This window comes from Streptomyces sp. NPDC058051, assembly GCF_042885475.1.
Taxonomy (GTDB): Bacteria; Actinomycetota; Actinomycetes; order Streptomycetales; family Streptomycetaceae; genus Streptomyces.
Genome location: NZ_JBHVRW010000006.1, coordinates 1 through 113936 on the forward strand (window position 1 = coordinate 1; position 113936 = coordinate 113936).

A 113936-nucleotide genomic window follows, 5' to 3' on the forward strand; every position below is an offset into this window, starting at 1 on the left:
GACCTCGTCGACTACGGCGTCGTCGGCGACCTCTTCCAGGTCGTCCCCCAGCTCACCGACGAGATCAAGTCCCGCAAGGGCTGACCCCGACCAGAACCCGCACCCACACCCTCCCCGCCCCGACCCTCCGGGGCATCCGGGTCGCACCGGGCCGGCCGTCCGGCCCGGCCATCTCGCCGACGCATGAGTGCCGTTGACCCGGCACGTGAGTGCCGTTGACCGGGCATGCCCTCTGGTTGAGCCGTTCCGACGCGTGCGACCAGCGGCGGCCCACGACCGTCCTCATCGGCAGTGCGGGGCGCAGCCACGGTGCGGATTAAACCATCATGCGGTGGCGTTGTTGGTCTTCAGTGCCGATTCGTGGAGGAGTCGGACGGAACGGAGGCATGGCTGTGCACGGTGAGTACAAGGTCCCGGGCGGCAAGCTCGTCGTGGTGGATCTGGACGTCGAGGGCGGGGCCCTGCGCAACGTACGGGTGGCCGGGGACTTCTTCCTCGAACCCGACGAGGCGATCCTCGCGATCGACGCGGCGCTGGAGGGTGCCCCAGCCAACACCGACACCGCCGGTCTCGCCGCCCGGATCGACGCGGGTCTCCCCGCCTCGACCGTGATGTTCGGTCTCACCTCCGAAGGCGTCGCTGTCGCCGTACGCCGGGCCCTGGCACACGCCAGCGAGTGGAGCGACTACGACTGGCAGCTCATCCACGAGGCCCCGCAGTCACCCGCGCTCCACATGGCGCTCGACGAGGTCATCACCGCCGAGGTCGCCGCGGGTCGGCGTCCGCCAACGCTCCGGGTGTGGGAGTGGGCCTCGCCCGCCGTGATCATCGGCAGTTTCCAGTCGCTGCGCAACGAGGTCGATCTCGCGGGCGCCGCACGCCACGGCATCACGGTCGTGCGCCGCGTATCCGGTGGTGGCGCCATGTTCGTGGAGCCCGGCAACACCATCACGTACTCGCTCTCCGTCCCGGACGCGCTCGTCTCGGGCCTGTCGTTCGCCGACAGCTACGCCTACCTCGATGACTGGGTGCTCGCCGCTCTCGGCGACATGGGCATCAAAGCCTGGTACCAGCCGCTCAACGACATCGCCACGGAGGCCGGAAAGATCGCGGGCGCGGCTCAGAAGCGCGTGGTCGGCGGGGAGGGTGCTGTCCTGCACCACGTGACCATGTCGTACGACATCGACGCCGACAAGATGCTGGACGTGCTCAGGATCGGCAAGGAGAAGCTCTCCGACAAGGGCACCAAGAGCGCGAAGAAGCGCGTCGACCCGTTGCGCCGCCAGACCGGGCTGGCGCGTGAGGCCGTCATCGACCGGATGATCGAATCCTTCCGTGCCCGGCACGGCCTCACGCCGGGAACGGTGACGGACGAGGAGATGGCCCGGGCCGAGGAGCTCGTGCGTACGAAGTTCGGCACCGAGGAGTGGACCGCGCGGGTGCCGTGAGCGGGGCCTGAGCGCAGTGCCCGTGCCCCGTGGACGGCACTGTGCCCCGTGAGCGGGGCCTGAGCGCAGTGCCCGTGCCCCGTGCACGGCACTGTGCCCCGTGAGCGGAAGCTACGCGGAGTCAACGGAGTGGGCGGGGTGGTGCCGGTGGCGTGGACGGTTGTCCGGAAGCGGTGGCGTCATGTCGTCTCCCTCGCCGGGAGTTCCTGCTCGGTCCAGATGATCTTGCCTTCCGGTGTGTAGCGGGTACCCCAGCGGCGGGTGAGCTGGGCCACGAGGAAGAGGCCGCGACCGCCCTCGTCCGTGGTCCTCGCATGCCGCAGCCGCGGCGAGGTGCTGCTGGCGTCGGAGACCTCGCAGATCAGGACGGACTGGCGCAGCAGCCGCAACCGGATCGGGCCGTCGGCATGGCGCAGCGCGTTGGTGACCAGCTCGCTGACGATCAGCTCAGTCGTCATCTCCAGCTCCTCCAGGCCCCAGCTCTTCAGGACGCGGGCGGCGCGGGACCGGACGCCGGCGACGGCTGCCGGGTCGGACGGCACGTCCCACGAGATGACGTGGTCGGGACTCAGCGCGTGGGTGCGGGCAAGCAGCAGTGCGACGTCGTCGGGCTGCGGTACGGGGAGCAGTTGTTCCACGACCGTCGTGCACAGGGCGTCGAGGGGGAGTCCGCGCTGGCCCAGGGCGCCACCGAGGCGGGACATCCCGAGATCGGCGTCCCGGTCCCTGCCTTCGATGAGCCCGTTGGTGTACAGGCCGATCAGGCTGCCTTCGGGGAGTACGACTTCCGCCGTCTCGAAAGGCAGCCCACCCAGGCCGAGCGGTGGTCCGGCGGGCAGGTCGGGGAAGCTGACGCGCCCGTCCGGGGATACGACGACGGGGGGCGGGTGGCCGGCTCGCGCCATCGTGCAGAGCTGGGTGACCGGGTCGTAGACGGCGTACAGACAGGTGGCGCCGAGCACGGTCGTGCCGCTCGCCTCGCCCTCGGGTTCCTCGTCGCTCAGGCGGAGTACGAGGTCGTCGAGATGGGCGAGGAGTTCGTCGGGGGGAAGGTCCATGTCTGCGAGGGTGTGGACCGCGGTACGCAGCCGGCCCATGGTCGCCGCGGCGCTGATGCCGTGGCCGACGACATCGCCGACGACCAGGGCCACCCGGGCGCTGGACAGCGGGATCACGTCGAACCAGTCGCCCCCGACACCGTCCTTGGCGTCCGCCGGGAGGTACGAGGAGGCCACGTCCAGGGCCATCCCTCCGGGCAGCATGTGCGGGAGGAGGCTGCGCTGCAGTGTCAGCGCCGCGGCGTGCTCGCGGGTGTAACGGCGGGCGTTGTCCACGCACACCGCCGCCCGTGCCACGAGTTCGCGGGCGGGCGACACGTCGTCCGGCTCAAAAGGGGACTGGTTCACCGAGCGGACGAAGGTGGTCAGGCCGAGCACCGTGTCCCGGGCCCGCATGGGTACGGCGATGAGGGAGTGCAGTCCGAACTCGTGGAAGGTGGCGGCCCTGGCGGGCTGCTCGACCGACCACAGGTGCCTGACGGCTTCGAGGACCGGGATCAGGACGGGCTCGCCGTCCCTGAGGAACCGGACGTCGTGGGGCGGGGGCAGGGAGTCCACCATGTCCCCCACCTGGTAGACCGCCTCCGGGCAACCCTCCCGTACCGAGCTCATCCCCGCGCGGCGCATCGTCGGCCGGGACAGCGTGTCACCGCGACCGGTAGGGGGACCTGCCGTACCGGAAGGTGCCGTGCCGGAGGGCCAGGGGCCGGGCTCCTCCGGACTGGCGACCGGCTCCAGCAGGTCGACGGTGACGAAGTCGGCGAACCGCGGCACCGCGAAGTCGGCCAGTTCCTGGGCCGTGCGTATCACGTCCAGGGTGCTGCCGATGCTGGCGCCCGCGTCGTTGACCAGGGCCAGGCGCTGCTGGGCCTTCCACCGGTCGGTGACGTCGAGGACCATGTAGCAGATGCCGGAGACGGTGCCGTCGCCGTCGGTCAGCGGGAAGAACGAGCTGGAGTAGGCGTGCTCACGCTGCGGGTCGGCCCAGCTCCAGCCCCGGTACTCGTAGTCGATGACGGGAACCCCGGTGTCCAGCACGCGACGCATCAGGGTCTCTATGGCGTCGGCCTCCAGCCCGGGAAGCACGTCGCTCAAGCGGCGGCCCACGCGCTGCTCCCTCGGAACACCGCCGACGCGTTCCAGGGTGTCGTTCATCCAGACGTAGCGCAGCTGCGGGCTCATCACCGCCATTCCTATCGGTGAGCTGACCACGAACGCGTCCAGGACGGACTGCCCGACGACCCACTCCGGCTTCCGTTCGCGTCCGGAGACCAGGAAGCACTCCCGGCCGTCCAGATGGAAGGAGGCCGAGACCCGCAGGTCCACTTCGATCCGCCGGCCGTCGCACCGCCGTACCTCGGTGGTACCGCTCCACCCCGCGCCCGCACGGCACCGCTCGGCGATCCGCGCCACCCGTGCCGGATCCTCGGACGTCGCGAGAAGGTAGCCGGCGGACCGCCCGACCACCTCGGTCGCGCCGTAACCGAGCAGGTCATGTGCGCTGCGCGTCCAGCCGAGCACCGTTCCGTTGACGGCGACCACGGCGGTCGCGTCGTACGCCGTGGCGACGGAGTAGTGGGGGAGGCTGGGCTGCGACGGTTCGGCTCCGGGCGCCGACTGCGGGCCTGCGGACGCCATACTGGTCACCACCCATCCACTCGTTCCCGTCCATGATCCTGCCTTCGGCGCTCCGGTGCGAACGTCCGCAACCGGGAACCGGGTGGGTGGAGCTCCGCCGTACCTCTTCAGGGGCGGGGTTCGCGCGGAGTGGCGAGGCCCGGTGCGCGGGCGAGGAGGACGGACCGTGCCCGGTCGCGGACGCCTGGTTTCCCCATGGCACGGCTGATGCGCGTCCTCGCTGCGAACGGGCGGATCACCCTGTGCGCGGCGGTCTCCTCATCGGTGCGACCACCGGCCCCGAGCGCGCCGGCTTCGCGGTCCCGGCGGGTGGGTGTCTCCGGACGCAGTGGTCCGGTCGGGTGGTCCGGCCGCGAAATTCGCCGATCAGCCGATGGGTGGCGGTGACAGATGACGGCGGCGGGTCCGACAGGTGACAGCGGCGGGCTGCGTGACAGGTGACGGCAGCGAGTCCGACAGGTGACAGCGGCCGTCGGCGGTAGCAGGTGACGGCGGCGGGCGGGGGCCGGTAACGGGTCAGCGCCCGCCGCCCGGACCGGCGGACGGGGACGGCTCGGGAGGCCGGTGCTCGTACCAGCGGCGGTCGGCCTCCAACTGGGCGGCGAGGGAGATCAGCCGTTCCTCGCTGCGGGACGGCCCGAGCAGCTGGGCGCCGACGGGCAGCCCGTCCGAGGTGAACCCGGCCGGCACGTTGATACCGGGCCAGCCCAGTACGTTCCAGGGCCAGGCGTACGGGCACGCTTCGGCCATCGTCACATCGGTGCGCCAGGCGCTGAGGCCGTCGAACCTGCCGATCGGGGGCGGCGGCAGGGCGGTCGTCGGGGTGAGCAGCACGTCGTAGCCGACGTCGGCCCGCGGGGTCCGGAAGAACGCGCCGATCCTGCGATGCTGGCGCACCTCCCGTTCCCGGGCCGCCCGCACCACCCGGCCGCCGAGCCGGGTGCCGGTCCGCAAGGCGCTGCGGGTGCGCGGGTCGAGGAGGGCGGGGTCGGGGTGGCGGGCGGCGAGTTCGGCGATCCCGACGGTGGCGCGGGGGACGAAGCCGAGGCCGATCAGCCCGTAGCGGGGCCTGGCCTCCTCGACGTCGTGGCCGAGGCGGGCGAGGGCTTCGGCCAGTGCGGCGACGGCCCGCCGCACGTCGGGGTGGGGCATGGAACCGGTGAGGGTGAGCGGGGGGCGCCAGGCGAGGGCGATGCGCAGTCGGCCCGGGTCGCGGCGGGCGGCGGCCGATGCCTCGACGGGAGGCGGCCGGTGCGGATCGTCGGGATGGGGCCCCGCGACCGCGTCGAGCAGCAGGGCGGCGTCGGCGACGGTCCTGGCCAGGGGGCCGTTGACGGTCAGGCCCTGGAAGGCGTCGCTCTGCGGGTGGACGGAGATCCGGCCGCGCTGCGGCTTGATGCCGACAAGATGGGTCCAGGCCGCGGGGATGCGGACGGACCCGGCGCCGTCGGAGCCGAGCGCCGCGGGTACGAGCCCTGCTGCCACGGCCGCCGCGGAGCCGCCGGACGAGCCGCCGGGGGTGTGTCCGGTGTTCCAGGGATTGCGGGTGGCGCCGAAGGCCGGGCCCTCGGTGAACGGCCACTGGCCGAGTTCGCAGGAGTTGGTCTTCCCGACGATCACGGCCCCGGCGGCCCGCAGTCTGCGTACGGCCTCACTGTCGGCGGTCGCTGCGGGCAGATCGCCGCCGCAGCCGAAGTAGGTCGGCATCCCGACGACATCGGTGTCGTCCTTGACGGCCACCGGTACGCCGAGCAGGGGCAGCCGCTCCCCCGCCGCGAGCCGGCGGTCGGCCTCGGCGGCCTCCGCGAGGGCGGCCTCGGCGCGCAGGTGCCGGAAGGCGTTGAGGGTGCCCTGGCTCGCTTCGATACGGCTCAGGGCCGCGGACACCTGCTCGACCGAGGTCGTACGCCCTTCGGCCAGCTCCCGTGCGCTGCGGGCCAGCCCGGTCGGGCCGGCCGGTTCAATGGTTTCGACGGCTTCCGTGGAGGACATCGGCTGCCTGCCTTCCTCGTATCGGCCGGTGCGAGCCCCGGCACCAGTACGCCACAACGAACGTACCGGACAGTAACGAGTAGTGGGCAGTCCGCTCAACCGTTCGGTGGACGGCGATCGAGGAGCGAGGGCCGGTCCGCCACGAAGGACCTGTACGACGCGGTGCTGCTCGCGGAGCACCGTCCGCCCCGGCTGTCTCCCCGTGTGCCACGTACCGTGCGCGGACCGCACGCGGAGGGGTTCACGGCCGGGACGGTGCCGGACTGACTGGTGGTCCGCGCGGCGGCCGACTCCGCCGCGCGACCCGGTCCGACCCGTCGTACGCTCGGAAGGATCGAATCGCACACCCGAACAGGCCAGACATCGCACACCTGAACGGGCCCATCGGGCCCTTCGAGGAGGCGCCGTGACCGGCCGACTCATCGGCACACGCCAGTCCGTCCGGGCGGCGGTCTTCGCAATGGGACTCACGAGCGGCATCGTCTTCGGCGGTCCCGCGCACGCGGACAACGGCATCGACACGTTCTCCGCCCAGCAGATCGCCGACCGTTCACGGGACGCGCTGCGGAGCGTCCGCTCCCTGCACGTCAGTACCCGTGGACACACCGGCGACGGCCGGCCGGCGCCGGCCCTGGATCTCACGGTCGACCGGGACGACAACTGCAACGGTTCGGTGGACCTCGGTGACCACCAGGGGTCGGCCCGCATCGTGAAGCGCGGCGACGACGTCTGGGTGAAGCCGGACGGGGACTTCTGGAAGAGCCAGGTTCCGGACGGCGGCCCGGCCTTCGCAGCGATCCTCCACGGGCGCTACATGAAGGGGTCGGCCGACGACCCGAGACTTCGCGACCTGGTGAGCGCATGCGATCTGAACACCTTCCAGAGCCTGGTCACCGACATCGCCGACAACGACCGGGGCACCCTGAACAAGAGCAGGAAGACCACGCTCGACGGGGCTTCGGTGGTGCCGCTCACCAGGCTCAGGGACGGCAGGACGCTGACGATGTACGTGGCGGCCACGGGCAGGCCCTACCCGCTGCGGGTCACGATGCGGGGCGATGGCGCGAACGCGGCCGTGAGCTTCTCGGCCTTCGACAAGCCGGTGCCCACGGCCACGCCGCCGCCCGACGAGACCTTCGACATCAATGCCCTGCTGAGCCGCTCGACGTCCCCGGTGTGACCTCGGAGCACCCGCGTCTCCTCGCCCGCGGCACAGGCGAGGAGAGGGGCCCTGTCTCCTCGCGTGAGTCCGCGAACGGTGTGCGGAAGCGGGTGCGGACCAACGGCTGCGCGGCTACGCCCTTTCGCGTCTGCCCGCCATCAGCGACAGGTACACGACGAGCGACGCCCCGAGCCCCACAGCCCACCCGTAGTCCGCGAGCGGCTTGAGGAACGGGATCAGCCCCTCGGTCGGGAACGGCCCGGCCCTGTCGCCCTTCGCGTCGAGCGTCGAGTACGACCCGCCGACCGCGAGCACGCTCCCGACCGCGAACGCCACGACGGCCCGCCAGTTCCAGCCCGCCCGGTACCAGTACCGCCCGTCGGCCACGTACAGATCGGCAAGGTGCAGCACGGTCCGGCGGATGATCCAGTAGTCCGCGATCAGGATCCCGGCGACCGTGCCGAGCAGCCCGCCGACGACACCCAGCCACGTGAAGATGTAGAGCTCGGGCGTCGACGTCAGCTTCCACGGCATGACCAGGACGCCGATCACGCCCGTGATGATGGCGCCCGTACGGAAGTTGATGAGTTTCGGAGCCAGGTTCGCCAGGTCGTACGCGGGAGAGACCACGTTGGCGGCGACGTTCACGGAGATCGTCGCCACGAATACGGTGATGAGCGCGAAGAGCAGACCGAAGACGTTGTCCGTCTTGCCGGCCAGCTCCACCGGATCCCAGATCGCCGCCCCGTAGACCTTCTCCGAACCCGCCGTCACCAGCACCGACATCAGCGCGAACGCCGTCATCGTCGTGGGCAGGCCCAGCGTCTGACCCCACACCTGGGCCCGCTGCCCCTTGCCGAAGCGTGTGAAGTCCGGAATGTTGAGGCTGAGCGTGCTCCAGAAGCCGATCATCCCCATCAGGCCCGGGAAGAAGACCTTCCAGAAGTCCGCTCCCCATCCGACCTTCGACGGCTCGTGCAGCAACGGGCCGAAACCGCCCGCCTTGTTCGCGATCCAGATCAGCAGCACCACCGCGCCGACCAGGACGAACGGCGCGGCCCAGTTCTCGAAGCGGCGCAGCGTCTCCATACCCCGGTAGATGATGGCGAGTTCCAGGACCCAGAAGATGACGAAGCACAGCCACAGGGTCCACGGATAGCCGCCGATCTGCCCGGCGTCCGCCCATCCCCCGAAGATCTTCCCCAGCAGGACGAAGATGCCCTGGCCGCCGATCCAGGTCTGGATGCCGAACCAGCAGCAGGCCACCGCGGCCCGCACCATCGCGGGGAGGTTCGCACCGCGGATGCCGAAGGAGGCACGGGCCAGGACCGGGAACGGTATGCCGTATTTCGGGCCCGCGTGGCCCGTCAACAGCATCGGCAGGAGCACGATCACGTTCGCCAACGCGATCGTCAGGACTGCCTGCTTCCAGTCCATGCCGAGTGCGACCAGGCCGGAGGCCAGGGTCCAGGAGGGGATGCAGTGGGCCATGCCGATCCACAGGGCCACGAAGTTGTAGGTGGTCCACCGGCGTTCGGCGAGGGGGACGGGGCGCAGATCGTCGTTCGCGTAGCGGCTGCCGGACGGGTAGGCGTCGGCGGACAGGTCGATGCCGACGCCTCCCGTCGGCAGGGGCGACGACGACGGTGGGGAGGGGACGGTGTCGGTCATGGGCAGTCCGTTCGATGAGGGGCCCTTTGAGGGGCCCTACGGTGGACGGGGAAACAGGGCGGCCGTGCGGGTGCCGTGAACTGCCGTGCCAGATGGGGATGGTGCCGACGGGCTGGGTAAGCCGCCGGTCATGAGGTCAGTGCGGGGATGACGTGTCGTCCGTACGCGTCGATGGTCTCCTCCTTCGCGTCGTGCATCGCGTACACCGCGAACTGGTCGACGCCCAGCTCCTTCAGGGCGCGCAGCTTCTCGACCTGTGCCGACGGCGGGCCGATCAGGCAGAAGCGGTCGACGATCTCGTCGGGGACGAAGTCCGTGTCCGGGTTGTCGGCGCGGCCGTGGTGGGCGTAGTCGTAGCCCTTACGGGCCTTGATGTAGTCCGTCATCTCCTGCGGGACCATCGACGACTCCGATCCGTACTTCTCCACCAGGTCCGCGACGTGGTTGCCGACCATGCCACCGAACCAGCGGCACTGTTCGCGGGCGTGCGCCAGCGCCTGCGGGGAGTCGTCCTCCGTCACGTATGCGGGGGCCGCCACGCAGATCTTCAGCTGCGACGGGTCGCGGCCCGCCGCCGTGGCCGCGTCGCGCACCGCCTTGACCATCCACTCCGTCAGGTACGGGTCCGCGAGCTGAAGGATGAAGCCGTCGGCCTCCTCGCCCGTCATCTTCAGGGCCTTGGGGCCGTACGCGGCCATCCAGACGGGTACTTCGGCGCCTTCCCGTACCCACGGGAACCGCACCGCCGTGCCGCCGAGGTCCGCCTCCTCGCCGCGGCCCAGGGCCCGGATGACCTTCATGGCCTCGCTGATCCGTGCGAGCGTGTTCGGTTTGCGGCCGGCCACCCGCATCGCGGAGTCGCCGCGGCCGATGCCGCAGACGGTGCGGTTCCCGTACATGTCGTTGAGCGTGGCGAAGGTGGAGGCCGTCACCTCCCAGGTGCGTGTGCCCGGGTTCGTGACCATCGGGCCGACGATCAGGTGGTCCGTCTCCGCCAGGATGCGGCTGTAGATGACGAACGGCTCCTGCCACAGCACGCACGAGTCGAACGTCCACCCATAGGTGAAGCCTGCCGATTCGGCGCGCTTCATCAACTCCACGACCCCTGAGGCCGGAGGGTCGGTCTGCAGGACGAGTCCGAAGTCCATGGAAAGCCCCTTACTGATCAAGTCCGGAGACAGCGGGCCGCAGTCGACACTGCGAACCGCTGAACGATCGACGCATGCTGGGTCCGTGCCCGGCCGGTGCCGCGAACGGCCGCACCGCCCGCAGCTCTCGACGTGCGGGACCGGCCGGTGCCGTGACCGGAAGGGTTCACCGGCTCGTGATGCCCGGCGAACCGTTCCGGTCACAGCACTGGTGCGGGGAGGAGCACGAGTACCGCGAGGGGCACTAGTCCAGGTACTGGCAGGTGGCCCGCGGGGTGTACCTGCCGTGACCGGCCCGACCGGTGAACTTCCTTTCGTCAACGACGACTTCACCGCGTGACAGGACCGTCTCGACCTGGCCGGTGATGCGCTTCCCCTCGTACGCCGAGTAATCGACGTTCATGTGATGGGTCTCGGCGGAGACGGTCTGTTCGGCCGCGGGGTCGTAGATGACGACATCGGCGTCGGCGCCCGGGGCGATGGTGCCCTTCTTCGGGTAGAGGCCGAACATCCGGGCCGGGGAGGCGCAGGCGATCTCGATCCAGCGGCGGCGCGAGATGTGGCCGTCCACGACCGCCTGGTGGAGAAGGTCCATCCGGTTCTCCACGCCCGGCATGCCGTTGGGGATCTTCGAGAAGTCGCCGCGGCCCATTTCCTTCTGGCCCGAGAAGCAGAAGGGGCAGTGGTCGGTGGAGACCACCTGGAGTTCATTGTTCCTGAGTCCCCGCCAGAGTGCCTCCTGGTGTTCCTTGGGACGCAGAGGGGTGGAGCAGACGTACTTCGCGCCCTCGAAGTCGGGCTCGGCGAGGTTGTCCGTGGAGAGGAAGAGGTACTGCGGACAGGTCTCGCCGAAGACGGGATAGCCCTTGTGGCGGGCGGAGGCCAGCTCGGCGACGGCCTCGTCGGCGGAGACGTGCACGACGTACAACGGGGATCCGGCGACGCGGGCGAGCTGGATGGCGCGGTGGGTGGCCTCGGCCTCCAGCGCCACCTTGCGGACGTCGCCGTGGTAGCGCGGGTCGGTGCGGCCCTCGGCCAGCGCCTGTTCGACGAGGACATCGATGGCGATGCCGTTCTCCGCGTGCATCATGATCAGGCCGCCGTTGTGGGAGGCCCGTTGCATGGCGCGCAGGATCTGGCCGTCGTCGCTGTAGAAGACGCCCGGGTAGGCCATGAACAGCTTGAAGGAGGTGACGCCCTCCGACACGAGAAGGTCCATCTCCTTGAGCGAGGACTCGTTCACATCGGAGAGGATCATGTGGAAGGCGTAGTCGATGGCGCAGTTGCCGTCAGCCTTCGCGTACCAGGCGTCCAGCCCTTCGCGGACCGGGCGGCCCACGGACTGGATGGCGAAGTCGACGATCGTGGTGGTGCCGCCCCAGGCGGCCGCGCGGGTGCCGGTCTCGAAGGTGTCGGCTGCGTAGGTGCCGCCGAACGGCATCTCCATGTGCGTATGCGCGTCGACACCGCCGGGGATGACGTATTTGCCGGTGGCGTCGATCCTCCGGTCGGCGCTCCAGCTCTCGGCCGCGTCGGTGTCGTGCGCCGCGAGGGCGGCGATGCGGCCGCCCTCGATGAGTACGTCGGCATGGATTTCGTCGGACGCGGTGATGACGAGACCACCGTGGATGACGGTGCGGCTCATGTACCCCTCCTCACTGGCGGAATGGGTCTACGCACGTAGACATGGTGCGTGGTGAAGAACGTAGAAGTGGGTTACCCACTGTGGCAATACCGCTGCGGCTAACCGCTGAAGACGTTTCTGTTTCACCTGCCTGGCACTCCACCGGCCCACAGCGCGACACGGCGCGGCGCCGTTCCCGAGTGGGGGAACGGCGCCGCGCCGTGTCGTATACGTATGCCCTGCGTCCGACGGCGGGTCGGCCGGGGCCGGTCCGGTGCCGGGGCCGGGATTGGTCGGGTGCCGGGATTGGTCAGGTGCCGGGATTGGTCAGGTGCCGGGCTCGGTCAGGTGCCGGGCTCGGTCAGGTGCCGGGATTGGTCAGGTGCCGGGATTGGTCAGGTGCCGGGCTCGGTCAGGTGCCGGGCTCGGTCCGGTGCCGGGCTCGGTCCGGTGCCGGGCTCGGTGTCAGCGCTTGACCCTGATCAGCTTCCGGTTGGCGAACTCGTCCATGCCGTACCTGCCGAGTTCACGGCCGATGCCGGACCGCTTGATCCCTCCGAACGGCAGCTCGGCGGCGGTGCCGGGGGCGTCGTTGATGTACACCATCCCTGCTTCGAGACGGTCGGCGACGCGCAGTGCGTGCTCCTCGTCGTCGCACTGGACGACCGCGCCCAGGCCGTAGGGGCTGTTGTTGGCGAGGGCGATCGCGGCTTCCTCGTCGGCGACCCGGTGGATGACGGCGACCGGGCCGAACAGTTCCTCGCGGAAGGCGCGCATCCGGTCGGTCACGCCGGTGAGGACCGTGGGTGCGTACCAGGCGCCGGGGCGGTCGATGCGGTGACCGCCGGTGAGGACGGTCGCGCCGTGCGCCACCGCGTCGTCGACCTGGGACGCGAGCCCTTCCACAGCGGCGGAGGAGGAGAGCGGGCCAAGGAAGGTGGCGGGGTCGGTGGGGTCGCCCGGCTCCAACGCCCTTACGGCGGCGGTGAACTGCTCGACGAACGCGTCGTGCTGCTCGTCGACGACGATGATGCGCTTGGCCGCGTTGCATGCCTGGCCCGCGTTGCCGAACCTGCCGATGACGGCCTGCCGCACGGCACGGGACAGGTCGGCGCCGTCGAGGACGAGGAAGGGATCGGAGCCGCCCAGCTCCAGGACGACCTTCTTCAGGTGCCGTCCGGCGATCTCGGCGACCGCGGCCCCCGCCCGTTCCGAGCCGGTCAGCGACACCCCCTGCACCCGCGGATCCCCGATGATCCCGGCCACCTGCTCGTCGGAGGCGAAGAGGTTGATGTACGCCCCCGTCGGCAGGCCCGCGTCGTGGAAGATCCGCTCCATGGCGAGCGCGGACGCGGGACACTGCGGGGCGTGCTTGAGCAGGATCGTATTGCCCAGCATCAGGTTGGGCGCGGCGAAGCGGGCGACCTGGTAGGAGGGATAATTCCACGGCATGATCCCCAGGAGCGGTCCGATCGCCTCCTTGCGGACGACAGCGGTCCCGCCCCCGGTGCCGGGCAGTTCCTCGTCGGCGAGAAAGGCGGCGCCGTGGTCGGCGTAGTAGCGGTAGATCGATACGACGATGTCGATCTCGGCACCGGCCTGCGCGGCGGGCTTGCCCATCTCCTGAGTGATCAGGGCGGCCAGTTCGTCCCTGCGCGCGGCGTGCAGATCGGCGACGCGGTGCATCAGGGCGGCCCGGTCCTCGACGGAGCGCCCGCGCCAGCCGGTCTGCGCGGCGGCGGAGTCGGCCAGGGCCCGTTCGATCACGGTGTCGGTGGCCCCGGGGTATTCCCGGACGGTTGCCCCGGTGGCCGGATCGACGACGGCGTACTGCGTGGTGGTCATGCGCGTGCTTCCTTACGGCAGGGGGATGTTCTGGTCGACGACGACGTGGATGACGGCGGGCCGGCGCTCCTGCGTCACGGCCTTGAGCGCCCGCTCGACGGCCGCGGCCGCCTGTTCGTCGGCGGTGACGGTCTCCCCGTGGGCGCCGAAGGCGGCGGCGTAGGCGGAGAAGTCGGGATTGGCCAGCTGAGTGCCGCTGATCCGGCCCGGATAGTGGCGCTCCTGGTGCTCGCGGATCGTTCCGTACTGCCGGTTGTCCATCAGGATCACGAGGAAGGCGGCGCCGTACTGCACAGCGGTGGCCATCTCCTGACCGTTCATCAGGAACTCGCCGTCGCCGGCGATGGCGACGGTCAGCCGGTCCGGGCTCTCCAGCGAGGCGGCGAGGGCGGCCGGGACGCTGTAGCCCATGGAGCCGTTGCGCATGCTGAGCTGGCTGGGGAAGACCCGGGTCGGCAGATAGCGCTGGGCCCAGATGCAGTGGTTTCCGGCGCCGAAGGTGTACACGGCGTCGTCGGGGAGGCGTTCGACGAGTTCGGCGACGACGCTCGTCATGTGGGCGGTGCCGGGTGCGGTCGCCGGGAGGCCGGCGCCGGTGCGGACCTCCGCGGGCAGTACGGCGTGCCGGGCCTGCTCCTCGCGGGCCTCGGAGGCCCACCGCGTCCATGCGGGGTGCCCGGTCAGGTCGAGGCCGGCCAGGGCCTCGGTGAAGGTGTCGGGGGCCGCGAGTATCTGCCGGGTGAGGCCGCCGCTGCGGCCGCGCAGCGAGGTGTCGATGCTGGCGACGACGGTGGTGGACGACGGTGACTGGCGCAGGGTGTAGCCGTCGCTGGGTACGTCGGTCAGTACGCCGCCGACGCAGAGCAGCAGGTCTGCCTCCTCGACCCGACGGGCCAGCGAGTCGAGCCGCCCGTATCCCAACTGGCCGGCGTTCACCGGCGAGTCGAAGGGCACCCGGTCGGAGGCCCGCCAGTCCTGGGCCACCGGAATGCGGTGGCGCTCGGCGAAGGCGGTGAGCCGGGCGGCGGCGCGCGGGGTCCAGCGGGGGCCGCCGGCGAGGATGAGCGGACGTTCGGCGCGGACGAACAGCTCGCGCAGCTCGTCGAGTTCGGCGGGAGCGACGGCGCCGTCCGTCACCGGAAGTGCCGGGTGGAGCTCCGGCGGCGCCGGGCGGGTGATGATGTCCTCGGGAAGCCCGACGACCACGGGCCCGGGACGGCCCGAGCGGGCGGCGAAGAAGGCCTCGGCGACCAGTTCGGAGGCGCGTTCCGGCTGGTCGAGGAGGAGGACGCGCTTGACCTGCGTGCCGAACCAGGCGCGCGGGTCGAAGTCCTGGAAGGCTTCACGGTCGCGGTGGTCGCTGGGGATCAGGCCGACGAACAGGACGAGTGGGGTGGCGTCCTGCCAGGCGGCGTGGACGGCCACATAGGCGTTGGCGGCGCCGGGGCCGCGCGTGACCATGGCGACGCCGGGCTCGCCGGTGAGTTTTCCGTGCGCTTCCGCCATGTAGGCGGCGCCGCCCTCGTGGCGGCAGACCACGGTGGTGATGTCGGAGTCGCGCAGCCCGTCGAGGAGGTCGAGGTAACTCTCGCCGGGGACGGCGAAGACCCGCCGGACCCCGTGCAGGGCAAGGGACTCGACGATGGCGTGACCGGCGGAGCGGGTACGGGCGAGGTCGGAGCCCGGATGTGCGGAAGCGGGTGACATGACGGTCACGGACGAGTCCTTCGGGGAGATGCTGAGCGGCTGCGGAGTGGATGCGTTCAGGCAGGTCCCGTCAGTATCGGAAGACATCGACCATGCCGTCCAATACACAAATGGCAGCTAGACCATAACCAATGGGCATGGAGGCTGAGTGGCCTACGCGCAGCCGCCCAGCGGGGGGGATCCGACGGGCGACACGGGACCGGTCCGGGGCGCGGGCAGGGTTCAGTTCCGCGGTCCACGTCGCCGGACGACTCACCGTGAACGGCGCACACGACGCCGTGCTGCGGCTGAGGACGACCGGTGAACTCACACCACTGCGCCGCTTCACCGAGCAGGACGACCGCAAGGTCGAGGCGATCGCCTTCCTGCGCGGCGGACAGGCCCTCTGGGGCACGGACGACGAGAACCACGGCGGCTGGGTGACGTTCGACCGCGTCACGCGGTAGGCCACAGAGGACTGTCCGGACGGAGCCGGCCGCCTTCGCACGACCGTCGCGCCGGCTTTCACGGAACCGGCCGCTTTCATACGACCGTCGCGCCGGCTTTCACGGAACCGGCCGCTTTCATACGACCGTGGCGCCGGCTTTCACGGAGCCGGCCTCCTCCGTACAACCGGCCGCCGCCACAGGGCCGTCAGGGCCGCGGGGGCGCCGGGATCACGGCGTCCCCCTGCCCCACGAGGAAGTCCCGCAGCCGCACCGCCGTCGCGCGAATGGTGTCGGCCGCGAAGTGCCCCGGCAGCCAGGCCACATGGAGGGGCACCTGAAGCACCTCCCCGCGCCCGGCCGTCGCTGCCGTGATCCACAGCGCGTGCGCCCCGTACCGCGGCAGGTCCGTACTGATCCCGATCCCGTGCCCCGCCACCGCCAGGGCCTCCACGGTCGGACCGTCCTCGCATTCGGTCAGCCGTTCAGGTGCGAGATGTGCCGCGCCGAGCGCGTTGTCGAGTACGGCGCGGCTGACGCTGGAACGCGAGTGGGCGAACAACCGGTCGCCGCAGATCTCGTCGAGGCCGATCTCGGTGCGGCCTTCCTCGGCCCACGGGTGGTCCGGGGCGACATGCGCCTTCAGCGGAGTGCCGCCGAGGTCGACGGTCTCGAAGCCCTCGACCATCGGCGTCGGCGACACGATGAAGTCCGCCTCGTCCAGGAGTTCGTCGTTGAGCGCGAAGTGGCCGGCCTGCCGGGTGAGGAGGGGCGGATCCTCCGGCCCCGTCGTGGCGATGAACGGCGCGAGGAAGCCCCGGATGGTGGCCGCTGTGGCGGCGACCGTCAACTGTGCGACCCGCCCGGAGCGCAGGCCCTCGACCGCGGCCTCCATCTGGCGGGTCTCCGCGATGACACGACGGGCCAGGGGGACGAAGGCGCGCCCGGACGCGGTCAGCACCAGCCGGTTGCCGCGCGGCTCGAAGAGGGTCATGCGCACCTCGCGCTCCAGCGTCTTGAGCTGACGGCTCAGCCCCGGCTGGGCGACGTGGAGGGTGGCCGCGGCGGAGGTGATGGTCCCGGCCTCGACGACGGCGAGGAAATACAGGAGGCGCCGGTAGTTCATCGGCCGATGATAGCGACGCTGAAAGATAACGAACCGATCACGGGTCTGGTCCAAATTTTCGACGCGGTTCATGCGCTCGCCCCGTGCGCGGCGTGGTCCGATCACCCCCGGTGGCGAGTCTCGAACGCATCACCGGGCGCCTTTGCCCGCCCGGTGCCCACTGACCGATCCGGGAGGATCACGTGTCCCTGCCGCGCTCCGCGCGTACGGTACTGGCCGCCGCCACCGTCGCCGCCGTAGCACTTCCGTTCGCCACCACGACCGCCCACGCCCGGGCGGGAGCCGCCGACGCCGCCCCGTACGCCGGGCTGCCGTCCGGCACCAAGCAGGCGAAGACCCTGGTCATCGGTATCGACGGCGCCACCTTCGACGCCTTCGCACGCGCCGATGTGCCGCATCTCGAACGGTTGATGACCGAGGGCCTGACCGCTCGAAGCAATCTGTACGCCGATCCGATGGCCCCGACCGTCTCCGGCGCCGGCTGGTCGTCCGTCGCCACGGGTGTCTGGCCCGACAAGCACAACGTGAAGGACAACAACTTCACGGCCCCGAACTACGAGCGGTACCCGGACTACGCGACCCGGCTGGAGACCGCCGACCCGGACACGTCGACCCTGGTCGTCGGCACCTGGAGCCCGGTTCCGCAGATCGTCTTCGGCGCGAAGACCGATCTGCGGATCGCGGGCGGCAACGACGAGGGCACCACCGCCAAGGTGGAGGACTACCTCGCGCACGGCAACCCCGACTCCACCTTCGTCCACCTCGACGACGTCGACGGCGCCGGTCACAGCTCGGGCTCCGCGAGCGATGCCTATCTCGCGGCCCTGCACACCGCCGACGCCCAGGTCGGCCGACTGCTCGACGCCGTGGCCTCGCGCCCGACGTACGCCGACGAGGACTGGCTCGTCGTCGTCACCACCGACCACGGCCACACCCCCACCGGCGGCCACGGCGGCAACACCCCGCTGGAACGCGGCACGTTCGTGATCGCCCGGGGTGCGGGCATCGCGCCCGGTTCGGTGCGCGACGACGTCAAGATCACCGACATCGCGCCCACGGTCCTGGCCCACGAGGGCGTCGCCACCGACCCCGCCTGGAACCTCGACGGCACCTCGCTCGCCGAGCTGAAGCCGGACGCCTTCGACGCGCTGCGCGGCTCGCTCCGCACGCGCGTGGACGAGACCGGTCTGCCGGCCGACACCAAGGGGTGGACGAACACCGCGCCCGACGGCTGGTCCATCGACAACGCGAAGATGCCGGCGGGTGGCGTCACCGAATGGCGCGGCTGGTCCTTCGCGACCGACGGGTTCTGGACGAACACCGAGCGCGGTCAGGGCCGCGAGACGAACGTCCGCGCCCGCAATGTGTTCGCGGTCGCCGACTCCGACGAATGGGACGACAAGCCGCACGACGCCGGCCAGTTCGACTCCACCCTGGTCAGCCCCGCGTACCCGCTGAACGGGTCGGCGAAGGCGACCGTCTCGTACGCCACGGACTACCGCGTCGACGGTCCGCAGACCGGCGATGTGTACGTCGCGTACGACGACGGCACCCCGCAGCTCGTCGCGTCCTACCGGAGCAACGCCAACACCGTCGAACATCTGGAGCTCGCCGTCCCGGCCGGCGCGAGGACGGCCCGGTTGAGCTTCCGATACACCGGCACGAACAGCGCCTTCTGGACCGTCGACCAGGTCGCGCTCACCCAGCCCGCCCCGCCGTCGCAGCTCGCCGTCACCTCGCTGAAGGCCGACACCCAGCTGCTCGGCCGGCCCGGCTCCGACGCGGCGTGGAAGGTCACCTCGACCGGTGTGGTGAAGACGGCGCAGGGCAAGCCGGTCAAGGGGGCGAAGGTCACGGCCGAGCTGACGGCCGGTGGCAAGGTGCAGCGGCTGACCGGTACGACGAAGAAGGACGGCTCGGTGCGCTTCAAGGCGACCCTGCGACAGGGTGTCGCCGAGGCCGCGCTGACGATCACCGACGTGCGCTACCGGGATCTCGCGTACTACGGCGAACTGGACGCGGTCCGCACCCTGGCCCTCACCCGCCCCACCGGCCACCGAGGCTGACGACCGGCCGGGCTCCGGAGACATCGGCCGGGGCCCGGCCGTGACATCGGTGTGACGCGGCGGGGAGGGCGGGCCGTCCGGCCGCCCTCCCCGCCCCCGGATTCACGCGCCGCCGCTCATACCGCCGCCGTTCGAAGAGCCTCGGCCAGGATCCCGGCGCCTTCCTCCGCCTCCGTGATGGTCAGCGAGAGCGGCGGTGCGATCCGCAGCACGCTGGTGTTGTGGCCGCCGCCCTTGCCGATGAGCAAGCCGCCCTCCCGGGCCGCTTCGAGCACGGCGGTGGCTGCCGCCGGATTCGCCTCGTCGGTACCGGGCTTCACCAGCTCGATGCCGATCATCAGGCCCCTGCCGCGCACTTCCCGGACCAGCTCCGAAGCCGCGCCGATCGCACGCAGCCGCTCGATCAGCAGGCCGCCGACGCGCCGGGCGCTGCCCTGCAGGTCGTGTTCGAGGAGATACGAGAGGTTGGCGAGCCCGGCCGCCATCGTGACCGGGGAGCCGCCGAAGGTCGAAATGGAGTTGGCGTCGAGGCAGTTCATGACGTCGGCGCGGGCGACGACGCCGCCGATCGACATGCCGTTCCCGATGCCCTTGGCGAAGGTGAGAACGTCCGGCGGTCCGTTCTCGCCGTGTGCCTGCCAGCCCCAGAAGTGTTCTCCGGTGCGGCCCCAGCCCGTCTGCACCTCGTCGGAGATCCAGAGGACGCCGTGGCGGTCGAGCACCCGGCGGAAGGCCGCGTACAGACCGTCGGGCGGCGAGGTGAACCCGCCGACGCCCTGGATGGGTTCGGCGATCAGGGCAGCGGGTTCACGCGTGTGGCCGAGCAGGTCCTCCAGGTCCGCCACGCACGCCGCGATGAACTCGGCGTCGCTCAGGTGCGCGTACGGCCCGCGGGTGCGGACGCCGCCGTGCACGTACAGCGTCTGCAGCGGGGACAGACTCGTGGGCGACCATGCGTTGTTACCGGTGATGGAGACCGTGGAGAAGGATCTGCCGTGGTAGCTGTTGCGCATCGCGAGGATCTGGTTCGACCCGCGGTACGCGGTGGCCAGCAGCAGGGCCGTGTCATTGGCCTCGGTACCGGAGGTGGTGAAGAAGACCCGCGCGTCCGGGATGCCGGAGAGCGTGGCGATGCGCTCGGCCAGCTCCACCATCGGCCGGTTGAGGTAGAGCGTGGAGGAGTGGATGATCCGCCCGGCCTGCTCGCTGACCGCCTTCGTCACCTCGGGCAGGGCGTGGGCGGTCATGGTGGTGAGGATGCCGCCGAAGAAGTCGAGGTAGCGCCTGCCGTCGGCGTCCCAGACATGACGGCCCTCGCCGTGGGTGATCTCCAGGGGGTTCTTGTAGTAGAGCGCCAGCCAGTCGGGGCTGACGGCCAGATGGCGTCGGTGCAGGCTGCTCACGGCTCCACCAGACCTTCGTACGCGTCGGGACGGCGGTCCCGGTAGAACGCCCACTGATTTCGGACCTCGTCGATGAGGCCGAAGTCGAGGTCGCGTACGAGGAGTTCCTCCTCCTTGTCGCTGGCGACCTCGCCGACGAACTGGCCGCGCGGGTCGACGAAGTAGCTGGTTCCGTAGAAGTCGTTGTCGCCGTACTCCTCCTGGCCGACGCGGTTGATCGCGGCGATGAAGTACTCGTTGGCGACGGCGGAGGCAGGCTGTTCCAACTGCCAGAGATAGCTGGAGAGTCCGCGCGAGGTGGCGGACGGATTGTAGACCAACTGAGCCCCGTTGAGGCCGAGTTGCCGCCAACCCTCTGGGAAGTGGCGGTCGTAGCAGATATAGACACCGACCTTGCCGACGGCGGTGTCGAAGACCGGCCAGCCGGCGTTTCCCGGCTTGAAGTAGTACTTCTCCCAGAACCCCTTGACCTGCGGGATGTGGTGTTTGCGGTACTTGCCGAGGTAGGAGCCGTCGGCGTCGATGACGGCCGCGGTGTTGAAGTAGAAGCCCGACTGCTCGACCTCGAAGACCGGCACGACGATCACCATGCCGGTCTCACGGGCGAGTTCCCGCATCCGCCGGACGGTCGGCCCGTCCGGGACGGACTCGGCCCAGCGGTAGTGCTCGGGTTCCTGCACCTGGCAGAAGTAGGGGGCGTTGAACACCTCCTGGAAGCCGATGATCTTCGCGCCCTGTCGGGCGGCCTCGCGCGCATGCTCCTCATGCTTGGCGATCATGGATTCGGTGTCGCCGGTCCAGGTCGCCTGGACAAGTGCGGCGCGAACGACTTGGGACATGAGCTGCTCCTTCGACGCGGCGTCAGAGAGCCTCTACGCGTTTCTACGCCCGTAGATGCGTGCGTAGAGGAGAACGTAAGCCCCGCCCCACAGCGGGGCAAGACCATCGCCGTGAACCGACGGAGTCGATCATGTTTCACACCCGTGCGGTCCACACGTTCGTTCACACTCGATCACTCACGCTCGATCGCTCACGCTCGGCGCGGAAGGCAGTGGCTGCCATGATGGCAAGCGCCGTCGACCGGGCGCGCTCGCCACGCCGAGTCGACCACCACGGCCCGGCACGGCGGCCCGGCGTGAGGCGAGCCGCCCGGCAGTCGGTACCCGACGACCGGCCTGCCGACGACCGGCCTACCGACTCCCGGCTTCTGCTTCCCGCCTTCTGGCTCTCGGATCCTGACTCTCAGCTCCCGCCTCCTGGCTCCTGGCTCTCAGCTCCCGCCTCCTGGCTCCTGACCCCTGGCTCCCGGATCCCTCCTCCGGTCTCCTGGCTTCTGTCGTCCGGCTGTCGCCCTCCGGCTCGCGTTCATGAACCCGTCAACGCCTCCCGTCTTTCTTCCCGTTCGGATGACGTACGGCGTGTCGGGAGGATCTCGGGAGGTGCTGGGCAGCCTCCAGGCAACCGATCCCGAGAGGGGAAACCGTGGGACTGTCACGCGAGTACGGGCGTGCCATCAGCGAGGGCCCGACGCCGGCCGACGCCGCGGGGGTGCCTGCCCTGCCCTACCCGAGTGGCTGGTCCGCGCTCGCGTTCTCCGAGGAGCTGCGGCCGGGGACCGTGCTCACGAGACCCTTGGCGGGTGAGGACGTCGTGCTGTACCGGCTCGGCACGGGGGCGGTCCGCGCCGTCCGCCCGTACTGTCCGCACCTCGGTGCGCACCTCGGCCTGGCGAAGGTCGAAGGAGACGACCTCGTCTGCCCCTTCCACTTCTTCGCGTTCGGTCCGGACGGAAGGTGTGTGCGGACGGGGTACGACACGGCGCCACCGAGGTCGCCGTTGGCACAGTTGCCTGTCCACGAGATCAACGGCGCCGTCTTCGTGTGGCGGCACCACGACGGACGGGATCCTGACTGGTTCGTCCCCGCATGGCACGTGATCGGCCACCGCCCCGCCCGTAGCGCCGCCTGGGAGCTGGCCGGCCATGCCCAGGAAGTCATCGAGAACTCGGTGGATCTCGGCCATTTCGCCACCCTGCACGGCTGGGCCAAGGCCGAGATCGGCGGACCGGTCGCCTACGAAGGCGCCGCGTTCCACGTGTCCATGCGTGCCCATGAGTCGGCCCCAGCCCTCGGAGACTTCGTCGTCGAGGTGGAGGTGGACGGCTACGGACTCGGTTGCCTCCACGCGGACGTGCACACGCCCCGGCTCGGGCTGCGGATGTGCACGATGGTGATGCCGACGGCGATCGCGCCCAACCGGATGCAGTTCCGGCAGCGGAACCGCATCGCGTTCGCGGAACCGGCCCGGCTGCCCGCCCCGGTCGCGCGGATGGTGAGCCGGACCGCGGCCCGGCTGCTGGACCGCGCCGTCTTCCGCTCCAGTTGTGAATTCACCGCCGCGGACTTTCCGATCTGGCATCACAAGCAGTACCAGCAGCCGCCCCGCCTCGCTCCGGGTGACGGCCCCATCGGCCCGTTCCGGCGATGGGCCCGGCAGTTCTACCCCTCACCGGAAGAGCGCGCGGACAGGACACGTGAGGGCTGCCGCGAGCAGGGCGCCACAGCCGCCCGCACCGCGAGTTCCGGGGAGCCGCTGGAACGGCGCGCCCATTGAGGCGCATCGGCTACCGGCCGGACCGAGGTGCGCCCACCAGACCCGCCACCCGCAGCGCGTGGACGACCTCCCGTTCCCTGGCCGCCGACACCGCGCCGGCCGCGGTCAGCACCTGAGGTACCAGGCGGTGCGGGTCGTGCTCCGCCACCCGTGCCGCCTCCTGCGGTGTGCGGACGCGGATGAAGGCAACGAGCAACGCCCGCGCCGCCTTTCCCCGCCCGGCGCGGTCCAGGGCCACCGCCGCCTCCGCGATCTCCGCGGCCGGCCTCGCGACCCCCTGCCGGAGCAGGTGGTCGCTGTCGTCCGAGCGGCCCGCTGCGGCCAGCGCGTCCGCCACCGTGCCGAGTTCGAAAGGAGGCAGCGCCGACACCTCCCACAGCACGGTCGCCCAGTCCGCGTCGAGGCCGACCCGGTGCAGCTCGTCCGCGAGTGCGGGCAACCGGTCCGCGGGCCAGCCGGCCGCCTCGAAGAGCACGACGTGCGCCTCGCCACCGCGGTCCGCGGCCCGGAGCCCCAGCAGTCTCCCGACGGCGTGGACGGCGACCCGCACCGCCTCGCTGTCCGGCGCGGCGGGAACAGCGGTCCGGGACGCGTCTTCCATCTGGGGGGCGGCACCGAACCGGGCGCCACGCGGCGCGGCGGCCGTCACGGGCGGGACGGGGAGCACGGGTGCGGCGGCGGCCGGGGCCGTATCGGCCTCGTCGACCTCCAGGCCGGCGAACCGTGCGCCGCGGGGTCTGCGGCCCTTGGTGGCGGCAGACCGGGCGGCCGGGGGTGGTACGCCGGGCCCGGACTCGGGTGCGGGTCCAGGCTCGGGTGAGGGGGCGGGGGCAGGGGCAGGGGCGGGCTGCGGCGCGGAAGCCGGCGCCGGGGTGGGCTCGGGGGCGGGTTCGGCTTCCTGGTCCCGGGAGGCCGGATCCTCCGTGCGGAACCAGCCTCTGGGTACCGTCACGGCGGCCAGTCTCCCGCGCAGCTCCGCACAGCGGGCGGTGGCGCGCTCATGGTCGTCCCTCGCCCAGGCAACGGCGTCCGCGTCCGGGGGCGCTGTGCCGGGCGCGCCCGCCGCCCTCAGCCGCCGGGCCGCGCCCGCCTGTTCCCGCAGCATCAGCTCCAGCCGCTCGACGAGCAGCTGCCGTCCGCCGGGGCGGCGGTCGTGGGTCGCCACCGATGCCGCGTACAGATCGGCGGCCCGTACCGACTCGCGCTGCGCGAACGCCGCGCCGCGCACCGCCGCCAGGTCCTGGAAAAGCGACTCCATCACGTCCCAGGGCGGAATCTCGGCCCCGTCGAGACAGGCGCGCATCCCACCGGGATCGCGTCGGCAGAACACGCCGTACCAGCCCCCGGCGGGGTCCAGGAATGCCACCACAGCGCGTAGGTACTGTGCGAACTCCCCTGCCTCCACAGCATTTTGATGAGTCGTCATCATCGCCCTCGGCCTCGTCGACAGGAACCTTCCGGTCCGCAGGCATTCGACCTCAGCCGTGTTACGGCAGGGCTACGCGCGCTTTTCGACTGCGATGCGGCCGTAGCGCGCCGCGGGTCGCCGCACTCTCTGCGCGCCCCCTGCGCGCAACCATTCCCGGAGGTGGTCCGCATGGGTCGGGAGCGCGATCGGCGCGGGGACGGAACCCCCTTCCAGGCTCTTCGGGCCGGCGCCGACACGGACTCCCCCTCCGGGCGTTTCCGGCCTGCGCGCGAGCGGGCCCGGCCCTACCCGGCCAGTGGCACCGCTTCCGGTTCCGGCGCGCAGCGCGTGAGCAGGTCGTCCATCGAGAGTCCGAGCGCTCCGGCCAGCGCCGCGACGGTGAAGAAGGCAGGTGTCGGGGCGCGGCCCGTCTCGATCTTGCGCAGCGTCTCGGCGGAGATTCCGGCGCTCGCCGCGATCTCGATCATGCTGCGCCGGCCGCGCGCCTCGCGGAGCAGCGCTCCGAGGCGTTCGCCGCGGCGGTGCTCTTCCGGAGTCAGGGGCGTTCGTACCATGCCGTCATTCTAATACCGCTGAGACCGGTATAGTAATTGGCATGGTGCAACTCAAGACAGACACATCCATCGAAGCGATGCGCGAGACCGGCCGGGTCGTGGCCCAGTTGCTGACGTCCGTACGGGAAGCGGCGGCGGTCGGCGTCTCGTTGCGTGAACTCGACGAGGTGGCCCGGGGCGTCCTCCGCGAGGCGGGCGCCGGATCACCGTTCCTGAACTACCGGCCGCATTTCGCCTCGACCCCGTTTCCCGCGGTGATCTGCGCGTCGGTCAATGACGCGATCGTGCACGGCATCCCGACCGAGCAGCGGCTGCGCGACGGCGACCTGGTGAGCATCGACGCGGGTGCGTCGCTCGGCGGCTGGGTGGGTGATTCGGCGATCAGTTTCACCGTCGGGCGCGCCCGGCCCGAGGACACCCGGCTCATCGAGACGGCTTACGCGGCGCTGGAAGCGGGCATCGCGGCAGCGGTCGTCGGCCATCGGATCGGCGACATCGCGCATGCGATCGGCACGGTGTGCCGCAGTGCCGGTTACGGCATCATGGAGGGCTTCGGCGGGCACGGCGTGGGCCGGTCGATGCACGAGGACCCGGGCGTCCCCAACGAGGGGCGACCGGGTCGCGGTATGCCCTTGCGGCACGGAATGGTGCTGGCCATCGAGCCGATGCTGATCGGAGGCGGCCGGGACGACTTCCGCCAGGACCGGGACGGCTGGACGTTGCGTACGACCGATGGCAGCCGGGCGGCACACACCGAGCACACGGTGGCGATCACCGACGACGGTCCGCGCATCCTGACCGCGTTGTAACCGACGTCCGCTCACGGTATCCGACGTCCGCTCACGGGCCGGGTGCTCCGCCCGGCAGACGTACCGTGACCTGGCCGTCCTGCGCCTGCTCGCGCGCCGGGGCGTTCCGGACCCAGGGCACGGTGAGTGCCTCACCGACCCTGACGACGCGGTGCGGCACGCGATCGACGACGCCTTCGCTTCCCTGTCCCCGTCGAGTCCGCGGGGCTGGTTCCTCGTACGTTCTCGCGCGTTCTCGTGCGTTGTCACACGTTCTCTTGCGTTCTCGTGTGTTGGCACACGTTCTCGCGCGTTGTCACGCCGAACCAGCCCCGCGCCCTGTCCGCTATCGGCCTGCCGTCACGGCCGTCCGCTCGGCCTCACGACCATGGCGGAGCCCCCGCCGCGGCGCACCTTCTCCGCAGCCGCGAGCCATCGTCCGTCCGGCAGCCGCTGCACCCCTGTCGCCGCCCCGATCTCGGGGTTCAGCTTGAAGGCATGCCCCAGCGACTCCAGGCTTGCCCGCACCGGGCTGTCCCACAGCCCCGGTTCGAGCTCTGTCGTGGCCGCGTTGCGCTGGCTGGCGCGCGGCGCCGCGATGGCGTCGACGAGCGGCAGCCCCCGGTCGACCGTGCCGATGAGCGACTGGAGCACGGTCGTGATGATCGTGGCGCCACCCGGCGACCCCAGGGCCAGCACGGGCTCACCGTGCTTCAGGACGATCGTCGGCGAGATCGACGAGCGCGGACGCTTGCCGGGCCCCGGCAGATTCGGGTCGTGGACCGCGGGGTTGGCGGGCGCGAACGAGAAGTCCGTCAGCTCGTTGTTGAGCAGGTAGCCGCGTCCCGGCACGGTGATGCCGCTGCCGCCCGTCTGCTCGATCGTCAGGGTGTACGCCACGACGTTGCCCCACTTGTCGGCGGTCGTGAGATGCGTGGTGTTCTCCCCCTCGTACGTCGTCGGAGCTGCCGTACCACCGGTCTCGCAGTCGGCCGGGTGACGGGGGTCTCCCGGCGCGAGCGGGCTGGTCAGCGCGGTGTCGTCCTTGATGAGGCACGCCCGCGAGTCGGCGAACCGCCGGCTGAGCAGCTCCTGCGTCGGTACGTCCTCGAACGCCGGGTCGCCGACCCACCGCCCGCGGTCCGCGAACGCGATCCGGCTCGCCTCGATGTAGCGGTGCAGGTACTGCGCCTCGCTCGCCTTGGAGAGGTTCGTGGACCCAAGGATGTTGAGCGCCTCGCCGACGCTCGTGCCGCCGGACGAGGAGGGTGCCATGCCGTACACGTCGAGGCCCCGGTAACCGACCTTCGTCGGGGCCTGCCGCAGCGCCCGGTAGGACCTCAGGTCCTTGGCCGTGAGGTCGCCGGGACGCACGACCCGGTCGGCCTTCGGGTCGACGGGCGGGTTGCGTACGGTCCGGACGACGTCGTCGGCCAGCTCGCCCCGGTACAGCTCGTCGATGCCCTTGCGGCCCACCTGCTCGTACGTACGCGCCAGATCCGGGTTCCTGAAGACGGAACCGACCACGGGCAGTTGACCGCCCGGAAGGAAGAGCTCCCGGGTCGCCGGGAAGTCGGCGAACCTTTCCTGGTTTCCCTCGGTCTGCGAGCGGAACGTGCTGTCGACGACGAAGCCGTCCCTGGCGAGCCGCTCGGCCGGTTTCAGCACCTGGCGCAGCGACTTGCTGCCCCAGCTCTTCAGTGCGGTGTCCCAGGTGGCCGGGGTGCCGGGGGTGCCCACGCCCAGTCCGCTGGTGACCGCGTCGGCGAAGGCGAGAGGTTCGCCGTTCTCCAGGAACAGCGAGGAGTCCGCGCTGCGCGGCGCTGTCTCACGCCCGTCGATCGTCTCCACGGTGCGCTTCTTGGCGTCGTAGTAGACGAAATAGCCGCCTCCGCCGAGACCTGCCGAGTAGGGCTCGGTGACACCGAGTGCCGCCGCCGTCGCCACCGCGGCGTCCACCGCGTTGCCGCCCTTGCGGAGCACCTCGATACCGGCGGCCGAGGCATCCGCGTCGACGCTGGCCACCGCCCCTCCGTACCCCACCGCCACAGGCGCCTTGGGAGGTGGTGCGCTCGGTGGCGCGGACGAGGAAGGGGCCGCCGCCGTGACAGTGACTACAGCGGCGAAGACAGCTGATAACGACACATTCCGCGCGACGGAGCGTCGCATGCGCACCTCCAGTGATGGACCGTTCGCCGCAGGGTAACGCCGCCCCGCCCGCCTCGTCAGGACTGCCGTGAAACGGAGGCCCGTCGCCCGCTAACATGCCCGCCCATGAGTGACGACGTACGCAACATCGTGCTGGGCTTGATAGCCGCCGGTATCAGTGCCGGGCTGGGTTGGATCGCCCGCACCTACCTCTGGCGCCGCAAACTCCGCCGCAAGCAGGCGTTCTTCGGGCTGCCGGGCAACTCCGAATGCCTGCTCGTCGTCAACCGCGACGCGGGCGGCGACGGGGCCGTCCACCGCCATGACGTCTTCGCCCTGCTCGAACTCTCCGCACTGATCAAGGACTGCTCGGCCCACGCGCAGATCCTTTCCCATGACGTCGCACAGCAGGGCTTCGGTGAGCGCACCGAGTTCTGCGTCGGCGGACCGGTGTCCAACCGCCGGATGGCCGCCCACCTGCATTCGCTGCTGCCCGGTGTGAAGGTGAACACCGATCCGGAGCCCGGTCCCGACCGGGGCGCCTTCCAGATCGGTTCGGAGCGCTACCGGGCCGAGAAGGGCGTCGCCGAGTACGTGCTGCTGGCGCGCCTGACTGCAGGTCAAGAGTCCCGTCCGGTCTTCCTGTTCTGCGGTCAGCAGGCGATCACCAACCAGGCGGCCTCCCGCTATCTGGCCCGCAATCACGAGAAACTGGCCCGCAAACACGGCAACAACACCTTCTGCCTGCTCCTGAAGGTGGTCAACTCCCAGGCCTACGGCCCCGACGTGGTGGAGCTGGTGGCGGACGTGACCCGGGCGGCGCAGGCTCCCGTGCCCGCCCCCCGCACCTCGCACCGCGCCGGCGACTGAGTCCCGCATGTCCGGGAAGCGAGGGGCCGGCCTGCGCGGCGGTCAGACGGAGCAGTGGGCCGGCCCGATGACACCATCGGTGCCGGTCACCTTCACCGCCGCGCCGCGGTCCGCGGTGCGGGCCTGCGCGGCCGTGCAGATGAGCTGCTGCCGGGCGACCTCGGAGAGTTCCGTGACGGCGATGGCCACCCGGACCGACACACCGTCCGGTCCCAGTGTCAGACTCGGCACCGCTCGGGTGTACGGGAGTTCGGTCCGAAGGCCCGCCTCGGCCTCGGTCTGCGTGGGCCCGTCGAAGAGCGCGGCGAGCGCCTTGTCGTAACCCCGCCGCATCTCCCCCGTGTCCGAGGTCCCGCTTCCCGTACTCCTCGCGATCGGTCGTACGACGGGCATCAGCCGGTTCGCGGAGGATGACGAAACGAAGTAGAGCAGCGTCCCCTGCTCGGACCCCGGAGGCACCGTCACGGTCGCCGGATCACCGACCTCGACCACATCCGTCGCCCGTATCCCGCACCCGGTTCCCATGGCCGGCAGTACCAATGACAGCAGCGCGGCACCGACCGCGTGGACGCGTCTCACCGTGCTCCCAGCGGTAGTTCCACGGTCAGGACCGCCCCGCCCCCGGCGCCGTTGGCGGCGCTCACGGTTCCGCCGTGCAGCCGTACGTTCTCCTGTGTGATCGCCAGGCCGAGCCCGCTGCCCGCGGACCGGGTACGGGCCGCGTCGGCCTTGTAGAAGCGGTCGAAGATGTGCGGCAGCACGGCGGGGTCGATACCCGGCCCGTTGTCCGCGACATCGGTCACCAGCCAGTCGGCCGGACCCCGCCGCTCACACCGCAGCCGTACGGTGACGGGCTGCGCACCGTGCCGGATGGCGTTGCCGACCAGGTTGGCGACGATGACGTCGAAGCGGCGCGGGTCAAGCACCGCCCGTACTCCGTCGGGGAGTTCGGTATCCACCTGGTCATCCCAGTGCCTGCCTTGAAGGGTCTTGCGGATCGTCTCCGCGACATCGACCTCGTCGAGGTGGAGGTCCGCCGCCTTCGCGTCGAAGCGGGAGATCTCCATCAGATCCTCGACGAGGGTGGCGAGTTTCCCGGTCTCGGCGCTGATCAGCCGGACGGCGGCCGCGGTGTCGGCGCTCAGTTGGGCCGCGTCCTCGTCGAGCACTTCGGTGACGGCGAGCATCCCGGCGAGGGGGGTGCGCAGCTCGTGCGAGACGTCCGAGGCGAAGCGTCTGGCCCGCGCCTCTGCCCGCTGAAGCTCCTCCACCGATTCCTGGAGCTTCGTCGACGACTCGTTGAACGTCCAGGCGAGTTCGGCGAGTTCGTCCGACCCTCTGACCTCGATCCGGGTGTCGAGCTCGCCCCGGCCGATTCCGGCGGCGGCCCGGCGCAGATCGCGTACCGGGCGCAGCACGCTGCGGGCGGCGAGCAGTGCGGGCACGAGTGCGATCAGGAGGGCGGGCAGCGCGCCGTCGCGTGCCGCGGTGACCATGGCGTCGACATTGGCCTCCTCGGTGGAGAGCGACATCACGGCGTAGAGGACGAGCCCGGTGGGCTGGCGTCCGTCGCCCTGGTCGAAGAACGCGGGCATGCCGATCGTCAGCCACGGCCTGCCGTCCTTGACGACCCGTTGGAAGGAGCCGTGTGCGTTGCCGCGGGCGGCGTTGCGCAGTTCGGGCGTGATCACCTGGGAGGTGGGCCGGTCGGACGAGGAGACCCGGATCTTCCCGTACTCGGCGAAGACGATCCAGGTGTGGGGTTTGCCCTCCCTGGCGAGGGTCCGGCAGGTCCGCCGCAGTTGCTCCGGGTCCACGGGCAGGGTCACCGCCTGCGCGCCGATCCGGTCGCGGAACTGGGCGACGGCCGTGTCCTGGGCCTGCTGGAGGATGGCGGAGCGTGCTTCGCGGTAGGTCAGGGTCGCGGTGGTGACGGCGCTGATCGCCGCGACCAGGAGAAAGGCGGCTATGAGGCGGGTCCGCAGGCCGAACCGGGCGGCGAGGAGCTTCATACGAGCGGTCCGAAGCGGTAGCCGAAGCCGCGGACGGTCTGGATGTAGCGCGGGCTGCCCGCCACGTCCTCGATCTTCTGCCTCAGCCTGCGCACACAGGCGTCGACCAGGCGCGCGTCTCCGTGGTAGCTGTGCTCCCAGACGTATTCGAGGAGTTGCTGCCTGCTGAAGACCTGTTCGGGCGAGGCGGTGAGGTGGAGCAGCAGCTTCAGTTCGGAGGGGGCGAGCAGGAGGCGCCGGCCCGCCTTGGCGACCGAGAGCCCGGTGCGGTCGACGGCCAGTTCGCCGTGGAGTTCGACGCCGCCGCGCCCCGCGGGGCCGGCGAGCCTGCGCAGTACGGCGCGGATCCTGGCTTCGATCACTTCGGTACGGGCGGGCTTGACGATGTAGTCGTCGGCGCCGGCCTCCAGCCCGACGACCACGTCGAAGTCGTCACCACGGGCCGTGAGCATGATGATCGGCAGCTGACTGGCCTCCCGAATGCGCCGGCAGACCTGGACCCCGTTCATTCCGGGCAGCATCAGATCGAGGAGTACCAGATCGGGGCTGAACTCCCCCAGCGCGGCCAGTCCCTCCTCTCCGGTCTCGACGGCCCGCAGCTCATGGCCGCGCCGCCGCAGCCCGAGCTCGACCCCTTCCCGTACGGAGGGATCGTCTTCGATCAACAGCACGCGCGGCATGGCCTCAGTATCCCAGCGATCAAGGAATGGATTCGAACCGGTGACCGGACAGCACAACAAGGATTCAGGATGATCGAACGGTGTGCCAGGGGTTCAGAGTCACCGGACGGTACGACAAGGTTCAGAGTGACCCGACGGTACGACAGGGGGTTCAGAGTCACCGGACGGTACGACAAGGGGGCCAGAGTGACCCGACGGCACGACAAGGGTTCAGGATGACCCCTCGGCACGGCAGGGGTTCGGCGCGTCCGGACGGCACGGGCAGGGTCACGTCCGTCGCAGTCGCCGTCGGCCCGCGGTGATCAGGGCACTGATCTCCCGCAGCCTCAACGGCCGTGCCAGCAGCGCCACCACGAGCAGCAGCACCACCGCCCCCACCGCGACCGCGGCGAAGTCTCCCGCCCCCTCGCAGGCACGAGCGGCCGGATACGCGAGCAGTGCGGCGGGCACGCACGCCACCACCATCCGGACGTGCGCCCACAGTCCGGGCGAGCGCACCATCGACGGCCCCGCGAGGCCGCCCCGGACCCTGCGGTGCAGCACGTACGCCGTGACGCCGAAGCCCGCGAACAGGGCCACCGAGTACGCCCCGGCCATGCCCGTGACGGCCCAGCGGACCGGCAGCAGCAGATACGCGGCGACGGAGAGCCCCGCGTTGAGCCCGGCGATCACCAGATTGAGGAGGAACGGTGTGCGGGTGTCACTCATCGCGTAGAACGCGCGGGAGAGCACGTACTGCCCGGAGTAGGCGATCAGGCCGGGCGCGAACGCTCTCAGCATTCCGGCCATCACGGTGATGTCCGCGTCCCCCGTGCGCCCGTAGCCGTACACGGCCCCCATCACCCACGGCGCCAGCGCGAACAGCACGGCCACCGCCGGGATCACGACCGCGGCCGAGGTGCGCAGGGCGTACGAGACATCGCGCCGCACCCCGGCCAGGTCCTCGTCGGCCGCCGCCCGGCTCATCCGGGGCATCAGCGCGGTGACGAGCGAGACGGTCACGATGCCGTGCGGCACCACCCACAACTGGAAGGCGTAGCTGTACGCGGTGTAGCCCGGGCCGCCCGGCACGTGCTGTTCGGCGGCACGCTGGCCGATGGCGGTGGAGAGCCGGGTGACGACCCAGTAGGCGATCTGGTTGGTGAGCACGAGCATGACGAGCCAGCCAGCCGCGCGCAGCGGCCGGGTGAGGCCGCTGCCCCGCCAGTCGAACCGGGGCCGCCAGCGGAACTTCGCCGCGCGCAGCGCGGGCACCAGGGCGAGGGTCTGCACGGCGATCCCGGCGGTGGTCCCCCAGCCGAGCCACTGGGCCTGTGCCGGCGTCAACGTGCCGTCGGAACCCGACGCGACGGCCAGGTAGATCCCGAACACCCCGATGATCACGACGTTGTTGAGGACTGGCGTCCACATCATCGCGCCGAACCGGTCACGGGCGTTGAGGACTTGGCCGAGCAGGGTGAACAGCCCGTAGAAGAGGATCTGCGGGAGGCAGTAGCGGGCCAGGGCGACGGTGAGATCGGCCTGGTCGCCGTGGTAGTCGGGGGCGTAGACGGACACGATCCAGGGGGCGCCGACGACCGTGAGAGCGGTGAGGACGAGGAGCCCGGCCGTGCAGAGGGTGAGCAGTCGGTCGGTGTACGCGGCTCCGCCGTCGGCGTGGTTCCTGGCGGCCCGCACCAGTTCGGGGACGAAGACGGCGTTGAGCGCGCCCCCGATGAGCAGCGTGTAGAGGATGTTGGGCACGGTGTTGGCGACGGTGTACCCGTCGGCCTGGAGTCCGGTGCCGAGCGCGGCGACGACGACCGCCGAGCGCACGAACCCGGTCGCCCGGGAGACGAGGGAGCCGGACGCCATCACGGCGCCGCTGCGCAGCACCGCACCGGGCCCGCGCTCCGGGGCCTTCTCCGGTGCCGTTCCGGTGGCCGTCATCGGCGTGCCAGGTACGCCTGGAAGGCCCGGTACAAGGCGTTGTTGGCGGCTCCGCCCACCGATGTCTCCCACTCCCCGAGGGTCTCGACGACGTGTCCTCCGGTGCCGAGTTTCCAACGGAGCAGCCCGAAGGGGCGGTCGTCGGGGTCAAGGGTGGAGGATACCCCGCGCATGTCGTACACATCGGCGCCGAGTTCATGGGCGTCGCGCATCATCCGCCACTGGAGGGCGTTGCTGGGGCGGACCTCGCGGCGGTGGTCGGCGGAGGCGCCGGTCTGGTACCAGACCCGCCGGCCGGTACTGATCATGGTGTGGGCGGCCAGGATCTCGCCCTGGTGGACGGCCAGATAGAGCTTCATCCGGCCGGGGTGTTCGGCGTTGAGTACGGCGTACTGCTGCTGGTAGTAGGCGAGGGAACGGCCGAGCCGGAAGCCGTCGCGCTCCTCCGTGATCCTCAACAGCCGGTGGAATTCGGGGAGTTCGGCGGTGCCGCCGATGACGGTCCGCACCCCGGCCTTCCCGGCCTTGCGCACGTTGCGGCGCCATTCCTGATTGAGGCCCGCCCACAGTTCGTCGGGGGTCCGCCCGGCGAGCGGCACCTGGAAGACGTAGCGCGGCTGCGCGTCGGCGTCCTCTCCCCCGTCGCCGCCGCAGCGGCGCCAGCCGCGGGCACGGAGTCGTTCGGCGACGGCGGTTCCGAGCGGGTCCACCTCGGTCGCCAGTACGTCGCCGACCCTGCGGCCGTGACCGGTGGCCGCCTTGAGGCGCGCGGCGTCCCAGCGTCGGTACGCCGGTGAGGGCCCGATCCGTACGGCGAAGGCGCCCGCCCTCCGCAGGTGTGCCACGAGCGGTCGCAGCCAGCGGTCGATGTCGGGGTCGGCCCAGTCGGCCACCGGGCCCTCGGGCAGATAGGCGAAGTACTTGCGGGTGCCCGGGAACTGGCGGTAGAGCACCAGCGCGGCCCCGGCAGGTTCGCCCGAGTCGCCGTGCCAGCCGAGCATGTCGGACGTCCATTGGTCCTTCACCGAGGCCCAGGACGGATACTGCAGAAAGCTCGCCTCGGCGCGGGTGGCCACGAAGGCCCGGTGCTCGGCGGCGGTCAGGCTGCGTATCCGTAGCTCGTGGTCCTGGCCGTGCTCTCCGGCGGCGAACAGCGCTGACATGTTCGTGGCCCTCCCCTGGGTCCGCCCCGTCGCCGGCTCCGCTGTCGGCTCCGTTCCCGGTTCCGTCGCCGGCTCCGCGGGGGCTGCACAGGATGCTCACAGCGGTCCGTGACGGAGCCGAGCGGCGCGTGTGACCGGACGATGACCGTTGCGTCGCGGTCCATGTCACACAGGGGATTTACCGGCTTTCTGCCGATTTACGGAACCTATCGTCGGGTGAACGCCTCTCCACCGACGAGAAGCACTGCCCTGGAGGTCTTCCGTTGTTCTCTGCACGTCGGCACATACGCCGAACCGCCCCGCTCGGCCGCCCTGCCCGGCTCTCCCTGATCGCGGGCTCCGCGGTGCTCGGCGTCACGCTCACCGCCTGTTCCGGCGCCGCCGCGTCGGACGCGGACACGGACGCGAGGCCGGGGCACGCGGCCGGGAACGCATCGGCGCACGGGACCGAGATCTCGGTGAACCTCCAGGGACGCGGCGCCTCCCCGGGGAAGCCCGTGACGGTGACCCTCGGCAGCGGAAAGCTGAAATCGGTCACGGTGAGCGCGGCCGAGGGGGACGCACTCACCGGCCGGATATCCGCCGACGGAAGGACCTGGACGTCGGACCGGCCGGCCGCTCCCGGCACCACGTACAGCGTCGAGGCGAGCGACACCGACGGCGGCAGCGACCGGGCCGGATTCACCACCGCCGCGGCCGACCGGGTCAACAAGCTGACCCTGGCGCCCGGCAAGGACACCACTGTCGGCATCGCCCAGCCGCTGTCGATCGTCTTCGACAACCCGGTGAAGGACAGGGCGGCCGTCGAGAAGGCGCTGAAGGTCTCCACCTCGAACAGCACCGAGGGGTCCTGGGGCTGGCTGCGGGACTACTCCGGCAGGGACCGCGTCGACTGGCGGCCCAAGGAGTACTGGAAACCCGGTACGGAAGTGACGCTCGACGCCGATCTCAACGGCATCGACTCGGGCCCCTCCGGCGGCTGGTTCGTCCGCGACTACCGGACCACGTTCACGATCGGCGCCGAGCAGGTGGTCAAGGTCGACCTCGACCGTCACCGGCTGGCGCTGCAGCGGGACGGGCGGACCGTCATGGATGTGCCCATGTCGGCAGGCACCCCGGGAGGCGAGAAGGCTTCCTGGCGCGGCACGGCCGTGCTGATGGCGAAGGAGGGCACGATCAACATGCGCTCCGAGACGGTCGGTCTGGGCGATGCCTACGACAAGATGGTCGATTCGTCGATGCGGTTGACCTGGTCGGGGATGTACGCCCACGCGGCGCCGTGGAACGCCGCCTACTTCGGGGTGGCCAACCACAGTTCGGGCTGTGTCGGGATGAGCGACGCCGACGCCTCCGCGCTGTACCGGAAGGTGCGGGTCGGCGACCCGTTCGAGATCACCGGCGCGGACGCCAAGGGAACGGTCGCGGAGGGCAACGGCTACGGGGCGTGGAATGTGACGTGGGCCGACTGGCGGGCGAAGAGCGCTCTGAAGTGAACCGCGCGCGGCCGGCGGCCCCTCCCGGAGGCGCCCCGGAGCCCCGGAGCCGTTCGCCACGGCCCACGACGTCCTGGCCCGCCATCACCTCGCCCCGGTGATCGGCACCGTCGGCCCGCCGTGCGCCGAGCGCGTCCCGGCCGGCGCGCAGCTGACCTTCTCCTCGCCGCGGAGGACTGTCGTGAGCGACCGTTCTCCTGCGCGAGAAGTGATCACCGGCTGCCGCCGGACGGGCACCGCTCCTCGGAACCCGCCGCACGGCGGGCCCCGGCTACTGCGCGCCGGGCAGCAGCGTTCCTGGTTCGGCCGGTGCGACCTCCACGGCCTTCGTCTTCGGATTGCGCCGCTCCTGCCTGGCCACCCAGGTGGCGAACCAGGAGAGCAGCATGCACAGCCCGATGTAGATCGGCGAGATCACCATCACCACAGGGATGAAGGGCAGATCGTAGTCGAGGTTGGACGCGATGAGTTTGCCCGCGTGGAGGAATTCCTCATAGGTGATCAGATAGCCGAGCGAGGTGTCCTTCAGGGCCACCACCAGCTGGCTGATGATCGTGGGCAGCATGGCGCGCACCGCCTGCGGGGCCAGCACGAACGTGGTGACCTGCGTCTTGCGCATTCCCAGGGCGTACGCGGCCTCGCGCTGGCCGCGGTCCACCGAGTTGATTCCGGTGCGGAACACCTCGGCGAGCACCGAGCCGTTGTACAGGGTCAGACCGGTGACGAGCGCGGGCAGCGGCTGCACCTTCAGCGCCACGAAGATGAAGAAGATCATCACCAGTACGGGCATGGCGCGGAAGAACTCGATGAGCAGCGTCGAGACCCAGCGCACGATCCGGTGGTCGGAGAGCCGGCCGACGGCGAGCACCGCTCCCAGCACGAGGGAGAGGACCGCGGCGAACGCGAACGCCTTGAGGGTGTTCCCCAGTCCGCGCAGCAGGAGCTCCTGGATGCCCTTGTACGCGAAGGGTGTCCACTTGGCGCTGGTGAACTGTCCGGTTTCGAGGAGGAGATGGACGATCCAGCCGACCAGGGCCAGGATCAGGAGCGTCGAGACGATGCCGTACAGGCGGTGGCGCTTGCGGGTGACCGGCCCCGGGATGTCGTAGAGCGCGGTGGCGGAGGGCGCGGTGCGGGTGGTCATCGGGCGACTCCCCAGCGCTTCTCCATCGCGTGGAAGAGCGCACTGATGGACAGGGTGATGATCAGGTAGCCGACGGCGATCCAGACGAAGGTCCAGATGATGTTGTAGCCCAGCTCGTTGAGGGTCTTGTAGGTGCCGAGCAGTTCGGTGACGCTGAACGCCCCGGCGATCGCCGAGTTCTTGGCGAGGGCGATCAGTGTCGAGCCGATCGGCGGGATCACCGTACGGAACGCCTGCGGCAGCACGATGGCGTTCAGCGTCTGGCCGAACGTCATGCCGAGACTGCGGGCCGCCTCGCCCTGCCCCGTCGGTACGGTGCTGATGCCGGAGCGCAGCACCTCGCAGATGAACGCGGAGGTGTAGCAGCCGAGCGCGAGGACCGCGAAGACCTTGAAGGGAAGCACCAGGCCGAAGCGCGGGAGACCGAGCAGGACGGCGAAGAAGAGCAGCGTCAGCGGGGTGTTGCGCAGCACGGCCACCCAGACCGTGCCGAGCACCCGGAGCGAGCCGACGGGGGCCACCCGGCAGGACGCCATGACGAAGCCGAGGAGCAGCGCCAGGACCGAGGAGTAGACGGTCAGCTCGACCGTGCCGAGGAAGCCCTTGCCGTAGAGCGAGAAGTTCTCTGTGAGTACGTCCATGGTCGGTGCCCGCCCTCTCAGGTCGCCGGGTAGCGGTCGATGGGCGGAGGGGTGGGCGCGGGCACCCCGGACAGGCCGAGTGTGGCCTCGAACGCCTTCTTCCAGTTGCCGTTCCTCTCGTTCGCCTCCAGGGCGTCGTCGAGGGCGAACCGCAGGGCGTTGTCGCTGCGCGGGACGCCGATGCCGTACGGCTCCTCGGAGAACGGCTTGCCCACCACCTTCAGCTCCTTCGGTGCCTTGGCGGCGAAGCCCAGCAGGATCGCGTCGTCGGTGGTGACCGCGTCGACCTGGTACGTCAGCAGGTTGTCGACGCAGATCGAGTACGTGTCGTAGGCCACCAGGATCGCTTTCGGATAGTCCGCCGCGATGCGCTGGTACGGGGTCGAGCCCGCCGCTGAGCAGACCGTCCGGCCGGCCAGGTCCCCAGGGCCGTTGATGTCGTGCTCGTCGGTGCGCACGAGCAGCGACTGCCCGGCCATGAAGTAGGGCCCGGCGAAGCCCACGAGTTTCCTGCGCTTGTCGTTGATGGTGTAGGTGCCGACGTAGTAGTCGATCTGGCCGTTCTGCAGCGCCGTCTCACGGTTGGCGGAGGCGATGGTCTTGAAGCGGATCGTCTTCGGCTCGAAGCCGAGCGAGGCCGCCAGCATCTTGGCGATCTCGATGTCGAAGCCGGAGTAGACGCCGGTGGCCGGGTCCTTCTCGCCGAGGTAGGGCTGGTCCTCCTTGGCCCCGATGCGGAGGTATCCGCGCTTCTTCGCCTTCGACCAGGTCGGTGACGCGGGCAGCCGGAAGCTCGTGTCGACCTGGTACACCGGCAGTTGTCCGGGCTTCGGTCCTTTCACCGGTGGGCTGCCCTCCTTGCCGCAGCCGGCGACGAGCACGGCCAGCAGGAGAGCGGCGCAGGCGGCCAGAACCTTTCTCGTACGCAACACGGAGCCCCCGTCAGTGCTTGAGGATCTTGGACAGGAAGTCCTTGGCGCGGTCACTCTCGGGAGCGGTGAAGAACGCCTCGGGAGTGCGGTCCTCGATGATGCGGCCGTCGGCCATGAAGACCACGCGGTTGGCGGCGGAGCGGGCGAAGCCCATCTCGTGGGTGACGACGACCATGGTCATGCCGTCACGGGCGAGCTGCCGCATGACCTCCAGCACCTCGTTGATCATCTCCGGGTCGAGTGCCGAGGTCGGCTCGTCGAAGAGCAGCGCCTTGGGATCCATGGCGAGGGCGCGCGCGATGGCCACCCGCTGCTGCTGACCGCCGGAGAGCTGCGCGGGGAACTTGTCCGCGTGCGAGGCGAGTCCGACCCGTTCGAGCAGTTCGCGGGAGCGCCGGTCGGCCTCGTCCTTCTTCCGTCTGCGCACCTTGAGCTGGGCGAGCGAGACATTGGCCAGCACGGTCTTGTGCGCGAACAGGTTGAACGACTGGAAGACCATGCCCACCTCGGCCCGCAGCCCGGCCAGCCCCTTCCCTTCCTCGGGAAGGGGTCTGCCGTCGATCGCGATGTGACCCGACTCGATCGTCTCAAGCCGGTTGATGGTCCGGCAGAGCGTCGACTTGCCGGAGCCGGAGGGGCCGATGACCACCACCACCTCCCCGCGGTCGACGGTGAGATTGATGTCCCGCAGTACGTGCAACTGCCCGTAGAACTTGTTGACGTCCCGCAGTTCGATCAACGGATCGACGGCCATGCGCTGCCCCACCCACTTGTCCCTATGTCGAGGTCAGCGCAAACTATCCAGCGCGAAAAGGAGCTTCACCCACGACACGCATAACGGGGACATAAGGCGTCTTATCTGGTTTGAGTGGCAGCCCTACCCCTCGGCCGACTCCGCGTAGACCTGCGAAAGCTCGGGACTGCCCGCCATCGCCCACTCCAGCCCGGCCTCGACGACATCGATCTCCCGACCCGACACGAGCCTGACCACGGGCTGCCCGCTCGGCCAGATGTTCCAGACCGCGCCGGGGACGTTGCGCACCAGCACCGTACCCAGGTACAGCCCCGCGTCATTGCCCAGCCAGGGCAGCTCCTCCGGGTCGTCGCGCCAGCGCGGCGGCAACTGGTCGAGCGCCGCCAACGAGGCAGGAGTGTCGTCGAGTTCGAGCCCCCGCTGCCCCGCCCGGACCCTCAGCAACTCGCATTCGGCCAGCAGCTCGGCCACGCCCTCGGGGTCGGCCGCGACGGCGGCGGCCAGCCCCGCGCCTCGCACACCGTCCTGGCGTTTGCGCCAGTTGGCCAGGAAGGGGATGTTCATGACCGACTTCCCTGTGACGCACCGCCGTCGGACAGCGTCCCGGTTCGGCGGGCGCCACCCACGCACAATGCCGGGCCACGCGTTCCCGTCACCCTCGGTTCACTCACGTCCACCATGACCATCTCCCACTCGACTCCCACCGGGCCCCCACTCAGTCAACATCGTGAAGCGACCATCAGCCCACCATGACACAGAACCGCCCCCGGATCGCCGCACCTCGGACGTGGGCCGCGACCCGGGACCGTCCACACGACCGACGCCGGAGACCACGGCCATCGATCAGGTATACGAGTGAACGGATATGCGAATCCGTGACGTCGAAACCAGCCCGACGGGTCCAGGCCGACGCGCGAACACCGAGTTGCCGATGACGACGTCCGTCATCGGCAAGGGGTCGACTTCCTGAAGAGGAAGACGCTCGGCCACCGGATGCCGGTTGCGGTGGATCGACTCCGCTTCGGATCCTGCCCGGTCAGGGTCGATGCCGCACTGCACACAGGGCGTCGCCCCGGGAGGACTTGCCGCGGCACCGCATGCGCCGGATGCACCGTGGCACCGCGTGCGCCGCGGCACTAAGGTGCCAGCGCATGACACCTGACCGAGTCACCTCTCCTCCGTTGGAGGAGCATCTGGCCCTGCTCGGTCTCAGCGCCGAGGCGACCCGGCTCTATCGCTCGCTGATCGACGGGCCGACGCGCCACGGTCCGGCGGGCACCGGGTCCGCCGCGGCCCGTCAGGAACTGATCGACTCCGGTCTGGCCGCCGAAGCGCCGGCCGCGTGGTCGGACAGTCCCGCCCCCGTCCTCTTCCCGCTGCCTCCCACCGCGGCCCTCGAACTGCTCACGCGGAGGCAGGAGATGAGGCTGGAGGAGGCGCGGTCGGGGATCGCGATGGCGTTCGACCGCCACCGGCGCAGCATGCCTCCGGGGCCCAACGACGGCATCGTGGAAGTCGTCGACGGCGACGCGGCCATCGAGCGGCGGCTGGAGGAACTGCGGAACTCCGCGGAGCACGAGACGCGGATGTTCGACTCGCCGCCCTACTTCCGTGACACGGCACGGGCCACCCGCACGGCAACGGATCTGCTGGCGCGAGGAGTCCGGCACCGCGTCGTGTACTCGCAGGCCGCGCTCACTCACCCCGGGAAGCTCGACGGGAACATCCTGCCGTGCGTCGAGGCGGGCGAGGAAGCGCGTGTCCTGCCGGCGCTCCCCGTCAAGCTGACCCTCATCGACGATCAGGCCGCCCTGGTGTCCCTGCCGATCGCGACGGTGGACGTGAACCACGTCCTCCTGGTCGTACGCCCCGGGGCGCTGCTGGCCGCGCTGTCCGAACTCTTCGCGCTGGCCTGGGACACCGCCCTGCCCCTGCACGGAGGCCAAGGGGCCGCGCAGCGCCTCTCCCCCACCGAGCGTCGCATCCTCGCGATGCTCGCCGCGGGCGTCCCGGACGCGCAGATCATCCGTCGGCTCGGCATCAGCAGACGGACGTTCTTCCGCCGCATGGAAATCCTGATGGCGCAGACGGGCGCGACGTCCCGCTTCCAACTGGCGCTGCATGCCATCCGTCGGGGGTGGCTGTGAAGGGGAACGGCGGTGACACCTTGGTGCCCCTGGCACTGACGCGCCCATGACACTCCGATGATTCGGAAGGATTCTCCTCGGTACATCCCCCCAGCCGAGCCCAAGGAGTATCCCCCCATGTCGCGTTGGAGATTCGCCCCGCTCGCCGGCGCCTGTACGGCGCTCCTCCTGACCGTTCTCGCCTCACCGGCCGACGCCGCCGAGCCCGCGCCGCTCGGCGTCATACGGGGAGCCGACAGCCCCGGGGCCATCGACGGCTCGTACATCGTCGTACTGGAACAGGACGCCCCCAGCGCCAGGAGCGTGAAGGCCAGGGAGCTCACCACCGAGTTCGGCGGCTCGGTTCGCCGGACCTTCAGCACCGCGCTCAACGGCTTCACCCTTGAAGCCACCGCCGCCCAGGCCCGCCGGATCGCGGCCGACCCGTCCGTCGCCTTCGTCGAGCAGAACGGCGTCGAGCACGCCGACGCGACCCAGTACTCGCCCACCTGGGGGCTGGACCGCGTCGACCAGGCGAACCTGCCGCTCAGCGGCAGTTACACCTACTCGACGACGGCGAGCAATGTCACCGCCTACATCATCGACACGGGCATCCGCATCACGCACGGCGACTTCGGCGGCCGGGCCAGTTACGGGTACGACTTCGTCGACAACGACTCCGTCGCCTCCGACTGCCACGGCCACGGCACCCACACCGCCGGTACCGTCGGCAGCGGCACCTACGGCGTGGCCAAGGGCGTGAGCCTGGTCGCCGTGCGCGTCCTGGACTGCAGCGGCAGCGGCACCACCGCGAACGTGATCGCCGGGTACGAATGGGTGGCCGCCAACGCCCACCGGCCCGCCGTCGCCAACGTCTCCATAGGCGGCACCGCGACCGACGCCAAGGACGCCGCGGTGGCGGGCATGGTCGACGCCGGAGTCACCGTCGCCGTATCGGCCGGCAACAGCTCCACCAGCGCCTGCAACCAGTCGCCCGCCCGCGAGCCCTCGGTGATCACCGTCGCCTCCACCACCAGCACCGACGCCCGCTCCAGCTTCTCCAACTACGGCACGTGCGTCGACATCTTCGCCCCCGGCTCCTCCATCACCTCGCTCGGCTACGCCTCCGACACCGCCACCGCCGTCATGAGCGGCACGTCCATGGCCTCCCCGCACGTGGCCGGGGCCGCCGCCCTCTACCTGGCCACCCATCCCTCCGCGAGCCCGGCAGCGGTCACCGCCGCGCTCAAGGCCAAAGCCACCAGCAGCGTGGTGACGGACGCCCAGACCGGCAGCCCCAACCTGCTGCTGAACGTCACGGGGCTCTGAGCACCGGCCCACCCGACCCGGATCCCGCCGGGCCGCGGGCCACCCGTGAGGGACGGATCCACGGCCCTGGACGAAGACCAGGACCCTGACCGGCAGAGGATCCACCACCGGTGCCCGAGGGGGCGTGAGCGCTCCCCCTCGGGCACCGGCTCATTCCGGCGACGACCGCGCCCTCAGGCGAGCTGCACCCCCGGCACCCCGTTCTCGATGACATACGTCGCCCGTGTCGAGATCGGCGCCTCCGGCCGGCTGACGTACGGCATGACCCGGAAGTCGCTGCGCCACTCGTCCTTCGTGACGCGGCACCGCACGTACCCGCGCTGTGAGTTGTAGAACTTCATGTGCGGGTTCGCGGCGAGGGCTGTCTGCCCCCACTCGTTCATGTCCACGCCGTCACCGTTGCTGGTGATCGACGTGCCGACGAACTCGCTGCCGACGATCGGCGAGCGCTCGTCCTCGTAGTCGAGGAGCAGGTTGCCGGCGTTGTTCTGGTGGCGGTCACCGGAGATGACGACCAGGTTGTCGACATCGCGTTCGAGAGCGCCGCCGAGGATGCGCCGGCGGTTGGCGGCGTACCCGTCCCAGGGGTCCATGAAGAGCAGTTTCTTCTCGGTGGCGTCCAGGTCGACCTCGGCCATGGGCGCCTGGTTCGCGAGGACCTGCCAACGGGCCTTCGATCGCCGGAAGTTGTTCAGCAGCCACGCCTCCTGCTCGAAGCCCATCATCGTCCTCGACGGGTCGGTGGACTCCGGACCGGGGGCGTGGGTGCCGTCACCGTACGGCTGGTCGTCGCGGAACTGCCGGGTGTCGAGGACGTTGAAGTCGACCAGGTCTCCGTAGCCCAACCGGCGGTGGATCCGCATGTCGGCGCCGCCCGGGATCGACCCGGCGCGGAGGGGCAGGTTCTCGTAGTACGCCTGGAACGCCGCCGCGCGGCGCGGCAGCCACAGCTCGCCCTTGCTCTGGCTCGACGCCTCGGGAATCTCGCCGGCCCAGTTGTTCTCCACCTCGTGGTCGTCGAGGGTGGCCACGAAGGGGTGCGCGGCGTGCACGGCCATCAGGTCGGGGTCGCTCTTGTAGAGCCCGTACTGCAGCCGGTAGCGCGCCAGGTCCGTCGCCTCGGGCCGGAACTCGTCGCCCATCGGCTGGTTGCGGGCGCCGCCGGTGGCGTTGACGCCGTACTCGTAGATGTAGTCGCCGAGATGCACGACGAGGTCGACGTCCTCGTTCGCGAGGTGGCCGTAACCGGTGAAGAAGCCATCGCTCCAGTTGGCGCAGCTGACGAACGCGAAGGACAGCGACGAGACCCTGGAGCCGTGCGACGGAGCGGTCCTGGTGCGGCCCACCTGGCTGATGTGGCCACCCACACGAAAGCGGTACCAGTACACACGCCCGGGGCGCAGACCCCACACCTCCGGGTGAACCGAGTGACCGAGTTCGGGCGTCGCCGTGGCCGTGCCACGCTTCACCACACGACGGAACCGCTCGTCCTCGGCGACCTCCCACCGGACAGCGACCGGACGGGGCGGCATTCCGCCGGAGCCGTCGGGGGCCAGCGGGTCGGTCGCCAGACGGGTCCACAACACCACGGAGTCGGGCAGCGGGTCACCGGATGCGACACCTACACGGAACGGGAAGTCCCTTGCCAAGGAAGGGGATTGGGCGAATGCCGGCCGGCTCGCGACGGCTCCCGTACCGAGAAGTACGGAGGCCGCGCCGACGGCGCCGATGAAGCCACGACGGGTGACGAACGGGGAATCGATTCGGGGCATCTTCATCCTTTGGAGAGCGATAAAGGGCTCTCGCGCCGCTGGCCGCGCGAGAGAGGATCAGATCCACCACACATGACAGCTTGATACCCTGGCGCACCTACAACACGGGACGACTGTGAACACCCGGCCTCGCAAGGATGCCTCGGCCGCATCGCGTGCGTGAAGCTTCTATTCCGACAGTCGGATTCCCGTTCGCAGCAGGGCTCCTGGCGCAAAAAGCGCTGGAGGAGAACGGGTCCGTGCGGTAACTTCGCGATCATGTCCAGCCCCGAGTCCGACAGAGACCAGGGCTGTCCCGTAATCCGTCGCGCACCCGCCAGGGATTACGGGACAGCCCTGGCCACCGGTGGCTGACCCGCTGTCGCGTTGATCCCGTACGACCGCCTACCGGTCCTACGATCGCTGCCGCCGGCCGCCGCCGGACCACAGCGGTGTGGGCTGTGCTTTCCCCGTACGCGTTCCTGCTCGGATTCTCCGGCTCGGGCGCCTGCCAGGTCGTCACGTCCCGTCCTTGAACTCCCCGGACGTTCCTCCGCGTTGCCGCCCTTCACCACGGGCGGGCGCGGCCCGCACCCCCGCCTGGTCCATCCGTCAGACGTCCATGGGGTTTTACATGCCATTCGCTGTCTACGCGCTCGGGCTCGCCGTCTTCGCCCAGGGCACATCCGAGTTCATGCTGTCCGGCCTGGTCTCCGACATCGCCGCCGACCTCCACGTGTCCCTTCCGTCCGCGGGGCTGCTGACCTCCGCCTTCGCCGTCGGAATGGTCGTGGGGGCTCCGTCGATGGCACTCTTCAGCCGGAACTGGCCGCGCCGCCGCGCCCTGTTGTTCTTCCTCTGTGTCTTCAGCGCCGTCCATGTCGTCGGCGCACTCACCTCCAGCTACGGAGTGCTGCTCGCGACACGGGTCGTCGGGGCCCTGGCGAACGCCGGCTTCTGGGCCGTGGCCCTGGTGACCGCCCTCTCCCTGGTCGGCCCCGGGGCCCGGGCACGCGCCACGTCCGTGGTCGTCGGGGGCGTCACGCTGGCCTGTGTGGCCGGGGTACCGGCCGGTGCGGCACTGGGCGGGCACTGGGGATGGCGGTCGGCCTTCTGGGCCGTCGCCCTCGTCTCCGTACCGGCCCTCGTCGTGATCGCCAGGACGATCCCGGAAACACGTCCGCGGTCCACCTCCGCGCCCGCCCGCGACGAGCTGAGGGCCCTGGCCCGCCCGCGGCTGCTTCTGACGCTGCTGACGAGCGCCTTCGTGCAAGGGGCGACGTTCTGCGCGTTCTCCTACGTCGAACCGCTGGCCACGCGTGTCACCGGTCTCGATGCCGCCTGGGTGCCCGCTCTGCTCGCGCTGTTCGGTCTGGGCGCGTTCGTCGGGGTGACCGTCGCCGGCCGGAGCGTCGACGCACGGCCCGTCGCCTTCACGGCGACCGGTCTGGTCCTGCTCACCGTCGGCTGGACCGGCTTCGCGCTGACCGCCGGGAGCCCCTTCGCCTCGGTCACGCTCGTCTTCGTCCAGGGCATGCTGGCGTTCGGCACGGGTACGGCGCTGATCTCGTGGGTGTTGCGGCTCGCGGCCGACGCACCGACCCTGTCCGGCTCGTTCGCCACGTCCGCGTTCAATGTGGGCGGTGCGCTCGGCCCGTGGTTCGGCGGGATCGCGATCGGTGCGGGATTCGGCTTCCGGTCACCGCTGTGGGTGAGCGCGCTGCTGATGGTCCTCGCCCTGGGCGCCGCCGCGGCGTCCCTGTGCGTGGCCCGGACCGCCGACCGGAGTCCGGACGGGCTTCCCGCGGTCTGACGGGCCGTGGTCGATGCCCCGCCCGGCGCTGAACGGGCGGGGCTGTCCTGGTCACAGCAAGCAGCCAGCAAGCGGGATAAGGACATCGACCACGGTATCGGCGAGCACTGACATCGACGGGCCGTCCGAGTCGCCGGGCGCCGAAGGCCCTCCGTGCCGGAACCGGACCGGACCCGGCGCGGACGGACCTCAGAGGTCGAGGTCCACGACCACCGGGGCATGGTCCGACGCACCCTTGCCCTTGCGCTCCTCACGGTCCACATAGCTGTCCTTGACCGCTGCGGTGAAGGTCGTGTTGCCGTAGACCAGGTCGATGCGCATGCCCTTGTTCTTCGGGAAGCGCAGCTCCCGGTAGTCCCAGAAGGTGTACGGGCGGTCGTACTTGAGCGGGCGCGGCATGACGTCGGACAGGCCCTCCTCGCGCAGCGCGGTCAGGGCGGCGCGCTCGGCGGGGGTGACGTGGGTCGCGCCCTCGAACAGCGCCGGATCCCAGACGTCCTCGTCGGTCGGGGCCACGTTGAAGTCGCCCAGGACCGCGAACGGCAGCGAGCCCGCGGCATCCGCCGCGACAGCCTTCTGCAGGGCCTCGAACCAGCGCAGCTTGTACGCGTAGTGCGGGTGCTCGATCTCCCGGCCGTTGGGCACGTACACCGACCAGACGCGGACCGGTCCGCAGGTCGCGGAGATCGCCCGGGGCTCCTGCACGCCTTCGTACTCCGGCCCGCCGGGCAGTCCCGTGACGACGTCGGACAGGCCGGCCCGGGAGACCAGTGCGACGCCGTTCCACCGGCCGGTGGCGTTGACCGCGGACTCGTAGCCCAGCTCGCGCAGTGCGTCCGCCGGGAACTGCTCGGCTGTGCACTTGGTCTCCTGGATGCACAGCACATCGGTGCCGGTGCTCTCCAGCCAGGCCAGGAGCCGTGGGAGCCGGGCGGTGATCGAATTGACGTTCCAGGTGGCGATGCGCATGTACGTAAACCTAGCGGCTCCCACGGACAGCCGACGGACCGGCAGCGGTCACAGCCCGGTCGAGTCCCCCGGAGCCAGCCTGCCGTGGTCGGTGCCGCCGAGGCTGCCGATCTGGGTGTCGTAGACCGGGCGGGCCAGGTCGGTCAGCAGCGCGTCGTGGATGTCGATGGCGCGGCGCGGCTTGACCTCCCGTACGTAGTCGATGACCTCGGAGATCTTGTTCCACGGGGCCATCACCGGGAGCATCAGCGTGTCGACGGGCTGTTCGGGGACGGTGAGGGCGTCGCCCGGGTGGAAGACAGAACCGTCGACCAGGAAGCCGATGTTGGTGATCCGCGGGATGTCCGGGTGGATCACCGCATGCCACTCGCCGTGCACCTGCACCTCGAAGCCCGCCGCGCTGAAGGTGTCGCCGTGGCCGACGGTGTGGACACGGCCGGGGAAGGCCGCCGAGAGCTGGTCGGCGACGCTGCGCAGGGTCCAGATCTCGGCGGCCGGGTTGGCCTCCATACCGGCGCGCAGCCGGTCCTCGTTGAAGTGGTCGGGATGCTCGTGCGTCACCAGCATCGCGTCGGCGTCGACGGTGGCGTCCTGCTCCGAGAAGCCGCCCGGGTCGATGACGAGTGTCCGCCCGTCCTTCTCCAGACGGATGCAGGAGTGCGTCTTCTTGGTCAGTGTCAGGTGCACGGGGTTCGCAGCGTTCATGAACCCATCCTGCTACGGACGGGGCGTGGTTTCTTCCTGGATCACGGTCTGGGCGAGGGAGAAGGCGGCGCTCGCGGCCGGTACGCCGCAGTACACGGCGGTCTGCATGAGCACTTCCTTGATCTCGGCCGGGGTCAGGCCGTTGCGCAGGGCGGCTCTGACGTGCGCGGCAAAGCTCTCCAGCCGGCCGGAGGTGACCAGCGCGGTGAGCGTGACACAGCTACGGGTGCGGCGGTCCAGTCCCTCCCGGGTCCAGACCTCGCCCCAGGCGTAGCGCGTGACCAGTTCCTGGAACTCGTCGGTGAAGCCGTCGGACGCGGCCAGGGTCCGGTCCACATGGGCGTCGCCCAGCACCTCGCGGCGGACCTTCATGCCGGGGTCGTGCGGGTCGGCGCGCCCGGTGGCCCCGGTCGCGGGCAGAGGTGTGGCGGCGGTGATCTCCGCGACGGGAAGCACGGGGGCGGAGAGCTGCGGGGCGGAGAGCTGCGGGGCGGCGGGCGGGGCGGGGATGGCGGCGAGGGTGTCCTGCCAGGCCGTGGAGAAGTGGGTGAGGAGCAGATCGGTGACGGCGCCGGGCTGTTCGACGGGGGCGAGGTGGGAGGCGCCGGGTACGAGGGCCAGCCGGGCGTCCGGTATGCCCGCGACCAGGGTGCGGGCGTCGGCCGGTCCGGTGACCTGGTCCTCCGCGCCGACCAGGACGAGGGTCGGGACGGTGATGCGGCCGAGCTCGCCGCGGATGTCGAAGGCGGCGAGGGCTTCGCAGGAGGCGATGTAGCAGCCGGGGTCGGTGGTGCGGACCATCTGGACGGCCCACTCGACGATGGCGGGCTGGGCGGCGGCGAAGCCGGGCGTGAACCAGCGTTCCGGTGCGACGCGGGCCATCGGCTCCAGGCCGTTGGTGCGGACGACCACTCCGCGCTGGCGGAACTCGTCGGCGCTGCCGAACCGGGGTGAGGCGGCGACCAGGGCCAACGAGGCGACCCGGTGCGGATGGCGCAGCGCGAGGTCGGCGCCGATCGCGCCGCCGACGGAGCAGCCCGCGTACCCGAAGCGCTGCACACCGAGCCCGTCGAGGGTGGCGAGCAGCCGGTCGGCGAGTTCCCCGACGGCGGTCGCGGGGTGGGCGGGGGCGCCGCCGTGGCCGGGGAGGTCGAAGCGGAAGACTCTCCAGTGCTGGGTGAGCTCCGGTATCTGCCGGTCCCACATGTGCCAGGTGGTACCGAGGGAGGGGCCGATCACCAGCACTGGTGCGTCTTCTGGTCCGTCAAAGCGGTATTGCAGGGTCTCTGCCGTCGTCTCACTCACCCGTTCAGACTCCCATCTCTCACAACCGCACGGTATGTCCCCCCCGGCCCGCCCCACACTGTGGCACCTTCACGTAGCTCCTCCACACCCGGTACGAGCGGTACGCGCGCGAGGCGATCAACCGGGTCGGTACCTCGGCGCGGGAGCACATCCCCACGACCGACCATCTACGCGATACACGCCCTGGACTACGGAGAACACGCGAACCGGGCAGCGCTGGAGGTCTCGATCCGGCAGCCGATGTTGCGCCCTCGATCGGTTCGAACACACCGGGGTTCAGCCGCACAGCCATCTGATAGCTTGAGCCAAATTCGCAGGCCCGAACGGAGGTACGAGGGGCAGATCCAACCTTGACCCGGTCAAGGGCACCCCTCAGATCACGATGCTGCAACTGCACAAGCTGGAGCGCTACAAGGACGATCAGGGAAACGAGATCGTCTACGACGGCGAGATCGTTGAGACCAAGATCGATATCCGGTTCAAGGGCTCGAACAACAGACTCGTCATCAGCCCCCAGGCAGACATCAAGGACCTGCTCGTCACCTTCTCGGGAGACAACGGCCAGATCGAGATCGAGCAGACCACGAAGAAGCGCGCAGGTCTCCGCTTCGAACTGCGCTGCGGGCACGAGTCCCGGATCCGGATCGGCGAGAACGTGGGCTGCGCCGGCCGCGCCTTCATCTCCGCCGTCGAGGGCGTTTCGGTGACGATCGGTGCCGACGTGATGTTCGCCAAGAACATCGAGGTGCGCGGCGACGACACCCACCCGATCTTCGACGTGCACACCGAGAAGCGTGTGAACCCGTCCCAGTCGATCGTCGTGGGCGAGCACGTCTGGATCGCGAAGCACGCGGTCGTGATGGGCGGCGTCACCATCGGCAACGGCTCGGTGATCGGCTTCCGCAGCATCGTCACGTCGAACATACCCAACAACTGCGTCGCGGTGGGATCACCGGCGCGAGTGGTGCGGCGGGACATAGCCTGGGAGCGTCCCGAGGTCGTTCCTCGCCGCCCGAATGAGCTGTATCCGCGCAAGGGCGAGAAATCCCCGCAGTACTGGAATCCCACCGATGACGACGCGGTTCCGGGGAATCCGGTGGTGCGCGCGCAGCCCAAGGCGCAGCAGCGGCGGCTGGTCCGGTACCTTCCGGCCCCGGTGCGCCGGCTGGCCAGGAAACTCCGCTCCTCCTGAAGTGCCCACGTTCAGCGATTAAGTGACGTGACGTCACATGGCCTCGGGCGCGGACTTTCGTCCGCGCCCGAGGCCATGTGCGTCCTGTCGGCTTCCGTGGATCCGTGTCGGTGGCGAGCCGACACGGGATTCGCTAAAGGCCCGGGGCGCTCGACTCCAGATGGGTCACCATGCGGTTCAGTCCGGTCGGAAGATCGACCACCGGGCTCCAGCCGAGTGCGGCAAGCCGTGCGCTGTCCAGACCCTGCTTCTTCGTCAGGCTGTAGGAACGCGCGTCGGACTCATGGGTGAACCGGAGCTGCTGTCCGCGCTCCGGGCGCACCTCGGTGAACAGCTCCGCCAGCCGCCGGATCGAGACCAGACCGGACGGGTCCGCGACGTTGTAGGCCACCTGGTCACCGCAGAGCAGCGCATAGAACAGCCCTGCGATGGCGTCGGCCACGTAGGTGTAGGTCCGTACGCCGGAACCGTCGCTGTTGAGCACGATGTCCTTGCCGGCCACCACGTTCGCCGCGAAGTCGGCCTGGACCCGCCCGTCGTCGAGTGCCATCCCCGGCCCGTAGACGTGACCGAACCTGACGACGCGGCTGTCGATGCCGTACTGCGCCTGGTAGGTCGCGCAGATCGTCTCCGCGGCGCGCTTTCCCTCGGCGTAGCAGGCCCGCGGGTTGAGGATGTCGAAGCCGCCATAGCTCTGCTCGTCGATGAGCTCGGTCTCCGGCGGCTGGGCACCGTAGACCTCCGCCGAGGACATCAGCAGGAATCCGCGGCTGGCCTTCGCCACACAGAGGTCGAGCAGGTGGAACGTGCCCAGCAGGTTCGCCTTGATCGTCATGACCGGCTGGCTGCCGTGCAGGGCGGGCCGCGCGGCGCTCGCCCCGTGGATCACGTAGTCGACGGGGCCGGACAGTTCGAGCGGAGTCGCCACGTCCTGGACGACGAGGTGGAAGTCCGGGCGGTCGATCACGTCCGCGAGCAGCCGTCTGGCCTTCGCCTCGTTGCGCACCAGACCGTGCACGATGATGCCCGCGTCGTGCCGGTCGTTCAGCGCGAGCAGGGTGTAGACGACATACGACGGCAGCATGCCGCTCGCGCCGGTGACCAGCACGGTGCGGCCGGAAAGCTCACTCCACGGCAGGTCGCGGTCAAGGATCTCATCGAGGTCGTGCGCCACGACCGAGCTGGAGACGGTGGTCACTGGAATCACGTACCTACGATCTGCTGGTTCTCAAGGATCTCGAAAAACGTCCGGCACAGGTAGAAGTCCTCGGCCGTCGTGATCTTGATGTTCGAGCGGGGGCCGACCACGCGGTAGATCTTGTGACCGTACCGGTGCATGAGGGAGCACGAGTCGATGGTGTCGTGCTCGTCCTCCGCGACCGCCCGGTCGTACAGCGAGAGGATCTCGCCGAGCCGGAAGCTCTGCGGGGCCTGGGCAGCGTATATGTGGTCGCGCGGGATCACGTCGTCGATGTGCTCGTGCTCACTCGACACCACGGTCTCGTTGAACTTGGTGCAGGTGATGGCCGAGCCGTGCTCCCGGACCGACTCGATGTTGGCGCTGATCAACTTGGCGTCGATCAGCGGGCGCACGCCGTCGTGGATCAGCACGACGGTGTCATCGGGGCAGTCCGCGGCGACCGTCTCAAGGGCCCTGTGCCGCGACTCCTGACCGGTCCGGCCGCCGTCGATGATCCACTTGACTTTCTGGATCTCGTATCGCTTCAGCAGCTTCACCATGTGCTCGCGGTACTCGGCGAGTATCGCGATGGCGATGCTGTCTATCTCGGGGTGCGCCTCGAAGTGCTCAAGGGTGTGGATGATGATCGGCTTGCCCTGGACTTCCAGGAACTGCTTCGGGAGGGCGCGGGAGTTCATCCTCGACCCGATGCCGCCGGCGAAAAGCAACGCAACGTTCATGATCTATTCCTCTGACTGGTCGCTGAGCGGCTGGTCGCCCACAGTCGTGTCGTCCGGGACGGAATCGAGCCACCGGTGCCGGCCGCCCGTGTCCCTGCCACCGTGATCTCCGACCACCAGCCAGTCGATCACCCGGTCCGCCGAGTTGGTGTCGACGTAGTCGAAGTTCTCGCGCCGGAACTCCTCGACCTTCGAGAGGTCGAAGTCCTCGTCCTGCAGAGCCTTGAGCAGCTCGTCGAAGGTCACGCAGATCTTGCCGGGGGCGACGGTGTCGTAGTCGCGGTGGAATCCGCGGATCACCGAATACGTGTCCTTGTCGTACGCGTAGAACAGGATCGGCTTGTCGAGCAGCGTGTACTCGTAGATGACCGACGAGTAGTCGGTGACGAGCACGTCGGTCACATGCAGCAGATCGTTGGTGTCGGGGAACGACGCGAAGTCGATCAGCCGGTCCGCGTACTCGGCGGGGATCGGCGGGGGCTCCGCGATGAAGTGGTGCATCCGGAAGAGCACGACGTACTTGTCGCCGCAGACCTCGTGGAGCTTCCCGAAGTCGATGCGGTCGTAGTCGTAGTGCGCGTCTCCTATGCTCTTCCCGCGGAAGGTCGGCGCGAACAGCACGATCTTCTTGCCCCGGAGTTGCGGGTGTGCGGCGAAGAAGTCGTCAGTGACCTTCTGGGAACGCTCCTTGTCGAGGAACGTGTCGATGCGGGGCAGGCCGGTCGGTACGACCGCCGACTCCTCGATGCCGAACGCCTCGGCGTACACCGGCACAAGGTGCTTGGACCCGGTGATGACATGGGTGTACTTGCGGTGGGCGTTGGACAGCTTCGGCGAACCGTACTTTCCGAACCGGCTGTACCCGACCGCCTTGAAGCCGCTTCCGGCGTGCCAGAGCTGGATGATCTTGGTCTCCGGCGAAATGCTCAGGTTTCCGAGAAGCCCGAAGTAGTCGTCCATCAGCACGGTGTCCGACGTCGCGAGCAGATAGATGAGACGAAGCGTGCTCCACTTGTTCGCCGTGTCGGGTACCCGGAACGAGCGGCGGAACGTGTACTTCTCGTCGAGGCCCCGCTCGATCATCCGGTCGTGGACACGCGCCAGGTTGCCGCCGAGGGCGGTGCGCATTTCGGAGGCGAACAGAATCCGGTTGCCGCGCGGGGGATTCAGGCGGCGCGCGGCCCAGTAGAAGCGGTTGGCGATCTTGCGGCGCCGGGGCCGCGACATCACCTTCAGTGCTATTCGCTTGCCGAGCGGCTTCTTCACCACGTTCTTGCTCGGCCCCGCGCCGCGGAACAACTGGTACGTCCGCATGAGGAATTCGGGGTTCTCGTCGTCGTCCGATATCCCGAACGCGATCACGTAGACGGAGCGGTTGCGGTCGTAGAGGAAGCTGCGGGAGTCGACGTCGAGCCGGTCCGCGGCCGTGAGGTCGAAGGTGGCGGCAGGCAGTCGCTCGTCACCGGCCACCGGAACGATCCGCCACGTGCCGTTGGGCACCTGGCGCCGGTTCTCAAAGTTGGTGACGTTGATCTCCAAGCGGTGCTGCCCGGCTTCGATTTGCCGAGAGTTCACGGGGAATTCGCGCTCGTTGTCAACAATCAAGAACCGGAGAGCACTAGGATCTCCAGTGAAGTCCGAGACCGTCACAACAAGAGCAAGATGTATACGCTCCCAGGAAATCGCCGCTATTGAGCAACCCGCCATCGTCATCCTTCCGTTCGTGAACCGTCGCGCCTTCTACGAGGCCTGCGCGACGGCTACGGAGCCTGTCAGCGCCAGATGGGACGGTGACCGGAGCATAGCGTACCGACTCTCCTCAGCCCTCCTTGGCCGACTGCGGAGAGCCCCTGATCTGGGCGGACGACGCCGTCCGCGATTTCGCACGGCAGCGGCCCGAATACTCTTCGCAGTGCACATTCATCCCGTGCCCCGCTCCGAAGTGCACCAGAAGGCGGGCCCGGACTGCGCTCGACAGAGCCGACGATGTACACCTGCCCGGCCGTCCGCTCCCGGCCCACGGCGATCAGGTCGCTCTCGGGGATCTTCGACGAGCCATATCGCCCCATTTCAACGGCACTTCGCGTTCCTGCCCGAGATCCGGGCACCACGTGGGCGAAACGCCGAAGCCGGCCAAGGGCCGTCCGGCCATGCGGGACCAACCGATCGGTGAATGGGTCCGGAACCCGTTCATCGAACGCCTCGCGTTCCACCGCAGGGCGTTCGGTGGCGTCCGCTCGTCCGTCCGACCCTCTCATCTCCCACGGGGGCTCAGATCTCCGGGGCGGACTCACGTCGGCCTGGTCCCGATCTCAGGCGATCCGTCCGGATTCTCCCGTCGTCTCAGGCGATCTGGTCGGGGTGATCTGGTCGGGGTGATCGCTGTGCGGTGCCGTTGGACGGGTCCGCTCCGGGACTGCCGCAGGTCAGGACGCACCCGGACGGTGCGGCCCGGGCAGTTCCGGCCTGGCGCTCCATGCCGTGGACTGCCCGGGCATTCTCGCGGGTGTCAGCCGGTGAGTGCGCCGAAGAAGGCGCGGACGTCAGTGACGAACGCCTCGGGCTGCTCCAGCGCGAGGAAGTTGCCGCCGCGCTCCAGCTCGGTCCAGTGGGTGATGTTGTGGTCGCGCTCGGCGAAGCGGCGGATGGCGATGTCGGTGTCCAGGGCGACGGCCACTCCGGTCGGGACGGTGCCGCGCGCCTTCGGGGCCCAGGCGCTCGCGTCGTGGCCCGACTCGTAGTAGAGGTTCGCCGAGGAGCCGGCCGTGCCGCTGAACCAATAGACGCTGATGTTCGTCAGCAGGCGGTCGCGGCCCACGGCATCCTCGGGGAGCTCAGCGGCGGGGTCCGTCCACTCCTTGAACTTTTCGGCGATCCAGGCGAGTTGGCCGACCGGCGAGTCGTGCAGTCCATGAGCGAGGGTCTGCGGGCGGGTGGACTGGATGGCGTTGAAGCCCATCTTGTCCTGCTGGAAGTTCTCCATCCGGGCCAGCCGCTCCTCCTCGGGCCCGGTCAGCCCGTCGAGTTCGGCGGGATCCCCGGAGGGGAAGGTGACCAGGCCGTTGACGTGAATGCCGATGACCCGGTCGGGTGCCTGGCGCCCCATCTCGGCGGCGGTCCAGGCGCCCCCGCCCGTTCCCTGAACGCCATAGGCGCTGTAGCCGAGACGATCCATCAGCTCGACGAACGCGCCCGCGATGCGGCCGGTGTTCCAGCCGGCCTCGCCGAGCGGGCCCGAGAAGCCGGTGCCGGGCGTCGAGGTCACGATGACGTGGAAGTCCTGCGTCAGCGGTCGGATGACCTCCACGAACTGGACGAACGAGCAGGGCCAGTCATGCAGGAGAAGCAGCGGGACGGCCGTCGGGTTCTGCGAACGGACGTGCAGGAAGTGGATGTTCTGGCCGTCGATCTCGGTGGTGAACTGGGGGTACTCGTTGAGCTCCGCCTCCGCCTTGCGCCAGTCGAAGGCGTCGGCCCAGTACGCGGCCAAGCCCTTGAGGTAGTCGGTGGGCACGCCCCGGCTCCAGCCGGTGCCGGGGATCTCACTGCCCCAGCGGGTACGTGCCAGCCGGTCGCGCAGGTCGTCCAGTTCGGCCTGCGGGATGTCGATGCGGTACGGGCGGATCCGGGCGTCGGTGTTGCTGCTGGTCTCCATGAAGAGAACGGTAGGCTGGATATAGGTACGTTGCTTTCCTAATGACACCTCAGGCTGGGCTTTATGCTTGATACTTCCGCGCGTTTGCTGCGTCTGCTCTCCCTGCTGCAGACCCCGCGGGCCTGGCCGGGATCCGAACTGGCCGAGCGCCTCGGGGTGAGCGGCCGTACCGTCCGCAACGACATCGACCGACTGCGCGAGCTCGGCTATCCCGTGGACGCCACACGCGGCGCCACCGGCGGCTACCGGCTGGCCGCCGGCGCGGCGATGCCCCCACTGCTTCTCGACGACGAGGAGTCCGTCGCGGTGACGATCGCGTTGCGCATCGCCGCGCAGGGCGCCGTCCCCGGCACCGAGGAGACCTCGTTGCGGGCGCTGGCCAAGCTGGAGCAGGTGCTGCCCGCGCGGCTGCGCCGACGGGTGCGGACGCTCCAGGCGTACACCGTGGCCGTACCGGCCGACCGTCCGGTCCCGGCTGTCTCCGCGGATGTGCTGACCACTTTGGTGTCCGCCTGCCGCGACCGGGAACGGCTGCGCTTCGACTACCTGGACCACTCCGGCTCCTCCACCCGGCGCGTCGTGGAGCCGCATCGGGCGGTGAACTGGGGACGGCGCTGGTACCTGGTGGCGTGGGACGTCGAGCGCGAGGACTGGCGGACCTTCAGGATCGACCGGATCCAGCCCCGCACCCCGACCGGACCGCGCTTCGCCCCGCGCGACCTGCCCGGCGGCGACATCGCCGCGTACGTCTCCCAACGGGTGTCGAGCGCCGCCTGGCGCCACCACGCGCGGGTGACCGTCCATGCCCCGGCGACGGCGGTGATCGAGCGGATCAACCCCGCGGTCGGCACCGTCGAGGCTGTCGACGCCGACAGCTGCGTCCTGACCACCGGTGCCGACACAGTGCAGACCCTCGCCGTCCACCTGGGCATGCTCGACTTCGACTTCGACGTCACCGAGCCGGAGGAACTGGTCACTCACCTCCGCCGGCTCGCGGGCCGCTATGCCCGCTCGACACCGCCGACCCGCTGAGGCGACCCCCGGGAATTCTTCACAGGCGGCTTCGCGAAGATCCTCTCCGCCCGGCCGGCCCGCCGGAACGGCGGGTTGCCCGGGTCGGGTCTCATCGGTCCACGCGGTTGCCGCGACGGCGGTCGGGATTCAGAGTGGAAGGGGAGTACGCCCTCGCCTGCGGGATCGGACCGCGTGGTGATCGCTCTCGGAGCCGTTCCGCTTGGCGTGGGCGTCCTGACCGGCGTCGACGTCACGTCCCGTGGGCGGCCGGGATCATTCTCGCGGCGGTGGGAGTCGTCCGCCGGATCCTCGGCTTCCCGGGGCACGTGCTCGCCGGGCACTACGGGCAGAGCGGTGCCGGACCGCGTCGTCGGCCCCCTCGACGGCGCCCGTCCCCCACCCCGTACACACATCGCTCCACAAGGGCCGCGGGCGAGCGGTACAGCCGACGGGAAACCAACAGAACCCCTTTCGGCCGCACGTCGGTATCGGCCAGGGGCGAGCGGAGGAGCCATGTCGATCGGAACCATCGTGGCCATCATCGTCGTGGTCGTGGTCGTGGTGTTGTTGTGCGCACTCGCGGCCTCACGCATCGCGCGCAGACGGCATCTGAAGCAGCAGTTCGGACCCGAATACGAACGGGTCGTGGAGGAGGAGAAGAGCCGCTCGTCCGCCGAACGGGAATTGCGCGAGCGGGAGCAACGCCATGACGCGCTGGAGATCAAACCACTCTCGTCGGCGGACAGGGAGAAGTACGCCGCGGGCTGGCACCAGGCGCAGGAGGAGTTCGTCGACCACCCGGACGACGCGGTGCATGACGCCGACAGGCTGGTGACCGCGCTCATGAGTGAGCGCGGCTATCCGACGCGGGGATTCGAGCAGCAGGTCAGCGACCTGTCGGTCGAACACGGTCGCACCCTCGACAACTACCGGGCCGCTCACGAAGTCAGTGCCCGCAGCAGTCGGCACGAGGCATCCACGGAGGAACTGCGCGGCGCGATGGTCCACTACCGAACCCTGTTCGACGAGCTGCTGCACAACGGTCAGCGGCGCTGACCCGCGACCGGGGCCGTTCCTTCGGACCGGATGTGAGGAGAGGAACGGTCCGAAAGCCAGTGGCAGCGAGGTGAGGAGGTGGCGACCGAGGAACTGCGCGTCGCCCTCCCACGCTACCGTTCGTTCTTCCAGCGCTTGCTGAACACCTGATCCCGATGCAACCCGCCGCTCCACCGACCGTGCCGCGCGGAACTCCCCGCTCTCCTACCAGGTGATGGGCAGTTCGTGGACTCCGTAGATGACGGCGTCGTGCTTGAAGGGAATGTCGTCGACGGCGACGGCCGCGCGCAGGGTCGGGATGCGGCGGAAGAGGGTGGGGTAGACGACCTGGAGTTCCATGCGGGCCAGGGGTTGCCCGACGCAGTGGTGGGTGCCGGCCCCGAAGGCCAGGTGCGGTCGGGCGTTGCGCGTGATGTCGAGGGTGTCGGGGTCGGGGAAGGCACGGGGGTCGCGGTTGGCGAGCTCGCTCAGGAGGATGACGCCGTCACCGGCCCGGATGGTCTGCCCGGCGATCTCGATGTCCTCCAGTGCCGTTCGCCGTCGTCCGAGGTGGACGATGGAGAGGTACCGCAGCACTTCCTCGACCGCTGCGGCGATCACCGTGGGGTCGTCGGTGTCGCGGACGACCGCGAGCTGGTCCGGGTGTTCCAGCAGCAGGAGCGTCCCCAACGTGATCATGTTGGCCGTGGTCTCGTGTCCACCGAGGAGCAGGAGCACTCCCATGACGGATGCTTGACGTTGCGTCAGTTCTCCGTCCCGGATCCGTTCGGCGAGGGACGAGAGCAGGTCGTCGCCCGGTTCGGTCAGCTTTCTGCCGACGAGTTCGTCCAGGTACTCCGCGAGGTTGGCGTGAGCGGCCTGCCGCGCCGCGGGCTCGGCGACGGAGGAGACGATGGTCTTGCTGTTGGTCTGGAAGAACGCGTGGTCGTCGTAGGGGACGCCGAGCAGGTCGGAGATGACCAGTGAGGGGATGGGGAGCGCGAGGGCCTGGACCAGGTCGGCCGGTCGGGGCCCGGCGAGCATGTCGTCGATGAACGCGTTCGTCATCCTGAGCACTGCGGGGCGCAGGGCTTCGATCCGTTTGATGGTGAAGGCGCCGCTGACCATGCGGCGCAACCGGGCGTGTTCGGGGTCGTCCATGCCCACGAAGCTCATGTCGGTGGAGCCGCTGTGCGCGTTCTGGGGGTCGACGGGGCTGGGGAAGCCCGGGTTCGTGAAGTCCGCGCTGAGCCGGTTGTCGGCGAGCAGGGCCTTCTGTTCGGCGTGGGTGGTCACCACCCAGGGGGTGCTGCGGCCCCAGGACGACACGCGCGTGACGGGGCCGTGGCCCGCGAGGGCCGTCATCTGCGGGGACACGCCGAACGGGCAGGAGGCGGCGCGGGGGTGGGGGAACGCGGGCAGGTCCGCGGTGTCGGGCACTGGCGTGGTCATGGGGTTCCTCGACGGTCAGTGGTGGGGTGGCCGGTTCATGAACGGGTGAGACGGGATGGAGGCGCGAGCACCTGGCTGTGGAGACGTGTCTGCTTGGGCATGTTCCAGCCGATGACGGCGGTGGCTCCCTGAGGCCCGTCGCACCGGGCGACGAAGCGGCCGTCGTCCCCGCTCTCGACGACGGTCAGGGCGGCGTCGGCGGTGGGGGTGCCGAACACCTGGATCTTCACGTCGAACTGGTCGGTCCAGAAGTAGGGAAGAGGCGTGTAGGGGCGCTCGTCCCCGAGGATGTTCGCCGCCACGGTCGCGGCCTGAGTGGTGGCGTTGGTGCGGTTCTCCAGCCGCATGTGCAGGCCGAGTTCCTGGTGGTGGAAGCGGGCGGCGTCCCCGGCCGCGTAGATGCCGGGGGCGGCGCGGCACTGTGCGTCGCAGACGATGCCGTCGTCCAGGCGCAGTCCGCCGGCGGCCAGCCACTGGGTGTGGGGCTCGCTTCCGATGGCGGTCACGACCACGTCGGCCGGAAGGGTTTGTCCACCGGGCAGGCGCACTCCGGTGACGCGGTCGTGTGCGTGCGTGAGGCCGCTGACGGTGGTGCTGTTGATCAGGCGTACACCGTTGCGGATGTGGAGCTGTGCCAGCAGCGCGGCGATACGCGGGCCGAGCCGGCCTGCCATCGGCCCCGGCCCGCTGCCGACCAGCGTCGTGTCGAGACCGAGGCCCGCGCAGGTGGCGGCGATCTCCGCGCCGAGCACTCCGTTGCCGATGACGACGACGTGCCGGGCGGAGCCCAGTTCGGTGCGCAGGGCGAGCGCCTGGTCGAGTGTGTGCAGGACATGCGTCCCGCGGAGGACGGGAAGGCCCGGCAGACGGCGGGGTCGCAGTCCGGGGCTCAGCACGACGGCGTCGGCCCGCAGCGTCCGTCCGCCGCGCGTGCGGACGGTGCGGGTCCGCACCTCCAGGTCGACGGCCTCGTCACCGAACAGGAGCTGGGCGTCCAGCGCGTCCAGCGCCTGGGGAGTGCGCAGGTGGGCCCGCTCGGGTTCCCAGATGCCCGCGAGGATCTGCTTCGACAGCGGCGGCCGGTCGTGAGGCGGTCCGGGCGCCGCGTCCAGCAGGGTGAGTCGGCCCTGGTAGCCCTTGCGCCGCAGCCCTTCGGCGGTGCCGAGACCGGCGGCGGACGCCCCGACCACCAGGACGCTGTCGGGGACGCTCACGCGTCCTCGCTGAGGTGGATGGCAGCGGCCGGGCAGACGTCCGCGGATTCCCTCACGGCGTCGTGCTGGTCGGCTGCCGGGGCGGAATCCAGGAGTACGACGATGCCGTCCTCGTCGCGCTGGTCGAAGACCTCGGGCGCGATCATGACGCACTGTCCGGCGCCGCAGCACTTCTCCTCGTCAACGTGGATCTTCATGTTCCTGGTGTTCCTTCCCGAAGGCGGTGGGGGGTTCGGTGGGGCGGGAGACGGGGGCACTGAGCAGCCCGCCGAGGGCGTCCGTCAGGGCGTCGGCGGTCTCGTCCCAGGAGCTGTGCAACAGGCCGGCGCTCCTGGCCAGGGCCCGTTCGCGTTCCGCGCAGGTGTGTGTGATCACGTGGCGGGCCATGTCGCCGCGGGCGGCGCGGACCTGGCGGGGCAGATGGCCCAGGTGGCGGCCGAGCCCATCGAGGATCCGGCCCAGGTGGGGGCGGGTCAGCGCCTCGTCGGTGACCAGGGCGCGCATCACCGGGTCGGTCATGACCTGGACGGAGAAGCGCGCGTTCCAGGAGGGGACACCGAGCGAGGCGAGATGGTCGGTGACGGGGACGACCAGGGCCCGCACCCAGCCGGTGAGACCGTCGACGGCCGCGGCCTGTGAGGCGTACCGCCGCCGGATCTCGTCGACCTGTTCGCCGTGCCGGGTCATGATCGCCTGGACGAGGTCGGTTCTGCTGCCGAAGTGATAGCTGACAGCGGTGACATTGCGCTGCCCGGCCGCTTCGGCGATCTGACGGTGGGAGACAGCCGACAGCCCCTGCTCGGCGAAGAGGCGTTCGGCCGCTGCCAGGATCGCGTCACGCGTGGCGGCGGTGCGCAGGGTTCGGGTGGCGGGCACGGCGCTCACCAGGTCACCGGCAGTTCTCTCAGCGGGGCGGTGAGCAGCCCCTCGTGCGCCCGCAGGGCAGCGGCGTCCACGCCGAGTTCGAGGGTGGGCAGTCGGCGCAGCAGGACGCTCAGGACGACCTGCATCTCGGTGCGGGCCAGCGGCTGGCCGAGGCAGGAGTGTGATCCCGCCCCGAAGGTCAGGTGCGGATTGGGGCTGCGGCCGATGTCGAGCGACTCCGGATCGTCCCAGGCGCGCTCGTCCCGGTTGGCCGCCGCCATGCTGCACACCACGGTGCTGCCGGCCGGCACCACGTGACCGGACAGCTCCGTGTCCTCGTGCACATAGCGGAGCATGCCGAAGTTGCTGCCGTTGGGGTCGAAGCGCAGGCTCTCCTCCACGGTCTGGCGGACCAGGGACGGTTCGGCCAGCAGCCGCTCCCAGCGCCGCCGGTCGGACAGCAGGTGGGCCACCATCAGGGCGATGAAACCGGCGGTGGTCTCGTGCCCGGCCAGGAGCAGGGCCTGTCCCGTGGCCACCAGCGCGTCTTCGCTCATCGGTCGGCCGTCGCCATCGGTTCCGGCCATCAGCTGGCTGAGCAGGTCCTCCCCCGGCCGGGCCTGCTTGTCCCGGACAAGGCCCGCCATGTAGGCGGCGAACTCCTGGTGCGCGTCGGCGGTTTCCTCGCGTGTGTAGCGCGTGGTGGTCAGGAAGGTGTCCGACCACGCCTTGAAGCGTTCGCGGTCGCCCTCCGGCACCCCGAGCATCCGGCAGATGACGTACACGGGCAGCGGGAAGGCGAGATCCGCGACGAGGTCGCCCGGCGCTCCGCGCTCGGTCATGGCGTCGATGAGCTCGTTCGCCATGGACTCCATGTCCTGCCGCAACGCTCCCATGCGTTTCGCCGTGAACCACTTGCCCACCATGCGGCGCCACCGATCATGGCCCACCGCGTTGAGGGTCTGTGCCATGGGGCTGTTGAAGATGCCCTCCGAGTCGCCCGCTGTCACACGAGCCGCGTCGGAGCCGGCCAGCCCTTCCCTGCTGAAACGGGGATCCGACAGAGCGGTACGCACATCTGCGTAGCGGGTGAGCAGCAACGCCTCGTCACCGCTGGGCAGCGTGACCGGCGCGACGGGACACTGCTGCCGCAACTCCGCCCACCGGTCCGGCGGGGTCAGGGCCGATGGCGCACTCAGCGGATACGGCAGGGCCTGGGGCCTGGCGGTGTCATTCACTGAAGAGTCCTCCTCAAGCCGCGCTGCGAGTCTTTCGCCGCTTCGGGTGGAAGCAGCGCAACGTTAAATCAGTCGCCTGACTTAACGTTGTTGTTGGCAACTGGTTTCGGACATGATGCGGACCTCGACTCCGCTCGGGCCGACAGCACACCCGGCCGCATCCGTCGGCACGCCCCGTTCCACCGCAACCGTTGGCGCGGGGCCTCAGCGGCACGGAAACGGCCGTGCCGTCGCGGCCGTGCCCCCTCGGCCGTAGAGGGTGAGGGATTGGCGTGAACTGACGGCCGCCGGATGGTGCGGTCTTGACGCAGCGGATCTCCACCCACGGCTCCGGCGCCCCGTGCGCGCTCCCGCATCCGCGCCCGTGTCCGAAGGAAGACGGGCGGCGTGACCGAGGGCCGGGAGCGGGTCTCCCCCGTCCCAGCCCTCGGCACGCCCCGGCCCCGCGAAACCGCCTGGTCGCGGACGGTCTGGCGTCAGCGGTCAGCGGTCAGCGGTCAGCGGTCAGCGGTCAGCGGTCAGCGGTCAGCGACCGTAGATGCCTATCTCATTGAGTGAGTAGCGGTTGTCCGTGCCGCGCACGAGGCACGAGATCCGTACGTAGCGGGCGCTGCCCGGGGTGAAGGCACGGTTCTCCACGCCGCCCCGGCCCGCCGTCGTGGTGTGCACCGTCCTCCAGTTCGTGTTGTCCGTCGACACGTCGATCCGGTACCCGAGCGCGTACTGGTCGGACCAGTCGAGAGTGACGCGGCCGACCTGGTGGGCGGCGCCGAGGTCGACGGTGATCCAGGCGGTGGCGACGGTCTTGCTCGCCCAGCGGGTGGTGGGATCCTGGTCGATGGCCTTCCTGGGCGGGTAGGAGACGACGACCGCGTCCTGGTAGTCGGACGCGCTGACGCTCGCGCCGACGGCGAGGTCGGCCAGGTCGTCGGTGCGGCGTGCCGGGAACTCGACCACCTGCTGATAGGTGGGACGGTTCTGCCAGGCGATGCGGGGCACGGTGATGCCGCCCAGCGGCCGGTGGACGATCGCGTCGGCGCACACCTGGTTGCCCGCGTCGCAATACGTGTCCCCCGGGTACACGGCGTTCGCGGGGGTGGCCGCGGCGGTGGTCAGGGTGGAGAGCAGGACCTGCCGGCAGTCCGCCACCGAGCCCGCCCCGCAGTACTTCCTGTCGAGCGGGCTGCCGACGGTCCTGCCGAGTACGGACCGCAGGTCCTTGTCGACGTACGACCACCATCCGTGCTGGAACGCCGAGCCCTTGTGGGCCTCGCTCGCGGCGATACCGCCGGCGGCGCCGCCGGTGCCGTTCTGGCCGCCGGAGGGCGACTCGTTGACCGGGGCGACGGCGGTCAGGGCCCGGTAGAGGTCGTCGCCGAGCCCGGGCGTGAACTCCCCCTCGACGAGGAGCGGCCACCAGGCGTCCAGGATGCGGATCGCGTCGGCGTGGGCGTAGGCGCCGGAGCCCTTCGCGGTCTCCCTGCGGTTCGATCCGGCGGTGTTCCAGGCCCGCAGTTTCGCCACGGTGGCGGACAGGGCGGGATCGGTGACCTGTGCGGTGTCGATGACGTCGAGGAGGGTGGGCAGCACCTGCTCGGCACGCAGGTCGACGGTCGCGGCCTCCTCCATGGCCTTCACCAGATCGGTACGGGTGACGCCGCCCGCCGCGACAAGGGCGGAGACCCGGGTGTCGAGGATGTCCGCGCGGTGGACCGAGCCGTTGCCCCAGGCCGAGGCGAAGCCCTTGGCCTGCTTGTTGTTCCAGCTGATGTAGTAGTCCTGGTCGACGGATTGCGGGTGCTCGGCCGACGGGGTGACGGCCGAGGTGTTGGTGACCGGATCCCAGTCCTGCCACTCGTACGCGGTCCCGGCCAGGATCGGCTGGTCAGGATCGGTGCCGGTGGCCCGGACGGGGTTGATGCCGGAGTTGTAGTAGGCCGTGTGGTCGGCGTCCGCGTAGAACCAGTTGAAGGTGTAGCCGATGTTCTCCGCGGCCTTCTGGAAGGTCTGCGCGGAGGTGATCTCGGCCGGATCGTTGAACTGCTGGAAGCCGATCACCGAGTCGACGTCGTGGTGGTACGTGGAACGCAGCGCGGTGAAGGCCACCGGCTTCCCGCCGACTTCGCCGGTGTGGGTGACCAGTCCGTACGCGCTGCGCCGGCTGACCAGGTCGTAGGCGCCGGCCGCGGTGGCGTCCGCTGTGGTGGCGGTCCAGCTGTTGCGCTTGGTGAGCGTCTCGAAGGGGGTGCACACCCCGCGCAGCAGGTAGTTCGGGGAGGCCGTGGTGGGCGTGGCGCCCGAGGGCTCGCAGAGCTCCACGGCGAAGGTGTCGGTGATGTCCTGGTTGGCGGAGGTGGGGCTCCAGGAGTAGTCGAGGCCGCGGCCGATCTCCACGTAGAAGCTCAGACCGGGGAACGAGGCGCCGCGGGCGCGCAGCCCGGGCCCGTCGAGCTCCTGCACCATGAGCAACTGCGGCGCGTAGTAGCCGGTCTGTGGTCCGTAGACGGCCACCGGGTGGCCGGAGGCGGTGTGCTCGCCCGACACCACCAGGGCATTGGACATGCCCTTCTTCGCGGTGATCAGGTCGGCGGGCAGCACACCGGTGGCCGCGGTGGCCGTCGTCGCGCCCGTTCCGGTGCCGTTCCGGGCGTGGGCGAACGCCTGGACCGTGCCGCGCTCCGGGACGGCGACGCCGGTCGGGGAGGCCGGGGAGTTCGCGTAGGGGAAGGTGCCGTTGTGCTGGGTGGTCGCCGCCTCGGAGTCGGTCTGCGCCCGCCACGCGGCGTAGGCGGTGTTACCGGCCGCCGTGCCGTAGCGCTGCTGGAACTCCAGCTTGGCGAGGGCGTTCTCGACCTCGCCGCCGCCTCCGCCGCCGAAGATCGCCCCGACGACCGAGGCGATCGCCACCACGTCGGTGGCGGTGAAGTCCTGGATCGACGAGCCGTGGCCGGTCAGCTCGTACTCACCGGGGTAGGTGGTGGCCGCGACCGTGTCGTCGATCCACGCGTTGATGCCGGACACGTAGTTCTGGATGTCCTGGTACGCCTGCGCGCCCTTGGCGCCCGAGTCGCGGACGCGTTCCAGCTGGGTCCGGAGATCGTTCTCGGTGTACGGCGCCACCGCCCACAGGCTCTGTTCCAGGGCGCGGTTTCCGGCCGCGCCGCCCGCGAAGGACGACAGCTCGCCGCGGCCGACGTGGCGCAGGACGTCCATCAGCCACAGCTTGTCCTCACCGGCCGCGTACCCGGCGCCGAACTCGGTCGCCGCGCGGGTGGTTCCCTTGATGTGCGGGGTGCCGGTCGCCTTGTCGCGGGTGATCGTGACGTCGGACCGCGGGGACTTCGTACTCTCCACCTGACCGGCCGGCACACCCAGGGAGGCGTCGTTGAAGTAGGCGGCGAGCTGGTCCTCCGTCAGTCCTGAGTAGTCGTGCAGCAGGTTGTCGTACGGCTCGATCTGGTCCGCGGAGTGCTTGGGACGGGTGCCGACGGTCTGGTGCAGCAGGATTCCCGCGAGGGTGGCGTGGCCGTTCTGCCCCGCCGGAAGGATGTCCTGGCACTGGCCGAGGCAGGGGTCGCCGGCGGCCGGGAGGGGATCAACACCCGCGGCGGCCTGTGCGGGGCCGGCGACGAGCAGAGGGGCGAGCAGCGCGGGCGCCACAAGAACGGAGACGAGGGCCGTACGGAATCTCGTTCGACGGCGGGGCAGGGGTGGGGGTGGGACGGAAGCAGGGGTCACCGGGGCCTCTTCAGCAACAGGGTTACGGGGGCGCACTGTTGGGCGCGCGCGAACACTAGTCCCCCTTCCGCCCCGTCAGGAGCCCTCACGTCGAGTCGTCCGCACGACTGCAACACACGGTTCACAGAAGGCCCCGGACGGTCTCCGTTTTCGCCCGACACAGCAGAACACGAATGGATTTGACGAACTATCAGATATGGAACACCGACCCGATGAACTCCGCGAGGAGCCGTTCCTTGAGGGGCTGGGGCAGCGCGTCGAGCAGGGCCAGGACGGGGGCCGTCCGGGCGGGGAGCCCCGAGTCGCCGCCGAGCCCCGCGAAGGCCAGGAAGGCCGCGACCTCGTCCGGTCCGAGCGCCGCGGGGTCGAGTCCGGCGGCGAGATCGGCGATGCCCGGGTCCACGACCACCGGCGGCAGCGCGCGGGCCGCCCGGAGCGCGGTCGCGAGGTCCCCCAGCAGCGCGTCCACCTGGTCGACGGTGGCCGGGGTCAGGGTGAGGTGGAGGTTGGGGGGCAGGCCGTCGAAGGAGAGCTGGGGCTGGAGGTACCAGCCCCGTTCGCGCATCTCGTCCGCGAGGTGGAGCAGCAGGCTCAGGTCGGGGTCGCCGCCCGCGGGACCGCCGAGGACCGTGAACGCGACGAGTCCGGCAGCCGGTTCCCCCAGCACCCGTACGCCGTCGGTCCCGCGCAGGCCCGCGAGCAGCCGGTCCGACGCCTCCGCGACCCGCCCGGCCAGTGCGGTGTAGCCGTCGTCGCCGACATGCCGGAGGACCGCCCACGCCTGGGCCAGCAGACCGCCGGACTTCGTTCCCTGGACCGTCGGGTTGACGACCGGGTAGCCGGGCCAGCTCGCATGGGCGAAGTACTGGTACCGGCGCAGTTCGGCGTCCCGGTAGAGGACGACGGAGGCGCCCTTGTCGGCGTACGCGTACTTGTGCAGATCGACGGAGAGCGAGGTGACTCCGGGAACCGACAGGTCGAACGGCTGCACCTCGCGCCCGGAGCGCCGCAGGTAGGACAGCAGCCAGCCGCCGATGCAGGCGTCGACGTGGCAGAGCACTCCGCGCCGGGCGGCAGCCGCGGCGATCTCGGTCACCGGGTCGATCACACCGTGTGCGTACGAGGGCGTCGAAGCGACCACGAGCGCGGTGCGGTCCGTGAGTGCGGCGGCCACGGCGTCGGCGTCGGCGCGGAAGGTCTCCGGGTCGACGGGGACGACGACCGCCTCCAGGCCGAGGTAGTGGGCGGCCTTGTGGAAGGCGGCGTGGGCGGTGGACGGGAGGACCAGCTGCGGCGCGGTGACCCCTCGTACCGCGCGCGCGTGGTCCCGGGCCGTTTTGACGGCGAGCATGATGCTCTCCGTCCCGCCGCTGGTGAACGTGCCCTGGGCGCCGGGCGCGCCGAGGAGTGCCGCGACGGCCCCGACCACGTCGTTCTCCAGCCGTGCCACGCTCGGGAAGACCGTGGGGTCGAGGCCGTTGACGGTGGCGTACGCCGTGTACGCGGCGGCGGCCAGCTCGTCGAGGCCGTCAAGGCCCGCGTCGTAGACATAGGCGAAGGTGCGCCCCCCCCGGGTGGGTGCGTCGCCTCGGCGCAGGTCACGCAGCCCGGCAAGCACCTCGGCCGCGGAGCGGCCGGCGGGCAGGGCGGGGGTGGGCAGGGCGGGGGTGGGCAGGGCGGGGGTCGGTTCAGTCGGCACGGTCGGTCTCTTCCTGCTGGGCTGCGGGCTGCGGGGACAGGGGCGGCGGGGGCGCGGAGCCCGGGGCCGCGGACGCCGGAGGTTGAGGCGCGGACGCCGGAGGTGCGGTCGCCAGAAGTTGAGGCGCGGTCGCCGGGGGCGCGGTCTCGGTGCGCTCCTCGCGGTAGCGGTGCAGAAGCCACAGACTGGCCGCGGCGAGCACGGCGGGCAGCACGCTCATGCCCGCGGTGATGCCGGTCAGCGCGGCCTCCGGCTGGGCCACCCGGTGATCCGCGTCCGAGGAGCGGAACCCCGTCACCGCCAGGACGAGGGCGAACACCCCCGCGCCCAGTGCGAAGGCCAGGGTCTCGGCCGCCGTCCACACCCCGGTGAACGTCGCGGCCCGCCGCTTCCCGGTGCGGGCCACGTCGGCGGCCAGAGTGTCCGCGAGCATGGTCAGCGGCAGCAGTTGGAGCCCGGCGTACGCGATGCCGATGACGGCGACCGCCCCGTAGCCGACCGCCGGTCCGCCCACCGGGGTGAGGACCAGGAGCAGCGTCCCGGCGAGGAAGAGCAGGGACGCGCACCACTGCGCCTGTTTCGTCCCGCGCAGGCGGGCCAGCCGGTTCCAGAGCGGCATGACGAGGACGAGCGGGCCGATCAGACACGCGAACAGCGGGGTGACCGCGCTCGGCGAGCCGAGCGTGTACGTGGCGAAGTACTGGACGCCCGCGAGCATCACACCGATGGCAAGGGCCTGGAGGGTCCACATGCAGACCAGGAAGAGGAACGGCCGGTTCGAGCGGGCGGCGGCCAACTGGGCGCGGAGCGAGGGCTCGGCCTCGCTGCGGGCCACCGTCGGCGCCCAGCGGGTGGTGAACCAGGCGCCGAACATGCCCAACGCGAGCAGCACCGCGACGGCGGCCCCCATCACCCGATAGCCGCCCGGACTGTCGCCGTCGGCGTGGGCGATCGCCGGGGCGAGCGCGCCGGACAGCAGGATCGCGACGCCGAGGAAGCCCACCCGCCAGCCCAGGACCCGCCCGCGCTCGTCCGGGTCCTCGGTCATCTCGGCGGGCATCGTCACGTACGGCACCTGGAAGACGGCATACGCCGTGGCGGCCAGCAGGAACAGCACAGCCACGTAGCCGGCCGCGGGAGCGCCCCGCAGAGGGGGCGCGGCGAAGATCAGCGCGAAGAGCGGCGGGAGGGTGCAGGCGCCGATCAGCAGGAACGGCCGCCGCGGTCCGCCTCGCAGCCGGCTCCGGTCGGACACCGCTCCGACCAGCGGGTTGATCAGGACGTCCCATGCCTTCGGCAGGAAGACCGCCGCGCCCGCGACGGCGGCGGGTACGGCCAGGACGTTGGTGAGGTAGTAGAGCAGGATCAGGCCCGGCACGGTGGCGAAGGTTCCGGTGCACAGGGAGCCGAGCCCGTATCCGATGCGCACCCGGCGTGGCAGGTGCGGGACCGGTTCGTGGTCCGCACGCTTGTCTGCTGGCATGCCGCAGATCATGAAGGAGTGTTCGAGCGGGCGGCAAGGGGTGGGTGTGACAGGGGCATGAACTCCGGCGGCTGCCCGATCGCCGCTATCCGGCGGCGGCCTCGCCGCCCGTCGCCGGCGCCTCGTCGGCCGGGGCGCCGAAGGACTCCCGGCAGTGCACGAGCAGTTCGCGCAGCGCCGGGCTCTTGGTGGGCGCGGAGATCAGGGCCAGCACCGCGGCGATGTCGGCGTCGGTGAGGGGAACGGTCCGCATGTGCGGGTGCTGGGCGAGCATGGATGCGGACAGCACCGCCACCCCCAGTCCGCGCTCGGCGAGATGGATCACCGCTCCCGGCGCGCCGGCCTGCAGGGCCACGGTGGGCGTGAGGCCCCGCGCGGCTGAGGTCTGGTCCAGCACCGCTCGGATGCCGGTGCCCTTGGGCAGGCAGATGACGGGATGGGCGATCAGCTCGGCCAGGGTGACGCCGCTCTTCGAGGCCAGCGGATGGCCGGGCGGCACCGCCGCGACGATCGTCTCGCTGATCACCACCTGTCCGTCCAGATCCTCCGGCGCCCGGCCGGCCGCGCCGATCAGCGCGAGGTCGACGGCTCCCTCACGGACGTACTCGACCAGTTTGGCGGAGTCGTCCTCGACGAGGCTGATCTCGACGCCGGGATGGGCCAGATGAAAGCTCGACAGCGCTTCGAACAGCGGGGGGACCGTGCACGCCGTCACCATGCCGACGACCAGCCGGCCGCGGACCAGCCCGTTCATCTCGTCCACCGCGTGCCGGAGCGCCTCCACTGCTGCCAGCACCGCGCGCGCGTGGTCGAAGGCCACCTCTCCCACCGCGGTCAGTCGGGCGCCGCGGCCGGACCGGTCGATGAGGGGCGCGCCGAGGTCGTTCTCCAGTTGACGGATCTGGGCACTGATTCCGGGCTGGCTGATGTGCACGCGCTCGGCTGCCCGCGTGAAGCTGGATTCCTCGGCCACGGCCAGGAAGTACTGCAGCTGCCTGAGCTCCATAACCTCTGATTATAGAGGTGATCGAATCGATTGATTGGACTTATTCCGAGTCGGCATTGGAGCATGGCTGAGCCGGAATTCAGCCCTGGGAAAGGAACGTCGTGCCCGAGAACGAGAAGGCTCTGAAGCCGGAGGACCTGACGCGCCTCTTCGTGGAGCGCGCCAACGCCGGTGACGCCGTCGGCCTCGCCGCGCTGTACGAGGAGGAAGCGGTGATGGCCTATCCGCCCGGCAGCACCACAGTGGGCCGGGAGGCCATTCGCCGGCTGTGGGAGAAGGTGCTCGCCAACGCTCCGCGCTTCGAGGCGGAGGAGCCGCTTCCGACTCTTGTCTGTGGCGACATCGCCCTGACCGCCACGCCGCCGAAGGACGGTTCGGGCGCCCGCGCCCAGGTCGTCCGGCGGCAGCCCGACGGCAGTTGGCAGCGCGTCATCGACCAGCCGGAGTTCCGTCCGCCCACCGGCTGACGGCCGCCGGGTTCCGGCCGATGCGCGGCCGGGTGCCGCCGGTGTGCCCGTCCGGAATCACTCCACGGCGGCGTGACCGGAAGCAGTGGTCGCTCGCCGCATGGGTCTCCGGCGCCGCTCACCTGCCCCTGGTTCGTGAGCGGTCCGCCGGCGTCCGGTCAGGGGGTCGCCGCGGAGACGACGTAGACGACCGGGTTCATCGGGTCGGTCATGTTCACGGTGATGTTCTGCGTGGGCCGCGGGTTCTTGTTGGTGTGCGTGGTGCCCGCCCACGCCACGCCGGGGTTGAAGCTCCACCCCGAGATCTGCTGGTCACGGACGCCGATGGTGACCTTGCCGGTCTCCAGGGCGGCCCGGCCGCTGCCCAGCCGGCTCAGGAACCGGTCGAGTCCGGCGGACGTGGTGCGGAACTCCACGTACAGCCGGCTGGTCTTCCAGTTGTTGGTCTCGTAGTACTGCGCGTCCATGGAGTTTCCGGGCATCGGCAGCTCGAAGATCCGGCGCTGCATCCGGGACGGCCAGCCCTCCCTGAGTCCCTGGGCGGATGCCTCGGCCTCCTTGTTCTGACCGGAGCGGCGGCTCTGCCCCGCGGAGATCAGCAGATAGCCGGCCGGGATGCCGATGAGCAGCACGATGATCGTCGCCGTGATCAGGCGGCGGCGGATCATCCGGCGCCGGTCCCGCGGCGGCTTGTCGTCGGACGGCGAGGGCTGGCGCGGCAGGACGACGGGCTCGACTGCGGTCATGTCTCCGGGGTTCCCTAGGAGGTGCGGGTGCTACGAGTGTTGCGGATCGTGCTCGCGGCCTGGTCGTAGATCTGTGCGTACCGCTCGTACCGCTCGACGCGGCGGCGGTTGGTACGACGGAATCTGCGGGCCACCAGCCGGGCCAGGTCGGCGGCGCCGACCATTCCCGCCTCCGGGCCGAGCTGGGCCTTCGCGATCCGGGCCTCGGGGCGGTAGCCGCGGCCGGTGAGGTGGCGTTTGAAGGCGTCCCTGGCGGGGCCGATCAGCAGGTCGTCCGCGGCGCTCACGCCGCCTCCGATGACGAAGCAGGAGGGGTCGAGCGCGGCGGCCAGGTTGGCGATGCCGACGCCGAGCCACTGGCCGATGTCCTGGAGGAGCTCGACGCACATCGCGTCGCCCTCGCGGGCCAGTTCGGTGATGAGCGGCCCGGTGATGTCGGGGATGTTCCCCTTGACCCGCTCGATGATGCCGTGCGCCACCGGAGAGTCCGCCGCGGCCAGCTCCTTGGCCTCACGGACCAGGGCGTTGCCGGAGCTGTACTGCTCCCAGCAGCCGCGGTTCCCGCACGGGCAGCGGTGCCCGCCGGGCACCACCTGCATGTGGCCGAACTCGCCGGCGACTCCGTACTTGCCGCGCTTGACCTGGCCGTCCTCCAGGATCGCGCCGCCGATGCCGGTGCCGAGCGTGATCATGACGAGGTGGTCCTCACCGCGGCCCGCTCCGAAGCGCCATTCCGCCCAGGCTGCGGTGTTGGCGTCGTTGTCGACCATGACGGGGACGACCAGGCGGGAGGCGAGGGCGTCGCGCAGTGGTTCGTCGCGCCAGGCGAGGTGCGGGGCGAAGAGCACCTTGGAACGGTCCGCGTCGACCCAGCCGGCCGCCCCGATGCCGACGGCGTGCACGTCGTGCCGGTCGGAGAGGTCCAGGACCAGCTCGACGATGGTGTCCTCGACGACCTTGGGGCTCTTGGACTTGTCCGGCGTCTCGGTGCGCAGCTGCTCCAGGATGGTGCCGTCGGCGTCGACGACGCCGGCCATCACCTTCGTACCCCCGATGTCGATGCCGACCGTGGGTACGCGCGGCGCCGTGAGGTGCGAGCGCCGTTCCCGGGTGCCCACGGTCCGCAGGACGGTGGCGCGGGCGGAGCCGCGGTGTGTGAAGTCGCGGTACGTGCTCATCGTCCCTGCGGGGTCTGGGGGGCCGGGGCGGTGCTCCCGGCGGCGGACGGCGTCCGCCGGGCTCGATTCTGCCACTGCCGGGGCACCGCGGCTGGCGGACCGGCTTCCGGGCACCGGTCCCGGCCCGGTTTCAGCGCGGATCGTCGGTGACCGGGTGGCCGCCCAGGTGGGTCGGGCCGGGGGCCCGCGCCAGCTCGTGGCTGAGCTCGTCCAGCTCGCTGCCGCCCGCCATCTGGCGGGTCAGCTCGTCCAGAGTGACGTTCGCCTTGGTGTGGCTGCCGGCCATGGCGCCCCGCTTGAGCAGGACGAACCGGTCACCGACCAGATACGCGTGGTGCGGGTTGTGCGTGATGAGGACCACGCCGAGACCCGCGTCGCGGGCGGCCGCGACGTACTTGAGGACGACCCCGGACTGCTTGACGCCGAGCGCGGCCGTCGGTTCGTCCAGGACGAGGACCTTGGCACCGAAGTAGACGGCCCGCGCGATGGCGACGCACTGGCGCTCGCCGCCGGAGAGCGTGCCGATCGGCTGGTCGACGTCGCGCAGGTCGATGCCCATGCGCAGCAGCTCGGAGCGGGTCGTCTCGCGCATCAGCCGCACGTCGAGGCGCTTGAAGGGGCCCGTGCCGGTGGTGGGCTCGGATCCGAGGAAGAAGTTCCGCCAGACCGGCATGAGGGGGACGACGGCCAGGTCCTGGTAGACCGTGGCGATGCCGCGGTCGAGGGCGTCGCGCGGGTTGACGAGGGTGGTCTCCTCGCCGTCGATGAGGAAGGTCCCCGCGTCGTGCCGGTGCAGCCCCGCGATGATCTTGATCAGGGTGGACTTGCCGGCGCCGTTGTCGCCGAGGACGCAGGAGATCTCCCCCGCGTGCACCTCCAGCGAGACGTCCGTGAGGGCCTTGATGTTGCCGTAGAACTTGCTGACGTGGTCCAGCTCGACGAGCGCCCGGGGGGACGTCTCCGGGCCGGCCGGTGCCTGAGCCGTCATGTCGTCGCCTCCGCGCGCTTGCGTACCCATGCGTTGAGCAGGGTGGCCAGGAGCAGCATGGCTCCGAGGAAGAACTTGAACCAGTCCGGGTTCCACTCCGCGTACACGATGCCCTTGCTGGTCATGCCGAAGATGACGGCGCCGACCGCGGAGCCGATCGCGGAGCCGTATCCGCCGGTGATCAGACAGCCGCCGATGACGGCGGCGATGATGTAGATCAGCTCGTTGCCGACGCCCTCGCCGGACTGCACGACGTCGAAGGAGAACAGCAGATGCTGCCCGGACACCCAGGCGGCGAAGCCGACCCCGAGGTAGAGCCCGATCTTGGTACGGATGACCGGGACGCCGACGGCGCGGGCCGCGTCGGCCTCTCCGCCGACCGCGAAGATCCAGTTGCCGAAGCGGGTGCGGAGCAGGATCCAGGTGGCGATCGCGACGAGCACGGCCCACCACAGGATGGTGACCTTGAACTCGACTCCGCCGATGGTCCAGTGCGAGGCGAAGACCTTGCGGGCCGATTCGAAGCCCTCCATGTCGGCGATGGACTTCGTCGACACGGTCCCGCTGATCAGCTTGGTGAAGCCCAGGTTGAGGCCGGTCAGCATCAGGAACGTACCGAGCGTGATGATGAAGCTCGGCAGTTTGGTCCGGGTCAGCATGAAGCCGTTGAACGCCCCGATGGCGAGCGTGACCAGCAGCGACACCAGGACGCCGACCCAGACGTTCGCGGTCATCTGGTAGCTGAACATCGACGAGATCAGCGCGGAGCTGGTGACCAGCACACCGGCGGAGAGGTCGAACTCGCCGCCGATCATCAGCAGCGCGACCGGCGCCGCCATGATCCCGATGGTGGAGGCCGCGTACAGCACCGTGCCGAGGCTGGAGGCGCGCAGGAAGCTGTCGGCGGCGATCGAGAAGAAGAGGAAGACCGCCGCGGCGCCGACCACCGAGCCGAGCTCGGGCCGGCCGAGCAGTCGGCGCAGGGGCGAGGTGCGCAGCAGCCGTTCGTCGGCCCCGGTCGGGGCGGACGGCCCCGCGACTGTGCTCATCGGGTACCCCGCTTCGTGTATTCCGCCAGCTCGGCGGCGTCCTTCGCCGTGATGATCTGCGGGCCGGTGAGGACCGGGCGGCCCCCGCCGAGCACATTGCGGTTGTAGCGGTACAGCCAGAGCAGGTCCACGGCCTCGTATCCCTGGAGGTAGGGCTGCTGGTCGACGGCGAAGCCGAGGCTCTTGTCCTGGAGGGCCGTGGCGACCTTGGCGTTCAGGTCGAAGGTGTCGATCTCGGCCGTGCTGCCCGCGGTCTTCTTCGCCTTGACCGCGGCGTCCGCGAACGGTGCCCCGAGGGTGACGACCGCGTCGATGCTCTTGTCCGCCTGGAGCTTCGCCTCGATGGACGCCTGGACGTCGGGCATGTTGGTGCCTTCGACGTACAGGTTCTGCATCTGCCCGTCGAAGGTCTTCTTCGCACCGGCGCAGCGCTGCTCGTGGCCGACGTTGCCCTGCTCGTGCAGGATGCACAGGGCCTTCTTGCGGCCCCGGGCGTTGAGCTCGTCGCCGACGGCCTCACCCGCGATCGACTCGTCCTGGCCGATGTGGGTGAGCGCGCCGTACTGCTTGGACTCCGCGGAGCCCGAGTTCACCGTGATCACCGGGATACCGGCCTTGGTGGCCTTGGCGACGACGTCCTTCATCGCGTCGGGCTTGGCGAGGGTGACGATCAGCCCGTCGACCCGCTGGTCGATCGCGGCCTGGACGAGCTGGGCCTGCTGCTGCGCCTCGTCGTTGTGCGAGTACAGGAACTTGATGTTGTCCTTGACGGCGGCCTGCTCGGCGCCCCGCTGGACGATGTCCCAGAAGGTGTCGCCGTCCCCGGAGTGGGTGACCATGGCGAAGGTCCAGCGGGGCGTGTTCACGGCGGACCGGCCCTCGGCTGCGGCCTTGGCCGCGCGCTCCTCCGCCCGCTTGCCCCCGGTGCTGCTGCATCCCACGAGGGACGCCCCCAGCACCGTCGCAAGCACGACGCCCATCGCACGTACCCCTGTCCGAACCCTTGCCACGACGCCGTGCCCTTCTTGTTCTGCTCGCTGTGCTGCCTGGTGGAGCCGGGGCCTGTTCACACGCTGCCCGGCTGGCCAAGTATCCCCGAGCCGTCGACGGCCCCGCCCGGCAGGGGCGCCGCGGGTGCGCCGGCGGCGGGTGGGATCGGCGGTGCGGGTGGGCCGGCGGCGGGTGGGATCGGCGGTGCGGGTGGGCCGACGGCGGGTGGGATCGGCGGTGCGGGTGGGCCGACGGCGGGTGGGCGGGGCGGTGCGCGCGGCGGTCATCGGGTGCCGCGCGCGGTGTACTTCTCCAGCTCGGGCACGTCGTCGGCGGTGACGATCGCCGGGCCGGTGAGCACCGGTTTTCCGCCGCCGATGACGTTCCCGTTCGTCTTGTTCAGCCACAGTTCGTCGAGGGCGAGGTAGCCCTGGAGATAGGGCTGCTGATCGACGGCGAAGCCGACCTCCTGGTCCTTCAGCCGTCTGACGACCTCGGCGTTCAGATCGAAGGTGTCGACCTCGGCCGTGCTGCCGGAGCCCTCCTTCGCCTTGACGGCTGCGGCGGCGAAGGGTGCGCCGAGGGTGACGACCGCGTCGATGCTCTTGTCCGCCTGGAGCTTCGCCTCGATCGAGGAGGTGGAAGCGGGCATGTTGGTGCCCTCCACGTTGAGATTCTCGACCGTGCCGCCGAAGGTCTTCCGCACGCCGGCGCAGCGCTCCTCCAGCGACACGTTGCCCTGTTCGTGGAGGACGCAGACGGCGTTCTTGCGGCCCCGCGCGTTCAGCTCCTCGCCGACGGCCTCGCCCGCGACCTTCTCGTCCTGCCCGATGTGTCCGAGTGCGCCGATCTCCTCGGAGAACTGCGCGCCCGAGTTGATGGTCACGACGGGTATGCCGGCCTTCACGGCCTTGGCGACGACGTCCTTGACGGCTTCCGGCTTGGCGAGGGTGACAACGATGCCGTCGACCTGCTGGTCGATGGCTGCCTGGACGAGCTGGGCCTGTTCCTTGCCCTCCTTGTTCGCCGAGTACAGGAACTCGACGTTGTCCTTGGCCGCCGCCTGTTTCGCGCCGCTCTGCACGATGTCCCAGAAGGTGTCGCCCTCCCCGGAGTGCGTGACCATCGCGATCTTCATCCGGGGCGTGGAGACCGTCGTGCCGCCGCCGCTCGCCCCCTGGGTCTTCTCCTCGGAACTCTTGCCGCCGGAGCCGCTGCATCCGGTGACGGTGAGGCCGATGCCGATGGCGGCCGTGGCGATCAGGGTTGCTGTTCTGCGACAGGTACGCATCGTGAGTCCGCCCTCTCTGCCCGCCGCCCGATTGCGGCTGGGGGAGTTGTAGCGGTGGTCGTCCGCGGCGTCAACGGCCGACGTCGGACGTCGTCACCGTACGAGCAGCTGGAAGTCGAAGGAGTAGCGCGAGGCACGGTAGATGTGGGAGCCGAACTCGACCGCCCGGCCGGTGTCGTCGAACGTGGTGCGTTCCATCGTCAGCAGAGCGGCTCCCTCGGGCTCGCCGAGCCCGGCCGCCTCGTCGGCCGTGGCGAGGCGGGCGCCGACGGTCTGACGGGCGCTGTGCAGGGTGACGCCCGCGCCGCGCATCATGCGGTAGAGACCGGTGTTCTCCAGCCGTTCGGTGTCCAGGTCGATGAGGCCGAGCGGCAGGTGGTTGCGCAGGAGTGCCAGGGGTTCGCCGTGCGCGTACCGCAGTCGCTCGACGCGGTGGACGTCGGCGTCCCGCGCGATGCCGAGCGCGTCGGCGACCGAGGCGTCGGCGGGCTCGACGGTGTTGCGCAGGACGCGGGTCGTGGGGTGCCCGCCCGCGGCCTCCAGGTCGTCGTACAGGCTGCTCAGTTCGAGCGGGCGCCTGACCCTGCTGTGCACCACCTGGGTGCCGACGCCGCGGCGGCGGACCATCAGCCCCTTGTCGACCAGTGACTGGATGGCCTGGCGGACGGTGGGCCGGGAGAGGCCGAGCCGGGCCGCGAGTTCGATCTCGTTGCCGAGGAGGCTGCCGGGGGCGAGCCGGCCCTGTGCAATGGCCGCTTCCAGTTGCTGGGCCAGCTGGTAGTAGAGGGGGATGGGGCTGGAGCGGTCCACGCCGAGTTCGAGTGCGGCGGGGTCGGTGGTGGGTTTGGGCACGCGTGGAGGGTATCCCTCACGTCAGAACCTCCGGTAGTCATGTCGTCCTGTTGTCCGGACAGCAGGACCATCGAACACCTGGTTTGTCAGGACATATAGTTGACAGCGCAGCCGGTGGGCGGCACGTTGGGTCCATGCGTATCGGACTCATCGGCACCGGCCGGATCGGTTCCTTCCACGCGGGCGTGCTGGCCCGCCATCCCGCGGTGGACACCCTGGTGGTGACGGACACCGACCGGGCGCGGGCGGCCGAGGTCGCGGCCCGGGTCGGCGCGACGACCGCGGACGGCGCCGCCGAGCTGTTCGGCGCGGGTCCGGACGCTGTCGTGATCGCCTCGGCCACATCGGCGCACGCGGAGCTGATCGGCCGGGCCGCCCGGGCGGGAGTGCCCGCGTTCTGCGAGAAGCCGATCGCCCTGGACCTGCCGGGGACGCTGAGCGCGCTGTGCGAGGTCGACCGGGCGGGCAGCACCCTCCAGTTGGGCTTCATGCGCCGGTTCGACGCCGGATACCGGGCGGCGCGCGCCGCGGTGCGGGCGGGGGCCCTGGGCAGGCTGCACACCGTACGGGCGATGACCATGGACCCGGTGCCGCCGCCCGCCGCGTATCTGCCGCTCTCCGGCGGGCTGTACCGGGACTGCCTGGTCCATGACTTCGACATGCTGCGGTGGGTGACGGGCCGGGAGGTCGTGGAGGTGTACGCCACCGGCTCGGATGCCGGGCCCGCGATGTTCCGGGCGGCCGGCGACGTCGACACGGCGGCGGCGCTGCTGACCCTCGACGACGGCACGCTCGCCACGGCGACGGCCACCCGCTGCAACGGCGCCGGCTACGACGTGCGGATGGAACTGGCGGGTGAGCTGGACCAGATCACGGTCGGCCTGGACGGCCGTACGCCCGTCACCTCGGCGGAGCCGCGGGGCCCCGCGGCTCCGCCGAGCCCCTGGCCCGGCTTCCTCGAACGGTTCGCCCCGGCCTACGAGGCGGAACTGGACGCGTTCGTACGGGTGGTGCGCGGCGAGCTGCCCAATCCGTGCGACGGCCGGGAAGCCTGGCACGCGCTGCTCATCGCGGAGGCGTGCGAGGTGTCCCGCCGGGAACGCCGCCCCGTGGAGGTCGCGGAGATCGCGGAGAGGGCCGGCACGACGGCCGGCCGGTCCGGTGCCCGCGCCGTGGGCTGAATCGCCGCCGCCCGGCCACCGGACCGGAGCCGGTCAGGACGGTGCGGCGGACAGTACCGTCCCCTGGGCGACCGCGCAGAGCCTCCTCGCCCCGTCCTCCCCCGCGGCGAACAGCTCACAGCGGACGACCGCCTGGCGGCGGCCGGTGTGCACGACGTCCGCCTGGGCGATGAGCGTGCGGCCGGTCGCGGGCCGTACGTACTGGATGGAGAAGCCGCCGGTCAGTACGGCCGGGCCGAGGGTCGTCCCGGCGGCGAAGGTGATCGAGTTGTCGGCGGCGTAGGCCAGGACCCCGCCGTGCAGAAAGCCGTTCTGCTGCTGGAGTTCCTGACGGATGTCCACTTCGAGCGTGGCCGATCCGTCGCCGAAGGCGGTGATCCGCGCGCCGACGAGCCCGCTGAACGGCTGGCTGTCGAGGATCTGCTGTGCCATCCGCACGTCATGTCCGGTCATGCCGGAACATCCTGCCTCACCAGCGGACGGGCAGCTCGCGCACCCCGCGGATCAGCAGCCCCGGGAGCCAGTCCAGCTCCGCGCCGTCCGTGTCCAGCGCGAGACCGGGGCACCGCTCCAGCAGTGTGCGGATCGCGATCCGCCCCTCCATCCGGGCCAACGGCGCGCCCAGGCAGAAGTGCAGGCCGTGTCCGAAGGCCAGATGCCCCTGGGCGTCGCGGCGGATGTCGAAGTGTCCGGGATCCGGGTAGCGGCCGGGGTCGCGGTCGGCGCCCGCCAGGGAGATGAGGACCGGATCGCCCGCCGGGATGACCCGCTGCCCGATGCTGACCGCCTCGCGGGGGAAGCGGAACGTCGCTGTCTCCACCGGCCCGTCGTAGCGCAGCATCTCCTCGACGGCCCCGTCGATCAGGTCGAAGTCCGCGCGGAGCGCGGCCAGTTGATCCGGGTGCTGAAGCAACGCCCGTACTCCGTTGGAGATCAGGTTGACCGTGGTCTCATGGCCGGCGACGAGCAGGAGGAAGGCCATGCCCACGAGTTCGTCGGGCGACAGCCCGTCCCCCTCCTCGTCGCGTGTCCGGACCAGTGCGCTCATCAGGTCGTCACCGGGTGAGCACCGCTTGTCCTCGATGAGTTCGGCGAGGTACGCGCCCATGGCGGCCACCGCCTCGCCGTCCCGTTCCGGCGCGGACGGGGTGACGATGGCGTTCGACAGTCCGCGGAAGGTGTTCCGGTCCAGGTCGGGCACGCCGATCAGTTCGCAGATGACGGTCATCGGCAGCGGGAAGGCCAGCGCGTCCACGAGGTCGGCGTGCCCGGCGGGCAGCATCGCGTCGAGGAGTTCGTCGGTGATCTGCTGGACGCGCGGGCGCAGGGCCTCGACCCGGCGTGCGGTGAACTCCCGCGTGACGAGCTTGCGCAGCCGGGTGTGACGCGGTGCGTCCAGCTCCAGCATGTTGGCGAAAATCGGGTCGTTCCCGTCGGGCCGGACCACCAGCCCCTGCCACGCCTTGCCGAACCGCTGGTCGGCGAGGGCCGCGCGGGCCTCGTCGTACCCCACCACGAGCCAGACCCGGTCGAAATCGTCGGTGCGGATGGTGTGCACGGGACCTGCGGCGCGCAGCTTCTCGTAGTACGGATAGGGGTGCGCGGTGAAGTCCTCGACCCCGCGCAGATCGACATCGACATGGCTTCTGGCATCGGGCATGGGATCGCCCCTCCGGCTCTGATCGGCGGTCGACCGGTTCACCCTATGTCTCCGGGGCGACGCCGTCGTTGTCGAGCGGGCCCGCGTCGTGCGCCAACAGCGCTATCCGGACAAGGCTGTTGAAACCGTGGCCGCCGGAATCCAGGACGCCTGTCGGCCCGGCCTCGCGGGCCGGCCGACGTGCCCGCGTGAGGTCAGGACTGACGTGCGGCAACGGGGTCGCGTGGTGCCCCGACGGGGTCGAGTGGTGCCGCGACGGTGACGGGGGCGGCCGGCTGACGGGAGGCACGCGCGGATCGAGGAGCGGCCGGAGTGATCGCCCGGCGTCCCCAGCCGGTGCCGAACAGGACCAGCACCGCCCCCACCATCCCGAAGACACCGAGCCGTTCACCGCCGATCGCGATGCCCACGGCGGCGGCCCACAGGGGCTCCGTACCGAGCAGCAGGCTGACCCGGGACGGTGAGGTGCGGCGTACCGACCACATCTGCACGTAGAAGGCGAAGAGTGTGCAGAAGACGGAGAGGAAGAGCAGCCCGCCCCATTCCCGGACGCCGAACCCGGCGGCCACCGTCCACGGCGCGTCCCCGGTGCCGGGCACGGCGGCGAGCACGGCGAAGACGGCGACCGCGCTGCCGAGCTGGACCGTGGTCAGCGACAGCGAGTCCGCCCCCCGCACCGCCTTCATGCGGGCCATCAGCAGCACGTGCACGGTATGGCCGAGGGCCGCCACCAGCATCAGCAGATCACCCGCCGACGGACGGGTGATTCCGCCGTCCTGGGTCAGCAGCACCACACCGGCCACCGAGAGAGCGGCGGCGGCGAGAAAGACCATGGGAGGCCGGACGCGGGTGACGGCGGCCTCGGCGAGCGGAGTGAGGATCATGGTGAGGCTGATGATGAGTCCGGCGTTGGTCGCCGAGGTGTGCACGACGCCATAGGTCTCCACCAGGAAGATCCCGCCGAGCACCAGACCCAGTAACCCGGCCCCCCGCCACTGCGCCGCGTCGAGCGCCCTGAGCTTGTGGCGGCAGGCCACCACCAGCGCGGGCAGCACGGCGGCGAAGCGCAGCAGGAGGAAGGCGACGACCGCGTGCGAGGTGGTGATGCCCTTCGTCACGAGGTAGCTGAAGCCCCAGACGACCGCGACGAGGATGACCGGCAGATCGGTGAACCAGGCACGACGAGGCGGGGCGGGGACGGCGAACGAGGGCACCTGACTGGTTCTCCTGCTTCTCCGCGGGACAACGATGCGGGAACGCCGTGGGGGACCTTCACGGCTCACCCCCGGAACGGTCACCGTACCCGCCGGTGGTCGCCTCGGGAACACCTGTCCCAACTGTCGTCCCGTTTCGCACCCGTGGGGTCGGACGTACACACAGCGTGCTGGACAGTTCGCCCAACCGGACTGGCCGAAAACGGAGTTCAGCGGATGACGCCGGTCCCGTCGGCAGCACGAAGCGTCATGAACGCCTCGGACCAGCACGGACGCGCCCGGTCACTCCCCCGGCCCGGCGGCTGCGCACGCGCCCGGAGACCGCGTCCGCACGGCACAACACCGCACCGGGGCTCACCCCGCGCCCTCCGCGTCCCGCGCCCCGGTCCGTCCTACTCTGGCCGAGAAGGTTTCCGAACGAAAAGGGAAATCATGATCGAGACTCCTGTGCACCGCCTCAACGACGGCCGCGCCATCCCCGCGGTCGGACTCGGCACCTGGCCGTTGGACGACGACGCGGCGGAGAGGGCCGTCGCCGGCGCCCTGGACCTGGGCTACCGGCTCGTCGACACCGCGCTGAACTACGGAAACGAGACCGGGACCGGCCGCGGGATCGCCCGCAGCGACGTGCCGAGGGAGGACGTCTTCGTCACCACCAAGGTCCCTGGCCGACACCACGGCTACGAGCCGGCGCTGGCCTCGTTCGAGGAATCGAGGCGCAATCTCGGGCTGGAGTACGTGGATCTGTATCTCATTCACTGGCCGTTGCCCCGGCTCGATCTGTACGTCGACACCTGGAGGGCGCTGATCCGGCTCCGCGACGACGGTCGGGTGCGCTCGATCGGCGTGTCCAACTTCACCGCGGCCCACCTCGACCGGCTGGAGCAGGAGACGGGGGTGCTGCCGGCCGTCAACCAGATCGAGATGCACCCGCGCCTGCCGCAGGACGAACTGCGGTCCGTGCACGCCGCCAAGGGCATCGTCACGGAGAGCTGGAGCCCGCTCGGCCGCGGTCGCGATGTCCTGGCCGGTCCCGAACTGGCCGCCATCGCCGACGCACACGGTGTGACGCCCGCTCAAGCCGTGCTCCGCTGGCACACCCAGCTCGGTGCCGTACCGATCCCGAAGTCGGCCGATCCGGGGCGGCAGCGCGAGAATCTTGACCTGTTCGGGTTCGAGCTGACGCCGGACGAGCTGGCCCGCGTCTCGGCCGGGCCTCAGCGGCGGTTCGGCGGGGATCCCGAGGCCCACGAGGAGTTCTGAGCCCCTCCGCGTCGCGAACACGCGTTCGCCCGCCCTCCGGACCGCAGGGCCCTCGTTCGGTCGCCGCAGGGCCCTCGCTCAGGTGAGCGCGCGGTGGCGCGCGGCCAGGCGCCGAGCGCCCTCCTCCGTCAGCGAGCCGAACAGCCGCAGCCGGGAGATGCCGCCGTCGGGAAAGATGTCGATCCGGATGTGCGTGGCCCGTACCGGCTCCGGCAGGACGAAGCGGTGGTTCGTGTCCGGTTGCAGCCTGGTACGGGGCAGCACCTCGGTCCAGTCACCGCTCTCTGCGTCACGGGCGGACAGGCTCGCCCAGCCCGCGGCGTTGCCCTTCAGGTACGCGGTGTCGATCTCGACGGCGCGGATGCGCGCCTGCTCCACGAGCCGGTAGCGGATCCAGTCGTTGCCCCGGTCGCGTCGGCGGCGCGTCTCCCAGCCGTCGTCCATCCTGCGGGACCTGCCCGGCTGAATGGTGTGGGTGGCCGGGGAGTAGAAGCGGTCGGAGGCGTCCTCGACCGCGCCGCCGTTCTCCAGGGCGACCAGATCGAAGGTCCCGAGGGCGGCCAGCCAGCCCGGATCGGGAGCGGCCTCGCCGTACACGCGGAGGCGGGCGATCCCGCCGTCCGGGTACTGATTGACCCGCAGATGGGTGACGCGCTGCTCGGCGGTGACGACGAAGCCATTGGCCGCGTGCCCGCCAACGGCTGTACGCGGTACGAGCGTTGTCCACGTCACCCCGGGCGCGAGAAGTTCCTCCGGTGAGGGGAAGCCGGGGACGCAGGCCGCCTCGACGGAGACCGCCTGCGGGTAGTTGCCGCGGAAGTGGGCGGTGTCGACGACGAGGCCGCGGACGACTCCGGGTGCCCCGAGGCGGACGAGTGCCCAGTCGTGGTCCTCGTCCGCCGGGTGCGGCCGGTCGGCACCCTCGCCGCGGCGGCGGCGGGTCTCCCAGCCGTCCATGATCTTGCCCTTGTGGCCGAAGCGCTCGGGGTCGAACGCGGCGGGCTCCGGCTTCAGAAGGTTCTCGCGCTCGGCGAAGAACTCGTCGTTGGCGGCGATCACACCGGCGCCGAGCCGACGGTCGGCGAGGTCGATCAGGTCGGTGAAGGGGAAGTCGGTGGTGCGGTAGTCGGCGTACGGGTCGCCGCCGCCGTACGGGTTCGCGTCGCCGGTGAAGCGGGCTGTCGCCGTCATGTCAGTGGTTCCTTTCCAGGAGGCGGCCGGTGGGTTCGCCGACGGAGCCGTCCGCCGCGATCCGTACACCCCGCAACCAGGTCGATCTGACGACGCCGTGCAGGGTCCGGCCGGCGTATGCGGTGATCCGGTTGCGGTGGAGGAGTTCGGCGGGGTCGACGGTGAAGGTCTCGTCCGGGGCGAGGACGGCGAAGTCGGCGTCACGGCCCGCCTCGATGGCGCCCTTGCGGGTGAGCCCGGCCAGTGCGGCGGGGGCGGCCGACATCCAGCGGACGACGTCGTCGAGCGAGTGGCCGCGCTCACGGGCCTCGGTCCAGATGGCGGGAAGGCCCAGCTGGAGGGAGGAGATGCCGCCCCAGGCCGAGGCGAAGTCCGGCGTCTTGAGGTCGGTGGTGCACGGTGAGTGGTCGGAGACGATGCAGTCGATCGTGCCGTCGGCGAGCCCATCCCACAGCGCGTCCCGGTTGGCGGCCTCACGGATCGGCGGGCAGCACTTGAACTCCGTGGCACCGTCCGGGACGTCCTCGGCGGTGAGGGTGAGGAAGTGCGGACAGGACTCGACGGTGACGCGTACTCCCTCACGTTTCGCGGCGGCGATCAACGGCAGCGCGTCGCTGGAGGAGAGATGCAGCACGTGAACCCGGGCGTTCAGCCGCCTGGCGTGCGCGATCAGCCCCTCGATCGCGGCGTTCTCGGCGTCGCGGGGCCGGGAGGCGAGGAAGTCGGCGTACGCGGGCCCGCTGCGCTGCGGCGCGGAGGCCAGGTGGCGCGGGTCCTCGGCGTGCACGATCAGCAGTCCGCCGAACCCGGCGATCTCGGCCATGGACCGGGCCAGCTGCTCCTGGTCGAGCTCCGGGAACTCGTCGACGCCGGAGGGCGAGAGGAAGCACTTGAAGCCGAACACGCCGGCCTCGTACAACGGTCGCAGGTCCTTGACGTTGGACGGGATCGCGCCGCCCCAGAAGCCGGTGTCGATGTGCGCCTTGGGCGCGGCCACCCGTTGCTTGGTGCGCAGATGATCGACGGTGGTGGTCGGCGGGAGGGAGTTGAGCGGCATGTCGAGCAGGGTGGTGATGCCGCCCGCCGCCGCGGCGCGGGTCGCGGTGAAGAAGCCCTCCCACTCGGTCCGGCCGGGGTCGTTCACATGGACATGGGTGTCGACGAGTCCGGGAAGCAGGGCATCGTCCCCGAAGTCCTCCGTCCGGGCACCGGCCGGCACCTCGGCGTCGTAGGACAGGACGGCGTCGATCCTCCCGCCGGCGACGGCGACCGCCGCGGGGCGCGTCCCCTCCGGGGTGACGACGCGCGTCGAGCGCAGTACCAGTTCCACGTCCGCTCCGGACACCCGTACTCCTCACTTCGCGCTGCCGGCACTTCGAAAGGTCGGCACTTCGCGCATCCGGCACTTCGCACTGTCGACCGCGGGCACGTTCAACGAACTGTTGAAGGAGTCTTCACTCGGGATTCGGGCCCGTCAAGACCCCACTCTCCCCGCCGGACCGCCGGTGGACCACCCACACCCGCCCGTAGAAATTTCCACCAGGTAAAAGAACAATTTCGGAGAGCGGAACGTAACATGGGCCGCATACGGCACCGCCGCGCTGCTCCGCCACCCCTGGGCGCCCGGACAATCACGCCCTGACCGGCCAGGACGCCGCATCCGGAGCAGTGGGCCGATCGAGGACCGCCCGGTAGGCTCTGGGTGCCTCGCCGGGCGGGGCACCCGCTCTTTCCGCCTCGAAAGGACCGTTGACGTGCCGCCGTCCCACGCCAGCACTTCCGACTCCAAGCCCGCCGCAGCCGGCGGCGGTGTGCAGTCCCTTGAGCGCGCCTTCGATCTGCTGGAGCGGATGGCGGACGCGGGGGGCGAGGTCGGCCTGAGCGAGCTCTCCGCGAGCAGCGGGCTTCCGCTGCCGACCATTCACCGACTGATGCGCACCCTGGTGCTCTGCGGATACGTGCGCCAGCAGCCGAACCGGCGCTACGCGCTCGGCCCGCGCCTGATCCGGCTCGGCGAGTCCGCGTCCCGGTTGCTCGGCACCTGGGCCCGGCCGTATCTCGCGCGCCTGGTCGAGGAGACCGGCGAGACGGCGAACATGGCCCTGCTCGACGGCGACGAAATCGTGTACGTGGCCCAGGTGCCGTCCAAGCACTCGATGCGCATGTTCACCGAGGTGGGCCGCCGGGTGCTCCCCCATTCCACGGGCGTCGGCAAGGCGCTGCTGGCCCACACACCACCGGAGGAGGTACGGGCCCTGCTCGCCCGCACCGGAATGCCGGCCGCCACCGACAAGACGATCACGACTCCGGACGGCTTCCTCGAAGCGCTGGAGCAGGTCCGCAGGGTCGGCTACGCGGTGGACGACAACGAGCAGGAGATCGGGGTGCGCTGCCTGGCCGTCTCCGTACCCGGCTCGCCCACGGCGGCCGCGATCTCGATCTCGGGCCCGGCGGGCCGCGTGACGGAGTCGGCGACGGAACGGATCGTGCCGATGCTCCAGCAGGCCGCGAAGGATCTGTCCGACACGCTGGCCGGCAGCGGTTCCCTCGGCTGAGAGGTGCGTGCGGGAGACGGACGCACCGGAGGGGCGAAGTCGGCCCTTCCGGCACCTCCGCCCCCGAAACGGTTCGGCCGCCGGACGTGCCGGAGGACCGGAGGAGCGGCCGAAGCCGCCCTCTCCGACACCTCTCGAACCCGTTCGGCCGCCGTTCGTCGTGACGGTGTGCTCTTCCCCGGTCCGGGTGGGCCGGGTCGCGCACGGCCGTCGTACGTCAGCGGCGCGGCGGCTCGCCGAAGAGATCGACGGCGACCCGCACGTCCCTGAGCGCGGCGGCCAGTGCGCTGACCGAGCCGATCGCCCCCGCGATCAGCAGCAGCGAACGGCGCAGGCGCGGAATCTCGGGTGCGCCGCTGATCGCCATCGCGTCGAGGGCGGCCAACTCGTCCTCGGCGATCCCCCGGTCCGGGAACTCCCCGGGATGTGCCGCCAGCTCACGGCGGAGTCGGGAGACGGCCGTACGCAGCTCCGTCACCCTCGGATCCTCACCACTGCTGGTCACTCGCGTCTGCCCCACGCTTCGCAACAAAGCACTCCCCCTCGCACATCCTTGTGCCAGTGTTTCGACCCGGCCCCGGACCGCGGTCAAGTGTCCGGGAATGCCCGCAAGTTAACGCCATGACAGGTGTCCGGCGCCACTCCGCCGACAGAATTCAGCGGCCCGTAAGAGTGAAGAACCTGGGCCTCGGCGGACGGCATCACTCTTCCGTGGACCACCCGTCCCACTTGCGCCGCACGGGCATGCCTGGGGTATCCAGTCCGCATGACTCGGACAACACAAACCCCCGCGGTCGCCGGGCTGCTGCTCGCGGCGGGCGGCGGACGACGGCTCGGCGGCCGGCCCAAGGCCCTGTTGGAACACCGCGGCCGGCCGCTGGTCGAGCACGCGGTGCGCGTCCTGCGCGAGGGCGGCTGCGACCGCGTCCATGTGGTCGTCGGCGCCGCCGCCGCGGAGGTGCGGGCACGCGCCGACCTCGCCGGCTGCACGGTGACCGTCAACCCCGAATGGGCCGAGGGCATGGGCTCGTCGCTGCGGGCAGGTCTCGGGGCGCTCTCGGGGACGGGGGCGGACGCGGCGCTCGTCCTCCTGGTCGACCAGCCGGGCATCGGCGCGGACGCGGTGGCGCGGGTGCGGTCGGCGTACCGGTCGCGGGCCAGCCTCGTGGCCGCCTCGTACGGCGGGGAGCGCGGCCATCCGGTGCTGTTCGGGGCCGACCGGTGGGCGGACATCGCGTCGGGGGCGGTGGGCGACCAGGGCGCTCGGGCGTATCTGCGGGCGCACCGCGATGCGATCACGCTCGTCGAGTGTTCCGATGTGGCTCTGGCGTACGACATCGACACGGTGGAGGACCTGAAGCACCTTGAGTGACCGGGGGCGGCGCCCGGCGCCTCCGCGGCCGCGTTCCGCCGCCCCGGAGGCCCACGACATCAGCAATCCATTGAACTTCCACCATGAGGAAACTAATATCCACTGAACTACGGTGGCCGGCGACCGCGAGAAGCCGCCCGCACCGCCCGCACCGCCCGCTGAAGGAGTGACAGCTCATGTCCGCACCAGCGCCGTCCCCGCTGGCCATCGTCGATGCCGAGCCCCTGCCCCGGCAGGACGAGGTCCTGACCGAGGCGGCCCTCGCGTTCGTGGCCGAGCTGCACCGGCGGTTCACGCCCCGCCGTGACGAACTGCTGGCCCATCGGGGCGGGCGCCGGGCCGAGATCGCCCGTACCTCCACGCTGGACTTCCTGCCGGAGACCGCGGCGATCCGTGCGGACGACTCCTGGAAGGTCGCGCCGGCCCCTGCCGCGCTGAACGACCGCCGGGTGGAGATCACCGGTCCGACCGACCGCAAGATGACCATCAATGCCCTGAACTCGGGCGCCAGGGTCTGGCTCGCCGACTTCGAGGACGCGTCCGCCCCGACCTGGGAGAACGTCGTCCTCGGCCAGATCAATCTGATCGACGCCTACACCCGTAACATCGATTTCACGGACCCCGGTTCGGGTAAGTCGTACGCCCTGAAGCCCGCCGACGCACTCGCGACGGTCGTCACCCGTCCCCGCGGCTGGCATCTGAATGAGCGTCATCTCCAGCTCGACGGCGTCCCGGTGCCGGGTGCGCTGGTCGACTTCGGTCTCTACTTCTTCCACAACGCCCAGCGCCTCATCGACCTCGGCAAGGGCCCGTACTTCTACCTCCCGAAGACGGAGTCCCACCTGGAGGCCCGCCTCTGGAACGACATCTTCGTCTTCGCCCAGGACTACATCGGCATCCCGCAGGGCACGGTCCGCGCGACCGTCCTCATCGAGACGATCACCGCCGCGTACGAGATGGAGGAGATCCTGTACGAGCTCCGCGACCACGCCTCCGGGCTGAACGCGGGCCGCTGGGACTACCTCTTCTCCATCGTCAAGAACTTCCGGGACGGCGGCCCCGCGTTCGTCCTCCCGGACCGCAACGCGGTGACGATGACCGCCCCGTTCATGCGCGCGTACACCGAACTCCTCGTCCGCACCTGCCACAAGCGCGGGGCGCACGCCATCGGCGGCATGGCGGCCTTCATCCCGTCCCGTCGCGACGCGGAGGTCAACAAGGTCGCGTTCGAGAAGGTCAAGGCCGACAAGGACCGCGAGGCCCGCGACGGCTTCGACGGCTCCTGGGTCGCCCATCCCGACCTGGTCCCGATCGCCATGGCCTCCTTCGACGCGGTCCTCGGCGAGAAGCCGAACCAGAAGGACCGCCTGCGCGAGGACGTCGCGGTGGCGGCGGGCGACCTGATCGCCATCGACACCCTGGACGCCAAGCCCACGTACGACGGCCTGCGCAACGCCGTCGCGGTCGGCATCCGCTACATCGAGGCCTGGCTGCGCGGCATGGGCGCCGTCGCCATCTTCAACCTCATGGAGGACGCGGCCACCGCCGAGATCTCGCGCTCGCAGATCTGGCAGTGGATCAACGCGGACGTGGTCTTCGAGAACGGCGAGCACGCCACGGCGGACCTGGCCCGCAGGGTCGCGGCCGAGGAACTCGCCGCGATCCGGACGGAGATCGGCGAGGAGGCGTTCGCCTCCGGCAGGTGGCAGCAGGCCCACGACCTGCTGCTCCAGGTCTCCCTGGACCAGGACTACGTGGACTTCCTGACGCTGCCGGCGTACGAGCAGCTGGGCTGATCCCCCGCCTGAGCCCCCGCTCCCGCCCCCGGCGCTGTGCGCCACCGGGGGTGCGGTGCCGGGGGCGTCCCGGGCACGCCGGGCCGCCCCGCGAAAAGGCGGCCCTCAGCACGTCCGCGTGCCCAGGCCCACCTCCGCCCAGACGCACTTGCCCGGGGCTCCCACGCGCGGCACGACACACCAGCGGTCCGCGAGCCGCGAGACCAGGAGCAGGCCCCGCCCGGACTCCTCGTCCTCCGACGGGCGCCGCGGCACCCCGGCCGGGGGAAGGCACTCGGTCCGGGTGTCGGCCACCTCGATGCGCAGTGCGTGCCTGTCCGTCTCCGTCAGCCGCAGGTGGAAGTCGCGCCCCGGTACACGGCCGTGACGCACCGCGTTGGCGGCGAGTTCGGCAGCGATGAGGGTCATCGTCTCGTTCGGCTCCGAGGTGTAGGGGTGCCCCCATTCGTCCAGCCGGAGCGAGACGAGCCTGCGGGCCAGCCGGGCGCCACGCGGTGTGGCGGTGAAGCACATCGCGAACTCCCGCGTTCCGGAGCCCGGTTCCGCGCATCGCACGGAAGAGTCAATTGCATCGGTCATGGGGAAAACCCTCGCGGCGCTTGCATAGCGTTGCCCAGGACGGACGCGCGGACGGCAGTCGGCTGTACGCGCGTGCGGCGTGGGCTGTACACGGCACGATGCAGGTGGCCGGGTACGGCGGTCCGGGGCGAGCGTGGAGGAGTGGAGCATGCCGGAGCAGGAACGGCCGGAGCAGTCGTACGAGCCGGGGATGGGCGTTCTGGTCTTCTTCGGGAGGCAGTTGAAGCTGTTCCGGGTGGCGGCGGGGCTGGAACGCGCGGAGTTCGGGGCCATGACCGGGTACTCCGCCTCGACCATCGCCTCCTTCGAGCAGGGGCGCCGGATTCCGCCGCCGAAGTTCATCGACCAGGCGGACGAACTGCTGCACGCACACGGGGTGCTGAAAGCGGCCAAGGAGGAGATCGCCCGCGCCCACTATCCGGCGTTCTTCCGCGACGCGGCACGCCTGGAGGCGGAGGCGGTGGAGCTGTGCGCCTACGACACCCTCGTCGTCAACGGACTGCTCCAGACCGAGGAGTACACACGCTCCCTGCTGGTCGAGCGGCGTCCGCTGCTGGACGAGGCGACCATCGAGCAGCGGATCGCGGCCCGGCAGGCCCGGCAGGAGATCTTCGGCCGCTGGCCCGCCCCGCTGCTCAGCTTCGTCATGGAGGAATGGGTGCTCACGCGCGGGCTCGGTGGCCGTACGGTCCGCCGGGGCCAGCTCGAACAGCTCCTGCTCATCGGCCAGAAGCGCAATGTGGAGCTCCAGGTCATGCCGGCGGACCGTGAGGACAACGCGGGTGTCGACGGCCCCTTCACCGTCATCACCCGGCAGAACAGCGACCAGGTCGGCTATCTGGAGGTGCAGGGCAGGAGCACACTGATGACCGACCGGGAGGAAGTCCGCGCACTGGCGGCCCGCTATGGGATCATCCGATCGCAGGCTCTCACTCCACGCGAGTCCCTGGCCTTCATCGAAAAGTTGCTGGGAGAGGTATGAACGTCGAAGCGACCACCGATTCCGCCGCCACGCCGCTGCACTGGTTCAAGAGCAGCTACAGCGGCGCCGAAGGCGGGCAGTGCCTTGAAGTCGCCGCCCGACCGGGCGTCGTCCATGTCCGCGACTCCAAGGACCGTACGGGGCCGGTCCTCTCCCTCACCGCGCAGGGCTGGTCCGCCTTCGTCGAGTTCGCCGCCCACGGCTGAACCTCACGCATACGGCTGTCCGCTGCGGACGGCCCTGTGTACGCGGCTGTACGCGCGGACCGGAGGCGCGGCTCCGCAGACACGGCGTGCGGACGCCTTGGATGCAGACTTCCGTGCGCCACCCGCCCTTCTGCCCGAAGTCCTTTCACGGGAGAGAGGATTCCCCGCGTAGAACTTGGGATGAAGGGCAGGAGGCCCCGCAGAATGCACGCGACGGGGGCCGCTCGGTGCGTGGTCTGACAGGAGGGGCCGTGGCCTGTAGGTCAGGTGGGAGACGGTGAGCGTGCGACGGGGGTCGCGCCGGTCCGGTGCGTGGGCGCGCTTCGCCTCCGGTGCACGGGTGCGCGTCGCCGGCTTGCCTCAGCGACTGTCCGGCCTCTCCCGCAGGGGCCCATCAGGCTTCGCGGAACAGGCCGGACAACCTCCCGGGCTTCTGCTTCAGGCCACGGTCCAAGGCGTTGAGCAGCGTCCCCTGCGCCGTGTCACCCGGCATCTCCCGGACCATCGCCCCCAGCAGACCCTTGTCCTTCACGTACGCCGTCTTCTTGCCGATGGACCAGGTGTCGCCGAAGGACCACCACTGGCTTCCGGTCCGGCCGTACGTGGACACCGCCTGCTCGTCGTGATGGACCGTCATCGTTCCTCGAACGTGACCGGTTCATCGATCCCGGCCTCGGCGAGGACGAGGTTCTGACGGCCCGTCGATTGCTGGCCGGTCGGCACGCTATCGGACCTGGCCCGGGGACCGGCTTCGTGGACTGGTTGACGCGCTGAGTCAGGGCCGTGACGGCCGTGCGCAGGTGCCGTTGGCGCCGAAGCCTGCGACGGCGAGCCGGAAGGCGCGGTCCGCCTGCATTGCCGGGTCGGTGCAATGCTCGGTGGCCAGGGCGATTCCGACGATCACTACGAGCAGATCGTCGATGGTGATGTCTGCCCGGACGGCCTGGTCGTCAATGGCCCTGCGCAGCAGCAAGGCGCCGGCCGCACCGATGGCTGCCGCGCAGGAGTCCTGGGTGGCCTCGTCCTGGAGGGGCTCGTAGGCGAGGACGTCTGCCAGACCGCGTGCGGCGAGTGAGTAGGCGAGCAGCTCGCGCAGCCATGCCACCAGCGCGGAGCGGCTGTCGCGCTCGCCGCAGAGCGTATGAGCGCGATCACACAGAACACGGACGCGCTGTTTGAAGACGGCTTCGAGCAGGGCTTTGCGGGTGGGGAAGTGGCGCCGCACGGTGGCTGATCCGACGCCTGCGACGCGGGCGATCCGCTCCAGGGAAGCCTGGGCTCCTTGGGCCGCCACCTCGGCCTCGGCCACGGCCAGGATGTGTTGGTAGTTGCGGCGGGCGTCCGAGCGCTGGCCGGTCATGATCTCCCCAAATATTGATAAGTGGCGGGCCCCGCCGTATTGTAGCGAACGCGAAACGGCGGACCCCGCCGTTTGTGATGTGCGTGACCGCTGAGGAGATGTGCACATGACCACTGCCGCAACACCGGTTCTCGTCGCCGGTGCCACTGGCCGCCAAGGCGGCGCCACCGCCCGCGCCCTGCTCGCGCAGGGAACACCGGTGCGCGCCCTGGTGCGCGACCCGAGCACGCCGCGCGCACGGGCCGTCGAAGAACTCGGCGCCAGCCTGTTCGTGGGCGATCTCACCGAACCCGCGACCCTTGAGGCGGCCATGGACGGCGTGCGGGCCGTCTTCTCCGTGCAGATGCCCGCTTACACCGAGCAGGGGTTCGACTTCGCCGGCGAGGTCAGCCAGGCGGACAACCTCATGACGACTGCGCGGGCCGCCGGTGTGGAGCAGTTCGTTCAGTCCTCCACCAGCGGCGTGGGGCAGCACGTCGAGGCTCCGGGCTGGGCCGAAGGACGGTGGGCGGTGATGGAAGCCCCGCTCGGCACGAAGGCCGCGATCCAGGACCGGCTGCGCGAACTCGACTTTCCCTACTGGACGTTGCTCAAGCCGGCGTTTTTCATGGAGAACTTCGAGCCGTCCATGCGGTTCTACTTCCCCCGCGGCGTCGAAGGAGGTCTGGTCACCGTCGTCAAACCGAGCACGCACCTGGCACTGGTAGCAGCCAAGGACGTGGGCCGAGCCGCGGCAGCCGCCCTGTCCGCCCCCGCCGAGTTCCACCGAGTGGAACTGGAGCTCACCAGCGATTACCTGACCATGACCGAAATCGCCGAGATCCTCTCCCGCGCCCTGGGCGTCCCGCTGACGGCCCCGGACATGACCGAGGAACAGGCCCGCGCCGCCGGCATGGGAGACATGGGTGCCACGCACGAGTTCATGGAGGTGGTCGGCCAGCCGGCCCGGCCAGAGTTCGCTCGTGCGCTGGGCATCGACCTGACCAGCTTCGAAGAGTGGGCGCACGAACGCCTGCGGACCGCCGCCTGAGCAGGGAGGTTTGACGTCAGCGTGTCGCCGCGATCCGGGCCCCGGTGCGCGGCTCGGGAACCGCGCCGTCGGCGTGGAGCGCGGCGGCCGGGGCGTTCTGCCGGGAGGAGGCGGAGAGCTTGCCGACGATCAGTGAGGCGGCGGCCTGGCCATGCTTCAGCGATCCCGCACGACGCAACAGGTCGTCCCAGTGGTCGGCGACCAGGTTCAGGTTGGCCGTCTTCGTCAGCAGCGGCCCCGCAGTCGGGAACCGCTCCGGGTGAGCCGCGCGGGCGGCGGCGCGGGCGGCGGCGCGGGCGGCGGCGCGGGCACGCCCCAGGAGACACCGAATCGGCTCAACAGGTGTACAGGTGTGCGAATTTGGTGCCGGTGCGGCTATGATCACGCACGGCAAGGCTGTAGCGCAGAGGTCGTCGCGCCCTAGCTGCGAGCTGGAGGACGTCGGTTCGAATCCGACCGGTCTTGCCACCTTTTCGTGGAGGAAAGTCGACGGCGTCGGTTCGTCCCGAGCGGGCGGAGGATGCGGTCGCCCTCTCCTGGCCGGGTACCGGCGGGGGACCTGGGGAGTAGTGATCTTGCAGCCGACGCCCGTACGCTGTCCCGCGATCGAGCATCCGGACATTCCGCTCGCCGACGCGGCCCTGCTGGATCCGCTGCTGAAGCGGCTGGATTCCGCGCATGCCGTCGAAGCCGACGAGACCTTTCCGCTCGGCACGCTGCGGGCGGACGGCCGGGTCGATCTCTGCAAGCAGGGTCTCGGGGCGGCGGGCGCGGTCCGGGTGATGCCCGCCGTCGCCCGCTCCCCGCACGCCGCGCACGTGCTGCTCGGCACCAACTCACTGGGCGACGAAGGGGCGCAGGCCGTCGCCGACGCGCTCGACCGGGACGGTCACGGGCTGCGGACGGTCTACCTCGGCTGCAATCGCATCGGAGCCGACGGCGCCACAGCGCTCGCCGGTGCGCTGAGCGAGGACGACACCGTCAGGGCGTTGTGGCTGAAACGCAATCCCCTGGGCGACGCGGGTGTCCGGGCGCTCGTTCCGATGCTGCGCCGCAACACCGCTCTGCGCACCCTCGACCTGGTGAACAGCGGGCTCACCGCCGACGCCCTCGCCGCGCTGCTCGCCGTACTGAGCCGGCGGTCCCGACCGGTCGAGCGGCTGTTCCTCGGGGGCAACGGGCTCGGGGCCGACGCGGCTCCCCTGCTCGCCGCGCTCATCCGCGACGCCGGGGTACGGGAGCTGTACCTTCCGGCCAACCATCTCGGTGACGGGGGAGCCGCCGTGCTCGCGGCCGCGGCCGACCCCGCGCGCCCGGTCCGGCTCGGTCTCGGCGGCAACGGCATCGGGCCCGCCGGCGCACGCGCCCTGGCCGACGCGCTCGACGGGATCGAGGCGCTCGACCTGGGCCGGCCGCCCTCGGAACGCAGCCTCGGCGCCCCGCCCAACGCCACCGGTGACAGCGGAGCCCATGCGCTGGCCGGAGCCCTGCGCGGCAGTCCGCTGCGGCGGCTGGAGCTGGCCCACACCGGGCTCACCGGACGGGGCGCGAAGACCCTGCTCGCGGCCGTCGACGCCGACTCCCGTCTGGAGTACGTGGGGTTGGGGCCGGGCCTTCCGCGCAAGGTGAAGCGTTCCTTCGCGACGCGGCTGCGCCCGGACGGCGGAACGCACGCGGACCTGCGCGCGGTCAGGAGCGTCTACCGGTGAGCCCCGGCAAGACGGTCGGGTATATCGCGCCGGACGAGATGGCGAGCCGACGGCAGGTCCGTCGGTACGCGGTGCCCCGTCGGATGATCGAGGAGTCGGCCCGGCGGCGGGCGGCCGGGGACTGGCAGGGAGCCTGCGCGGCGGCCCGGTTCGATGTGCGGTTCGACCTTGCCCGGGTGTCCGAACGGTACGGTCCGGACGTGGCCGGAGCGCTCGCGTCCGATCTCCTTCATCTGGTGCCCGACCTGGTGCGCTGGCATCTGCCACGCGTCCTCGGCGGCCGTTCGACGCTCGCCACCGACCGCACCGTGATCCTTGCGGGCTACGGCCGTACACCGGACGGGCCGACGTCGGCGTCGCCGTATCTGTACCTCCGTACGCTCCCGATGGTCGACGGACCGCAGCGGATCGCCCTTCGGTTCGGAACAGCCGGGATGCAACGGCAGTCGGCGCCCGTCGTGTTCCGCTCGGGCTTCGAGGACTGGCGTACGGCCCGGTATCTGTGGGACGGACGCCGTACCGGAGAACTGCGCACCCGGGCCGGCGGTGCGGACCGGGTGCCGTTCCTCCACGCCGACGGCACACCACTCGGCGCCGGCGAACTGCCCGCGGCGGACCCCGGTTCCGGGGATCCGGTGGCCCGTGCCGAGTGGCTGACGCTGCTGCACCACAACGGCCACGTGGCCGAGTCCCTGGCGGCGGCCGGAATCGAGTGGGATCCGACACCGCCGCAGCTGCCCGCCTGGTACCAGGCGACGCCCGAAACGATCATGGCCGGGCTGGCGCTCGACGTTCCCCGGGTGGAGGCGAACGTCCGGAGGTTCGCCGAACAGAGCCCGGCGGAGCGCTTCCTGATCAGTAAGGACTGGCGGGCCAACATCCTGCTGGAGTTCACGGACCACGGCCCCCTGCGGATGAGCCTCACCGGACGGCGGGAGGCCGAGGACGCGGCCTTCGTACCCGAGGCGGCCTGGCGCAGGCTGCCGGACATCGATCTCCTGCGGAGCGGTGGGATGTCGCCCGGAGAGCTGCACCCGCTCGTCGCCGGGGCCCTCGTCACCGGCATCGGCCCCGTGGCCGGCCCGCCGGAGCCGACGCCTCCCGCACCGGTACGGGTCAGGTGCCGCGGCACCTGGCACGAGGTCGTCTTCCGCGACGGCGCACTCGCTTCTCCGCACACCCCGCAGGAGCGGCAGCGCGAGAACGCCCTGCGGGCCTTCGGCGGCGCGGTCACCGGCTGCTTCGCCGTGGAGCACGCCTGCGTGACCGGCAAGGGACCGTTGCCCAAGGCCCTGCGGGCGCAGCGCCGCGATCTCTTCCTGCGCGTCCAGCACGGGGACACACCGGGGGTCCTGGATCTCCTGGACGCGGGGGTCGACCTCCGGGTGCGGGACGCCGGGCAGCGCAGCCTGCTCCATGTGCTGCATCTGATCGACCACACGCTTCTGCTCCCCCGGCTCCTCGCCGCCGGTCTCGATCTGGAGGCGACGGACCATCAGGGCCGTACACCGCTCTGCGCGGCGGTCGACGGCGGTGGTTCGCCGGCGCTCGTGCAGGCGCTGCTGGAGGCCGGGGCACGGATCGACGTGCTCGATCAGATGGAACTCTCGCTGGACCAGTTGATCCGCAAGTACCGGCGGACCGACCTGGACTTCCTCAGGGAACGGGTGGAGAGGGAGCATCCGGGGATCGGGACCGAATGGTGGGAGGAGTGGCAGGAAGAGGGCGACCACGCGGACGAAGAGGATGAGGACGATTGAGCACCGTGGGACGGACGACAGTGCAGGAGACCGTGAGCACCGCGCAGGACATCGGCGCCACCGTCCACGACACCCCGGGAACGTCGCACACCCATCCTTCCGCGGGCACCGCTCGCGGGCCGCTGGACGCCGCCGACGAACTGAACCGCAGGCTGCGCACCTCGCGAACCGAAGCCGCCGACAACCCCCAACTCGAAGCCCTGGCACTGGCAGTGACGGCCAATCAGCCGGTGCTGCTCTGGGGTGAGCCGGGCATCGGCAAGTCGGCCGGCATGGAGCAGCTCGCCGCCGGGCTCGGCCTCGGCCTCGAAACGGTCATCGCCAGTGTGCACGAGCCCTCCGACTTCGCCGGCCTGCCCGTCGTCGGCGACGATCCGGCCGTGACCGGCGTGCCCATGGCACCGCCGGACTGGGCGGTCCGGCTCGCGCGCACGGGCCGGGGGCTGCTGTTCTTCGACGAGTTGTCGTCCGCTCCCCCGGCCGTGCAGGCGGCACTGCTGCGTGTGGTGCTCGAACGCCGCGTGGGCAGCCTGACGTTGCCGGAGTCCGTACGCATCGTGGCGGCGGCGAATCCGCCGTCGAGCGCGGCGGACGGCTGGCACCTCAGCCCACCGCTCGCCAACCGTTTCGTCCACCTCCAGTGGACGCACGATCCGCGCACCGTCGCGCGGGGCATGGCCGGTACGTGGCCGAAGGCCGCGGTCCCGGTCGTCGACGCGGCCAGGGTTCCCGGATCGGCGGCACGGGCTCGGGGTGCCATCTCCGGCTTCCTGACCGCACGTCCCGGCCTCGTCCACCACATTCCGGCCGACGCGGAGAGCCGGGGCCGGGCCTGGCCGTCCCCGCGGACCTGGGACATGGCGCTGCGGCTGCTCGCCACCGGGTACGCGACGGACACCGGGCGGGAGGCGATGGCCGCCGCGCTGACCGGGGCCGTGGGAGACGGCGCCGGTATCGAGCTGCTGTCATACCTGGAGAACCTCGATCTGCCCGACCCGGACCGCGTACTGGCGAACCCCGACGCGTTCGCCCTGCCCGAACGAGGGGACCGGCAACTGGCCTTCCTCATCGCGGTCGTGGCGGCGGTCCAGGGCGATCTCACCCGCCCCCGCTGGGAGGCGGGCTGGGCGGTGCTGGCGAAGGCCGTGGACGCCGGTGTGCCCGATGTGGCGGCCAGGGCCGCGGTGGACCTGGCGACGATGCGGGACACCGACTGGCCGGTGCCTGAGGGCATCGACGCCTTCGTGGAACTGCTGCAGCTGTCGGGCGCGCTGCCGCAGAGCGGCTGAGGCGGTCCAGCGGTGCCGGAGCCGGAAACCGCCCCGCGGCGGCCCCAGTTGGACACGACCAAGCTGCTCGCGGCCCGCTACCGGGCGGCGACCGACCGGCCCTATCTGGCCTCGGCGCTGTACGCGCTGTCGGTGGTGGCGAGCACCGAGGTCCCGACGATGGGCGTGGACCGTCACTGGCGCTGCTACGTGTCGCCCGCCTTCGTCGACGGGACGCCGGTGGCGGAGCTCGCGGCGGTGTGGATCCACGAGGTGGCGCATCTGCTGCGCGACCATCATGGGCGCGCCGAGCGGCTGTCCGCCGCCGACCAGCGCGACGCACACCGCGTCAACATCGCCCAGGACTGCGAGATCAACGACGACCTCATCGCCGACGGCCTGCCACTGCCGGCGGGACGGATGGAACCGCGGCTCTTCGGCCTGCCGACCGGGCAGCTTTTCGAGGCGTATCTCCCCGGCCTGCCGCCCGGCCCTCTCCTGCACAACTGCGGTTCCGGCGCCCATGGACAGCCGATGCCGTGGGAGCTGACCGGATCGGACGGCCCCGGCGGCATGGGTCCGGTGGAGGCCGAGGCGTTGCGGCGCCACACCGCGGAGGCCATGCGGGCGCATCGGCGCACCCGGGGCAACCTCCCGGCGGGCTGGGAGCGTTGGGCGGAACAGGTCCTGGAGCCCACGGTCGACTGGCGGCAGGCGCTCGCGGGCGCGGTCCGGGAGGCCGCGGCCTGGGCCGCCGGGGCGATCGACTACACCTATCGTCGCCCGTCCCGCCGCAGCGCCGCGCTCCGGGGCGTCGTACTGCCCAGCCTGCGCCGTCCGCTGCCCCAGGTCGCCGTCGTCATCGACACCTCGGGGTCGATGGGTGACGAGGATCTGGCCTCTGCCCTGGCGGAGGTCACCGGGGTGCTGCGGGAGGTGGGCATCAGGGGCAACCGGGTCACCGTGCTGGCCTGCGACGCCGATGTGCAGAGCGTGTCCCGGGTGACGGCCGCCGAGCAGATCACCCTCGGCGGGGGTGGTGGCACGGACATGCGGGTGGGCATCACCGCCGCCCTCGCGGCGCGGGACCGTCCGAACATCGTCGTCGTCCTCACCGACGGGTACACGCCCTGGCCGGACGAGTCCCCTTCGTGCCGGCTCGTCGCGGCGCTCATCGGCCGGGACGCCCCGCAGCCCCCGTCGTGGGTGGAGACCGTGCGCGTCACCACCTGAGGCCGGCCGGGACGTCACGCCCACGTCGCCCACATCACCGGCCGCACCGGTCGCACCCGCCCCGGGGACGGCGGACCGTCCGAGGGCTCACTCGCCGAGGACGACCGTGCGCTGGGCGGAGAAGTCACCCCACGTGCCGTCGGGCAGCTTGGCGCGGATCTTCATCGAGTAGCGGGTGCCGCGCGGGTCGCCGACGGTGAGCCGGTAGCTCGCCCGGCCCGTGGGCGGTGTGGCACCCCACACGATGGTGGTGGTCAGGCGTCCGTCCATGAAGAGCTGGTACGCGGGGATCTCGCCGCCCGTCTCGGGCTGCTCCCAGTCGAGCTCGACGGCGTACTCCTTGCCCTGGGCGTGGTTGCTGATCCGCAGGTCGGCGGGGGCGGTGCCGACCGGCGCGCCCGGTGCCGACGCGGTGGTGAGATCGAGGGCGTCGCTGTCCGGCGAGGAGGTGTCGGCCGCGTCGCGGGCCCGGACGGTGAACGTGTAGACGGTGCCGGGGCGCAGTCCGGTCAGATGCGCCGTGGTCTGTGTGCCGGGGACGCTGTGGATGCGGGAGTCCTCCTGGTAGATGTCGTACGAGGTGACGCCGACATCGTCCGTCGCCCTCTCCCAGGAGAGGTTCGCCGCCCGGCTGCCGTCCGCCGTGCCGCGCAATTTCAGCGGGCGGGTCGGCGGCTTGTGGTCGGCGGGGGCCGGGGCGGGCGTGGTGACGGTGGCGGTGGCACTCGGCGCGGACAGGTTCCCGGCGGCGTCGCGGGCGCGGACGGTGAAGGTGTAGGTGGTCGAGGCGGTCAGTCCGTCGACGTCGATCATCACCTTGGTCGCCGCGACGGACTTCACCCTCTCGCCCTGGCGGTAGACCTCGTATCCGGTGACCGCCTTGTTGTCGGTTGACGGCTCCCACATGACGTGCGCGGAGGTGGAACTGCTGGCCTGTGCGGTCACGTGACCCGGCGTCGTGGGTTCGCGGGTGTCCGCTTCGGGAGCGGACGCGCATGCGGCGAGCGCGGCGAGGAGCAGGGCGGTGGAACAGGCCAACGCGGCGGTTGCGTGGGGGCGTTGCACGGTCATGCCTTCCCTCGGACGGGCAATGGTCCAGACCTGTATCGCATGGTGCGGGGGTCTCCGACAAGAGGAGGGAGCGGAACGTTCCGCAATGTGCCGGTGTGCGTCCGAGGCCGTCGACAGGGTGGCGGCGTACGCGGGAGGGCCAGTGGTGCGCGGGCGCGGCAGTGGCGCGTGGAAGGAACCGCGGAGCACGCGGGAGGGTGGGGCACGTTGGCCGGTGAGCGATGAGTTTCGGACGTGGGAAGAGTCCGCACTGTATGGATACACGCACGGACACCACACCCACGTTCCCCACGATCGATCTGGAGTCCGCGGCCCGGCAGATCGTCGGCCTGCTCGACGGCGTCGGCGCACAGCGGCTGGCGGGCCCGACTCCCTGCCCCGACTACACCGTCCGAGAGCTGGTCGCCCATGTGGTCGGACTGGCCACGGGCTTCCGCGACGCGGCGCGCAAGTCCTTGGGGCCGTCGACCGACACCGCCCCGGACGCCGCTCTTCCGGTCCTTGCCGAGGACTGGCGCGAAACGCTGCCGCCGCTGCTGGACGAGCTGGTGACGGCCTGGCGCGATCCTGCCGCCCGGGAGGGGATGACCAGGGTGGGCGGTGTCGATCTGCCGGGCGAGGTCGCCGGGGTCGTCGTCCTGGACGAGCTGGTGATCCACGGCTGGGATCTGGCCCGCTCGACCGGTCAGACGTACGAAGCGGACGAGGAGAGCCTGCGCACCTGCCTGGCCATGCTGACCCCCAGCGACGCCGTCCCCCGGTCCGAGCGCATCTTCGGTCCACCGGTCACCGTCCCGGCCGGCACTCCCCTGGTCGACCGGGTCGTCGCCATGAGCGGCCGCCACCCGGACTGGCAGCCGGGCGGCTGAGCACGTGACCGATGAGCCGCTGAGGGGGCGGCGCCTGAGCGGCAGTCGGCGGTCGGCGGTCGGCCCCGGGCGGTAGACGGTAGGCGGTAGGCCCCCGGGCGGTAGACGGTAGGCGGTAGACGGTAGGCGGTAGGCCCCCGGGCGGTAGGCCGTAGGCCCCGGGCGGCCGGCCATGGGCGTAGCCGGGCCACCGGGCCACCAAAGACGGCCCCGGGGCTCCCCCGGCCTGGTCAGCTCAGCATGCGCGCCGCCTCACGCGCCTGCTCGCGCAGTCGGTCGTCGGCCGGGGCTATCCCCGATTCCAGGCCCGATGCCGTCACCCGGAGATCCCTCTCGGCAAGAGCGGTCAGGCGGCGGCGGTGGTCCTCGGTGAGGGCGGAGGAACCGAGGGCCACGAGTGCTTCGAGCGCGGTCACGGCATCGGCGTCCTCCTCGGCGGAGTCCAGGACCAGACCGGCCAGGCGGGGGCGGTCGAGCGTTTCGGGCGCGATCGCGTGCAGAGCGAGCACGGCGGCCGGAGTCTGCAGCCGGTCCGCCAGCAAGCCTTCCAGTGCCGGAACCAGCGGTCGGGCGGCGGTGCCCATACGGGCCGCCGCCCGCGCGGCACGACTGAACGTCCAACGCATCCAGGCCGGTTCGGCCTCGGCGAACACACCGGCCAGTACCGTGACCGCCGGTTCCGCTTCACCGGTGATCCGCCACAGGGCCGAGGCGATCTCGACGTCGCTGTCCAGCCGCGGGACGGTGCGGTCCTCGCCGGGAGCCGTGAGCGCGGACCGCAGGGCGGGCACCAGCCCGGCCGCCTCGGGGCCCAGCGCGGCGGCGAGCCCCGCGGCCTGCCGCACGCCATGGCCGTCGAGGTCCAGCTGGGCGGCAACCGCGGCCGACAGAGGACCGGTCTCGCCGGTGAGTTGGCGCACGGCCTCCGCCGCGGCGAGCCGGCCGCTCTCCGGTCCCGAGCGGGCCGCCGTGGTCAAGAGCTGTGCCGTCGCCGCACGGTGTTCCGGTGGGCAGACGGCGGCCAGCGCCTTCGGCACGATCTCCGGGAAGTCCGGCAGTACGGACCGCAGTTCGGGAAGGGCCGCGGCGGCCCGGCTCCCCCAGGCACCGAGCAGGGAGATGAGCCGGATGGGCTCGTTGCCGTCCAGATCGTCCGCGCGCAGCCGGGTGCGGATCGCGTCCAGCAGGGCGGAGTCGTACGGGAACGAGGTGTCGGCCGTCCCCCCGATCAGGAAGCCGCAGGCCCCACCGAGCGCACGCGGGCGCTGTCGCAGGTCACGGGCCAGGAGAGGCGCCGCCTGGTCCGGTGCCACGGCGACCAGGGCTTCCAGGGCCTGGTCGGCGGGGTCTCCCTCTTGCCCGGCGAGCCCGGCCAGCACCGGAGCGGCTGCCAGGGCATGTCTGCCGAGCTTCTTGAGGAGCGAGTACGCCTCGGGCAGGGAGGCCGGGTCGGCGGCGAGCGCCCTGACGGGGTCCGCCAGCCGCTCCGGGGCGCTGCGCGAGAGCTGACAGGCCGTCTCGGCCGCCCACAAAGCCTCCGCCCGAGCTTCGGGCACCGCGCTGCGCAGGGCCGCGTCGAGCAAGGTGTACACCGCGTCGCGGTCCTCGTCGGTGTCGCGGAGCAGCAGCGTTTCGACGATGTACTGCAGCGGTTCGCTCCGCTCCAGGTCGAGACGGCCCTCGACGAGCTCGTCCGCAGGAAGGAGGGACAGCATCGCCTCGTGGTGCGCGGCGCCCCAGGGCAGTCCGGCGTCGACGCAGGCCAGCAGTGCCGCGATCCTCACCTCACCGGGCTCGTCCGCGGCCAGGGCGCCGGCCGCCTCGGCGGCCGTCCCTGCCGGATCCAGATGGGCCAGGGCCCCGAGAAGCTCGGCCCGTACGAGCGGGTCCGCCTCCTCCGTCCAGCGCCGCCTGAGCACCGGTACCACCTGTCCCGCCGCTCCCGTCATCGCGGCGGCCCACGCCGAGGCCCGCCGCAGCCCGGACTCCTCCGCGTCGACCCACGTGAGAATCAGGGGAAGTTGACCGATGACGGCCGACCGGCAGGCGGCTTCGTCCGTGTCGCCGTGGTCCTCGCCGCCCTCCGCTATCCCGCCGAGCAGCACCAGCAGGTCCTCCGTGCGGCGCCCGGCAGCGGCGAGCCGTGCCAGGTACGGCACGGCACAGGCCGTGGCCTCGTAGACCGAGCCCTGATGCAGAATGCTGCCGTACAGCTCGGAGATCGCCTCGGATGCCTCCGCCTCGTCATCACCGGCGAGCACCCGCAGGAGGTCGGGCACATCGGCGGCGCTTCCGTAGGCGTGTTGGAGTTCGGCCCACGGCTGGGCGTCGACATCGGCGAAGAGCAGTGCGAGTTCCATGGACCGGATCATGGCACCCGGCACTGACACCGACAGGGGAACGCGGGTTCGGGTGGTCATGGCTCCGGCACCGACGGACACCGCCTCCAGCGGCGCGTGGAGCGAGGGGCGGCCCGCGACCGCCCGGCCAAGGTGCGAGCACGGCCCGCGACCGCCCGGCCAAGGTGCGAGTACGGCCCGCGACCGCCCGGCCAAGGTGCGAGCACGGCCCGCGACCGCCGCCGGGCAGCACAAGCTCACAACCGCCACACCTGGCAGCGCAGCTCACACCCGCCCGGCCGGGCAGCACAGCACAGCTCACACCCGCCCGGCCATGAAGCGGAGAACGACGCACGGGCGCCGGCCGTGGACCGGCGGCCCGCGCGGTCAGCCGGTGAAGAACTCAGTGATCTGCTGGGCGACCTGGTCGGGGTGGATCTCGTGCACCCGGTGACCGCCTCCGATCGTGATCAGCCGGCAGTCCGGGATCAGCGAGGCCATGTCCTGCAGACGCCCCTGGGGCATGGTGGACTCCGGGCCGCCGGCGATCAGCAGCGTCGGCGCGACGATCTCACCGAGACCGGCCGTCCATGCGGGGTCGGGGTCGGCCACCTCGGCCCGGATCGGAGCGACGACGGACGGGTCGTAGTCCACCGGGCCTTCCGGCTCAGGGGCCGGCCGCGGCTCGCTCGGGAACGGCGGCGGGGTCTCCACCAGAACCAGCCGCTCCACCCGGTCCGCGTGCTCCTGGGCGAGCAGATGCGCGACGACACCGCCCATCGAGTGGCCGACCAGGCCCACCCGGTCCAGCTCGCACTCGTCGAGGAAACCGAGGACGTCGTCCCGCATCAGCTCGAAGGAGTACTCGTCCGGCCAGTCGCTCTCGCCGTGACCGCGCAGGTCGATGGCGTACACGCGCCACTGTTCGCCGAGCAGGCTCCCGGCCGCCTCCCAGTTCGCGGCGGAGCCGCCGAGGCCGTGCAGCAGGACCACGGGCGAGCCGAAGGGGTCGCCCCAGGTCCGGTACGCCAGCCGTACATCGCCGACGTCGACAACAGAGTGATCTTCCATACCCGTGACGCTACAGCCCAAGGCCGTGAGGTCACGCGCTGACCTGGGAACAAGTGGTTCCGGTGATCCCGGGGGCACAAGGGGCGGAGCGCCGGTGGAACGCGCGGCCGGCCCCGGCGGGTCCGTCCCGGCCCGCCTCTCGCCAGTGACCGGCCCGCCCGCCCGCGGCTCCCGGCGACCTGACAGGGTTGAGGGGTGATTGTGGTTACCCGTCCGCTGCTCGCCGCCGTCGTCGCTGCCGCCGTGGCCGTCTCCGTGCTCTCCGGCTGCTCCGGGGCCGGGTCCGCCTCCGAGGGCGGATCACGGGGCGGATCCGACGCCAGAAGCAGCCCCCGTGCCGGATCCGGGACCGAAAGCAACTCCCGGGCCGGGCTCGGCGATCCGGCCAAGAAGGAGATCGCCATGGAACTGGTCTCCAGCGCCGAGAACTCCTCCCTCGACTGGCAGGACCAGTACAAGTACATCGAGGACATCGACGACGGCCGCGGCTACACCGCGGGCATCATCGGCTTCTGCTCCGGCACCGGCGACATGCTGAATGTCGTCGAACGGTACACGGCGGCGCGGCCGGGCAATCCGCTCGCGCGGTTCCTCCCCGCTCTGCGCGCGGTGCGCGGCAGCGACGCGCACGACGGGCTCGGCCGGCCGTTCACCGAGGCGTGGGCCGAGGCAGCCGCCGACCCCGCCTTCCGGTCGGCGCAGGACGCCGAGCGTGACCGGTCGTACTTCGACCCGGCGGTCGCCCGCGCCGAGGCGGACGGACTCGGCGCCCTGGGGCAGTTCATCTATTACGACGCCTATGTGATGCACGGGTACGGCGACACGGACGGCACGGTCGGCTTCCGTACGATCCGCGACGAGGCGATCGCCGCAACCCGACCTCCGGCACACGGCGGGGACGAGGCCGCCTATCTGAACGCCTTCCTCGACGCCCGCGTCGCCGCGATGCGCAAGGAGCGCGCACACTCCGACACGAGCCGGATCGAGACGGCGCAGCGGGTGTTCGTGAACGAGGGCAGGCTCGGGCTGGAGCTGCCTCTGCGGTGGCGGGTGTACGGCGACAGTTACCGGATCGACGCCCGGTAAACCCGTGATCGACGGGCGCGGGAAGCGTCCGCCGTACCGACTGCGTACGCCGGTGCACATGCCATATGACCTGCGCTTTCACTCGTCCATGAAGGATGATCCCGAGCCGTGACCCGACGACCGTTCGCCCCGTTGAGGCTGACGAACGGCACACGAGGACGTGCGCCGGGACACGGAGGAGACAAGCGCATGATGAAGAAGATGATGCTGGCCGCGACGGTCCTGGCCGCCGGTCTGGGGCTGGCCCTCAGCCCCGCCGCCCAGGCCGTGCAGAGCCCCGCCGCCGCACAGACCGCGAAGGCGCCGGCCGCGGTCTGCACCGTCAATGACAACGGGGTGAACTTCCGCGGCGGACCCGGCACCGAGTACCCGGTCCTGGGCAAGGTGAACCGGGGTCAGAACCTCAACTACCGCGGCCAGCAGGGCAACTGGGTCATGGGTGACCTGTGGGGCGGTCCCACGGGCGTCTGGATCCACGTGGCGTATCTCAACTGCTGAGACCGCGGCACGTCGGCCCCGCGCCGGTCCTGCACAGGCCCCGTGTCACGCGTTACGCGTGGTGCGGGGCCTTTCGGCGCCCCGGAATATAGGGCCAACTCCCTTGTGTCGCAGGGGTGTACGTCACTCGCTCCACTCTGATAGGAAAGCTTCCTAACAGACCGAGAACGACGAACTCCCTTTGGAGGACTGGTGCATACACCCCACGAACGCACCGCACGTCGCACCACCCGCTCCGCGCGCATCGCGGTCATCGCGGTCGGACTGACCCTCACGGCAACACCATTCACGGCCTACGCCGGTGCCCCCACACATCCGGCGGTCCACCAGCAGGCGGAGTCGGCCCAGCAGTCCGCCGCGGCGACCGGGCTGGACGATCCGGCCAAGAAGGAGATCGCCATGCAGCTGGTCTCCAGCGCGGAGAACTCCTCCCTCGACTGGCAGGACCAGTACAAGTACATCGAGGACATCGACGACGGCCGCGGCTACACCGCGGGCATCATCGGCTTCTGCTCCGGCACCGGCGACATGCTCGACCTCGTCGAGCTGTACACCGAGCGCGAGCCCGGCAACGTCCTCGCGAAGTACCTTCCCGCGTTGCGGGAGGTCAACGGCACCGACTCGCACAGCGGTCTCGACCCGAACTTCACCAAGGACTGGGTGAGTGCCGCGTCCGACTCGGCGTTCCAGCAGGCACAGAACGACGAGCGGGACCGGGTGTACTTCGACCCGGCTGTCAGCCAGGGCAAGGCGGACGGCGTCGGCACGCTGGGCCAGTTCGCGTACTACGACGCCATCGTGATGCACGGCGGTGGCGACGACAGCACGAGCTTCGGTGCCATCCGCAAGCGGGCTCTCGCGCAGGCGAAGCCTCCCGCCCAGGGCGGCGACGAGGTCACGTACCTCAACGCCTTCCTGGACGCCCGGGTCTGGGCCATGGAGCAGGAGGAGGCCCACTCCGACACCAGCCGGGTGGACACCGCCCAGCGCGTCTTCCTCGACAAGGGCAATCTGAACCTGGATCCGCCACTGGACTGGAAGGTGTACGGCGACAGCTACCACATCGGCTGACGCCGGTCGCCGGTCACGGCTGTACGCATGCGTAACCCCCCGGCCGGTTGCCGTGGATCCTGCGGAGGTCCACGGCGGCCGGCCGGGGGCGTTCCCCTCGGCCGACCGGCATCGGAGGTGTCACGGAGCGTCAGGCTCCGGCGGCGATCCGGGCGAGTCGGCGGGCTTCGTCGCGGGTGGCGCGGGCGATGGTGTCCTCGTCCGCGGTGATCAGGTGGTTGCCTTCGACGACCGGCTTGCCGTCGACGAGGGAGAGGGTGACGGGGGCGGCGGCGCCCAGCACGAGCGCGGTCACCGGGTCGGCGATCGAGGCGTGGGCGAGGGTGTCCAGCTTCCAGAGCACCAGGTCGGCGAGCTTGCCGGCCTCCAGGGAGCCGATCTGGTCCGCACGGCCGAGCACCTGGGCGCCTCCGTACGTTCCCAGACGCAGGGCCTGACGGGCGTTCAGGGCCTTCTCCCGGTGCGCACCGAGGCGGTTGATGAGGAGCGCGTTGCGCAGTTCGGTGTGGAGTTCACCGGATTCGTTGGAGGCGGTGCCGTCGACACCGAGGCCGACCGGGACGCCCGCGGCGAGCATGTCGGGCACCCGGGCGATGCCCGCGGCGAGCCGGGCGTTGGACGAGGGACAGTGCGCGACGCCGGTCCCGGTCCGGGCGAAGGCGGCGATGTCGGAGTCGTTCATATGGACGCAGTGCGCCATCCACACATCGTCGCCGAGCCAGCCGGTCGACTCGAAGTAGTCGGTCGGCCCCATCCCGAACAGTTCGTGGCAGAACTTCTCCTCCTCGACGGTCTCGGAGCCGTGGGTGTGCATGCGCACGCCCTTCCGCCGGGCCAACTCGGCACCCTGACGCAGGAGTTCGGTGGAGATGGAGAACGGGGAGCAGGGCGCGACGGCGACCTGGGTCATCGCGTCGAACGAGGCGTCGTGGTGCGCGTCGACGGTCGCCTCGGTTCCGGCGAGGGCACCGTCGAGCGTCTCCACGGCGAAGTCCGGCGGCAGCCCGCCGTCCTTCACACTGCGGTCCATGGAGCCGCGGGCGAGGGTGAACCGTACGCCCATGTCCCGGGCGGCCCCGATGATGGCACCGGACAGATCGCCCGATCCCCGCGGATAGACGTAGTGGTGGTCCATGGCGGTGGTGACGCCGCCGCGGGCCATCATGGCGAGCGAACCCTGCGCGGCGGCCCGGACCATCTCCTCGTCGATGCGCGCCCAGGTCGGATACAGCGCGACGAGCCAGTCGAACAGGTTGTGGTCGGTGGCGAGTCCGCGGGTGATCCACTGGTAGAAGTGGTGGTGCGTGTTGATCAGGCCGGGTGTGGCCAGATGCCCGGTGCCGTCGATGCGGCGTACGACGTTCTCCAGGCCCTCGGGGGCCGGGCCCCCGCCGACGGATTCGATGCGGTTCCCGGCGACGACGATGTGGCCCGAGGCGTACTCGGTGTCGTCCGCGTCGACCGTCGCGACCGCACAGTTCTCGATGACGGTGCGTTCCAGGTGCTCAGGTGCGGCCGATGCTGCCATGGCGCGTCCTTTCTTCTTCGGCGGTGTGGGCACGCTTCTTCGGCGGTGTGGACACGGCAGGACCCCAGGAGGATGTGAGTGCCACAGCCGGGCGATTGTGGGGCGCCGGGGCCGGGCCCGGCCGGCGGCGCCGCGTCAGAGGTTGGTCATGTCGACCGGGATCTGCGGCTCGGTCCCGTCGCGCAGCACGGTGGCCTCGATCAGGCCGTACGGGCGGTCCGCCGCGAAGTAGACCTCGTTGTCGTTCGTGAGCCCGAACGGCTCCAGGTCCACCAGGAAGTGATGCTTGTTCGGCAGTGAGAAGCGGATCTCGTCGATCTCGCCGCGGCTGTCGATGACGCGCGAACCCATCTGGTACAGGGTCTGCTGCAGGGAGAGGGAGTACGTCTCGGCGAAGGCCCGGAGCAGGTGCCCGCGGGTCTGCTCGTAGGACTGCTCCCAGTTCGGCATCCGCGTGTCGTCGCTGGTCCAGCCGTACCGCCATCGCGCGGACACCTCGGTCGCGAGTATGCGGTCGTACGCCTCCTGGAGCGTCGTGTACTTGTCCTTGGCATAGCCCCAGAACTCGGAGTGGGTGGAATTCATCACCACGAGGTCCTTGAGCCCGGAGATGACCTGCCACGTCTCGCCGTCGAAGGTGATCTGGGTGGTGCGCGTCTCCTGGCCCTTGCGTACGAAGGAGTGCCGGACCTCGTCGGCGCCGGTGGACGGCGCGTCGGCGTCCGGGGCCACGATGCGCTCCCAGGCGTACTCCTCGATCCGGATCCTGGCGCTCCTGATCGGCTCCTGCGACGTCACGAAGTGGCGGGCGAGGTGGATGCCGAACTGTTCGGCCGACTCGATGCCGTGTTCCTTGGCGAACGCGTACACCGTGTTCTTGGCGGAGTCGGTCGGCAGGACGTGGGCGTTGGATCCGGAGTAGTGGACGTCGTCCATGTCGCCGGAGAGGGCGATGGAGACGTTCAGATCCTTGATGTGGTGGGTATCGCCGTCCCGGGTGATCCTCACGACGCGGTTCTCCGCTTTGCCGTACTGGTTCTGGCCGAGCATCACAGGGCGGGGGGAATCGGCGGTCATGTCGGTCCTAGCTCCCTCGGTAGACGGAGTAGCCGAACGGGTTGAGCAGCAGCGGTACGTGATAGTGCTCGCCCGGGGTGACGGCGAAGGTGATCGCCACCTCGGGGAAGAACACGCCGCTGTCCCTTGCGCGGGGGACGTCCTGCCGCGCCTCGACCGGCTTCTCGCTGGCGAAGTACGCCTCGGTCTCGAAGTCGAGCCGTACATGTGTGGTGCCCTCCGGCAGCGCCGGCAGGTCCTTGCAGCGCCCGTCCGCGTCGGTCGCGGAGCCGCCGAGTGCCGTCCACGGTGCGTCGCCGCCGTCGCGGGCCGCGAGGCGGACGGCGACCGCTGCGGCGGGGCGGCCGATGCTGGTGTCCAGGATGTGGGTGGACACCGATGCGGTGGCGGAGGTGCTCAAGACTTCACTCTCCTTCTCATACACGCTGATACGAGCCGTTACGCACTGTTACCCGTCTTCTCCGACAAGACGGGTGAGCCGGATGTGGTTGATCTTGCCCAGTTCGGTGAGCACATGTTCGCGCTCCCGTTCGGGCGAGTTGCCGATCCGGGATCTCAACGCGTCGCGCATCTGCTCGCCGGTGGCTCCGGTGGCACAGATCAGGAAGACATGTCCGAACCGTGCCTGGTAGGCCAGGTTCAGTTCGAGCATCTCGGCCTTGAGCTCATCGGTGGCGCCGGCCATCCCCCGCTGTTCGCGGGCGGAGGCCGGGTCTCCGGGCTTCGGGCGGCCGATCGGCGGGTGACCGGCCATCGCCTCGGCCAGATCCTCCGGGGCCAGCGCGGCAGTGGCGGCGTCGCCGGCGGAGAGAAGGGCCTGCGCGGTGGCGTACGGACGGTGGGAGAGCAGCGCCCTCCCCCATGCCGCACTGGCACACACCTCGCGCAACACGGCGGTGGCCTCGTCGTCCGCCAGGGCGTTGAACCGGGCGAGGCCCGGTGTGGAGCTCGAAGTCACGGGAGCCTCCGTGGCTGTTCTCGCTGCGCGTTTCATCGCGTTGCGTCGGTCGGGCTTCGGATAGCTAACGCCGTCCACCACACCACGTCAACACTTTGTTGAAATTACGCGCAGGTAAAAAGCCGTCGCCCGACACTCCGGACGACCGCCTTCCGTGGCCGTCCACGCTCGTCGCTCACCTACAGCGGTCAGGTGCCCCGCAGTCTGGACTTTCCCTGGCCACGCCAGGCTCGTCGTGCTCGCGGAGCGACCGCACGCAGCCGGGATCAGGCGCCGGTCCCCGCTTCGGCCGCCGTCGTCCGCAGGAAGTGGTCGGCGTCCTCGGGCCCGGCCAGACCACCGAGCTCCAGCCAGGAACCGTCCGCGAAGCGGATGCGGAACGCGGCGAAGCCGCGCGGCTGTCCCGTCTCCGCCTCGATGCGTGCCTCGCCGGCCCCGAATTCCGCCACGATCTCGAAGTCGCCGGCCCGGGTGGCCGCGAGACGGCGGCGCGGGGAGGCCGCGACACAGATGCGGTCCCGGGTCACCAGGACCAGCCGTGTCGGACTCGGCGACTGCGAGAACCAGCGCAGCATCAGCTGACCGGCCGCAAGATTCCAGTCCCCGTCGAAGACGCCGTCCCCGGGCCCGCGGTCCCTGGCCGGCGCCTCTCTCCTCCGGCCGGGCCCACCGCCCCGCGGCCGGCCCGCGAGCAGCCGGTCGATCCGCTTCCCGAGCATGTCGATCAGAAAGACCGGGACGAGGACGGCGCAGAACACCACCGCGCCCACGTACACCAGCCAGTGATGGCGCGCCTTCAGCCGCCCCTTGCCCGCCGCCCGGTACACATCCTCGGGGGGCTTCGGAATGGCTCGGGGGATACTGCACCACACCAGAGCCGAGGGGTCCGCACCCAGGACCTTCCTGGCCCTCCGGTGCACCTTGCGCTTCGCCATTCCATGATCCTAAAGGCATGACACGGGCATGCCGGAATCCCGCCGGACGAAGCCGCCGGCAGCGAAGAGACGGGGTCGCCGGCAGGGGCCGCGACTCCTTCGCACCGGCACGGCCGGCGTCCGCGCGTCCGCGTATCCGCCCAACCGCGTCAGGTGCTCTTCTCCCGGTTGAGGTAGTTGTAGACGGTGAAGCGGCTGACGCCGAGCGCACCTGCCACCGTCTCCACGCCGTGCCGTACGGAGAAGGCACCGCGTGCCTCCAGGCTCCGCACCACCGCCTGCTTGGTCTTGCGGTCGAGTTCGGCGAGCGGCATGCCGTGCCGGCGCTCCAGGGCGGTCAGGATGTGGTCGAGGGATTCCGAGAGCTGGGGCAGCCGGACGGCCAGGACGTCCTCGCCCTCCCAGGACAGCACGACATCGTCGGCCTGCGCCTGCTCGGGCCCGAGCAGGTCGGCCCCCAAGGCGTCGACGAGCGGTTTGACCGCGGCGATGAGGGGGTGCTCCGCCGGTTCGGTCACTTCGAGTCCTCCCTGATCACATTG

98 protein-coding genes, 1 tRNA gene and 1 pseudogene (1 of these 100 running past the window's edge) are annotated in these 113936 nt (G+C 70.6%); 32 read left to right on the forward strand and 68 right to left on the reverse strand.

Features of this window, described 5'->3' with window-relative positions:
* Positions 1-392 precede the first annotated feature (392 nt).
* The gene (locus tag ACFVUT_RS11925; RefSeq protein ID WP_389661064.1) at positions 393-1448 is read left to right on the forward strand and encodes a biotin/lipoate A/B protein ligase family protein; all 1056 of its coding nucleotides are present in this window, start codon (positions 393-395) and stop codon (positions 1446-1448) included.
* Positions 1449-1627: 179 nt separating this feature from the next.
* On the opposite strand, the gene ACFVUT_RS11930 is transcribed toward ACFVUT_RS11925, so the two are convergent.
* Together ACFVUT_RS11930 and ACFVUT_RS11935 are read right to left on the reverse strand one after the other, a co-directional pair.
* Positions 1628-4144: a SpoIIE family protein phosphatase gene (locus tag ACFVUT_RS11930; RefSeq protein ID WP_389661063.1), complete on the reverse strand. Its 2517-nt coding sequence runs from the start codon at positions 4142-4144 to the stop codon at positions 1628-1630.
* A 516-nt stretch (positions 4145-4660) separates the two neighbouring features.
* Positions 4661-6136, reverse strand: coding sequence for an amidase (locus tag ACFVUT_RS11935; RefSeq protein ID WP_389661061.1), 1476 nt, complete (start codon positions 6134-6136; stop codon positions 4661-4663).
* A 406-nt stretch (positions 6137-6542) separates the two neighbouring features.
* Here ACFVUT_RS11935 and ACFVUT_RS11940 point away from each other — a divergent pair, with 406 nt between their 5' ends.
* Complete coding sequence (locus ACFVUT_RS11940; RefSeq protein ID WP_389661059.1) at positions 6543-7316, forward strand: hypothetical protein; 774 nt, start codon at positions 6543-6545, stop codon at positions 7314-7316.
* A gap of 114 nt (positions 7317-7430) precedes the next feature.
* Here the strand turns inward: ACFVUT_RS11940 and ACFVUT_RS11945 are convergent, their stop codons facing one another.
* The 5 genes from ACFVUT_RS11945 to ACFVUT_RS11965 form a co-directional block, all read right to left on the reverse strand.
* Positions 7431-8969, reverse strand: a complete 1539-nt coding sequence (locus tag ACFVUT_RS11945; protein ID WP_389661057.1) for an NCS1 family nucleobase:cation symporter-1 — start codon at positions 8967-8969, stop codon at positions 7431-7433.
* Between the two features lie 128 nt (positions 8970-9097).
* Positions 9098-10117, reverse strand: a complete 1020-nt coding sequence (locus ACFVUT_RS11950) for a TIGR03842 family LLM class F420-dependent oxidoreductase (RefSeq protein ID WP_389661055.1) — start codon at positions 10115-10117, stop codon at positions 9098-9100.
* Between the two features lie 244 nt (positions 10118-10361).
* Entirely contained in the window at positions 10362-11762 is a 1401-nt protein-coding gene (gene hydA / locus ACFVUT_RS11955) for a dihydropyrimidinase (RefSeq protein ID WP_389661053.1), read from the reverse strand.
* Between the two features lie 444 nt (positions 11763-12206).
* Positions 12207-13586: an NAD-dependent succinate-semialdehyde dehydrogenase gene (locus ACFVUT_RS11960; protein WP_389652304.1), complete on the reverse strand. Its 1380-nt coding sequence runs from the start codon at positions 13584-13586 to the stop codon at positions 12207-12209.
* A gap of 12 nt (positions 13587-13598) precedes the next feature.
* Positions 13599-15293: a thiamine pyrophosphate-dependent enzyme gene (locus tag ACFVUT_RS11965; RefSeq protein ID WP_389652341.1), complete on the reverse strand. Its 1695-nt coding sequence runs from the start codon at positions 15291-15293 to the stop codon at positions 13599-13601.
* A 257-nt stretch (positions 15294-15550) separates the two neighbouring features.
* On the opposite strand from ACFVUT_RS11965, the gene ACFVUT_RS11970 reads away from it, so the two are divergent.
* Complete coding sequence (locus ACFVUT_RS11970; RefSeq protein ID WP_389652301.1) at positions 15551-15739, forward strand: hypothetical protein; 189 nt, start codon at positions 15551-15553, stop codon at positions 15737-15739.
* A gap of 187 nt (positions 15740-15926) precedes the next feature.
* Here the strand turns inward: ACFVUT_RS11970 and ACFVUT_RS11975 are convergent, their stop codons facing one another.
* Positions 15927-16844, reverse strand: a complete 918-nt coding sequence (locus ACFVUT_RS11975; RefSeq protein ID WP_389652298.1) for a LysR family transcriptional regulator — start codon at positions 16842-16844, stop codon at positions 15927-15929.
* A 182-nt stretch (positions 16845-17026) separates the two neighbouring features.
* On the opposite strand from ACFVUT_RS11975, the gene ACFVUT_RS11980 reads away from it, so the two are divergent.
* The gene (locus tag ACFVUT_RS11980; RefSeq protein WP_389652295.1) at positions 17027-18910 is read left to right on the forward strand and encodes an alkaline phosphatase family protein; all 1884 of its coding nucleotides are present in this window, start codon (positions 17027-17029) and stop codon (positions 18908-18910) included.
* A gap of 116 nt (positions 18911-19026) precedes the next feature.
* On the opposite strand, the gene ACFVUT_RS11985 is transcribed toward ACFVUT_RS11980, so the two are convergent.
* A complete protein-coding gene (locus ACFVUT_RS11985; protein WP_389652292.1) occupies positions 19027-20313 on the reverse strand; it encodes an aspartate aminotransferase family protein in 1287 nt (428 codons plus the stop codon).
* Entirely contained in the window at positions 20310-21152 is an 843-nt protein-coding gene (locus ACFVUT_RS11990) for a nitrilase-related carbon-nitrogen hydrolase (RefSeq protein WP_389652289.1), read from the reverse strand. Before ACFVUT_RS11990 ends, ACFVUT_RS11985 begins: the two co-directional genes overlap by 4 nt.
* A 643-nt stretch (positions 21153-21795) precedes the next feature.
* Between ACFVUT_RS11990 and ACFVUT_RS11995 the strand changes: the two genes are divergently transcribed.
* Positions 21796-22926, forward strand: coding sequence for a Rieske 2Fe-2S domain-containing protein (locus tag ACFVUT_RS11995; protein WP_389652287.1), 1131 nt, complete (start codon positions 21796-21798; stop codon positions 22924-22926).
* Positions 22927-22936: 10 nt separating this feature from the next.
* On the opposite strand, the gene ACFVUT_RS12000 is transcribed toward ACFVUT_RS11995, so the two are convergent.
* Together ACFVUT_RS12000 and ACFVUT_RS12005 are read right to left on the reverse strand one after the other, a co-directional pair.
* Complete coding sequence (locus tag ACFVUT_RS12000; RefSeq protein WP_389652284.1) at positions 22937-24352, reverse strand: hypothetical protein; 1416 nt, start codon at positions 24350-24352, stop codon at positions 22937-22939.
* A 287-nt stretch (positions 24353-24639) separates the two neighbouring features.
* Positions 24640-24909, reverse strand: a complete 270-nt coding sequence (locus ACFVUT_RS12005; RefSeq protein ID WP_389652281.1) for a helix-turn-helix domain-containing protein — start codon at positions 24907-24909, stop codon at positions 24640-24642.
* Positions 24910-24950: 41 nt separating this feature from the next.
* On the opposite strand from ACFVUT_RS12005, the gene map reads away from it, so the two are divergent.
* A complete protein-coding gene (gene map, locus ACFVUT_RS12010; RefSeq protein WP_389652279.1) occupies positions 24951-25718 on the forward strand; it encodes a type I methionyl aminopeptidase in 768 nt (255 codons plus the stop codon).
* 31 nt (positions 25719-25749) lie between these two features.
* Here the strand turns inward: map and ACFVUT_RS12015 are convergent, their stop codons facing one another.
* Both ACFVUT_RS12015 and ggt read right to left on the reverse strand, forming a co-directional pair.
* On the reverse strand, positions 25750-25878 hold the full coding sequence (locus ACFVUT_RS12015) for a hypothetical protein (RefSeq protein WP_389652276.1): 129 nt from the start codon (positions 25876-25878) through the stop codon (positions 25750-25752).
* A 179-nt stretch (positions 25879-26057) separates the two neighbouring features.
* The gene (gene ggt, locus ACFVUT_RS12020; RefSeq protein ID WP_389652273.1) at positions 26058-27866 is read right to left on the reverse strand and encodes a gamma-glutamyltransferase; all 1809 of its coding nucleotides are present in this window, start codon (positions 27864-27866) and stop codon (positions 26058-26060) included.
* Between the two features lie 105 nt (positions 27867-27971).
* Between ggt and ACFVUT_RS12025 the strand changes: the two genes are divergently transcribed.
* Positions 27972-28715, forward strand: coding sequence for a hypothetical protein (locus tag ACFVUT_RS12025; RefSeq protein WP_389652270.1), 744 nt, complete (start codon positions 27972-27974; stop codon positions 28713-28715).
* Between the two features lie 42 nt (positions 28716-28757).
* Here ACFVUT_RS12025 and ACFVUT_RS12030 read toward each other — a convergent pair whose 3' ends face one another.
* The 5 genes from ACFVUT_RS12030 to ACFVUT_RS12050 all read right to left on the reverse strand — a co-directional run bounded on the left by ACFVUT_RS12030 (position 28758) and on the right by ACFVUT_RS12050 (position 34499).
* Positions 28758-29294, reverse strand: coding sequence for a hypothetical protein (locus ACFVUT_RS12030; protein ID WP_389652268.1), 537 nt, complete (start codon positions 29292-29294; stop codon positions 28758-28760).
* Positions 29291-30727, reverse strand: coding sequence for an ATP-binding protein (locus ACFVUT_RS12035; protein ID WP_389652265.1), 1437 nt, complete (start codon positions 30725-30727; stop codon positions 29291-29293). The genes ACFVUT_RS12030 and ACFVUT_RS12035 overlap by 4 nt, the downstream gene beginning before the upstream one ends.
* Positions 30724-31407 carry a response regulator gene (locus ACFVUT_RS12040; RefSeq protein ID WP_389652262.1) on the reverse strand — a complete coding sequence of 228 codons (684 nt, stop codon included), beginning with the start codon at positions 31405-31407 and terminating at the stop codon, positions 30724-30726. Before ACFVUT_RS12040 ends, ACFVUT_RS12035 begins: the two co-directional genes overlap by 4 nt.
* A gap of 267 nt (positions 31408-31674) precedes the next feature.
* A complete protein-coding gene (gene murJ / locus ACFVUT_RS12045; protein ID WP_389652259.1) occupies positions 31675-33336 on the reverse strand; it encodes a murein biosynthesis integral membrane protein MurJ in 1662 nt (553 codons plus the stop codon).
* Entirely contained in the window at positions 33333-34499 is a 1167-nt protein-coding gene (locus ACFVUT_RS12050) for a lipid II:glycine glycyltransferase FemX (protein ID WP_389652256.1), read from the reverse strand. Before ACFVUT_RS12050 ends, murJ begins: the two co-directional genes overlap by 4 nt.
* 263 nt (positions 34500-34762) lie before the next feature.
* Between ACFVUT_RS12050 and ACFVUT_RS12055 the strand changes: the two genes are divergently transcribed.
* The gene (locus tag ACFVUT_RS12055) at positions 34763-35992 is read left to right on the forward strand and encodes an Ig-like domain-containing protein (protein WP_389652253.1); all 1230 of its coding nucleotides are present in this window, start codon (positions 34763-34765) and stop codon (positions 35990-35992) included.
* Positions 35993-36263: 271 nt separating this feature from the next.
* Here the strand turns inward: ACFVUT_RS12055 and ACFVUT_RS12060 are convergent, their stop codons facing one another.
* The 5 genes from ACFVUT_RS12060 to ACFVUT_RS12080 form a co-directional block, all read right to left on the reverse strand.
* The gene (locus ACFVUT_RS12060; protein ID WP_389652250.1) at positions 36264-37136 is read right to left on the reverse strand and encodes an amino acid ABC transporter permease; all 873 of its coding nucleotides are present in this window, start codon (positions 37134-37136) and stop codon (positions 36264-36266) included.
* The gene (locus tag ACFVUT_RS12065; protein WP_389652248.1) at positions 37133-37777 is read right to left on the reverse strand and encodes an amino acid ABC transporter permease; all 645 of its coding nucleotides are present in this window, start codon (positions 37775-37777) and stop codon (positions 37133-37135) included. Before ACFVUT_RS12065 ends, ACFVUT_RS12060 begins: the two co-directional genes overlap by 4 nt.
* 17 nt (positions 37778-37794) lie before the next feature.
* A complete protein-coding gene (locus tag ACFVUT_RS12070) occupies positions 37795-38706 on the reverse strand; it encodes a glutamate ABC transporter substrate-binding protein (RefSeq protein ID WP_389652338.1) in 912 nt (303 codons plus the stop codon).
* 13 nt (positions 38707-38719) lie between these two features.
* Complete coding sequence (locus ACFVUT_RS12075; protein ID WP_389652336.1) at positions 38720-39463, reverse strand: amino acid ABC transporter ATP-binding protein; 744 nt, start codon at positions 39461-39463, stop codon at positions 38720-38722.
* Between the two features lie 123 nt (positions 39464-39586).
* A complete protein-coding gene (locus ACFVUT_RS12080; RefSeq protein WP_389652245.1) occupies positions 39587-40027 on the reverse strand; it encodes a DUF6278 family protein in 441 nt (146 codons plus the stop codon).
* 587 nt (positions 40028-40614) lie between these two features.
* Between ACFVUT_RS12080 and ACFVUT_RS12085 the strand changes: the two genes are divergently transcribed.
* Both ACFVUT_RS12085 and ACFVUT_RS12090 read left to right on the forward strand, forming a co-directional pair.
* A complete protein-coding gene (locus ACFVUT_RS12085; protein ID WP_389652242.1) occupies positions 40615-41610 on the forward strand; it encodes a LuxR C-terminal-related transcriptional regulator in 996 nt (331 codons plus the stop codon).
* Between the two features lie 117 nt (positions 41611-41727).
* Positions 41728-42918, forward strand: a complete 1191-nt coding sequence (locus tag ACFVUT_RS12090) for a S8 family peptidase (RefSeq protein WP_389652239.1) — start codon at positions 41728-41730, stop codon at positions 42916-42918.
* Positions 42919-43091: 173 nt separating this feature from the next.
* Here ACFVUT_RS12090 and ACFVUT_RS12095 read toward each other — a convergent pair whose 3' ends face one another.
* Entirely contained in the window at positions 43092-44690 is a 1599-nt protein-coding gene (locus tag ACFVUT_RS12095) for an alkaline phosphatase D family protein (RefSeq protein ID WP_389652236.1), read from the reverse strand.
* 613 nt (positions 44691-45303) lie between these two features.
* On the opposite strand from ACFVUT_RS12095, the gene ACFVUT_RS12100 reads away from it, so the two are divergent.
* On the forward strand, positions 45304-46482 hold the full coding sequence (locus ACFVUT_RS12100; protein ID WP_389652233.1) for a Cmx/CmrA family chloramphenicol efflux MFS transporter: 1179 nt from the start codon (positions 45304-45306) through the stop codon (positions 46480-46482).
* A 189-nt stretch (positions 46483-46671) separates the two neighbouring features.
* On the opposite strand, the gene ACFVUT_RS12105 is transcribed toward ACFVUT_RS12100, so the two are convergent.
* The 3 genes from ACFVUT_RS12105 to pcaC are packed head-to-tail and all read right to left on the reverse strand — an operon-like array spanning position 46672 to position 49461.
* A complete protein-coding gene (locus ACFVUT_RS12105) occupies positions 46672-47451 on the reverse strand; it encodes an exodeoxyribonuclease III (RefSeq protein WP_389652230.1) in 780 nt (259 codons plus the stop codon).
* Between the two features lie 48 nt (positions 47452-47499).
* The gene (locus ACFVUT_RS12110; protein ID WP_389652227.1) at positions 47500-48156 is read right to left on the reverse strand and encodes an MBL fold metallo-hydrolase; all 657 of its coding nucleotides are present in this window, start codon (positions 48154-48156) and stop codon (positions 47500-47502) included.
* 12 nt (positions 48157-48168) lie between these two features.
* Positions 48169-49461 carry a 4-carboxymuconolactone decarboxylase gene (gene pcaC / locus ACFVUT_RS12115; protein WP_389652225.1) on the reverse strand — a complete coding sequence of 431 codons (1293 nt, stop codon included), beginning with the start codon at positions 49459-49461 and terminating at the stop codon, positions 48169-48171.
* A 382-nt stretch (positions 49462-49843) separates the two neighbouring features.
* Between pcaC and ACFVUT_RS12120 the strand changes: the two genes are divergently transcribed.
* Positions 49844-50653 carry an acyltransferase gene (locus ACFVUT_RS12120; protein WP_389652222.1) on the forward strand — a complete coding sequence of 270 codons (810 nt, stop codon included), beginning with the start codon at positions 49844-49846 and terminating at the stop codon, positions 50651-50653.
* Between the two features lie 133 nt (positions 50654-50786).
* On the opposite strand, the gene ACFVUT_RS12125 is transcribed toward ACFVUT_RS12120, so the two are convergent.
* The 4 genes from ACFVUT_RS12125 to ACFVUT_RS12140 all read right to left on the reverse strand — a co-directional run bounded on the left by ACFVUT_RS12125 (position 50787) and on the right by ACFVUT_RS12140 (position 56228).
* Positions 50787-51860, reverse strand: a complete 1074-nt coding sequence (locus ACFVUT_RS12125) for an NAD-dependent epimerase/dehydratase family protein (protein ID WP_389652219.1) — start codon at positions 51858-51860, stop codon at positions 50787-50789.
* Entirely contained in the window at positions 51857-52573 is a 717-nt protein-coding gene (locus ACFVUT_RS12130; protein ID WP_389652217.1) for a 2-C-methyl-D-erythritol 4-phosphate cytidylyltransferase, read from the reverse strand. The genes ACFVUT_RS12125 and ACFVUT_RS12130 overlap by 4 nt, the downstream gene beginning before the upstream one ends.
* Positions 52574-52576: 3 nt before the next feature.
* Complete coding sequence (locus tag ACFVUT_RS12135; protein WP_389652214.1) at positions 52577-54148, reverse strand: CDP-glycerol glycerophosphotransferase family protein; 1572 nt, start codon at positions 54146-54148, stop codon at positions 52577-52579.
* A 934-nt stretch (positions 54149-55082) separates the two neighbouring features.
* On the reverse strand, positions 55083-56228 hold the full coding sequence (locus ACFVUT_RS12140; protein WP_389652210.1) for an epoxide hydrolase family protein: 1146 nt from the start codon (positions 56226-56228) through the stop codon (positions 55083-55085).
* A 63-nt stretch (positions 56229-56291) separates the two neighbouring features.
* On the opposite strand from ACFVUT_RS12140, the gene ACFVUT_RS12145 reads away from it, so the two are divergent.
* Positions 56292-57260 carry a helix-turn-helix transcriptional regulator gene (locus ACFVUT_RS12145; protein ID WP_389652207.1) on the forward strand — a complete coding sequence of 323 codons (969 nt, stop codon included), beginning with the start codon at positions 56292-56294 and terminating at the stop codon, positions 57258-57260.
* A 495-nt stretch (positions 57261-57755) separates the two neighbouring features.
* Positions 57756-58298, forward strand: coding sequence for a hypothetical protein (locus ACFVUT_RS12150; protein ID WP_389652204.1), 543 nt, complete (start codon positions 57756-57758; stop codon positions 58296-58298).
* Between the two features lie 204 nt (positions 58299-58502).
* Here the strand turns inward: ACFVUT_RS12150 and ACFVUT_RS12155 are convergent, their stop codons facing one another.
* The 9 genes from ACFVUT_RS12155 to ACFVUT_RS12195 form a co-directional block, all read right to left on the reverse strand.
* A complete protein-coding gene (locus tag ACFVUT_RS12155; protein WP_389652202.1) occupies positions 58503-59729 on the reverse strand; it encodes a cytochrome P450 in 1227 nt (408 codons plus the stop codon).
* A gap of 35 nt (positions 59730-59764) precedes the next feature.
* Positions 59765-60943, reverse strand: a complete 1179-nt coding sequence (locus tag ACFVUT_RS12160) for an NAD(P)/FAD-dependent oxidoreductase (protein WP_389652199.1) — start codon at positions 60941-60943, stop codon at positions 59765-59767.
* Positions 60940-61140 (reverse strand): ferredoxin, encoded by a 201-nt coding sequence (locus ACFVUT_RS12165; protein ID WP_389652196.1) that lies wholly within the window; start codon positions 61138-61140, stop codon positions 60940-60942. The genes ACFVUT_RS12160 and ACFVUT_RS12165 overlap by 4 nt, the downstream gene beginning before the upstream one ends.
* Complete coding sequence (locus ACFVUT_RS12170) at positions 61124-61819, reverse strand: TetR/AcrR family transcriptional regulator (protein WP_389652194.1); 696 nt, start codon at positions 61817-61819, stop codon at positions 61124-61126. The genes ACFVUT_RS12165 and ACFVUT_RS12170 overlap by 17 nt, the downstream gene beginning before the upstream one ends.
* Before the next feature lie 5 nt (positions 61820-61824).
* Positions 61825-63045, reverse strand: a complete 1221-nt coding sequence (locus ACFVUT_RS12175) for a cytochrome P450 (RefSeq protein WP_389652191.1) — start codon at positions 63043-63045, stop codon at positions 61825-61827.
* A 525-nt stretch (positions 63046-63570) separates the two neighbouring features.
* Positions 63571-66783 (reverse strand): penicillin acylase family protein, encoded by a 3213-nt coding sequence (locus tag ACFVUT_RS12180; RefSeq protein WP_389652188.1) that lies wholly within the window; start codon positions 66781-66783, stop codon positions 63571-63573.
* 190 nt (positions 66784-66973) lie between these two features.
* Positions 66974-68443 (reverse strand): pyridoxal phosphate-dependent decarboxylase family protein, encoded by a 1470-nt coding sequence (locus ACFVUT_RS12185; RefSeq protein WP_389652333.1) that lies wholly within the window; start codon positions 68441-68443, stop codon positions 66974-66976.
* Positions 68444-68471: 28 nt separating this feature from the next.
* Positions 68472-69965, reverse strand: coding sequence for an MFS transporter (locus tag ACFVUT_RS12190; protein ID WP_389652186.1), 1494 nt, complete (start codon positions 69963-69965; stop codon positions 68472-68474).
* Positions 69966-70050: 85 nt separating this feature from the next.
* Entirely contained in the window at positions 70051-70971 is a 921-nt protein-coding gene (locus ACFVUT_RS12195) for a LysR family transcriptional regulator (protein WP_389652184.1), read from the reverse strand.
* A gap of 101 nt (positions 70972-71072) precedes the next feature.
* On the opposite strand from ACFVUT_RS12195, the gene ACFVUT_RS12200 reads away from it, so the two are divergent.
* Positions 71073-71438 (forward strand): YybH family protein, encoded by a 366-nt coding sequence (locus ACFVUT_RS12200; RefSeq protein WP_389652181.1) that lies wholly within the window; start codon positions 71073-71075, stop codon positions 71436-71438.
* 158 nt (positions 71439-71596) lie between these two features.
* Here the strand turns inward: ACFVUT_RS12200 and ACFVUT_RS12205 are convergent, their stop codons facing one another.
* From ACFVUT_RS12205 to ACFVUT_RS12235, 7 genes are all read right to left on the reverse strand, one after another.
* Positions 71597-72184: a hypothetical protein gene (locus tag ACFVUT_RS12205; RefSeq protein ID WP_389652178.1), complete on the reverse strand. Its 588-nt coding sequence runs from the start codon at positions 72182-72184 to the stop codon at positions 71597-71599.
* Between the two features lie 14 nt (positions 72185-72198).
* On the reverse strand, positions 72199-73362 hold the full coding sequence (locus tag ACFVUT_RS12210; protein ID WP_389652175.1) for an ROK family glucokinase: 1164 nt from the start codon (positions 73360-73362) through the stop codon (positions 72199-72201).
* 130 nt (positions 73363-73492) lie between these two features.
* Positions 73493-74350: an ATP-binding cassette domain-containing protein gene (locus ACFVUT_RS12215; protein WP_389652173.1), complete on the reverse strand. Its 858-nt coding sequence runs from the start codon at positions 74348-74350 to the stop codon at positions 73493-73495.
* Entirely contained in the window at positions 74347-75399 is a 1053-nt protein-coding gene (locus tag ACFVUT_RS12220; RefSeq protein WP_389652170.1) for an ABC transporter permease, read from the reverse strand. Before ACFVUT_RS12220 ends, ACFVUT_RS12215 begins: the two co-directional genes overlap by 4 nt.
* The gene (locus tag ACFVUT_RS12225) at positions 75396-76379 is read right to left on the reverse strand and encodes a sugar ABC transporter substrate-binding protein (protein ID WP_389652167.1); all 984 of its coding nucleotides are present in this window, start codon (positions 76377-76379) and stop codon (positions 75396-75398) included. The genes ACFVUT_RS12220 and ACFVUT_RS12225 overlap by 4 nt, the downstream gene beginning before the upstream one ends.
* A gap of 293 nt (positions 76380-76672) precedes the next feature.
* Positions 76673-77680 carry a sugar ABC transporter substrate-binding protein gene (locus ACFVUT_RS12230; RefSeq protein WP_389652165.1) on the reverse strand — a complete coding sequence of 336 codons (1008 nt, stop codon included), beginning with the start codon at positions 77678-77680 and terminating at the stop codon, positions 76673-76675.
* A 93-nt stretch (positions 77681-77773) separates the two neighbouring features.
* Positions 77774-78532 (reverse strand): GntR family transcriptional regulator, encoded by a 759-nt coding sequence (locus tag ACFVUT_RS12235; protein ID WP_389652162.1) that lies wholly within the window; start codon positions 78530-78532, stop codon positions 77774-77776.
* Positions 78533-78666: 134 nt separating this feature from the next.
* Here ACFVUT_RS12235 and ACFVUT_RS12240 point away from each other — a divergent pair, with 134 nt between their 5' ends.
* On the forward strand, positions 78667-79713 hold the full coding sequence (locus tag ACFVUT_RS12240; RefSeq protein ID WP_389652159.1) for a Gfo/Idh/MocA family oxidoreductase: 1047 nt from the start codon (positions 78667-78669) through the stop codon (positions 79711-79713).
* 33 nt (positions 79714-79746) lie between these two features.
* Here ACFVUT_RS12240 and ACFVUT_RS12245 read toward each other — a convergent pair whose 3' ends face one another.
* The 3 genes from ACFVUT_RS12245 to ACFVUT_RS12255 form a co-directional block, all read right to left on the reverse strand.
* Positions 79747-80166 (reverse strand): PaaI family thioesterase, encoded by a 420-nt coding sequence (locus ACFVUT_RS12245; RefSeq protein ID WP_389652156.1) that lies wholly within the window; start codon positions 80164-80166, stop codon positions 79747-79749.
* Between the two features lie 16 nt (positions 80167-80182).
* Positions 80183-81373, reverse strand: coding sequence for a cytochrome P450 (locus tag ACFVUT_RS12250; RefSeq protein WP_389652153.1), 1191 nt, complete (start codon positions 81371-81373; stop codon positions 80183-80185).
* A gap of 194 nt (positions 81374-81567) precedes the next feature.
* Complete coding sequence (locus ACFVUT_RS12255; protein WP_389652151.1) at positions 81568-82587, reverse strand: DMT family transporter; 1020 nt, start codon at positions 82585-82587, stop codon at positions 81568-81570.
* Positions 82588-83019: 432 nt separating this feature from the next.
* Here ACFVUT_RS12255 and ACFVUT_RS12260 point away from each other — a divergent pair, with 432 nt between their 5' ends.
* Complete coding sequence (locus tag ACFVUT_RS12260) at positions 83020-83850, forward strand: aldo/keto reductase (RefSeq protein WP_389652148.1); 831 nt, start codon at positions 83020-83022, stop codon at positions 83848-83850.
* Between the two features lie 78 nt (positions 83851-83928).
* On the opposite strand, the gene alc is transcribed toward ACFVUT_RS12260, so the two are convergent.
* Both alc and allB read right to left on the reverse strand, forming a co-directional pair.
* Positions 83929-85041 (reverse strand): allantoicase, encoded by a 1113-nt coding sequence (alc, locus tag ACFVUT_RS12265; protein WP_389652145.1) that lies wholly within the window; start codon positions 85039-85041, stop codon positions 83929-83931.
* Between the two features lies 1 nt (position 85042).
* Entirely contained in the window at positions 85043-86386 is a 1344-nt protein-coding gene (allB, locus tag ACFVUT_RS12270; protein ID WP_389652142.1) for an allantoinase AllB, read from the reverse strand.
* A gap of 409 nt (positions 86387-86795) precedes the next feature.
* On the opposite strand from allB, the gene ACFVUT_RS12275 reads away from it, so the two are divergent.
* A complete protein-coding gene (locus tag ACFVUT_RS12275) occupies positions 86796-87596 on the forward strand; it encodes an IclR family transcriptional regulator (RefSeq protein ID WP_389652139.1) in 801 nt (266 codons plus the stop codon).
* A gap of 217 nt (positions 87597-87813) precedes the next feature.
* On the opposite strand, the gene ACFVUT_RS12280 is transcribed toward ACFVUT_RS12275, so the two are convergent.
* The gene (locus ACFVUT_RS12280; RefSeq protein ID WP_389652136.1) at positions 87814-88128 is read right to left on the reverse strand and encodes a DUF5955 family protein; all 315 of its coding nucleotides are present in this window, start codon (positions 88126-88128) and stop codon (positions 87814-87816) included.
* A 234-nt stretch (positions 88129-88362) separates the two neighbouring features.
* On the opposite strand from ACFVUT_RS12280, the gene ACFVUT_RS12285 reads away from it, so the two are divergent.
* Positions 88363-88968: an NTP transferase domain-containing protein gene (locus ACFVUT_RS12285; protein ID WP_389652133.1), complete on the forward strand. Its 606-nt coding sequence runs from the start codon at positions 88363-88365 to the stop codon at positions 88966-88968.
* A gap of 176 nt (positions 88969-89144) precedes the next feature.
* Positions 89145-90764: a malate synthase A gene (aceB, locus tag ACFVUT_RS12290; RefSeq protein WP_389652130.1), complete on the forward strand. Its 1620-nt coding sequence runs from the start codon at positions 89145-89147 to the stop codon at positions 90762-90764.
* A gap of 105 nt (positions 90765-90869) precedes the next feature.
* On the opposite strand, the gene ACFVUT_RS12295 is transcribed toward aceB, so the two are convergent.
* Entirely contained in the window at positions 90870-91343 is a 474-nt protein-coding gene (locus ACFVUT_RS12295; protein ID WP_389652127.1) for an ATP-binding protein, read from the reverse strand.
* A gap of 148 nt (positions 91344-91491) precedes the next feature.
* On the opposite strand from ACFVUT_RS12295, the gene ACFVUT_RS12300 reads away from it, so the two are divergent.
* Positions 91492-92325: a helix-turn-helix domain-containing protein gene (locus tag ACFVUT_RS12300; protein WP_389652124.1), complete on the forward strand. Its 834-nt coding sequence runs from the start codon at positions 91492-91494 to the stop codon at positions 92323-92325.
* On the forward strand, positions 92322-92531 hold the full coding sequence (locus tag ACFVUT_RS12305) for a DUF397 domain-containing protein (RefSeq protein ID WP_389652121.1): 210 nt from the start codon (positions 92322-92324) through the stop codon (positions 92529-92531). Before ACFVUT_RS12300 ends, ACFVUT_RS12305 begins: the two co-directional genes overlap by 4 nt.
* Before the next feature lie 394 nt (positions 92532-92925).
* On the opposite strand, the pseudogene ACFVUT_RS12310 reads toward ACFVUT_RS12305, so the two are convergent.
* Together ACFVUT_RS12310 and ACFVUT_RS12315 are read right to left on the reverse strand one after the other, a co-directional pair.
* Positions 92926-93168, reverse strand: a pseudogene (locus tag ACFVUT_RS12310) (glycosyl hydrolase family 18 protein); the annotation flags it as partial.
* A 138-nt stretch (positions 93169-93306) separates the two neighbouring features.
* Positions 93307-93891: a TetR/AcrR family transcriptional regulator gene (locus ACFVUT_RS12315; protein WP_389652118.1), complete on the reverse strand. Its 585-nt coding sequence runs from the start codon at positions 93889-93891 to the stop codon at positions 93307-93309.
* 106 nt (positions 93892-93997) lie between these two features.
* Here ACFVUT_RS12315 and ACFVUT_RS12320 point away from each other — a divergent pair, with 106 nt between their 5' ends.
* Positions 93998-94921, forward strand: a complete 924-nt coding sequence (locus tag ACFVUT_RS12320) for an NmrA family NAD(P)-binding protein (protein WP_389652115.1) — start codon at positions 93998-94000, stop codon at positions 94919-94921.
* Positions 94922-94937: 16 nt separating this feature from the next.
* On the opposite strand, the gene ACFVUT_RS12325 is transcribed toward ACFVUT_RS12320, so the two are convergent.
* Entirely contained in the window at positions 94938-95306 is a 369-nt protein-coding gene (locus tag ACFVUT_RS12325; RefSeq protein WP_389652113.1) for a Tn3 family transposase, read from the reverse strand.
* Positions 95307-95313: 7 nt separating this feature from the next.
* Between ACFVUT_RS12325 and ACFVUT_RS12330 the strand changes: the two genes are divergently transcribed.
* The 5 genes from ACFVUT_RS12330 to ACFVUT_RS12350 all read left to right on the forward strand — a co-directional run bounded on the left by ACFVUT_RS12330 (position 95314) and on the right by ACFVUT_RS12350 (position 100891).
* Positions 95314-95389 (forward strand) — tRNA-Arg (locus ACFVUT_RS12330).
* 104 nt (positions 95390-95493) lie between these two features.
* Complete coding sequence (locus ACFVUT_RS12335; RefSeq protein WP_389652330.1) at positions 95494-96630, forward strand: gala protein; 1137 nt, start codon at positions 95494-95496, stop codon at positions 96628-96630.
* Positions 96627-98390, forward strand: coding sequence for an ankyrin repeat domain-containing protein (locus tag ACFVUT_RS12340; protein ID WP_389652110.1), 1764 nt, complete (start codon positions 96627-96629; stop codon positions 98388-98390). Before ACFVUT_RS12335 ends, ACFVUT_RS12340 begins: the two co-directional genes overlap by 4 nt.
* A gap of 122 nt (positions 98391-98512) precedes the next feature.
* Positions 98513-99679: an AAA family ATPase gene (locus ACFVUT_RS12345; RefSeq protein ID WP_389652327.1), complete on the forward strand. Its 1167-nt coding sequence runs from the start codon at positions 98513-98515 to the stop codon at positions 99677-99679.
* Between the two features lie 12 nt (positions 99680-99691).
* A complete protein-coding gene (locus ACFVUT_RS12350) occupies positions 99692-100891 on the forward strand; it encodes a VWA-like domain-containing protein (RefSeq protein ID WP_389652107.1) in 1200 nt (399 codons plus the stop codon).
* A gap of 87 nt (positions 100892-100978) precedes the next feature.
* Here the strand turns inward: ACFVUT_RS12350 and ACFVUT_RS12355 are convergent, their stop codons facing one another.
* Positions 100979-101962 (reverse strand): fibronectin type III domain-containing protein, encoded by a 984-nt coding sequence (locus ACFVUT_RS12355; protein WP_389652104.1) that lies wholly within the window; start codon positions 101960-101962, stop codon positions 100979-100981.
* Between the two features lie 254 nt (positions 101963-102216).
* On the opposite strand from ACFVUT_RS12355, the gene ACFVUT_RS12360 reads away from it, so the two are divergent.
* Complete coding sequence (locus ACFVUT_RS12360) at positions 102217-102831, forward strand: TIGR03086 family metal-binding protein (protein WP_389652102.1); 615 nt, start codon at positions 102217-102219, stop codon at positions 102829-102831.
* Between the two features lie 230 nt (positions 102832-103061).
* On the opposite strand, the gene ACFVUT_RS12365 is transcribed toward ACFVUT_RS12360, so the two are convergent.
* Positions 103062-105191, reverse strand: coding sequence for a hypothetical protein (locus ACFVUT_RS12365; RefSeq protein WP_389652099.1), 2130 nt, complete (start codon positions 105189-105191; stop codon positions 103062-103064).
* Positions 105192-105557: 366 nt separating this feature from the next.
* The gene (locus tag ACFVUT_RS12370; RefSeq protein WP_389652096.1) at positions 105558-106241 is read right to left on the reverse strand and encodes an alpha/beta fold hydrolase; all 684 of its coding nucleotides are present in this window, start codon (positions 106239-106241) and stop codon (positions 105558-105560) included.
* A gap of 195 nt (positions 106242-106436) precedes the next feature.
* Here ACFVUT_RS12370 and ACFVUT_RS12375 point away from each other — a divergent pair, with 195 nt between their 5' ends.
* The 3 genes from ACFVUT_RS12375 (at position 106437) to ACFVUT_RS12385 (ending at position 108896) form a co-directional block, all read left to right on the forward strand.
* Positions 106437-107327: a chitosanase gene (locus ACFVUT_RS12375; protein ID WP_389652093.1), complete on the forward strand. Its 891-nt coding sequence runs from the start codon at positions 106437-106439 to the stop codon at positions 107325-107327.
* A gap of 189 nt (positions 107328-107516) precedes the next feature.
* Positions 107517-107825, forward strand: coding sequence for an SH3 domain-containing protein (locus ACFVUT_RS12380; protein WP_389652090.1), 309 nt, complete (start codon positions 107517-107519; stop codon positions 107823-107825).
* Between the two features lie 192 nt (positions 107826-108017).
* On the forward strand, positions 108018-108896 hold the full coding sequence (locus tag ACFVUT_RS12385; RefSeq protein WP_389652088.1) for a chitosanase: 879 nt from the start codon (positions 108018-108020) through the stop codon (positions 108894-108896).
* 130 nt (positions 108897-109026) lie between these two features.
* Here ACFVUT_RS12385 and ACFVUT_RS12390 read toward each other — a convergent pair whose 3' ends face one another.
* From ACFVUT_RS12390 to ACFVUT_RS12420, 7 genes are all read right to left on the reverse strand, one after another.
* Entirely contained in the window at positions 109027-110424 is a 1398-nt protein-coding gene (locus tag ACFVUT_RS12390) for an 8-oxoguanine deaminase (protein ID WP_389652085.1), read from the reverse strand.
* A 135-nt stretch (positions 110425-110559) separates the two neighbouring features.
* Entirely contained in the window at positions 110560-111501 is a 942-nt protein-coding gene (gene pucL / locus ACFVUT_RS12395; protein ID WP_389652082.1) for a factor-independent urate hydroxylase, read from the reverse strand.
* A gap of 7 nt (positions 111502-111508) precedes the next feature.
* Positions 111509-111901: a hydroxyisourate hydrolase gene (gene uraH / locus ACFVUT_RS12400; protein WP_389652079.1), complete on the reverse strand. Its 393-nt coding sequence runs from the start codon at positions 111899-111901 to the stop codon at positions 111509-111511.
* Between the two features lie 48 nt (positions 111902-111949).
* Positions 111950-112459, reverse strand: coding sequence for a 2-oxo-4-hydroxy-4-carboxy-5-ureidoimidazoline decarboxylase (uraD, locus tag ACFVUT_RS12405; RefSeq protein ID WP_389652076.1), 510 nt, complete (start codon positions 112457-112459; stop codon positions 111950-111952).
* Positions 112460-112725: 266 nt separating this feature from the next.
* The gene (locus ACFVUT_RS12410) at positions 112726-113394 is read right to left on the reverse strand and encodes a hypothetical protein (protein WP_389652074.1); all 669 of its coding nucleotides are present in this window, start codon (positions 113392-113394) and stop codon (positions 112726-112728) included.
* Positions 113395-113543: 149 nt separating this feature from the next.
* Positions 113544-113912: a helix-turn-helix domain-containing protein gene (locus ACFVUT_RS12415; RefSeq protein ID WP_389652071.1), complete on the reverse strand. Its 369-nt coding sequence runs from the start codon at positions 113910-113912 to the stop codon at positions 113544-113546.
* On the reverse strand, positions 113909-113936 hold the 3' end of the coding sequence (locus tag ACFVUT_RS12420) for a thiamine-binding protein (RefSeq protein WP_389652068.1). The gene runs 224 nt beyond the window's last position; 28 of the gene's 252 nt are visible here — the last part of the coding sequence; its start codon lies beyond the right edge, outside the window; it ends in the stop codon at positions 113909-113911. Before ACFVUT_RS12420 ends, ACFVUT_RS12415 begins: the two co-directional genes overlap by 4 nt.

Coding starts and splice junctions, on each gene's coding strand:
- ACFVUT_RS11930 (WP_389661063.1), bottom strand. CDS start 4,144: ATGGCGTCCGCAGGCCCGCAGTCGGCGCCCGGAGCCGAACCGTCGCAG.
- ACFVUT_RS11935 (WP_389661061.1), bottom strand. CDS start 6,136: ATGTCCTCCACGGAAGCCGTCGAAACCATTGAACCGGCCGGCCCGACC.
- ACFVUT_RS11945 (WP_389661057.1), bottom strand. CDS start 8,969: ATGACCGACACCGTCCCCTCCCCACCGTCGTCGTCGCCCCTGCCGACG.
- ACFVUT_RS11950 (WP_389661055.1), bottom strand. CDS start 10,117: ATGGACTTCGGACTCGTCCTGCAGACCGACCCTCCGGCCTCAGGGGTC.
- hydA (WP_389661053.1), bottom strand. CDS start 11,762: ATGAGCCGCACCGTCATCCACGGTGGTCTCGTCATCACCGCGTCCGAC.
- ACFVUT_RS11960 (WP_389652304.1), bottom strand. CDS start 13,586: ATGACCACCACGCAGTACGCCGTCGTCGATCCGGCCACCGGGGCAACC.
- ACFVUT_RS11965 (WP_389652341.1), bottom strand. CDS start 15,293: ATGTCACCCGCTTCCGCACATCCGGGCTCCGACCTCGCCCGTACCCGC.
- ACFVUT_RS11975 (WP_389652298.1), bottom strand. CDS start 16,844: ATGAACTACCGGCGCCTCCTGTATTTCCTCGCCGTCGTCGAGGCCGGG.
- ACFVUT_RS11990 (WP_389652289.1), bottom strand. CDS start 21,152: ATGTCCCAAGTCGTTCGCGCCGCACTTGTCCAGGCGACCTGGACCGGC.
- ACFVUT_RS12000 (WP_389652284.1), bottom strand. CDS start 24,352: ATGACGACTCATCAAAATGCTGTGGAGGCAGGGGAGTTCGCACAGTAC.
- ACFVUT_RS12005 (WP_389652281.1), bottom strand. CDS start 24,909: ATGGTACGAACGCCCCTGACTCCGGAAGAGCACCGCCGCGGCGAACGC.
- map (WP_389652279.1), top strand. CDS start 24,951: ATGGTGCAACTCAAGACAGACACATCCATCGAAGCGATGCGCGAGACC.
- ggt (WP_389652273.1), bottom strand. CDS start 27,866: ATGCGACGCTCCGTCGCGCGGAATGTGTCGTTATCAGCTGTCTTCGCC.
- ACFVUT_RS12025 (WP_389652270.1), top strand. CDS start 27,972: ATGAGTGACGACGTACGCAACATCGTGCTGGGCTTGATAGCCGCCGGT.
- ACFVUT_RS12035 (WP_389652265.1), bottom strand. CDS start 30,727: ATGAAGCTCCTCGCCGCCCGGTTCGGCCTGCGGACCCGCCTCATAGCC.
- ACFVUT_RS12040 (WP_389652262.1), bottom strand. CDS start 31,407: ATGCCGCGCGTGCTGTTGATCGAAGACGATCCCTCCGTACGGGAAGGG.
- murJ (WP_389652259.1), bottom strand. CDS start 33,336: ATGACGGCCACCGGAACGGCACCGGAGAAGGCCCCGGAGCGCGGGCCC.
- ACFVUT_RS12050 (WP_389652256.1), bottom strand. CDS start 34,499: ATGTCAGCGCTGTTCGCCGCCGGAGAGCACGGCCAGGACCACGAGCTA.
- ACFVUT_RS12060 (WP_389652250.1), bottom strand. CDS start 37,136: ATGACCACCCGCACCGCGCCCTCCGCCACCGCGCTCTACGACATCCCG.
- ACFVUT_RS12065 (WP_389652248.1), bottom strand. CDS start 37,777: ATGGACGTACTCACAGAGAACTTCTCGCTCTACGGCAAGGGCTTCCTC.
- ACFVUT_RS12075 (WP_389652336.1), bottom strand. CDS start 39,463: ATGGCCGTCGATCCGTTGATCGAACTGCGGGACGTCAACAAGTTCTAC.
- ACFVUT_RS12080 (WP_389652245.1), bottom strand. CDS start 40,027: ATGAACATCCCCTTCCTGGCCAACTGGCGCAAACGCCAGGACGGTGTG.
- ACFVUT_RS12085 (WP_389652242.1), top strand. CDS start 40,615: ATGACACCTGACCGAGTCACCTCTCCTCCGTTGGAGGAGCATCTGGCC.
- ACFVUT_RS12090 (WP_389652239.1), top strand. CDS start 41,728: ATGTCGCGTTGGAGATTCGCCCCGCTCGCCGGCGCCTGTACGGCGCTC.
- ACFVUT_RS12095 (WP_389652236.1), bottom strand. CDS start 44,690: ATGCCCCGAATCGATTCCCCGTTCGTCACCCGTCGTGGCTTCATCGGC.
- ACFVUT_RS12100 (WP_389652233.1), top strand. CDS start 45,304: ATGCCATTCGCTGTCTACGCGCTCGGGCTCGCCGTCTTCGCCCAGGGC.
- ACFVUT_RS12105 (WP_389652230.1), bottom strand. CDS start 47,451: ATGCGCATCGCCACCTGGAACGTCAATTCGATCACCGCCCGGCTCCCA.
- ACFVUT_RS12110 (WP_389652227.1), bottom strand. CDS start 48,156: ATGAACGCTGCGAACCCCGTGCACCTGACACTGACCAAGAAGACGCAC.
- ACFVUT_RS12120 (WP_389652222.1), top strand. CDS start 49,844: ATGCTGCAACTGCACAAGCTGGAGCGCTACAAGGACGATCAGGGAAAC.
- ACFVUT_RS12130 (WP_389652217.1), bottom strand. CDS start 52,573: ATGAACGTTGCGTTGCTTTTCGCCGGCGGCATCGGGTCGAGGATGAAC.
- ACFVUT_RS12140 (WP_389652210.1), bottom strand. CDS start 56,228: ATGGAGACCAGCAGCAACACCGACGCCCGGATCCGCCCGTACCGCATC.
- ACFVUT_RS12145 (WP_389652207.1), top strand. CDS start 56,292: ATGCTTGATACTTCCGCGCGTTTGCTGCGTCTGCTCTCCCTGCTGCAG.
- ACFVUT_RS12150 (WP_389652204.1), top strand. CDS start 57,756: ATGTCGATCGGAACCATCGTGGCCATCATCGTCGTGGTCGTGGTCGTG.
- ACFVUT_RS12155 (WP_389652202.1), bottom strand. CDS start 59,729: ATGACCACGCCAGTGCCCGACACCGCGGACCTGCCCGCGTTCCCCCAC.
- ACFVUT_RS12165 (WP_389652196.1), bottom strand. CDS start 61,140: ATGAAGATCCACGTTGACGAGGAGAAGTGCTGCGGCGCCGGACAGTGC.
- ACFVUT_RS12190 (WP_389652186.1), bottom strand. CDS start 69,965: ATGCCAGCAGACAAGCGTGCGGACCACGAACCGGTCCCGCACCTGCCA.
- ACFVUT_RS12195 (WP_389652184.1), bottom strand. CDS start 70,971: ATGGAGCTCAGGCAGCTGCAGTACTTCCTGGCCGTGGCCGAGGAATCC.
- ACFVUT_RS12205 (WP_389652178.1), bottom strand. CDS start 72,184: ATGACCGCAGTCGAGCCCGTCGTCCTGCCGCGCCAGCCCTCGCCGTCC.
- ACFVUT_RS12210 (WP_389652175.1), bottom strand. CDS start 73,362: ATGAGCACGTACCGCGACTTCACACACCGCGGCTCCGCCCGCGCCACC.
- ACFVUT_RS12215 (WP_389652173.1), bottom strand. CDS start 74,350: ATGACGGCTCAGGCACCGGCCGGCCCGGAGACGTCCCCCCGGGCGCTC.
- ACFVUT_RS12220 (WP_389652170.1), bottom strand. CDS start 75,399: ATGAGCACAGTCGCGGGGCCGTCCGCCCCGACCGGGGCCGACGAACGG.
- ACFVUT_RS12225 (WP_389652167.1), bottom strand. CDS start 76,379: ATGGGCGTCGTGCTTGCGACGGTGCTGGGGGCGTCCCTCGTGGGATGC.
- ACFVUT_RS12230 (WP_389652165.1), bottom strand. CDS start 77,680: ATGCGTACCTGTCGCAGAACAGCAACCCTGATCGCCACGGCCGCCATC.
- ACFVUT_RS12240 (WP_389652159.1), top strand. CDS start 78,667: ATGCGTATCGGACTCATCGGCACCGGCCGGATCGGTTCCTTCCACGCG.
- ACFVUT_RS12245 (WP_389652156.1), bottom strand. CDS start 80,166: ATGACCGGACATGACGTGCGGATGGCACAGCAGATCCTCGACAGCCAG.
- ACFVUT_RS12250 (WP_389652153.1), bottom strand. CDS start 81,373: ATGCCCGATGCCAGAAGCCATGTCGATGTCGATCTGCGCGGGGTCGAG.
- ACFVUT_RS12260 (WP_389652148.1), top strand. CDS start 83,020: ATGATCGAGACTCCTGTGCACCGCCTCAACGACGGCCGCGCCATCCCC.
- alc (WP_389652145.1), bottom strand. CDS start 85,041: ATGACGGCGACAGCCCGCTTCACCGGCGACGCGAACCCGTACGGCGGC.
- ACFVUT_RS12285 (WP_389652133.1), top strand. CDS start 88,363: ATGACTCGGACAACACAAACCCCCGCGGTCGCCGGGCTGCTGCTCGCG.
- aceB (WP_389652130.1), top strand. CDS start 89,145: ATGTCCGCACCAGCGCCGTCCCCGCTGGCCATCGTCGATGCCGAGCCC.
- ACFVUT_RS12295 (WP_389652127.1), bottom strand. CDS start 91,343: ATGACCGATGCAATTGACTCTTCCGTGCGATGCGCGGAACCGGGCTCC.
- ACFVUT_RS12300 (WP_389652124.1), top strand. CDS start 91,492: ATGCCGGAGCAGGAACGGCCGGAGCAGTCGTACGAGCCGGGGATGGGC.
- ACFVUT_RS12305 (WP_389652121.1), top strand. CDS start 92,322: ATGAACGTCGAAGCGACCACCGATTCCGCCGCCACGCCGCTGCACTGG.
- ACFVUT_RS12315 (WP_389652118.1), bottom strand. CDS start 93,891: ATGACCGGCCAGCGCTCGGACGCCCGCCGCAACTACCAACACATCCTG.
- ACFVUT_RS12320 (WP_389652115.1), top strand. CDS start 93,998: ATGACCACTGCCGCAACACCGGTTCTCGTCGCCGGTGCCACTGGCCGC.
- ACFVUT_RS12355 (WP_389652104.1), bottom strand. CDS start 101,962: ATGACCGTGCAACGCCCCCACGCAACCGCCGCGTTGGCCTGTTCCACC.
- ACFVUT_RS12360 (WP_389652102.1), top strand. CDS start 102,217: ATGGATACACGCACGGACACCACACCCACGTTCCCCACGATCGATCTG.
- ACFVUT_RS12365 (WP_389652099.1), bottom strand. CDS start 105,191: ATGGAACTCGCACTGCTCTTCGCCGATGTCGACGCCCAGCCGTGGGCC.
- ACFVUT_RS12370 (WP_389652096.1), bottom strand. CDS start 106,241: ATGGAAGATCACTCTGTTGTCGACGTCGGCGATGTACGGCTGGCGTAC.
- ACFVUT_RS12380 (WP_389652090.1), top strand. CDS start 107,517: ATGATGAAGAAGATGATGCTGGCCGCGACGGTCCTGGCCGCCGGTCTG.
- ACFVUT_RS12390 (WP_389652085.1), bottom strand. CDS start 110,424: ATGGCAGCATCGGCCGCACCTGAGCACCTGGAACGCACCGTCATCGAG.
- pucL (WP_389652082.1), bottom strand. CDS start 111,501: ATGACCGCCGATTCCCCCCGCCCTGTGATGCTCGGCCAGAACCAGTAC.
- ACFVUT_RS12410 (WP_389652074.1), bottom strand. CDS start 113,394: ATGGCGAAGCGCAAGGTGCACCGGAGGGCCAGGAAGGTCCTGGGTGCG.